This window comes from Pedobacter fastidiosus (assembly GCF_014306625.1).
In the GTDB taxonomy this organism is placed as follows: Bacteria; Bacteroidota; Bacteroidia; order Sphingobacteriales; family Sphingobacteriaceae; genus Pedobacter; species Pedobacter fastidiosus.
Genome location: NZ_JACRYL010000006.1, coordinates 137,430 through 252,772, shown reverse-complemented (window position 1 = coordinate 252,772; position 115,343 = coordinate 137,430). Strand labels below are relative to the sequence as shown.

The 115,343-nt window shown below is 34.8% G+C and carries 106 protein-coding genes and 1 tRNA gene (1 of these 107 only partly in view); 47 read left to right on the top strand and 60 right to left on the bottom strand.

The features are described 5' to 3' along the window. Positions 1-355 precede the first annotated feature (355 nt). Positions 356-2,737: a penicillin-binding protein 1C gene (gene pbpC / locus H7U22_RS08815; RefSeq protein ID WP_187070976.1), complete on the top strand. Its 2,382-nt coding sequence runs from the start codon at positions 356-358 to the stop codon at positions 2,735-2,737. A 99-nt stretch (positions 2,738-2,836) separates the two neighbouring features. Here pbpC and H7U22_RS08810 read toward each other — a convergent pair whose 3' ends face one another. Together H7U22_RS08810 and H7U22_RS08805 are read right to left on the bottom strand one after the other, a co-directional pair. Beyond that, positions 2,837-3,529: a lysoplasmalogenase gene (locus H7U22_RS08810; RefSeq protein ID WP_187070975.1), complete on the bottom strand. Its 693-nt coding sequence runs from the start codon at positions 3,527-3,529 to the stop codon at positions 2,837-2,839. Next, entirely contained in the window at positions 3,519-4,736 is a 1,218-nt protein-coding gene (locus H7U22_RS08805; RefSeq protein ID WP_187070974.1) for a sterol desaturase family protein, read from the bottom strand. Before H7U22_RS08805 ends, H7U22_RS08810 begins: the two co-directional genes overlap by 11 nt. A 229-nt stretch (positions 4,737-4,965) precedes the next feature. Here H7U22_RS08805 and H7U22_RS08800 point away from each other — a divergent pair, with 229 nt between their 5' ends. Continuing rightward, on the top strand, positions 4,966-5,316 hold the full coding sequence (locus tag H7U22_RS08800; protein WP_187070973.1) for a single stranded DNA-binding domain-containing protein: 351 nt from the start codon (positions 4,966-4,968) through the stop codon (positions 5,314-5,316). A 45-nt stretch (positions 5,317-5,361) separates the two neighbouring features. On the opposite strand, the gene H7U22_RS08795 is transcribed toward H7U22_RS08800, so the two are convergent. Continuing rightward, positions 5,362-5,868, bottom strand: coding sequence for a very short patch repair endonuclease (locus H7U22_RS08795; protein WP_187070972.1), 507 nt, complete (start codon positions 5,866-5,868; stop codon positions 5,362-5,364). Between the two features lie 373 nt (positions 5,869-6,241). Further along, positions 6,242-6,451, bottom strand: a complete 210-nt coding sequence (locus tag H7U22_RS08790) for a cold-shock protein (protein WP_187070971.1) — start codon at positions 6,449-6,451, stop codon at positions 6,242-6,244. Positions 6,452-6,678: 227 nt separating this feature from the next. Between H7U22_RS08790 and H7U22_RS08785 the strand changes: the two genes are divergently transcribed. Further along, complete coding sequence (locus H7U22_RS08785; protein ID WP_187070970.1) at positions 6,679-7,329, top strand: phosphatase PAP2 family protein; 651 nt, start codon at positions 6,679-6,681, stop codon at positions 7,327-7,329. Here H7U22_RS08785 and H7U22_RS08780 read toward each other — a convergent pair. After that, on the bottom strand, positions 7,326-7,928 hold the full coding sequence (locus tag H7U22_RS08780; RefSeq protein WP_187070969.1) for a Crp/Fnr family transcriptional regulator: 603 nt from the start codon (positions 7,926-7,928) through the stop codon (positions 7,326-7,328). The two genes, H7U22_RS08785 and H7U22_RS08780, sit on opposite strands and share 4 nt — an antisense overlap. A gap of 124 nt (positions 7,929-8,052) precedes the next feature. Between H7U22_RS08780 and H7U22_RS08775 the strand changes: the two genes are divergently transcribed. Continuing rightward, on the top strand, positions 8,053-8,718 hold the full coding sequence (locus tag H7U22_RS08775) for an HAD family hydrolase (protein ID WP_187071007.1): 666 nt from the start codon (positions 8,053-8,055) through the stop codon (positions 8,716-8,718). 77 nt (positions 8,719-8,795) lie between these two features. On the opposite strand, the gene H7U22_RS08770 is transcribed toward H7U22_RS08775, so the two are convergent. Beyond that, positions 8,796-9,968 carry an aldose epimerase family protein gene (locus H7U22_RS08770; RefSeq protein WP_187070968.1) on the bottom strand — a complete coding sequence of 391 codons (1,173 nt, stop codon included), beginning with the start codon at positions 9,966-9,968 and terminating at the stop codon, positions 8,796-8,798. A gap of 371 nt (positions 9,969-10,339) precedes the next feature. Between H7U22_RS08770 and mgrA the strand changes: the two genes are divergently transcribed. Next, positions 10,340-11,335 carry an L-glyceraldehyde 3-phosphate reductase gene (mgrA, locus tag H7U22_RS08765; protein WP_187070967.1) on the top strand — a complete coding sequence of 332 codons (996 nt, stop codon included), beginning with the start codon at positions 10,340-10,342 and terminating at the stop codon, positions 11,333-11,335. Positions 11,336-11,492: 157 nt separating this feature from the next. Beyond that, complete coding sequence (locus H7U22_RS08760) at positions 11,493-12,410, top strand: cation diffusion facilitator family transporter (RefSeq protein ID WP_187070966.1); 918 nt, start codon at positions 11,493-11,495, stop codon at positions 12,408-12,410. A 12-nt stretch (positions 12,411-12,422) separates the two neighbouring features. On the opposite strand, the gene H7U22_RS08755 is transcribed toward H7U22_RS08760, so the two are convergent. Then, positions 12,423-14,447, bottom strand: coding sequence for an ATP-binding protein (locus H7U22_RS08755; RefSeq protein WP_187070965.1), 2,025 nt, complete (start codon positions 14,445-14,447; stop codon positions 12,423-12,425). A 106-nt stretch (positions 14,448-14,553) separates the two neighbouring features. Next, positions 14,554-15,720: a DUF3095 domain-containing protein gene (locus H7U22_RS08750; protein WP_187070964.1), complete on the bottom strand. Its 1,167-nt coding sequence runs from the start codon at positions 15,718-15,720 to the stop codon at positions 14,554-14,556. Positions 15,721-15,891: 171 nt separating this feature from the next. Here H7U22_RS08750 and H7U22_RS08745 point away from each other — a divergent pair, with 171 nt between their 5' ends. Continuing rightward, positions 15,892-18,390 carry a TonB-dependent receptor gene (locus tag H7U22_RS08745; protein ID WP_187070963.1) on the top strand — a complete coding sequence of 833 codons (2,499 nt, stop codon included), beginning with the start codon at positions 15,892-15,894 and terminating at the stop codon, positions 18,388-18,390. Positions 18,391-18,460: 70 nt separating this feature from the next. Here the strand turns inward: H7U22_RS08745 and H7U22_RS08740 are convergent, their stop codons facing one another. From H7U22_RS08740 to H7U22_RS08725, 4 genes are read right to left on the bottom strand one after another with little or no spacing between them, the layout of a single operon-like run. After that, entirely contained in the window at positions 18,461-18,757 is a 297-nt protein-coding gene (locus H7U22_RS08740) for a Dabb family protein (protein ID WP_187070962.1), read from the bottom strand. A 49-nt stretch (positions 18,758-18,806) separates the two neighbouring features. Further along, complete coding sequence (gene ligD, locus H7U22_RS08735; RefSeq protein ID WP_187070961.1) at positions 18,807-21,506, bottom strand: DNA ligase D; 2,700 nt, start codon at positions 21,504-21,506, stop codon at positions 18,807-18,809. 12 nt (positions 21,507-21,518) lie between these two features. Next, entirely contained in the window at positions 21,519-21,692 is a 174-nt protein-coding gene (locus tag H7U22_RS08730; RefSeq protein ID WP_187070960.1) for a DUF3606 domain-containing protein, read from the bottom strand. 49 nt (positions 21,693-21,741) lie between these two features. After that, on the bottom strand, positions 21,742-21,996 hold the full coding sequence (locus tag H7U22_RS08725; RefSeq protein WP_187070959.1) for a hypothetical protein: 255 nt from the start codon (positions 21,994-21,996) through the stop codon (positions 21,742-21,744). A gap of 135 nt (positions 21,997-22,131) precedes the next feature. Between H7U22_RS08725 and H7U22_RS08720 the strand changes: the two genes are divergently transcribed. Both H7U22_RS08720 and H7U22_RS08715 read left to right on the top strand, forming a co-directional pair. Next, a complete protein-coding gene (locus tag H7U22_RS08720; RefSeq protein ID WP_187070958.1) occupies positions 22,132-22,341 on the top strand; it encodes a DUF3606 domain-containing protein in 210 nt (69 codons plus the stop codon). 17 nt (positions 22,342-22,358) lie between these two features. Further along, positions 22,359-22,559 carry a hypothetical protein gene (locus H7U22_RS08715; RefSeq protein ID WP_187070957.1) on the top strand — a complete coding sequence of 67 codons (201 nt, stop codon included), beginning with the start codon at positions 22,359-22,361 and terminating at the stop codon, positions 22,557-22,559. 2 nt (positions 22,560-22,561) lie between these two features. Here H7U22_RS08715 and H7U22_RS08710 read toward each other — a convergent pair whose 3' ends face one another. From H7U22_RS08710 to H7U22_RS08690, 5 genes are all read right to left on the bottom strand, one after another. Then, on the bottom strand, positions 22,562-23,710 hold the full coding sequence (locus tag H7U22_RS08710; RefSeq protein WP_248284707.1) for a serine hydrolase domain-containing protein: 1,149 nt from the start codon (positions 23,708-23,710) through the stop codon (positions 22,562-22,564). Between the two features lie 74 nt (positions 23,711-23,784). Then, positions 23,785-24,249, bottom strand: coding sequence for a VOC family protein (locus H7U22_RS08705; protein ID WP_248284706.1), 465 nt, complete (start codon positions 24,247-24,249; stop codon positions 23,785-23,787). 358 nt (positions 24,250-24,607) lie between these two features. Continuing rightward, positions 24,608-25,390: a helix-turn-helix domain-containing protein gene (locus tag H7U22_RS08700; RefSeq protein WP_187070956.1), complete on the bottom strand. Its 783-nt coding sequence runs from the start codon at positions 25,388-25,390 to the stop codon at positions 24,608-24,610. Positions 25,391-25,582: 192 nt separating this feature from the next. After that, on the bottom strand, positions 25,583-26,449 hold the full coding sequence (locus H7U22_RS08695; RefSeq protein WP_187070955.1) for an OmpA family protein: 867 nt from the start codon (positions 26,447-26,449) through the stop codon (positions 25,583-25,585). A gap of 125 nt (positions 26,450-26,574) precedes the next feature. Then, positions 26,575-28,554, bottom strand: a complete 1,980-nt coding sequence (locus H7U22_RS08690) for a sialate O-acetylesterase (RefSeq protein ID WP_187070954.1) — start codon at positions 28,552-28,554, stop codon at positions 26,575-26,577. Between the two features lie 171 nt (positions 28,555-28,725). Here H7U22_RS08690 and H7U22_RS08685 point away from each other — a divergent pair, with 171 nt between their 5' ends. After that, entirely contained in the window at positions 28,726-29,109 is a 384-nt protein-coding gene (locus H7U22_RS08685) for a transmembrane 220 family protein (RefSeq protein WP_187070953.1), read from the top strand. Here the strand turns inward: H7U22_RS08685 and H7U22_RS08680 are convergent, their stop codons facing one another. The 3 genes from H7U22_RS08680 to H7U22_RS08670 all read right to left on the bottom strand — a co-directional run bounded on the left by H7U22_RS08680 (position 29,110) and on the right by H7U22_RS08670 (position 30,540). Continuing rightward, positions 29,110-29,301, bottom strand: coding sequence for a hypothetical protein (locus tag H7U22_RS08680; RefSeq protein ID WP_187070952.1), 192 nt, complete (start codon positions 29,299-29,301; stop codon positions 29,110-29,112). A 145-nt stretch (positions 29,302-29,446) separates the two neighbouring features. Next, on the bottom strand, positions 29,447-30,163 hold the full coding sequence (locus H7U22_RS08675; protein ID WP_222621823.1) for a competence protein CoiA family protein: 717 nt from the start codon (positions 30,161-30,163) through the stop codon (positions 29,447-29,449). Between the two features lie 122 nt (positions 30,164-30,285). Further along, entirely contained in the window at positions 30,286-30,540 is a 255-nt protein-coding gene (locus H7U22_RS08670; RefSeq protein ID WP_187070951.1) for a hypothetical protein, read from the bottom strand. Positions 30,541-30,660: 120 nt separating this feature from the next. Between H7U22_RS08670 and H7U22_RS08665 the strand changes: the two genes are divergently transcribed. Continuing rightward, the gene (locus tag H7U22_RS08665) at positions 30,661-30,912 is read left to right on the top strand and encodes a hypothetical protein (protein ID WP_187070950.1); all 252 of its coding nucleotides are present in this window, start codon (positions 30,661-30,663) and stop codon (positions 30,910-30,912) included. A 13-nt stretch (positions 30,913-30,925) separates the two neighbouring features. On the opposite strand, the gene H7U22_RS08660 is transcribed toward H7U22_RS08665, so the two are convergent. Continuing rightward, complete coding sequence (locus tag H7U22_RS08660) at positions 30,926-31,804, bottom strand: polyphosphate kinase 2 family protein (RefSeq protein WP_187070949.1); 879 nt, start codon at positions 31,802-31,804, stop codon at positions 30,926-30,928. A 143-nt stretch (positions 31,805-31,947) separates the two neighbouring features. On the opposite strand from H7U22_RS08660, the gene H7U22_RS08655 reads away from it, so the two are divergent. Together H7U22_RS08655 and H7U22_RS08650 are read left to right on the top strand one after the other, a co-directional pair. After that, positions 31,948-34,392, top strand: coding sequence for a transglycosylase domain-containing protein (locus tag H7U22_RS08655; RefSeq protein WP_187070948.1), 2,445 nt, complete (start codon positions 31,948-31,950; stop codon positions 34,390-34,392). A 177-nt stretch (positions 34,393-34,569) separates the two neighbouring features. Further along, on the top strand, positions 34,570-37,722 hold the full coding sequence (locus H7U22_RS08650; protein WP_187070947.1) for a peptidase MA family metallohydrolase: 3,153 nt from the start codon (positions 34,570-34,572) through the stop codon (positions 37,720-37,722). 235 nt (positions 37,723-37,957) lie between these two features. On the opposite strand, the gene H7U22_RS08645 is transcribed toward H7U22_RS08650, so the two are convergent. Then, complete coding sequence (locus H7U22_RS08645; RefSeq protein WP_187070946.1) at positions 37,958-38,308, bottom strand: GIY-YIG nuclease family protein; 351 nt, start codon at positions 38,306-38,308, stop codon at positions 37,958-37,960. Positions 38,309-38,440: 132 nt separating this feature from the next. Between H7U22_RS08645 and H7U22_RS08640 the strand changes: the two genes are divergently transcribed. From H7U22_RS08640 to bioD, 4 genes are all read left to right on the top strand, one after another. Then, entirely contained in the window at positions 38,441-39,217 is a 777-nt protein-coding gene (locus tag H7U22_RS08640) for an XRE family transcriptional regulator (protein ID WP_187070945.1), read from the top strand. A 79-nt stretch (positions 39,218-39,296) separates the two neighbouring features. After that, positions 39,297-39,746: a hypothetical protein gene (locus tag H7U22_RS08635; RefSeq protein ID WP_187070944.1), complete on the top strand. Its 450-nt coding sequence runs from the start codon at positions 39,297-39,299 to the stop codon at positions 39,744-39,746. Positions 39,747-39,834: 88 nt separating this feature from the next. Next, positions 39,835-40,965, top strand: coding sequence for an aminotransferase class I/II-fold pyridoxal phosphate-dependent enzyme (locus tag H7U22_RS08630; protein WP_187070943.1), 1,131 nt, complete (start codon positions 39,835-39,837; stop codon positions 40,963-40,965). After that, a complete protein-coding gene (gene bioD / locus H7U22_RS08625; RefSeq protein WP_187070942.1) occupies positions 40,958-41,569 on the top strand; it encodes a dethiobiotin synthase in 612 nt (203 codons plus the stop codon). The genes H7U22_RS08630 and bioD overlap by 8 nt, the downstream gene beginning before the upstream one ends. Positions 41,570-41,614: 45 nt before the next feature. Here the strand turns inward: bioD and H7U22_RS08620 are convergent, their stop codons facing one another. From H7U22_RS08620 to H7U22_RS08595, 6 genes are all read right to left on the bottom strand, one after another. Next, the gene (locus tag H7U22_RS08620; RefSeq protein WP_187070941.1) at positions 41,615-42,514 is read right to left on the bottom strand and encodes a glycerophosphodiester phosphodiesterase family protein; all 900 of its coding nucleotides are present in this window, start codon (positions 42,512-42,514) and stop codon (positions 41,615-41,617) included. 35 nt (positions 42,515-42,549) lie between these two features. Next, entirely contained in the window at positions 42,550-43,962 is a 1,413-nt protein-coding gene (locus H7U22_RS08615; protein ID WP_187070940.1) for a calcineurin-like phosphoesterase C-terminal domain-containing protein, read from the bottom strand. A gap of 83 nt (positions 43,963-44,045) precedes the next feature. Beyond that, entirely contained in the window at positions 44,046-45,617 is a 1,572-nt protein-coding gene (locus tag H7U22_RS08610) for a DUF5689 domain-containing protein (RefSeq protein WP_187070939.1), read from the bottom strand. Between the two features lie 20 nt (positions 45,618-45,637). After that, positions 45,638-47,209, bottom strand: a complete 1,572-nt coding sequence (locus H7U22_RS08605; protein WP_187070938.1) for a SusD/RagB family nutrient-binding outer membrane lipoprotein — start codon at positions 47,207-47,209, stop codon at positions 45,638-45,640. An 11-nt stretch (positions 47,210-47,220) separates the two neighbouring features. Next, entirely contained in the window at positions 47,221-50,547 is a 3,327-nt protein-coding gene (locus tag H7U22_RS08600; RefSeq protein ID WP_248284705.1) for a SusC/RagA family TonB-linked outer membrane protein, read from the bottom strand. Positions 50,548-50,983: 436 nt separating this feature from the next. After that, positions 50,984-52,207: a sterol desaturase family protein gene (locus H7U22_RS08595; RefSeq protein WP_187070937.1), complete on the bottom strand. Its 1,224-nt coding sequence runs from the start codon at positions 52,205-52,207 to the stop codon at positions 50,984-50,986. A gap of 161 nt (positions 52,208-52,368) precedes the next feature. Between H7U22_RS08595 and H7U22_RS08590 the strand changes: the two genes are divergently transcribed. The 5 genes from H7U22_RS08590 to H7U22_RS08570 all read left to right on the top strand — a co-directional run bounded on the left by H7U22_RS08590 (position 52,369) and on the right by H7U22_RS08570 (position 57,401). After that, on the top strand, positions 52,369-53,127 hold the full coding sequence (locus tag H7U22_RS08590; protein ID WP_187070936.1) for an ROK family protein: 759 nt from the start codon (positions 52,369-52,371) through the stop codon (positions 53,125-53,127). Positions 53,128-53,215: 88 nt separating this feature from the next. Continuing rightward, positions 53,216-54,631 carry an NADP-dependent phosphogluconate dehydrogenase gene (gene gndA / locus H7U22_RS08585; RefSeq protein ID WP_187070935.1) on the top strand — a complete coding sequence of 472 codons (1,416 nt, stop codon included), beginning with the start codon at positions 53,216-53,218 and terminating at the stop codon, positions 54,629-54,631. 28 nt (positions 54,632-54,659) lie between these two features. Then, complete coding sequence (zwf, locus tag H7U22_RS08580; RefSeq protein ID WP_187070934.1) at positions 54,660-56,174, top strand: glucose-6-phosphate dehydrogenase; 1,515 nt, start codon at positions 54,660-54,662, stop codon at positions 56,172-56,174. A gap of 102 nt (positions 56,175-56,276) precedes the next feature. Beyond that, entirely contained in the window at positions 56,277-57,002 is a 726-nt protein-coding gene (gene pgl / locus H7U22_RS08575) for a 6-phosphogluconolactonase (RefSeq protein WP_187070933.1), read from the top strand. A gap of 30 nt (positions 57,003-57,032) precedes the next feature. Continuing rightward, positions 57,033-57,401 (top strand): DUF5655 domain-containing protein, encoded by a 369-nt coding sequence (locus H7U22_RS08570; protein ID WP_248284704.1) that lies wholly within the window; start codon positions 57,033-57,035, stop codon positions 57,399-57,401. Positions 57,402-57,613: 212 nt separating this feature from the next. Here the strand turns inward: H7U22_RS08570 and H7U22_RS08565 are convergent, their stop codons facing one another. From H7U22_RS08565 to H7U22_RS08555, 3 genes are all read right to left on the bottom strand, one after another. After that, a complete protein-coding gene (locus tag H7U22_RS08565; RefSeq protein ID WP_187070932.1) occupies positions 57,614-58,495 on the bottom strand; it encodes a Ppx/GppA phosphatase family protein in 882 nt (293 codons plus the stop codon). Between the two features lies 1 nt (position 58,496). Then, entirely contained in the window at positions 58,497-60,554 is a 2,058-nt protein-coding gene (gene ppk1, locus H7U22_RS08560) for a polyphosphate kinase 1 (protein WP_187070931.1), read from the bottom strand. A gap of 100 nt (positions 60,555-60,654) precedes the next feature. Beyond that, positions 60,655-61,290, bottom strand: coding sequence for a hypothetical protein (locus H7U22_RS08555; RefSeq protein WP_187070930.1), 636 nt, complete (start codon positions 61,288-61,290; stop codon positions 60,655-60,657). Between the two features lie 76 nt (positions 61,291-61,366). On the opposite strand from H7U22_RS08555, the gene H7U22_RS08550 reads away from it, so the two are divergent. The 4 genes from H7U22_RS08550 (at position 61,367) to H7U22_RS08535 (ending at position 64,826) form a co-directional block, all read left to right on the top strand. Then, positions 61,367-61,858: a YajQ family cyclic di-GMP-binding protein gene (locus H7U22_RS08550; RefSeq protein ID WP_187070929.1), complete on the top strand. Its 492-nt coding sequence runs from the start codon at positions 61,367-61,369 to the stop codon at positions 61,856-61,858. 86 nt (positions 61,859-61,944) lie between these two features. Further along, the gene (locus H7U22_RS08545) at positions 61,945-62,391 is read left to right on the top strand and encodes a GNAT family N-acetyltransferase (protein ID WP_187070928.1); all 447 of its coding nucleotides are present in this window, start codon (positions 61,945-61,947) and stop codon (positions 62,389-62,391) included. A 72-nt stretch (positions 62,392-62,463) separates the two neighbouring features. Continuing rightward, the gene (locus H7U22_RS08540; protein WP_187070927.1) at positions 62,464-63,060 is read left to right on the top strand and encodes a DUF4142 domain-containing protein; all 597 of its coding nucleotides are present in this window, start codon (positions 62,464-62,466) and stop codon (positions 63,058-63,060) included. Between the two features lie 167 nt (positions 63,061-63,227). Beyond that, complete coding sequence (locus H7U22_RS08535; RefSeq protein ID WP_187070926.1) at positions 63,228-64,826, top strand: S8 family peptidase; 1,599 nt, start codon at positions 63,228-63,230, stop codon at positions 64,824-64,826. A 67-nt stretch (positions 64,827-64,893) separates the two neighbouring features. On the opposite strand, the gene H7U22_RS08530 is transcribed toward H7U22_RS08535, so the two are convergent. The 3 genes from H7U22_RS08530 to H7U22_RS08520 are packed head-to-tail and all read right to left on the bottom strand — an operon-like array spanning position 64,894 to position 68,623. Continuing rightward, the gene (locus H7U22_RS08530; RefSeq protein WP_187070925.1) at positions 64,894-67,017 is read right to left on the bottom strand and encodes a xanthine dehydrogenase family protein molybdopterin-binding subunit; all 2,124 of its coding nucleotides are present in this window, start codon (positions 67,015-67,017) and stop codon (positions 64,894-64,896) included. A 2-nt stretch (positions 67,018-67,019) separates the two neighbouring features. Then, on the bottom strand, positions 67,020-68,003 hold the full coding sequence (locus H7U22_RS08525; protein ID WP_187070924.1) for an FAD binding domain-containing protein: 984 nt from the start codon (positions 68,001-68,003) through the stop codon (positions 67,020-67,022). Then, positions 68,000-68,623 carry a (2Fe-2S)-binding protein gene (locus tag H7U22_RS08520; RefSeq protein WP_187070923.1) on the bottom strand — a complete coding sequence of 208 codons (624 nt, stop codon included), beginning with the start codon at positions 68,621-68,623 and terminating at the stop codon, positions 68,000-68,002. The genes H7U22_RS08525 and H7U22_RS08520 overlap by 4 nt, the downstream gene beginning before the upstream one ends. A 175-nt stretch (positions 68,624-68,798) precedes the next feature. Between H7U22_RS08520 and H7U22_RS08515 the strand changes: the two genes are divergently transcribed. Continuing rightward, entirely contained in the window at positions 68,799-69,449 is a 651-nt protein-coding gene (locus H7U22_RS08515) for a YceH family protein (RefSeq protein WP_187070922.1), read from the top strand. Between the two features lies 1 nt (position 69,450). Here the strand turns inward: H7U22_RS08515 and fabF are convergent, their stop codons facing one another. Genes fabF through H7U22_RS08495 form a run of 4 tightly spaced genes read right to left on the bottom strand, consistent with a single transcriptional unit; the run spans position 69,451 to position 72,350 of the window. Then, on the bottom strand, positions 69,451-70,701 hold the full coding sequence (gene fabF / locus H7U22_RS08510; RefSeq protein WP_187070921.1) for a beta-ketoacyl-ACP synthase II: 1,251 nt from the start codon (positions 70,699-70,701) through the stop codon (positions 69,451-69,453). Then, positions 70,698-70,931 carry a DUF2798 domain-containing protein gene (locus tag H7U22_RS08505; RefSeq protein WP_187070920.1) on the bottom strand — a complete coding sequence of 78 codons (234 nt, stop codon included), beginning with the start codon at positions 70,929-70,931 and terminating at the stop codon, positions 70,698-70,700. The genes fabF and H7U22_RS08505 overlap by 4 nt, the downstream gene beginning before the upstream one ends. Before the next feature lie 13 nt (positions 70,932-70,944). Next, positions 70,945-71,712 carry an SDR family oxidoreductase gene (locus H7U22_RS08500; protein WP_187070919.1) on the bottom strand — a complete coding sequence of 256 codons (768 nt, stop codon included), beginning with the start codon at positions 71,710-71,712 and terminating at the stop codon, positions 70,945-70,947. Between the two features lie 50 nt (positions 71,713-71,762). Then, a complete protein-coding gene (locus tag H7U22_RS08495; protein WP_187070918.1) occupies positions 71,763-72,350 on the bottom strand; it encodes a TetR/AcrR family transcriptional regulator in 588 nt (195 codons plus the stop codon). A gap of 256 nt (positions 72,351-72,606) precedes the next feature. Between H7U22_RS08495 and H7U22_RS08490 the strand changes: the two genes are divergently transcribed. Together H7U22_RS08490 and H7U22_RS08485 are read left to right on the top strand one after the other, a co-directional pair. Continuing rightward, on the top strand, positions 72,607-73,518 hold the full coding sequence (locus tag H7U22_RS08490) for a helix-turn-helix domain-containing protein (RefSeq protein ID WP_187070917.1): 912 nt from the start codon (positions 72,607-72,609) through the stop codon (positions 73,516-73,518). An 82-nt stretch (positions 73,519-73,600) separates the two neighbouring features. Continuing rightward, positions 73,601-74,434 (top strand): SDR family NAD(P)-dependent oxidoreductase, encoded by an 834-nt coding sequence (locus H7U22_RS08485; RefSeq protein ID WP_187070916.1) that lies wholly within the window; start codon positions 73,601-73,603, stop codon positions 74,432-74,434. Positions 74,435-74,574: 140 nt separating this feature from the next. Here the strand turns inward: H7U22_RS08485 and H7U22_RS08480 are convergent, their stop codons facing one another. The 3 genes from H7U22_RS08480 to mutS all read right to left on the bottom strand — a co-directional run bounded on the left by H7U22_RS08480 (position 74,575) and on the right by mutS (position 78,353). After that, on the bottom strand, positions 74,575-75,042 hold the full coding sequence (locus H7U22_RS08480; protein ID WP_187070915.1) for a TlpA disulfide reductase family protein: 468 nt from the start codon (positions 75,040-75,042) through the stop codon (positions 74,575-74,577). Positions 75,043-75,176: 134 nt separating this feature from the next. Further along, on the bottom strand, positions 75,177-75,674 hold the full coding sequence (locus H7U22_RS08475; RefSeq protein WP_187070914.1) for a C40 family peptidase: 498 nt from the start codon (positions 75,672-75,674) through the stop codon (positions 75,177-75,179). A 99-nt stretch (positions 75,675-75,773) separates the two neighbouring features. Further along, on the bottom strand, positions 75,774-78,353 hold the full coding sequence (gene mutS, locus H7U22_RS08470) for a DNA mismatch repair protein MutS (RefSeq protein WP_187070913.1): 2,580 nt from the start codon (positions 78,351-78,353) through the stop codon (positions 75,774-75,776). Between the two features lie 205 nt (positions 78,354-78,558). Here mutS and H7U22_RS08465 point away from each other — a divergent pair, with 205 nt between their 5' ends. Together H7U22_RS08465 and H7U22_RS08460 are read left to right on the top strand one after the other, a co-directional pair. After that, the gene (locus tag H7U22_RS08465) at positions 78,559-79,770 is read left to right on the top strand and encodes a TCR/Tet family MFS transporter (protein ID WP_187070912.1); all 1,212 of its coding nucleotides are present in this window, start codon (positions 78,559-78,561) and stop codon (positions 79,768-79,770) included. Between the two features lie 96 nt (positions 79,771-79,866). Continuing rightward, on the top strand, positions 79,867-82,173 hold the full coding sequence (locus H7U22_RS08460; RefSeq protein WP_187070911.1) for a M60 family metallopeptidase: 2,307 nt from the start codon (positions 79,867-79,869) through the stop codon (positions 82,171-82,173). Between the two features lie 261 nt (positions 82,174-82,434). Here H7U22_RS08460 and H7U22_RS08455 read toward each other — a convergent pair whose 3' ends face one another. The 3 genes from H7U22_RS08455 to H7U22_RS08445 form a co-directional block, all read right to left on the bottom strand. After that, positions 82,435-83,787, bottom strand: a complete 1,353-nt coding sequence (locus H7U22_RS08455; protein ID WP_187070910.1) for a PhoH family protein — start codon at positions 83,785-83,787, stop codon at positions 82,435-82,437. Positions 83,788-83,852: 65 nt separating this feature from the next. Then, on the bottom strand, positions 83,853-84,134 hold the full coding sequence (locus H7U22_RS08450; RefSeq protein WP_187070909.1) for a type II toxin-antitoxin system YafQ family toxin: 282 nt from the start codon (positions 84,132-84,134) through the stop codon (positions 83,853-83,855). After that, positions 84,134-84,355 carry a hypothetical protein gene (locus H7U22_RS08445; protein ID WP_187070908.1) on the bottom strand — a complete coding sequence of 74 codons (222 nt, stop codon included), beginning with the start codon at positions 84,353-84,355 and terminating at the stop codon, positions 84,134-84,136. The genes H7U22_RS08450 and H7U22_RS08445 overlap by 1 nt, the downstream gene beginning before the upstream one ends. A 747-nt stretch (positions 84,356-85,102) precedes the next feature. Here H7U22_RS08445 and H7U22_RS08440 point away from each other — a divergent pair. Next, on the top strand, positions 85,103-87,262 hold the full coding sequence (locus H7U22_RS08440; RefSeq protein ID WP_187070907.1) for an FUSC family protein: 2,160 nt from the start codon (positions 85,103-85,105) through the stop codon (positions 87,260-87,262). Here H7U22_RS08440 and H7U22_RS08435 read toward each other — a convergent pair. From H7U22_RS08435 to H7U22_RS08425, 3 genes are read right to left on the bottom strand one after another with little or no spacing between them, the layout of a single operon-like run. Next, the gene (locus H7U22_RS08435) at positions 87,259-87,699 is read right to left on the bottom strand and encodes a hypothetical protein (RefSeq protein WP_187070906.1); all 441 of its coding nucleotides are present in this window, start codon (positions 87,697-87,699) and stop codon (positions 87,259-87,261) included. The genes H7U22_RS08440 and H7U22_RS08435 overlap by 4 nt on opposite strands. Before the next feature lie 4 nt (positions 87,700-87,703). Continuing rightward, the gene (locus tag H7U22_RS08430; protein ID WP_187070905.1) at positions 87,704-88,699 is read right to left on the bottom strand and encodes a PorP/SprF family type IX secretion system membrane protein; all 996 of its coding nucleotides are present in this window, start codon (positions 88,697-88,699) and stop codon (positions 87,704-87,706) included. After that, a complete protein-coding gene (locus tag H7U22_RS08425; protein WP_222621821.1) occupies positions 88,699-91,092 on the bottom strand; it encodes a gliding motility-associated C-terminal domain-containing protein in 2,394 nt (797 codons plus the stop codon). Before H7U22_RS08425 ends, H7U22_RS08430 begins: the two co-directional genes overlap by 1 nt. Before the next feature lie 363 nt (positions 91,093-91,455). Here H7U22_RS08425 and H7U22_RS08420 point away from each other — a divergent pair, with 363 nt between their 5' ends. After that, positions 91,456-91,866 (top strand): organic hydroperoxide resistance protein, encoded by a 411-nt coding sequence (locus H7U22_RS08420; protein WP_187070903.1) that lies wholly within the window; start codon positions 91,456-91,458, stop codon positions 91,864-91,866. A 64-nt stretch (positions 91,867-91,930) separates the two neighbouring features. On the opposite strand, the gene bioB is transcribed toward H7U22_RS08420, so the two are convergent. The 4 genes from bioB to H7U22_RS08400 form a co-directional block, all read right to left on the bottom strand. Beyond that, complete coding sequence (gene bioB / locus H7U22_RS08415; protein WP_187070902.1) at positions 91,931-92,932, bottom strand: biotin synthase BioB; 1,002 nt, start codon at positions 92,930-92,932, stop codon at positions 91,931-91,933. 42 nt (positions 92,933-92,974) lie between these two features. After that, on the bottom strand, positions 92,975-94,324 hold the full coding sequence (gene mgtE, locus H7U22_RS08410; protein ID WP_187070901.1) for a magnesium transporter: 1,350 nt from the start codon (positions 94,322-94,324) through the stop codon (positions 92,975-92,977). Positions 94,325-94,399: 75 nt separating this feature from the next. Then, on the bottom strand, positions 94,400-95,521 hold the full coding sequence (corA, locus tag H7U22_RS08405) for a magnesium/cobalt transporter CorA (protein WP_187070900.1): 1,122 nt from the start codon (positions 95,519-95,521) through the stop codon (positions 94,400-94,402). 3 nt (positions 95,522-95,524) lie between these two features. After that, positions 95,525-96,136 carry a WbqC family protein gene (locus H7U22_RS08400; RefSeq protein WP_187070899.1) on the bottom strand — a complete coding sequence of 204 codons (612 nt, stop codon included), beginning with the start codon at positions 96,134-96,136 and terminating at the stop codon, positions 95,525-95,527. Positions 96,137-96,175: 39 nt separating this feature from the next. On the opposite strand from H7U22_RS08400, the gene H7U22_RS08395 reads away from it, so the two are divergent. Together H7U22_RS08395 and H7U22_RS08390 are read left to right on the top strand one after the other, a co-directional pair. Continuing rightward, positions 96,176-97,048, top strand: coding sequence for a lysophospholipid acyltransferase family protein (locus tag H7U22_RS08395; RefSeq protein ID WP_187070898.1), 873 nt, complete (start codon positions 96,176-96,178; stop codon positions 97,046-97,048). Positions 97,049-97,053: 5 nt separating this feature from the next. Continuing rightward, positions 97,054-98,067: a glycosyltransferase family 2 protein gene (locus H7U22_RS08390; RefSeq protein ID WP_187070897.1), complete on the top strand. Its 1,014-nt coding sequence runs from the start codon at positions 97,054-97,056 to the stop codon at positions 98,065-98,067. On the opposite strand, the gene H7U22_RS08385 is transcribed toward H7U22_RS08390, so the two are convergent. Together H7U22_RS08385 and aroQ are read right to left on the bottom strand one after the other, a co-directional pair. Beyond that, on the bottom strand, positions 98,060-98,782 hold the full coding sequence (locus H7U22_RS08385) for a peroxiredoxin family protein (RefSeq protein WP_187070896.1): 723 nt from the start codon (positions 98,780-98,782) through the stop codon (positions 98,060-98,062). The genes H7U22_RS08390 and H7U22_RS08385 overlap by 8 nt on opposite strands. Positions 98,783-98,789: 7 nt before the next feature. Next, positions 98,790-99,212, bottom strand: coding sequence for a type II 3-dehydroquinate dehydratase (gene aroQ / locus H7U22_RS08380; RefSeq protein WP_187070895.1), 423 nt, complete (start codon positions 99,210-99,212; stop codon positions 98,790-98,792). A gap of 60 nt (positions 99,213-99,272) precedes the next feature. Between aroQ and xerD the strand changes: the two genes are divergently transcribed. Then, positions 99,273-100,172, top strand: a complete 900-nt coding sequence (gene xerD / locus H7U22_RS08375) for a site-specific tyrosine recombinase XerD (protein ID WP_187070894.1) — start codon at positions 99,273-99,275, stop codon at positions 100,170-100,172. A 6-nt stretch (positions 100,173-100,178) separates the two neighbouring features. Here the strand turns inward: xerD and prmC are convergent, their stop codons facing one another. Continuing rightward, the gene (gene prmC, locus H7U22_RS08370) at positions 100,179-101,084 is read right to left on the bottom strand and encodes a peptide chain release factor N(5)-glutamine methyltransferase (RefSeq protein ID WP_248284703.1); all 906 of its coding nucleotides are present in this window, start codon (positions 101,082-101,084) and stop codon (positions 100,179-100,181) included. A 21-nt stretch (positions 101,085-101,105) separates the two neighbouring features. Here prmC and ribD point away from each other — a divergent pair, with 21 nt between their 5' ends. The 4 genes from ribD to H7U22_RS08350 are packed head-to-tail and all read left to right on the top strand — an operon-like array spanning position 101,106 to position 104,537. Beyond that, positions 101,106-102,158 (top strand): bifunctional diaminohydroxyphosphoribosylaminopyrimidine deaminase/5-amino-6-(5-phosphoribosylamino)uracil reductase RibD, encoded by a 1,053-nt coding sequence (ribD, locus tag H7U22_RS08365; protein ID WP_187070893.1) that lies wholly within the window; start codon positions 101,106-101,108, stop codon positions 102,156-102,158. After that, positions 102,158-103,027: a DMT family transporter gene (locus tag H7U22_RS08360; protein WP_187070892.1), complete on the top strand. Its 870-nt coding sequence runs from the start codon at positions 102,158-102,160 to the stop codon at positions 103,025-103,027. The genes ribD and H7U22_RS08360 overlap by 1 nt, the downstream gene beginning before the upstream one ends. Beyond that, positions 103,014-103,628: an IMPACT family protein gene (locus H7U22_RS08355; protein WP_187070891.1), complete on the top strand. Its 615-nt coding sequence runs from the start codon at positions 103,014-103,016 to the stop codon at positions 103,626-103,628. The genes H7U22_RS08360 and H7U22_RS08355 overlap by 14 nt, the downstream gene beginning before the upstream one ends. A 48-nt stretch (positions 103,629-103,676) precedes the next feature. Continuing rightward, entirely contained in the window at positions 103,677-104,537 is an 861-nt protein-coding gene (locus H7U22_RS08350; protein WP_187070890.1) for a nucleoside phosphorylase, read from the top strand. 166 nt (positions 104,538-104,703) lie between these two features. Here H7U22_RS08350 and H7U22_RS08345 read toward each other — a convergent pair whose 3' ends face one another. Together H7U22_RS08345 and H7U22_RS08340 are read right to left on the bottom strand one after the other, a co-directional pair. Continuing rightward, positions 104,704-105,099 carry a DUF1398 domain-containing protein gene (locus tag H7U22_RS08345; RefSeq protein ID WP_187070889.1) on the bottom strand — a complete coding sequence of 132 codons (396 nt, stop codon included), beginning with the start codon at positions 105,097-105,099 and terminating at the stop codon, positions 104,704-104,706. A gap of 2 nt (positions 105,100-105,101) precedes the next feature. Beyond that, positions 105,102-106,148 (bottom strand): aldose epimerase family protein, encoded by a 1,047-nt coding sequence (locus H7U22_RS08340; RefSeq protein WP_187070888.1) that lies wholly within the window; start codon positions 106,146-106,148, stop codon positions 105,102-105,104. A gap of 178 nt (positions 106,149-106,326) precedes the next feature. On the opposite strand from H7U22_RS08340, the gene H7U22_RS08335 reads away from it, so the two are divergent. From H7U22_RS08335 to H7U22_RS08325, 3 genes are all read left to right on the top strand, one after another. Continuing rightward, positions 106,327-106,857, top strand: a complete 531-nt coding sequence (locus H7U22_RS08335) for an RNA methyltransferase (protein WP_187070887.1) — start codon at positions 106,327-106,329, stop codon at positions 106,855-106,857. 15 nt (positions 106,858-106,872) lie between these two features. Continuing rightward, positions 106,873-107,535 carry a YdeI/OmpD-associated family protein gene (locus H7U22_RS08330; protein ID WP_187070886.1) on the top strand — a complete coding sequence of 221 codons (663 nt, stop codon included), beginning with the start codon at positions 106,873-106,875 and terminating at the stop codon, positions 107,533-107,535. Positions 107,536-107,770: 235 nt separating this feature from the next. After that, positions 107,771-109,060: an OmpA family protein gene (locus H7U22_RS08325; RefSeq protein WP_187070885.1), complete on the top strand. Its 1,290-nt coding sequence runs from the start codon at positions 107,771-107,773 to the stop codon at positions 109,058-109,060. A gap of 80 nt (positions 109,061-109,140) precedes the next feature. Here H7U22_RS08325 and H7U22_RS08320 read toward each other — a convergent pair whose 3' ends face one another. Beyond that, complete coding sequence (locus H7U22_RS08320) at positions 109,141-110,439, bottom strand: DEAD/DEAH box helicase (RefSeq protein WP_187070884.1); 1,299 nt, start codon at positions 110,437-110,439, stop codon at positions 109,141-109,143. Between the two features lie 351 nt (positions 110,440-110,790). On the opposite strand from H7U22_RS08320, the gene H7U22_RS08315 reads away from it, so the two are divergent. The 3 genes from H7U22_RS08315 (at position 110,791) to H7U22_RS08305 (ending at position 112,423) form a co-directional block, all read left to right on the top strand. Continuing rightward, the gene (locus H7U22_RS08315; protein WP_187070883.1) at positions 110,791-110,952 is read left to right on the top strand and encodes a hypothetical protein; all 162 of its coding nucleotides are present in this window, start codon (positions 110,791-110,793) and stop codon (positions 110,950-110,952) included. A gap of 6 nt (positions 110,953-110,958) precedes the next feature. Next, a tRNA-Met gene (locus tag H7U22_RS08310) sits at positions 110,959-111,030 on the top strand. Between the two features lie 367 nt (positions 111,031-111,397). After that, the gene (locus tag H7U22_RS08305) at positions 111,398-112,423 is read left to right on the top strand and encodes a S66 peptidase family protein (RefSeq protein ID WP_187070882.1); all 1,026 of its coding nucleotides are present in this window, start codon (positions 111,398-111,400) and stop codon (positions 112,421-112,423) included. A 195-nt stretch (positions 112,424-112,618) separates the two neighbouring features. On the opposite strand, the gene H7U22_RS08300 is transcribed toward H7U22_RS08305, so the two are convergent. Together H7U22_RS08300 and H7U22_RS08295 are read right to left on the bottom strand one after the other, a co-directional pair. Next, positions 112,619-113,932, bottom strand: coding sequence for a nicotinamide mononucleotide adenylyltransferase (locus H7U22_RS08300; protein WP_187070881.1), 1,314 nt, complete (start codon positions 113,930-113,932; stop codon positions 112,619-112,621). Between the two features lie 188 nt (positions 113,933-114,120). Next, positions 114,121-114,549 (bottom strand): Hsp20/alpha crystallin family protein, encoded by a 429-nt coding sequence (locus tag H7U22_RS08295; RefSeq protein ID WP_187070880.1) that lies wholly within the window; start codon positions 114,547-114,549, stop codon positions 114,121-114,123. A gap of 75 nt (positions 114,550-114,624) precedes the next feature. Here H7U22_RS08295 and H7U22_RS08290 point away from each other — a divergent pair, with 75 nt between their 5' ends. Beyond that, positions 114,625-115,122 (top strand): acyl-CoA thioesterase, encoded by a 498-nt coding sequence (locus tag H7U22_RS08290; RefSeq protein ID WP_187070879.1) that lies wholly within the window; start codon positions 114,625-114,627, stop codon positions 115,120-115,122. 130 nt (positions 115,123-115,252) lie between these two features. Here the strand turns inward: H7U22_RS08290 and H7U22_RS08285 are convergent, their stop codons facing one another. Further along, positions 115,253-115,343 carry the 3' portion of an FAD-binding oxidoreductase gene (locus H7U22_RS08285; protein WP_187070878.1) on the bottom strand. Its footprint extends 1,319 nt past the window's final position, so the window shows 91 of its 1,410 coding nt (coding positions 1,320-1,410); its start codon lies off the right edge, out of view — the gene reads right to left on this strand; the stop codon is at positions 115,253-115,255.

Sequence of the window (115,343 nt, the reverse complement as noted above, 5' to 3'; positions counted from 1 at the left end):
AATTAGCTTGCGAAGTTTTGGAGGTCAAAAGATGGGACAATACTTCGCAAGTTTACAACCATAACATTTTTTCGAGTAAGATTGCTTCGTGCCTCGCAATGACGTGTAGGGCGGTCGTCATTGCGAGGCACGAAGCAATCCAACGAACGGTCAGTGCTTGTATGCTCAATTGCCTCGGTTCGTGTCTCCACGAACCGAAATACAACAACACTATCACAACCTTGGCCATACATTAATGATTAAAAAACGAATAAAACCAAAAGACAATTTTAAAAAAGCAGTAAATTTTTCCATAATAGATACATTTAATAGATATCAATTCGAAGTGAAAAATGTTACCCGTTAAAAAGAATAAATGATAAAAAAACTTCGAATATTTCTTGTTACAGATTTAATTTTTATCGTTTTGCTTTTGGCTTTTCTTTTTTCATTGCCTTCAAAACTTTTTAAGTCGCCTACCTCCTTTGTTATAGAAGCAAGCAACGGAAATTTACTCAGTGCATCAATTGCTAGCGATGGCCAATGGCGATTTCCTGTGGCAGATAGTGTTCCAATAAAATTTAAAGACTGCATTATCGCATTTGAGGATAAGCGTTTCTACAATCACTTCGGAATGGATTTTTTAGCCATGAGCCGAGCCATGAAACAAAACCTTAAGGCTAAAAGTGTGGTGAGCGGTGGAAGTACGTTAACCATGCAAGTAATTCGTTTATCGCGAAAAAAAGACAGAACCATTTGGCAAAAACTGTACGAAATTGTGCTAGCCTTTAGATTAGAATTAAAATTTTCAAAAGAAGAAATCATCAATCTATATGCCTCCAACGCACCATTTGGAAGTAATGTAGTTGGTTTAGAAGCTGCAAGTTGGAGATATTATGGAAGAGATGCCAAAACCCTTTCTTGGGGAGAAATGGCTACTTTAGCGGTACTCCCTAACAGTCCATCTTTAGTCCATCCCGGAAAAAACGCTGATCGTTTAATTAGAAAACGCAACGATTTATTAGATAAATTAGTTAAATTAAAATACATCGATCAAACTACGGCTAACTTATCCAAGCTCGAACCTGTTCCGGGTAAACCATTACCCCTACCTCAAAATGCACCACATTTGCTAAATAGGTTTAAGGCTGAACGAGCTGATTTAGAAATAAAAACGACACGAATTATATCCACATTAAATGAAAATCTTCAACTTAAGGTTAATGCCATTTTAAAAAGATATAATAATCGCTACCGAGCTAACGACATTAACAACATCTCTGCTTTAGTGCTTGATGCAAAAACGGGAACCGTTGTAAGCTACGTTGGAAATATCTACCAGCCAGATCAAGCATTTTTGGAAAGTCATGTCGATATGATCAGAGCACCTAGAAGCCCTGGAAGCACATTAAAACCTTTATTATATGCAAGTATGATGAATGATGGCTTTATTTTACCCCATACTTTAATTCCAGATATTCCGACACAAATTGCGGGTTACTCACCCCAAAATTATGATCTTGGATATGATGGCGCAATTGCAGCTGATAAGGCACTTAGTAGATCACTTAATATTCCAGCGGTTAAAATGTTGCAACAATATAAATATGAACGCTTTTACGATAAACTTAAAAAACTTGGAATTGGAACCTTAAATCAACCTGCAGATCATTATGGACTATCTTTAATTTTAGGTGGAAGTGAAGTGACCATGTGGGATTTGGCTAATACTTACATGGGAATGGTGAGGACATTAAATCATTTTAACACCTATAAAGGATTATATAATCCTGATGATTACAAACCTGCAAGCTATTTTAAAACTGAAACTAAAGAGAACAAAGATTATCAAAGAAATTCTTTTCTTGATCATGGTGCTATTTGGTCAACTTTCAATGCCATGGAAGAAGTAATGCGCCCAGGCGACGAAGGTTTATGGGAACAATTCTCTTCTTCACAACGTGTAGCATGGAAAACAGGCACAAGTTTTGGCTTTCGCGATGCTTGGGCAGTTGGATTAACGCCAAATTATGTAGTTTGTGTTTGGGTGGGCAATGCAGATGGCGAAGGTAGGCCGGGTTTGGTTGGGATTGAAGCGGCCGCTCCCGTTCTATTCGATATTTTTAAACAATTGCCAAACGGAAAATGGTTTGAAACTCCTACTACAAAACTTAAGAAAATTAAGATTTGCAAACAGAGTGGTTATAAAGCTGGAGAAAATTGTGCGGACATTACTGAAGAGCTGGTTCCAGTTGCAGGCGAAAAAACTATGATTTGTCCATATCATAAATTAATTCACTTAGATAGAACTGAGCGTTTTAGAGTTACCGATCAATGCGAAAGTGTAACCAACATGCAACATAAAAGCTGGTTTATTTTGCCTCCAGCAATGGAATATTACTACAAAATTAAAAATAGCGATTATAAAATCTTACCTCCATTTATGGCCGGCTGTGATAATTCTGGAGGTAACAATGTAATGGAATTAATTTATCCAAAAAATGGCGCTACGGTTTATATTCCTTTAGAACTAGACGGATCAAGAGGTAAAATTGTCCTCAATGCAGCACATAGAAATTCATCATCCAAAATTTACTGGCATATTGATAATGAATTTGTAGCCACCACGACCAATTACCATCAATTGGCTATTAGTCCGCCACCGGGCAAACATACCCTTACGCTTGTTGATGAAAATGGGGAACGATTGGTACAAGTTTTCACTGTTTTGGACAAGGATAAAAAGCAGAAAAACTAAACCAATAATAAATTAACCACAGATGGGTACAGATAAACACGGATTTAGATTCTCATTTTTACCCAAGAATATAACGTTAAATAACAGATTAGAACACAATTAAATCTCCGTTTTCGTAACTACCAACTTTCTTTCTATCGTTCCATAAACTATTAAATATTGAGCTATCATATAAGTTGCCATAATTAATGCGCCACTTTGTGGAATTGGATCCGCAAATTTATTTACAGCCAAAGCACTATCAGAGAGCAAGAAAAATAAAGCACCATATAAAATCATTTTAAAGCTTAAAATATTAACCTTGCCGTAACGATTCACAGCCATTACGGCCATAATCGTGATGATGATTGCATACATTAAAACTGGAAATTGCATTCCTCCAAGTCGAGGTTGGAGGTAAAAAAACAAACCTGCACAAAAAACCCCAAAAGCACCAACTGCCCATAAAAAGTATGGATTTTTTTTATTTGGATTTGATTTATGATCCAAGGTAAATGCTCGAATGTAAAAAATATGGCAAAGTAAAAAAGCAATTAAACCATAAATGAAAAAGCTGGTTCGGCCGGTTTGGAAAAGCAATAATACATCTCCAGCTAAACCAAAAATTAAGCCTGTAAAAATTCTTTTATGAAATCGACCTTTCAAATTTGTGCTTACAAAGAGCCATACTAATAGTGTGATTACTATTAAGGGTTTTGAAAAAGTTCGTAAATTATTATTGTCTGAATATTCTGCGTATAGCTGAATGAAAAATACAGTTAAAAAAAGAAATGAAAATATCTTAGTTTTCATCAGGATTGAGATTTACTTTTTGAAGATTAAAGAACCAAATTACGGATATTAGCTGAATGCAAGTAAAAATAACTTGATATCCAATAGGAAATTTAAGGAGAATTATTAAAGTAACGCCTAGCAATAATCTAAAATATTCGAACTTTATTTGCCATTTTTTCTGCTCCAACAATGCTCCACAGGTTATTAGAGTTAATAAAGTAAAGAGGGTTCCCGCAACCAGCGGTGTAGATTGCATTTTGGAGTAAGAAAATAAAATAGCTGAACCTGCACTTAAAGCCACAATAAATTGCACCAATACATAACCAGTTAATTTAGATTGATAAATAGGATCATATTTTTTATAAGTAATGGAATTTATTTCTGGCGCATTTTGGAAACCTCCTAAATGAGCTGGAAACCAACCTGGCGGTTTCAAAAAGACTTTAATTTTGTCTATTATTTTTGGCGATTGCTTGGCTGTATTAATCAAATCATCCCAATAATGAAGATTTGCCCATATTGGATTCCAACTGGCCAAAGGTTTGGTTATTCCGTAGTAAACTTCTTCTTCTTCTTTTTGGAAAGTGCCGAATAATCGATCCCATATAATTAATGTGCCCGCATGGTTTTTATCAATATATTTCGGATTGGAACCATGATGCACTCGATGATGTGATGGCGTATTTAAAATATATTCTAACGGTCCCATGGTTTTTATCGCTCGCGTATGAATCCAAAATTGATAAAGTGTATTAAAAGAGCTCAACGTTAAAAACATAATGGGGTCGAAACCTGCAAATGCCAAGGGCAGATAAAAAACCCAACTAAACCAACCTTGAAACCAACTTTGCCTTAAAGCAACGGTTAAATTATATTCTTCGGATTGATGGTGAACAATGTGCGCCGCCCAAAGTGCATTTACTTGATGGCTCATTCGATGAAACCAATAATAAAAAAAATCTACCCCAATAAATAGTAAAATCCAAACCCAAATGGTTTTGGGCATTTCGAAAAAACGCCAATGCTCATAAATATATTTATAGCCAAAGAACAAGGCCGTTTTCATAAAAATACCGGTAAGCTGTTGCCCTATTCCCTGACTTAAGTTAGCTATACTATCATTTAAACGATAATAATTTAGCTTTTTATAAAAATTGTAGGCAAGTTCAATTCCAATCAGAATAAAAAAAACAGGAACAGATAAAGCGATGTAATCTACTTTCATATTAGGATAATAAGGCTATACTTGGTTAGATCAGTTTTCTGTTTTGTGCTGTCAGAAATATTGAACTTTACAATTTAAGCAATATTCATGTTAAGATAAAATCTCCTTCAAGTAATATTTGTGTTCATTTCTATTCAGAATTGCTTTTCAAAAAAATCGTCTTTACATTTGTTTATAAGCTAATTCGATTTTTAACGTTTTGACTTTGCCAACCATTCATCCCATCGCTATGAAAAAGTTATCTCTTGTATTCCTTATTCTTTTTGCAAGTTATTTTGTTAAAGCTCAAACCTTAATATTGGCAAAAGATGCTAAAGATTATATCGGTAAAACGGTAACCATTTGCGATTCTGTTTACAGTGCGAAAGCGTTAGATAAAGTAACTCTAATAAATCTTGGAGGCGCTTTTCCGAAAGAATTAATAACAGTTGTGGTGAATAAGGAAGATCTTACTAAATTCTCTTCAGCGCCAGCAAGTATGTATTTAGGTAATAATATTTGCGTTACTGGTATAATTACTGAGTTTAAGGGAAAAACTCAAATTGTAGTTACCGAACCGAAGCAGATTGTGGTTAAATAGCATAAGGATTGAAATCTGATTGCAAATTTCTGAAACATTTAAGTTTTACAAGCTAGACATTGGCACCTTCCCCATTTTCGCAGCCTCTACATAAAGCAATACCTGATTTACACAGGCACCAATATTTTGTTTAACTTCATGCTCCCAAAAACGCATTACCGTATAGCCCATCAAACTTAATCGCTCGTTAACGTATTTATCTCTCTGAATATTTCGTTCGATTTTAGGAATCCAAAAGCTTGTATTCTTTTTTAAATTTTGACGGCGTTGTGCCCAGTTATATCCATGCCAAAAATCGCCATCAACAAAAATAGCAAGTTTATATTTATTAATTACAAGATCTGGTTTCCCAGGAACTGTTTTGGGGTGTAAACGGAACCTAATGTGTTGAGCCCAAAGTGCTCTTCTCAGTTTTAGCTCTGGAACACTATTTTTAGAACGAATTTTAGACATGTTTCTACTTCGCTGTTCTGTAGTGTAGAAACCTGCACTTTCTTCGAAGCGCGGTACTTGTATAACATCGTTCTCTTTAGGATATGGTTTTGGTTCCATATACTTATAACTCGAAGTTAAAAGATTTGTTTTTGGCTAGAAAAAAGAGACTTAATAAAGAGATCAACCTATCTGCACCTCTTTATTAAAAGAGGGCAGTTTTGGTTGGAGCGTTAACATTAAGGGTATGTTCTCTTTAATATCTTATCCATGTTTATGTTTTCCGAGCGATTGTGCTTTTTTGGTCGGCAGAAAACTAATTCTACCGACCTCCCAAGCATAGATATCCTTATTATCTATTTCGAAGATTGGAAAAGGTTTTTAAATCTCATAACGACTTATACAGATGGCATTAAATCCGTTATAGAAATACGTTTTGCCGTGATAAAATCAAAACTTCTATTTTGGATATTCATCACAAAACCTCAACTCATCAAGTTCTATCCAACATTCTAATCTGAAATGCCTGTTTACTTTTGTTACCGATTAAAATTTGATAATCTACCATTACCCCTTCTTTAAGTTCTTTAGGTTCACCAATAACTTTTTCGCAATCTGCAAAAACTGCTTCTGTTCCATCTTCTGGAACAATAAATCCAAAACCTCTGTTTGGATTATACCATTTAATAATTCCTTTAGGCATATTTTTTAATTAATAGGTCTATTAATTTAAATGAATGCTTTGAGGATAAAAAATATTATGACATACAATGAAATAACCTTGATTAATAACGTTTTATCCGTGACTAAAATATTTCGTCAATAAGTATATCCGTTGTCGCGAGGCCAACCTATTTTTAAGACTTAATTGTGTAAATGTAAAAAATCAATAGATTTGGAATTTCAATACTGAATTACCACCTGTTGCCTATGTTTTTAAAACCAAAAACACTTCTCTTTTTACTCATTTTGTTAATTGCGAGTTTCGTCTCACTCAGCGTATTTATAAATTTTAACCCACTATTTGCTTTTGATATTAGCACATCAGTTTTTATGCAACAATACCATTCTAATTTTTTAGATAAAGTTATGTTGGCCATTAGTTTTTTTGGAGAGTTGCCCTATTCGCTATTGTCGGTGGTAATTGTAGCACTGATATTTTATTATTACAAATATAAACGAGAAGCTTATTTTATATCGGCAACCTTAATTTCTGGATTAATTATTCTGGGGATAAAAAACATAATCAACAGACCAAGGCCGACTTCATTTTATGTTAGATTAGTTGAAGTAAATAGATTTCAAAGCTACCCTAGTGGGCATGTGCTCTCCTATATCTTGTTTTTTGGTTTTCTGATTATCTTGATGAATACGCTAAAAACCATTCCTAAAACAACCAGGATAATTGTAACATATTTCTCTGCCTTTTTAATGATTACAATATCTTTCTCCAGAATATATCTTGGAGCACATTGGTTTACAGATACTTTGGGTGGTTTTTTATTAGGATTAATTTGTTTATACCCTTTAACTTATTATTATTTTAAGTATAAAAAGGAAACACCTCAAGAAAAAAATTAAGAGTTCAGTTTTGCTCTTCTTCTAATCCTACTTAAAGTTTCTATCCTCATGCCTAAATAACTCGCTAAATATTTAAGTGGGATTCTAAACTTTATTGTTGGATGATTATCTTTAAATTGTTTGTATCGAGCCTCTGCAGAAGGAATTCGAGATAATATGGATCGTTCTTGAGACATATGATAGTGAATGGCCAACAATTTACGCCCAAGTATATTCGATTCTGGAAATTGAACATAAAGCTTATCGATAAAGCTATAAGGCAATACAAGCAAATTAGAATCTTCTATTGCTTGGAGATGTTCAAAATAAGTTGGAGCAGTATTGCCCGGGTTTCTGATGGTTCCAATTAGTCCATTTTCTTGAGTTAACCAAGTCGTAATATCCTTACCCTCGTCTAAAATGAAACCCCGAACCAGCCCTTTGATAATAAAGAATACACACTCTTTGCTATTTTCCTGAACGGAATCAATTAAAGAATTTTTCTTTACTGTAATCCTAAATGTTTCTTTTAAGGCAAAGTCTATTATTGCTGGACTTAACGGTTGCAATTTATTCAAAAATCTAACCAGTGGTTCATTATCAATACTAACTTCGCTCATATACTATTAGGGTGATACGCCAATGATGCAATGTATTACTTGATTAGCACAATTGCAAATCGTAGGTTTTTAAAATAATTTGAATTTAACAGATTCATCAGAAATTTCTGATAATTTTGCGCTCATGATAGAAGCACAACCCAAAGCCTTTCTTTTTGATTTAAATGGAACCATGGTAAATGATATGGTTTTCCATAACCATGCATGGCATTTAATTCTAACCAAAGATTTAGGTGCAAACATAAGTTTCGAAGCCGTGAAGAAACAAATGTATGGTAAAAATCAGGATTTATTAGAACGTGTTTTTGGTGTTGGCCATTTCTCTCAAGAACAAATCGATCAAATTTCAATAGAGAAAGAACACCGTTACCAAGCGGCTTATAAAAAGCATTTAGCGCTGATTTCTGGTTTGGGAGATTTTTTAGAGAAAGCGAAACAATCTGGAATTTCAATGGCAATTGGCTCTGCAGCTATTCCTTTCAACATCAACTTTGTGCTTGATAATTTAAACATTAGGCATTACTTTAAAGCAATTGTTAGTGCCGAAGATGTTGCCAACAGCAAGCCAGATCCAGAGACTTTTACTAAAGGAGCTGATATTTTAGGCGTTCCATACAACCAAAGTATTGTTTTTGAAGATGCGCCGAAAGGCGTAGAAGCGGCTAAAAATGCAGGGATGAAGTGTGTTGTTTTAACCACTATGCATACTGCTGAGGAATTTAGTGCCTATGATAATATTATTGCCTTTATAGAAGATTATACTGACCCCATTTTAAACAATTTGTTTTAAACAAAAAATACGGCTTGCAACAGCATGCAAACCGTATTTTATAATTTCAATTTTAGCCCAATAACACAATCGTTTTGTTAATTGCTAAACTTATAAATTGAACTTGTTTTATAAACTTGTCCAGGTTTTAAAATTGTGCTTGGAAAACTAGGCTGATTTGGAGAATCTGGGAAATGCTGAGTCTCCATTGCAAAAGCTGTTCTAAAATCATCCTTCGCACCAGATTTAAACGTGTTTTTGCTTTGCATAAAGTTTCCACTATAAAACTGCAAGCCAGGCTCCTGCGTATAAATATCCATTACAATACCAGATTTATCCCCTTTTACCGTTGCAGCGTGGAACATATTCATGGCTTTTGTTTTATTTAGAACATAGTTATGATCATAGCCTTTACCAAATGTTAACTGCTCATTTTTATCGTTAACACGTGCACCAATAGTTGTTGACTTTGTAAAATCAAAAGGCGTTCCTGCAACTTTTTCAATTTTACCTGATGGAATTAAAGTAGAATCTACAGGTGTGTATTCATCAGCAAAAATTTGTACTTCATGATTTAGAATTTCTCCGCTTCCATCACCATTTAAATTAAAGAAAGCATGGTTGGTTAAGTTTACTGGAGTAGCTTTATCTGTTTTAGCTTCATAATCCATTTTCAATTCATTATCATCTGTTAAGGTATAGGTTACCTTAACATCTAAATTACCTGGGAAATTCTCATCGCCATCTTTTGATAAATAATGAAGTTCTAATGTATGATCATTTACTTGTTTAGCATCCCAAACCACATATTGGTAGCCTTTTTTACCACCATGTAAAGTATTTTGACCGTTATTTGTAAACAGCGAATAGGTTTTGCCTTCCAATGTAAATTTTCCTTTTGCAATGCGATTTCCGTATCTACCAATGGTTGCACCAAAATAAGGTTCAGTAGATTTTTCATAATCGTTTACACTTTTAAAGCCCACAACTACATCAACAAGTTTACCCGCTTTGTTTGGAATAAGTAAGCTTACCAAACGACCACCGTAATTTGTAAAAATGGCTTCAGCGTTGTTTTTATTTTTTAAGGTATAAAGCGCTGTTTGCTTACCATCTATTTCCTTTTTAAAAGAATCTGCAACTAATTTTACTACTGCAACAGAATCTTTTGTAAGGCTATCTCCTGAGGATGCTTTTTTTGTTTCAGATTGGCAAGAAGCAAATCCAATTGCAGCGATAGCTGCTACGCTCGTTAATGATTTCAAATTCATGGAACTGATATTTGGGTTAGATTATTAAATTAAGTTTTTAAATATAATTATAAAGATTAACAAAGCAAATAAATCGATTTAGGATATCATTAGAGGAATAATATTTTAACTTATCATCAAGAAAAATGCGTCTTAAAAATTCTCTTTCATCAAAGTCAATCATTTAAATATTTCACATAACATCAAGAAACTGTTTAAATTTAGAAAGTTTAAGTTGTATAGTTGGAGGAGATACGAACTAAGGCATTAGTTTTTTGCGTGGAAAAAAGAACTAAGCCTCCAAGTTGTTTGTATTCTTTTACAACATGGTATTTAATGCTGAAAAATCAGCCAATTCTAATTAATATTGTACCGATCATATCTTAAAAAAAATGAATAGAGAAATTTCAGATACCCGTTATGAAAACATACCTTATCGCCGTTGCGGAAATAGTGGATTAAAACTTCCAGCAATCTCACTAGGTTTATGGCACAACTTCGGGCACGTTAATGTATTCGAAAATAGTAAAGATTTAATTTATACTGCTTTTAATAATGGAATTACCCATTTCGATTTAGCCAACAATTATGGACCGCCTCCAGGCTCTGCCGAAGAAGTTTTTGGAAAGATATTGAAAGATGATTTTAGAAACTATCGTGATGAAATGATTATTTCGAGCAAAGCGGGTTATACCATGTGGGATGGCCCTTATGGAGATTGGGGCTCTAAAAAATATTTGGTTTCGAGCTTAGATCAAAGTTTAAAAAGAATGAAACTGGATTATGTAGATATTTTCTATCATCATCGCCCTGACCCTGAAACGCCTTTAGAAGAAACCATGAATGCGTTAAGCTTAATTGTACAACAGGGCAAAGCTTTATATGTTGGCATCTCTAATTATCAGGCGCCAGAAGCTGAAAAAGCAATTAAAATTTTAAAAGATAATGGTACTCCTTGCCTAATTCATCAACCAAAATACTCCATGTTCGAACGTTGGGTAGAAAATGGTTTAATGGATCTTTTAGGGAATAATGGTGTAGGCTGTATTCCTTTTTCGCCATTGGCGCAAGGTTTATTAACTGATAAATATTTGCACGGAATTCCTACGGATTCTAGAGTGGCCACAAGTGGGGTCTTTTTAAATGAAAGTAGTCTAACACCAGAAAAATTAGCTGTTATTTCGAAATTAAATGACATCGCAAAATCTCGCGGACAAAAACTGGCGCACATGGCGTTATCTTGGATTTTGAAAGATGATCGTGTAACTTCTGTATTGATTGGTGCAAGTAAACCCGAACAAATAACAGATTCTATTAAAGCACTCGATAACATTATATTCAGCGAAAGTGAAATTAAGCAGATTGATGAAATACTGCAATCGGCCTAATTTCAATTATTATAATTATACGTAGAGTAATCACATAAAAATTTGATTACTCTACGCATTGTTTATTTTCTAAGGTGTGATAAATATCCTCCAGAGCCAAACTAAAAGCCATTTTAATCGTTTAAGTTTTAAATCAGTTTAAAATTCCAAAACAACTATGGCAAGAGCCAATAAATCTATTTACAGCGCTCTGGCGGCCAATCTTCTTATTGCAGTAACCAAATTTATAGCAGGTGCTTTTACCAATAGTTCTTCAATGATTGCTGAAGGAATTCACTCTACGGTAGACACAAGTAACCAGTTATTATTATTATACGGCTTAAAAAGAAGTGTAAAACCTCCAGATCAACACCGTCCTTTCGGTTATGGTAAGGAGCTTTATTTTTGGTCGTTTATAGTTTCCATTATGATTTTTGGTCTTGGAGGTGTCCTTTCCATCTCACAAGGAATTGAGCACATTCGGCACCCAGAAATTTTAAAAAACCCAGGTTGGAATTATCTAGTATTGGGGCTTTCATTTATTTTTGAAGGAGCATCGTTAATTATCGCCATTAAGGAATTTGATAAAACTCGAAAAGGAATTTCATGGTGGAAAGCCATTATAAAAAGTAAAGATCCGTCAGGATTTTTAGTGCTTTTTGAGGATGGAGCGGCTGTTTTAGGCTTGTTGATTGTTTTTGTTTTAATGGTTTGCAGTCACAGTTTTAGTATGCCATTTTTAGATGGGCTGGCATCTGTTCTGGTTGGTACACTATTAATATTCGTTTCCTTTATTTTAGCGAGAGAAAGTAGAAGTTTGCTGATGGGAGAAGGTTTAACACCAGAAACTCAGCAGAAAATAAAAGTAATTGTAGAAAATGATGAAGATGTAATCGAACTTAAAAACATTTTGTCCATGTATCAATCTCCGCGTGAAGTGCTGTTAATCCTTGTATTAACGTTTAAACCCGAATTGGATACTGAAGATTTGACCACCGCTATTGATCGATTAAGAGAAAAAGTAAAGCGAGAATACGATGTAATCAAATTTGTAATTATTCAGCCTCAATCCATCAAAGGAATTGTAAATAAGTAGCGCTATTTTTTTTTAAGCTAAAGGAATTGTAAAATGAAATTTAGAGCCTTCACCAAAGGAGCTTTCAGCCCAAATTTTACCATTATGGCGCTTAACAATTTCGGCACTTAAATATAAGCCAATGCCAAAGCCAGATATGGTTTTAGTTTGCTGATTGTTAACTCTGTAGTAACGATCAAAAAGTTTATCGAGATGTTGTTCTTTTATCCCAATTCCTTCATCTTCAATACTCACATGCGCTAATCCATCAATAATTTCAGAATGTACGTTGATTGTTTTCCCTTTTTCAGAGTATTTTATTGCATTGCTCATTAAGTTCGAAATCACCGCTCCAATTTTATCTCGATCTGCATGAATAATTTTTGCTTCGCAGCACTCGAAGTTAATTTTATATACAGAATCTGTCAGTTTGCACTCATCAACAACTTCACTGAGCAATTCTTCCAAATCAAAATCAGTTTTTATAAGATGAATTTTACCCGATTCGAGACGAGAAACATTTAAGAAACTACTGATCATTGTACTCATTTTGCGAATCTGCTTTTGTACTTTGTCAAGTGTAGCAGATGCAAAATCATCACTATTATTTTTACTTTTTGCTTGGAGCAATTGTACATAAGCACTAATAGATGTAATTGGAGTTTTCAATTCATGACTGACCATGCTAATAAAATCATTTTTCCGTTGCTCATCTTGTTTCTGTTCAGTAATATCCATTACAACTCCAGAAAGCGCATTTATTACACCATCTTCATCCTTAACCATTTTACCGAAAGATCTAACCCAAACCACCTGTTCATCACTTGGTCTTTTTAGGGTGTATGATATGTCACAATTACCAAGACTTTCTATTGCATTTTTAATGTCTACAGAAACTTTTTCTCTACAATCTTCCGTAATTAAATCTAGAATTTTTTCAAAATTGAAATCCTCAACTAAATCAATCCCATAAATTTGTTTTAAAATGGGTGAAGATTTTAATTCATTTGTAAGGGTGTTAATTCTCCAAGTTCCAATATTTCCAGCCTCTAGTGCAAACTGTAACATTTCTTCTGCTCGTTCTACTTTTTTCCTTGCCTTTACCTGCTCTGTAATTACATTGGCAGATAACATTATGCTATTAATTTTTCTTTCTCTATCTTTTAAGGGTTGATAGATAAAATTAGAGTAAACTTCCTCAATTTTTCCGTTTTTCTCTATAAGCTCTTTAATCTCGTTTCCAAAATAAGGCTCGCCAGATGAATAAACTTGGCTCAAAATATTATTAAAATCTTGATCAACAAGTTCTGGAACGGCCTCTAGAAGTGTTTTACCAATAATATTATCCGTTTTTCCCCAAGCTTCTAAAATTTTCTTGTTTGCAGATTCAATTCTTAACTCTCTACCAGAGAAAACTGCAATAGCTACAGGAGCATCGGCGAGCATATTACGAATCCTCGCTTCGCTATTTACAAGTTCAAGTGTACGGCGAGCCACCCGAGATTCGAGCTCTATATTGAGTTGACTTAGATTTTCTTTTGATAAGTGCAAGATTTTATTCAGATTTTCAAGCTCAGAATTTGCTTCTTGAAGTTCTTCGTTTAAACTTTGTTCTCTCTCCAAGGCTTCTTTTTGAAGCAGTGCAAACTCAATCGCTTTTTGACCCAAAACCTTCTCAGTTACATCAGAAGCAGTGTGTAAAATACAATATGGTTTACCAAAATCATCTTTAATTGCTCTATATTCATAACTATAATAGGAAGTTCGAAGGTTCCCATTAATCATGGTTTCAGCAGGAATCGCTTCACCAGAATCCGTTATCCCAGTTAACAACACATTTCTCAACATTTTAACAAAAGGTTGCCCTTTAAACTCTGGAACAGCATCTTCTAAAGTTTTTCCAATTATACTCCTATCCTTTCCCCAAAAATTAATCATAGCATCATTAGCCATTTCGATAACTATGTTTTCCGAAGTGTAAATCGCAGTAGCATCTTTTGAAAGTGTAAGAACTTGCAAAAGTTGATCATTGTTTAATCTTCGATTATTGTTATCCATGTAGGGTTGAGTAAATGTTGCTCTTATCTTAAAAAAAGCTTATACAATAAACTACAGCCGAACCTAAAAAATGTTTTGAATTGTTAAGGAGAAAATTAAGACGGAATTAAATTGAGGATATTTTTTTAAGTTTTTGTTTCAAAATGCCTGCTGCTTTAGTGTAACCACCTTCAGAGCCATCAACAAAATGGATGTGATCATCTACCAAATCCCTAACATAACAAGACATTACGGATTCGCCACTTACAAACAAGCCGTATAATATATCTTGTTCATTTTCCATATCATTTAGGGCATGTTGTAAAATCAATCTTTGCTTTTCAGTTCCAGTTATTACTGTGTTTATTCGCCCATCAATGACCAATGTATCAGACATTTCTACCAATTTTTTAAGATAGTTCTTACCGCTGTCCGTTCGGAAATAAATATATCCGTAAAGGTTAACAAACCAGGTTTTAACGAGTTCTAAAACATTAATTTTGCCAATCCTACTTCTCATCTCTTTGCCTAAATTATTAAAGCTGGTTCTAAAAATAAGTTTGGGTATAGAAATTGGCTGTCTCTTTTCTGGCAATCCATAAATGCGATCGATATGTTTTATAACCTTGCTAAAAACCTTTGCCTGTTTTTTAAAATCTTGGGCAAGTACAATTAAGGTAACAACCTCTTCGCTATGCTCTGGCGGTTCTATTTTATCCCACCTGCACTGCATTCCACTTAAATCCAATTCTTGATTTTCAGTATCCTGATCTGCAGTTAAATAATCATCGCCCTTAATAATTTTTTCTGCATAATTTAATCCATTGCCCAAAACAATCGGAATAGAGAAGTTTTCGGTACTATTAAATTTGCAAATTTTTAACTCATGGCCATGTTCATAAATTTCTTTTACAGAGATAATTCCTGTTCGCAACTCCAAATTAAAATTAGCCAAAGTATTGGCCTTGTAAAGCGCTAATGCTTTCATGGAATCATTTACAATTGATGGCGGAATTATGAAAGTAGCACCATCTCCCCCAAAGAAAAAGGGAACAGAGATACTGGCTTTGAAGGAGATATTTAATACGGTAACAATGCTACCAGTGGCAATTAAATTCACATTTTCATGTAAACCTTCCAAAACAGCATTAGTAGAACTTTTTATATCTGTAATAATTACAAACCAATCGTTAGGTACGTTATGGAACAATTTATTCTTCAACAAAAGTTCGCTAAGCGAGATCTTATTTTTTGGAAGGTTAGAGTAAAAGTTTGCGATGTTATTAGATGGCATTTGTAAGTCCTATTTCTATATCTAATATACATAAACAAGGAGAAACAATATTTGTGAGATTTTATCTTTTTAAAATAAATCACAATTTCTATTTAGAATAATTAAAAATAATTTGTTTTAGTTGAACAAAAGCAGTTTCTTTGCGCCTAATAAGAATTAATCTAAATAAAAATGTATAAAAAATTTACTCTTTTCGTTAATTTATTGGCGTTTGTTCTGTTCCTTGCAGGGAATGTTCAGGGTCAGACTAAAAACGGCTCAATTTCGGGTCTGATAAAAACGAGCGATGGTAATCCAGCTTCGTATGTTAGCGTTGGATTGAAAAACACAAATAAAACGACTCAAACCGATGGCAAGGGAAATTTCTCCATAAAAAATATTGCACCAGGAAATTACACCATCAAGGTTTCTGCTATTGGCGTATCTGCTCAAGAAAAATCCATCACCGTTTTAGCCGATCAAAATATCAATACAGATTTCTCCATTGCAGAGTCTTCGTCTCAGTTGGATGAGGTTGCTATAAATGGCTATAAAACACCGAATAAAAAACCTGTTAATTTGGGTAAAATTGCAATTGCGCCGATGGATCTTCCACAATCAGTTCAAATTATTGGCAATCAAGTAATTACTGATCAGCAAGCTAACCGTTTAAGTGATGTGCTTAAAAACGTTAATGGAGTTGCTTATGGTGAGAATCGTGGCTCAGTAAGTGGCGAAACTTTCTTTGCTCGTGGTTATAGCTTGGGTGCAAACAACGTTTTCAAAAACGGATCACGTGCTACAAGTGGCGGCATGCCCGAAACCAGTACTTTAGAATCTGTTGAGGTTTTGAAAGGAAGTGCCGCATTACTTTATGGCGGTGTAACTGGTGGAGCTGTAGTAAACTTAGTTACTAAAAAACCTAAATTCGAATACGGTGGTGAAGTTTCTATGCGTGGTGGTAGTTACGATATGTACAAACCTACTGGCGATATTTACGGCCCGATTACAAAAAACCTTGCATTCCGCTTAATTGGCACCTATGAAGACGCTGCAAGTTTTAGAAACAGCGTTAATTCGAATCGAGTGTATGTAAATCCATCATTGTTATATAAAATTGATGAGAAAACTGACATCCTACTTCAAGGCGATTATTTAAAAAGTAATATGACACCAGATTTTGGTATTGGTACTGTCGATAATAAAATAATGGATATTGGTCGTGGTGCTTTTGTTAATGCGCCTTGGGCTTACAATCAAACCAATACAGTTACTTCGCAATTAAATATTAACCACAAGTTTAACGACAATTGGAAATTGAATATTTTAGGTAATCTTCAATCTTATAACCGTAATTATTTTAGTGCTGAACGTCCTTTTGCCGATACGCAGGCAGCAAACCCGCTTCCTTACGGTATTGCAGCACGTAATGTTACGCGTTCTAAAACGAGAGAATTTACCTACAACGAGCAAATTAATTTAAATGGTGCTTTTAAAACAGGAAGCTTAGCTCATACTTTATTGGTTGGTGCAGATGCAGATCAATCTAGAACTACCAGCGGAGGATTTACTTTTAACAATAACTTAACCACATTTAACTATGGCAATGTAAACCTGTTAGACCCTACAACTTATTTCGGAACCGGTACTGAACCGGGAGTCAACGTCGTATCAGAAACATTTGCTCCATTATACCGTATGGGTGCGTTTGTTCAGGATTTAGTATCAATTACCGAACAATTTAAAGTACTTGCTGGCGTACGTTATACATTCCAAAAAACGCCTAGAACTGTTACAACAAACTTGGCAACAGGCGTACAGACATTAAGTGTAAACAGTTTAGATAAATCGAAAACAGAAAGTGCTTTTACTCCGAAATTCGGATTGATTTATCAGCCTTTAAAAACTACATCTATTTACGCTAGTTATGCAAGTAACTTTATTCAAAACACTGGTACTGATATTAATTTAGCTCCTCTTGATCCATCCACAGTTGATCAGTATGAAGCTGGGGTTAAAAACGATTTGTTTAATGGCAGATTATCGGTAAATTTAACGTACTACAGAATTGCGAATGATAAATTTGCACAACAAGCCTTACTAAATGCTCAAGGTGCCCCAAATGGCGATGCCAATATTAAAGAGCTTAACGGAAAAACATTGAGTGATGGCCTTGAACTTGATATTACTGGAACGATTGTTAAAGGTTTAAACTTTATTGCAGGTTACAGCTATAACTTTATTCGTTATACCGAAACTCGTGATAAAACAGTTTATACTGTTCCAGCTCCAACAACAGCTAATCCAGCCGCTACAAGAACCATAACCTTAGGTGGAGTTATTGAAGGACAACGTTTGGTTGGCTCGACCAAAAACACAGCCAATGGAACATTATTTTACACTTTTCAAGATGGGAGTGTAAAAGGCCTAAAACTTGGTGCATCAGCATATTACACTGGCGCTCGTAATGGCGGTTACAATGACAGTAAGATTCAAACTTACAGTCGTTTAATTCCATTAACCAGTTTTACAACATTCGATTTTTCTGCAGGCTATAATTGGAAGAAAATATCTTTATTGGCTAAAGTTGCAAACATTACAAACGAATTAAATTATTTTGTACATGAAAACTATAGCGTTAACCCAATTCCTCCACGCCAGTTTATGACAACTCTATCTTATAAATTCTAAAGATTAGATTTCAAATAAACCAAAAAACCGAATCAATTATGATTCGGTTTTTTTGGTTTTAGCTCTTTATTTAATTGGCATCATAAATAATAACCTTTTCAAAAAACACTTTAAACTCATCTAAAAAAGCTTTGTGTAATGTGTGCACCTGATAAACATCATGAGCCGCCAAATCCTCAAAAAATAAAATTAAGCTAAATGTATAAGTTGTATCAACAACTGCACGTTCAATTGGCGCAGGCGTTCCAATGTGGAAGTTTTTCACAACTTCAATGTTTTCAAGGGTTTCTAAACTCTTACGAAAAGCAACTTTCTGATCTTCAGTGGTATCGGCTTTAAGCCAAAATAAAACGTGGTGGGCTATCATTTCTAATTTTTTTCCAAATATAATGATTGATCACAACTTGTGAACTTTCTTATCCGAAAACGCTTTTTGCTTTGCTAATTGCCTTTTTCAAATCAATTCCTTTTCCTAAAACGCCTTTAAATAAATCGCCTTCAACTTTCAAACGATCTATTGCATTAAAAATATTGAAATCTTTCATTTGCAAACCCGGTTTTACTTCATCCCAATGCAATGGCATAGAAACGGTAGCACCAATTTTTGGTCTTAAAGAATAAGGGCCTGCTATTGTTGCTCCTGGTCTATTTTGCAAGAAATCTAAATACATTTTTCCTTTTCTTGCAGAGATCATTCTTTCCAATGAAGTATATTCCGGAATTTGATCATGAACCAGATTTACAATAATCTTCGCAAACATCTGACTTTGATCATAAGTATATTTTGCATTTAGTGGAATATAAATATGCATTCCTGTAGAACCTGAAGTTTTGCAGAAACACGGCACATCAATCGCATCTAAAACCTTTTTAACCTCAAGCGCTGCTTCCACAACTTGATCAAAAGTATTTTTATCTGGGTCCAAATCAATTACACAATAATCCGGATTGTCGGGATTTTGAATTCGACTAAACCATGGATTCATTTCAATACAACCCAAACTTGCCATCCACATTAATGTAGCCTCATCCGTACCGACCAAATATTGCTTTTTTTCGCCTTCACTGGTTTCATAAGGAAAAGTTTTCACCCAATCAGGCGCTTTTCCTTTTACATCCTTTTGATAGAAGCTTGGTCCGTGGATGCCGTTTGGAAAACGGTTTAAAGATTGCGGGCGATCTTTCAAATAGGGCAAAATATATTCGGCAACTTGATAATAATAATTAAACATATCCCGCTTCGTTACTTTATCCTCAGGCCAGTAAATTTTGCTCAAGTGGGTAAATTTCAGATCATGACCTTTGATTTTCCGAACCTGCGTTTCATCTTTCGGATTTAATAACGTTTTCGTTGCTTCACTTTTTGGAGGTTTAATCGCACCATTATGTTTATCATCTTTAATTTCGGCAGTTTCCATGATTTCATCTGTTGATTGTTCTTCTTCTCTAACAACATCTTTAGCTTTTTTATCCACTCTCATTCCCTGAAATGAAGGGTGACGAAAAACGCCATCATCCGTAACTTCGGTAAACGCAACTTCACAAACTAGTTCTGGCTTTAGCCATGTAGCTTTTGCCTTTGGCGGATTCGGACGGAAGCGGGAGGGTTTATTTACATCAGGAATTTCATCAAATGGGCTTTTATCTACAATTAAAGGTGTAAACTGCTTCAACATTTCTTTTTGAAGTTTATCCGAAAAACCTGTTCCAACCTTACCAACATATTGGAGTTTGTCTTTTTCATAAACGCCAAGTAACAATGAACTAAATGATTTTGAAGTATCTTCATTTTTGGTAAAACCAGCAATTACTACTTCCTGCCTTTTATGTACTTTTATTTTTAGCCATTCCTTTGATCTACGATCAGGACTATACGTGCTATCCGATTTTTTAGCGATAATACCTTCCAACCCCATTTTTTCTGCCGCCGCGAAAAAGTCAATTCCACTGGCTTTAAATACTTTCCCTAGCCGTATTCTGTCATCATTAGTTGGGAGAATATCGTTCAAAATTGCTTGCCGTTCTGATAATGGCATTTCCATTAAGCTTTTGCCTTCGTACCAGAGTAAATCAAAAACATAAAAAACCAGTTCTCCATCTGCCTCGCTTCTCCAATTTTGCAATGCACCGAAATTAGAAACCCCTTTTTTATTGAGCACTAAAATTTCGCCATCCAAAACAGCGTTTAATTTCCATTTTTGAAGGAGATCATAAATTGGATAAAATTTTTCGTTGAAAGATTTATTATTTCTGGAGAATAAATTAACTTTTCCTTTTTTTATAAATGCTAAAGCTCTATATCCATCCCATTTAACTTCATATTGCCAATTAGAATCATCAAAAGGTTCGTTAACCAAAGTAGCCAGCATAGGTTTTATTCCATTAGGCATTGCAGATTTTGGTGCATTTTTTAAAAGTAGTTTTGGATCAGACTCGGCATCTTCTCCAACAGCTTTAGCTACATTTTTAACTTTTTCTACAGGCTTTTTTTTTTCGGGCTTTAACTTTTCTTCATGTCCTTCTTTCCAAACCTTTTCTGATGTTTTTTCCATTTTCTCTATGCTATTTCCGGATAGTACTGATTTATCTTCTTTGGTAATGTCTTTCGTAGAAGCGAAATCATCTTTATGTTTAATAAGCAACCAGCCATTTTCGCCCATACCATGCGTTTTAACCAAAGCAAACTCGCCATGTAATTTTTCGCCATGCAGTTTTATTTTTAACGAGCCTTCTTTAAGTTGATGAATGAGGTGTTTTTCTTGAGCCTTTTTCCCTTTAATTTCTGCAATTGGCTCGTAAGTACCCTCATCCCAAACAATTACAGTTCCGCCACCATATTCTCCTTTAGGAATAATGCCTTCAAAATTTTTGTAATCATAAGGATGATCTTCAACCATCATTGCTAAACGCTTATTTTTTGGATCTAGTGATGGGCCTTTCGGAACGGCCCAGCTTTTTAAAACGCCACGCATTTCGAGTCTGAAATCATAGTGTAAACGAGATGCATCATGTTTTTGAATCACAAACATTAATTTTTCATCATCCTTACTCTTTCCCGCTTTGGGTTCAGCAGTTTTAGAAAAGTCTCTTTTAGACACATATTTTTCCAGACTCATAACCTATAAGATTTACTTTTTTAGATACTGTTCAACTTCATCAGCATTTGATCCAATGATTTGGACTGTTGCCTTTAGCTTATCTTTGCTAATACCAAATTTAGTGGCCCAATAGTCTACCTCATAACTTTCGTTGATGTTGATTCTGGTTCGATCGGCACCAGCTTTTTTTGTTTTATCATCCATAACATATTGATTAGATGTGAATAAAACACTTTCCAAACAAAAAATGTTTTTAAATATCGTTCGCTGAAACATCGTTTTCAAGAGCAGGATCACCGGTGCTCTCGTGTGTATCAAAATCTTGACCTTCTAATTTTCCACCTTCTTTTGAATAATCACCACCTTCCAGCGTATCCTTTAAACTTTTATCATCTTCAGATTGATCTTCATTTTGTGATCCGCCGAAATTTGTTCCGTCCACATTACCTTCATAAGCATTTTGCAAACTTTCTTGATTTTCTTTTTCACTTGGATTTATATTTTCCATAAGGATCTAATAAGCGCAAAACATTTTGCTATTTATAGAAGCATTAAATCGAGATAAAAGTTTACACTATTTTGGTTTTTCTCACCAAACCAAGCGCTAACTATTGTGTTATTCTTATAACCAATATATAAACCGATGGAAAATCAAGATGTTTCAATGATTGATAAACGTGAACTTATCGACATTGCAGACGAACAGGACCGTAATTACTGGGCTGCCAGACTTGGAGTAAGCTCCGAAACACTAAAATCTGCTATTAGAGCAATTAGAAATTTAGAACTTATTAAGATTAAGGAATATTTAAACATGACGAAAACTAATCAAACCGCCAGTCAACAGATTTAAAACCTTAAATTTTTAAGATGAATACTAAAGTTCAAGAAAAAAAAGCCGAGATTAAAGTTTATCCAAACGCAATTTCAGATTGTAGCCACTTAATAGATTTACCTGCTACAAATCATCAATTTTTTATTAATAAAAGTGAAGGGAACACCTCAATAAAACCAGAGATTAGGGTATTGAGTATTTTTCATCCAAAAAATGGACTCTCTAAACTACTATAAATTTATTTTATAAAGTTTGTATATAAACTATTAATAGAAGCTTGGATTAAATCGCAATATCCTTTAGTGTAAACTGGGTTGCATCCATTTGTTATAACCACAATTCCATATTTTTCTTTGGGGTTAAAAAACATTGCACTGTAAAGGCCATATGCAGATCCGGTATGTCCTTTTAAAGTTAATCCCGGAATTAAATCATCTACACTTCTCATGGCCATTGCGTATCCTTCTTCTTCTGAAATTTTGGTTTGCATAAGCTTTGAATGTTTTTTAGACATGATTTTTACCCCATTGTACGTTCCATAATTCATGTGCATCGTCATGTATTTTGCTAAATCTGGAGCCGAAATCTTCATTCCGCCAGTTGGAGAAAATATTGGTGTGGAATAACCCATAACGTAATTTTTAATTTCCTCTCTTCTAGGTGCATAAGCAGTTGGTGCTGGCGTGAAGGTTTTTGTATCGTTATTGTACTCATAAAGCGTTACAAACTTTGCCGAATCCAAAGAATCAACGCAGTAACCAGCATACAATCCCAGTGGTTTTAAGAGATGATTCTTAACATAATTATCAAACCGTTCGCCTGATATTTTTTCGATTACGGTACCAATTAAATTAAAATTTAAATTGCAGTATTCATAGCCCTTTCCAGGCTCATAGCTATTATAACATTTTGCCCAATCCGGATTTTTATCTGGGTTGATTACATCCAATTTTAAATAACCTTGACTATCATTTAAGCTTGAACGATGAGAAAGCATCATTTTTAATGTAATTATCGTTTCTGGAAATTTAGGATTTCTAACCTTGAAACCCACCAAATTACTAAAGTCATCATCAAGCGCTATTTTACCTGCCTCAACCAATTGCATAATCGATGTTGCGGAGAAAGATTTAGAAATAGAGGCAATTCTAAATAGATCCTGATCGGTTAATGGAACATTATTTTCTACATTTTTTAAACCGAAAGAATGGGTATAGATAATTTTATTTTGCTTTACAACCGCAACAGAGACACCAACAGCACTATATTTAGCCATAATATCCTGTATCTCAGCTTCTGCCTTTTCTACTTGGGCATAACTAGATATTGAATAGGTTATTAAAGCAGTTACGGTAATAATAAACTTAGAAAATGTAAATCGCATCATATATTTAGGGATAAAGCTTAAATATATGGATAGAAAATAAATTTTAAAGTTTCGCCTTAACGTTGTTACAAAGATTATTTAGCATCATTAACTTCTAACCAATGTCCATCGGGATCTTTGAAATAAATCTGTTTTACACCATCCGCCCTCAAAGTTATCCCACCAACATTACCAGCCCAATTTTCGAAGCTTATATTTTTTGATTTTAATGCTTTTACAAAAACATTAACAGAGCCTACGCTAAAACATAAATGTTCATTTTTATCGAAAATACATTGCCCGTTTGCTCCTTGAATAATGTGTAATTGACCAGCAGAACCTAAACTGAACCAAGTATGTTTTCCATCGTGAAAGGGTTCAGGAATTTTTTCTAATTCAAAAACCTCCTCATAAAAAGTTGTGGCTTTATTTAAATCTACCACATAAAGAGCAATATGGTTTAGAATAGCTTTGGGTTTAGGCATTTTTTCTTGAGCTAAAGTTTTTTCAACAGGAATAAAGAATTTAACAACTAGAATTAACAAGGCGATGTATCTCATATTTTAACTTTTAGGCTTTATAAAATGTTTTTCTATGCAATTAAGTTCTTAAGGTTAATTTAATAAACAAAATTTATTACTTATCCACATTAAATATACTCAAAAACATCCCTAATAGGCATTAACTAATTAAATTACAGAAATGTTTACAACATGAAAGAATAGATGTTTTTAATTTCGAATTAGAAGTATTAATTTAGTGCCTGTAAAATTGATGCGACTGAATTTAAGAGAGACAGTAAGCAAATCCTCATGTGATTGAAGCATTAGCAACAATTGCGTTGGGCCTGGAATACCTGCTAATAAAGAAGTGATTTATCGAAAGGATACAACATTTTTTATATAGTCGCATCAATTTTCAATTTTTTGCCCCCTGCAAAAATTCGGCAACAGAAATTCCTTTATATTTTTTATAAGTTGCATTAAAGGCAGAAACTCTTCCACATCCTAATGATTCGGAAATTTCGGCAATAGAATAATCACTATTAATTAGCAATTCTTCTGCTTCTCTAACTAATCTTTCTTTAATTATGGTGAGTAAATTTTTGCCAAGAATGCTTTCTAAGAAGTTGTTTAGTTTCTTTGTAGACATGCCCATGCCTTCTGTATAAAAGCCTGTTGTTCTTTCTGATCTAAAATATTGCTCCAAAATTGCTCTAAAACGAAGCAATTGTTGCATTTCATCTGGAGTAAGCACTTTAAGCATCACATCTAATCCGGAAGCATAGCCTAAAAAAAGATAGATGTATTGAGAGAGCAGACTGATATCTTTTTTTAATTTGATGTCTTTATTAAGCTGTTCAATCAAGTTAACCATTTTAATCAGCTTGTTTTGATCAAGATCTTTGTAGGAAAGGGTTAAAAAAAGATTTTTTGCTTGAGGATCTGGGTGTTGCTGTAAAAATTCTATGAAAAGGTAGCTGGTAAAACTAAGCCAATAAGCAGATTGTATATTTGCTTCCAGCCTAATTACACCTTCTTCTGGTATAAAAAATACCCTGCCCGGTCGTAACTCATATTCGCCAGAATTCATACACAAAAAACCGCTCGCCTCTTTAATAATCAGCACACGCATAGGAAAGTAGGCATCAACCCCCCGCTCCCGTTTGTACAGCCCATTGATATTCTCAAGCTGTATCATAATTAAATTTGTTTACCCATTACGCTTTGAAAATAGTAAATTGATTTCAAATTAGACGATAAAGCACCAAAATGGTTACAATTTATTTAAATTGGTAACTATTATTCATTAAATATATTAAAAATATATTTACAATTAAACCAAAAAAAGGCAAAATCGTTCAGATTTTGCCTTTTTAAACTTACAAAAATCTTATTGTTTTGGAGCTTGCTCGGGTGCTTTACCGATTAATTCCATAAACTGATCTAATTTTGGTGTAATTATAATTTGAGTACGTCTGTTTTTTGCCTTGCCTGCAGGAGTGCTATTATCCGCAATCGGATTAAATTCTCCCCTACCACCTGCAGTTAAGCGTTTAGGATCTACAGCGTATTTGGTTTGAAGCGTTTGAACAACAGACGATGCTCTCAATGCACTTAAATCCCAATTGTTTCTTATATTGGTTTGAGCAATTGGAAGGTTATCTGTATTACCTTCAATCAACACATCGTAACCATCGTAATCTTTAATAATTTTAGCAATCTTACTTAAAGTTTCATTGGCGTTATCAGAGATTTCGTAACTACCAGATTTATAAAGCATATTATCTGATAGAGAAATATAAACTACACCCTTAAGCACTTGAACATCCACATCTCCCAATTCTTCCTTACTTAATGATCGTGTTAAGTTATTCGTTAACACCATATTAAGCGAATCACTTTTGCTTTTAGCGTTAATTAATTGTTTAATGTATTTGTTTGATGAATTAATCTCATCAACCAATTTAGAGATGTTTACATTTCCTTGATTACTAGAGCTTAAGCATTTATTAAGTGCATCTTGTAAAGCAACAACATTTGCTTTTTCGGATGTAATCTGTTCTTCCAAACTTTTAACTCGGCTGTTAGCTCCTGTTAATTCTCTTTGGCTATCTTGATATTTATTGCTTAATTCTTGATTTCTTTCACGAAGTTTCGAATAAGTTGTTTGCAATTCAGCATACTTTTTGTTGCTTACACAACCGGCTATCAGGATGATAGAAAAGAGCACTATTGGGATTGATTTGTACAATTTCATAATCTTATTTTGTTTAAAGACTATAGCGTAACAAAATTGATGCCTTTAAGTTTTATTTCTTACAACTATTAGGCATAAAAAAAGTCTTGATTAAACAATCAAGACTTTTTAAAACTATTTTAAAACTATTTTTTATTGAAAGTAACCCCTTCCCAAACATCTGTTCTAAACGGAGAAGCTGGTAAGTTGGATGCATTGGTTAAATTAGCTTCTGGATTATTTTCCCAGGCATATCTAACAGAAACCGGATTAGTAACCTGATCGCTGCTAACCAAAATTTGATTGCCTTTAACAGTTGCTTTTGCCCAATAAAACTTTTTATCTGCTCCAGCTATTGCGAAACCTTTTAGTTCATTTCCATCAACAGATTTTAGTCCATCAGCATATTCAAAACTCAATTTAATTTGATTCCCTTCTACTTTTTGGGCTTTATATAATGGCCCGGAAAAGATAACTTTTTGTCCATAAACATTTGCATCGGCAATTAAACCTAATCTTCTGCCAACTTCTTGTTTGTTTTTAGGATGAATATCTTTGGCATCACCAATATCAATTATTGTAGCCATGCCTGTATTGGGTAAAGAAATCGTTTGCAACTGAGCCTCTCTCAATTCTGCCCAAGCAGATTCAACTGGCTGGTCTTCCTTTTTCATAAAATTAGCAAGCTGAACAAAATAAAATGGAAAATTGCCTTGGCCAAATTTCTGACGCCAATCTTTAATCATGGTTGGAAAAAGTTCACGATATTGATAAGCCCGATCTGCATTACTTTCTCCCTGATACCAAATTGCACCTTTAATAGAGAATTGCAAAAATGGATGAATCATTGCATTGTACAAAACAGTTGGACGATTTGGATTATTATCAGACGCTGGAGCAGGTTCTACATCTTTAAAATTTAAGCCAACCTTGTATTTCCAATCACCTGCTAATGAGATACTTTCATTTGATGAACTTACTAAATTCATATCCTTTGCATCGCCATATAAGCCACCACCACCTGCATTATCAAATACCTTAACAGTAATTGTATTTTCGCCTGCTTTAAGTAAATTATTTGGAATTGAATATTTACGTGCTTGGTTATAGCCCTGAGTTTCTCCTACTTTCGTTCCATTTAAATAAGTAATATCATTATCATCAATTAAGCCTAAATTAAGTTTAACATCTTTTCCCACCCAGCTTTCAGGTAGGCTTACTTTTTTGGTAAACCAAACAATACCATCAAAATCTTTCAATCCAGCATCTTCCCAAAGCGTTGGTACTTTCATTGTTTGCCACTCTGAAGCATCAGTTAATACCCAACTTTTTCCACTTTGAGCACCCAGATCTTTATCTGCCACCATCTTCATCCAATTTTGAAGTTTTTGTTCGTAAGGAACTCCAGAAGTTGTTTTGGTAGATGCTCCTATTTTCTCTACAGCAGGAGCAAAATCAGGCATTTTTTTAAGCGATTCGCCACTCGTCCAAGCTTCGGCAATTGTACCTCCCCAAGAAGTATGAATTAAGCCAATCGGAATTTTTGTTTTGTTATAAACTTCTCTTGCAAAGAAATATGCAGTTGATGAAAACTCAGCAATATACTGAGGGCTACAAGCTTGCCATCCACCGTTTTGTACTTTTGCATTATCTAATGGCGTATTACTTGTAATGTGATCTGCCTGTAATAAGCGAATGTTCGGATAATTTGCATCAGCAATTTCCTTTTCATAATTCTGAATTCTTCCCCATCCTGCTAATGGCATTTCCATGTTCGATTGGCCAGAGCAAATCCAAACATCGCCAATTAAAACGTTGTTAAGCTTTAATTCTTCACCATCAGAAATGGATAGAGAATAAGGTCCGCCAAATACTGGTGTTGCAACCTTAATTTTCCAGTTTCCTTTTTCATCTGCTGTGGTAGAATATTGTTTGGAATTCCAAGAAGTTGTAATGTTAATTTTTTTGCCTGCATCTGCCCAGCCCCAAATTGCCGCATTGGTTTTTTGCTGCAGAACCATATTATCGCTAAATACTGATGGCAGAATAACTTTCGCCTGCACCAACTGGAGGCTTGAAATAAAGATTATAACGCAGATTAGTAAACGAAACTTAAAATTGCTCATATGTGTATTTAATAGTGATTAGAAATGCTAATTTACATTTTCTAATTAAATTTTTAGTATGCGTAACATAAAAGCAACACAATCATTTTAAGGATTTTAAAATTACGGTGAGTTTAGAAATTGTTTCAGACTTATGGAAAAAATTATTTCCTTTACGCTTCTCAAAAACCTATGAAAGTTTTCAATATTATCTTCTGCGTTTTATTTATTGTGAGTGCAGGTTTGCAGTACAATGATCCCGATCCATATATATGGGCTCCTATTTACCTTTATGGTGCATGGCTCTGTTTTAGGGCATTTCAAAATAAATTTTATCCGAAGGCGTATCTCTTGGGTGTTGCAGTTTATACTTTATATGCACTGTATCTGTTATTCGATAAAACAGGTGTCTTAAATTGGTACGAAAACCATAATGCAGAAAATATTGTGCAAAGCATGAAGGCTACTAAACCGTGGATTGAAGAAACTAGAGAATTTGGAGGATTGTTAATTCTTATTGTTGTACTGTTGATCAATTATTTTTATAGCAAGTGGCATCAAAATAAAGCTAGATAATTACTTTTTTATTAATGCAACTTGAGCTTGCATTTCTAAAATAAATGGATTTTTGGTTTTGATAAAACTCACCAAAAAAGCGAATACAACAAACACAAATATGGCAATTAAAAAAGTTGCCATCATTTTATTATTTGAGTCAATTTGAGCCTTAGACCTTCCCTGTTCCATTTCGTTTTTCTTATTAAGCAAATTCGGAACACCAAAAATTGGTATTTGTTTGCGTTTAAGAGCCTTTTTTAAAGGAAAATCGATGAACGCTGTTGAATTGTAGATGTACCTAAACAAATAGTAGGATTTTGTCGAACTCCATAATTAACTTCAATTTAAAGGAACATCATTGCTCCCCAGTACTCCAATATTGATCGATAAATGATTTTCTAGTCATCATTTTCAGATAAGCATAATCGCCAGATATTTGATCTCTTTTTTGGAGCTGATACAAAAAATGACCACCAAGATCGACTATGATTGGACACTTGGCAGAAAACCAGACACTGTGAGGCTGTTTCCAACAAAAAGAATAATAGTGAGAAGTTAGCGGGATGCCCTTTATTTCTGGGTGATAGAAATTAAGAATTTTGGGCTTGATAAGTCCTAATGAAACCTCTGATTTTCTGACCATTGATAAATGATCGGAATGGCAAAATTCGTAATCAGTTAATCGAGGATGATCAACATCTGGTAGGTTTTTAAGGATTCTGAAACCTTTAAATTTTTTACCATTCAAGATCCAAACCAAATTTGGATAAAAGGCTTCCCTACTTTCTAACTCGATTAAAGATATAGGCGAATTTTGAAACTCTAAGGTTGTACCGCACGGCGTATGCACATCTGCTCGGTGCATTTCCCCACATTTCTCATCGTAAAAGCAAACTTCACGATAGTTTTGAGGAAAGGCCTTTTTCCAGTTTTTATGCCATGGCGTTTCCCCTGGATAGATTCTTGGAGTTTTTTGAAGTATGGAAGAATTGGTTCCAGCAGTTTGAAGATCAATAATGGCGGAAACATTATTGTTTTCAGTTTCTTTATCTTGCTGAAAGTGGAATTCCATTTTTACTGTAATTAGGGAAGGCAAATTTATACCAAAAATTTTAGCAAAGCAAGTTAAGCACAGCAAAACTAAGATAGAGTTAGAAGAAAATAATTATTAGTTACTAGAGTGCCTACAAAAATTTATAAATTTATAGTAGGCTGTTCTTTAAGCATCTCTGCTTTAACTTCATCGTGCGTATGCTGCAACAGCTTCTTAAATTCTGCTATGTTTCTTTCAAAAGTTTCTATGGCTTTTTTGCCATCAAACTCTACTTCAGCTTTTAAATCGTTTTTTGCAAAGCGAATAAAACTTCGTAATGAAAACATCAGGGTTTCATTGCGCTCGTAGAGTCTTTTTCTAGTTTCTTGTTCTATTGCTTGTGCAAGGTGCTCCATAATTATATCCGGTTTGTTAATATAACACTAAAGTAACCTCCAAAGTTTTTAGATGAAAAGGGATACCAAAAAAGCAAAACTTTATTTATGCTATAATGTCTTAGCAATAAACATGTTGTTATGAAAGTTAAAGAAACCATGATCTTCACATTAAAAAATGGCGAAAAAGCACTAATATTATTGGCCGAAAATGAAGAAGAACAAGAAAAATTATATCATCACCTTACTGTGGATGCTTATAAATTTAAAAATGAAATTGCCGAAACTGAACCCAGAATCGATTACATTTCATCAGGTTACAGAAATGAAAAAGATGAAGTTACTTGGAACAATGATTATATCCCTGTACCCAAATGGTTTGAAAAAAACTAGTTGGGAGAAAATTCTATTCTCCCAACAGCGCTATTTTAGTTTCGCTCAACTTACCCTGTTCCTCTTCATCTAAAACAGGAAATTTGAGATTTAAACTTTTCATTTTATCCTCAATAATCTCACTGATGGCTAAGCGGGCAAACCATTTTTTATCAGCAGGAATAATATGCCAAGGTATATTTTCGGTACTCGTTTCATTTATTGCATCTTCGTAAGCTTTCATATAATCATCCCACAAATCACGTTCTTTTATATCTCCAGAAGAGAATTTCCAGTTTTTGGTTGGGTCATCTATTCTCTCCAGAAAACGTTCCTTTTGTTCGGCCCTGCTCACATTTAAAAAGAATTTTATGATCACTGTTCCGTTGGCTGTTAAATGTTCTTCAAAGTTGCGAATGCTTTGATAACGTTGCTTCCAAAAATCCTTATTTATTTTTTTCACATCAGCATAGCCGGGAATATTTTCGCTTAAAATATATTCTGGATGAACTTTGCAGACTAAAACATTCTCATAATGCGAACGGTTATGAATGCCAATTCTACCTCTTTCTGGTAAAGCCTTATAATGCCTCCAAAGAAAATCATGCTCATACTCTTCGGAGGTTGGAACCTTAAAACTAAAAACCTGACAACCCTGAGGATTTAAACCACTCATAACGTGCTCTATAGCACTATCTTTACCTGCAGCATCCATTGCTTGGAAAAGAATTAGAACAGAATGTGTGCCCGAGGCATATAACTTTTCCTGAAGATGATCTATCTCAATTTTTGAGTTGATTAGCGCATCTTTTGCTTTCTCTTTTGTATATCCTCCTGTATAATCGGTTTTAACGTTTTTTAAAGAAAATTTTTTATCTCCTTGTACAATTAAGCTTTTAAATTCGTTTTTCATACTTATGTGTTAATTTAGATAAGTCAATCCATCAATTATTTAAATATAGAACTAAAAAATAAGTAAATTAAATACATTAATTTGCATTTGGAGTTTTTTATATTTAGCGCCAAAGCATTTACCAATACAACATCTTGACCAATATGTTTAAAGAGATAAAGAACAAGTACTTACGTTATTCGGCAATCGGTATTTTTTTTATAATAATTTTCTTCTCCGCACTTCAACTTAATTTTTTATGGCTCTTTGGATACTCTCCAAGCTATCGCGACATTAAAGCGCCAACATTAAGAGTGGGCTCAGAACTCTACACTTCAGATGGAAAACTGATTGGAAGATATTTCAAAGAGAATAGAACACCTGTTAATTTTAACGAAATTTCGCCAAGTGTAATCAATGCTTTAGTGGCTACCGAGGACGTTCGCTTTTACAAACATTGGGGAATAGATGCCCAAGCCGTAGTTCGTGCGGTGGTAGGAATGGGAAAAGACGGTGGCGCCAGTACCATTACACAACAATTAGCGAAAAACTTATACAGAACACGCTATAATAAATCGTCTGGATTTTTATCCAAGCTACCTCTACTCAGAACAATTATTCCTAAGTTAAAGGAATGGATGACAGCCGTTAAACTTGAATCTAACTATTCAAAAAACGATATCATCACCATGTACTTAAATACAGTTTCCTTTGGAAATAATACTTATGGTATAAAAACCGCAAGTCGTATTTATTTTGATAAGGAAGCCAAAGAACTTGCACCAACTGATGCGGCATTGCTTGTTGGAATGCTCAAAGGAACATCATTATACAACCCAAGAAAAAACCCCATTAAAGCTTTAGAACGCAGAAATGTTGTTTTAGGCCAAATGAATAAGTACAAGTTTTTAAGTAAAGATAGTTTGACGCTACTAAGTCAACAACCTATTAAACTTAAGGAAGGAAAAATGGAAGATGGCAGTGACGGCGATTCTTATTTGAGAGCAGCGGTTGCAAAATACCTAGAAAAATGGTGCACTGATAACGGTTACGACTTATATGAAGATGGATTAAAAATATATACCACAATTGATTCTAAGCTTCAAAAATACGCAGAAGAAGCAGTTGCCGAGCAAATGAAAACGTTGCAGCGCAGATTTTATAATGTTTGGGGCAATGAAGATCCTTGGTATGATTCTGAAAAACAGAAAGTGGATTATCCAGATAGAGCGATGAAGAACTTGCCGATTTACAGTCTGTTGCAAAAGAAATTTCCTAACAATCCAGATTCTGTTTTGGCTTATTTTAATAAAAAGAAACGGATGCAGATTTTCACTTACAAAGGAGATCGCGACACATCATTCTCCACATTGGATTCTATCCGTTATTATGGCAAAATCCTGAATACAGGAATGATGACCATGGAACCATCCAGCGGAAAAATTAAAGTTTGGGTTGGTGGCATTGATCATAAATTCTTTAAATATGATCACGTTAATCAATCAAAACGCCAAGCAGGCTCTACTTTTAAACCTTTTGCTTACCTAACTGCCTTAGAACAAGGCATGAGTCCTTGCGATAAATTTACCGATAAACCTGTAAAAATTGCCTATCAAGACAAAGGTGAAACGAAATACTGGGAGCCTAAAAATGCCGATTACAGCGTTTCTTACCGCGAGATGAGTTTACGTTGGGCAATGGCCAAATCCGTTAATACCATCACTGCACAGGTTACCGAAAAAGTAGGCTGGGATAATGTTGTTAAATATGCACACGAATGTGGAATCGATAGTCACTTGGAATCTGTTCCTTCTGTTAGCTTAGGTTCTAACGATGTTAATGTTTATGAAATGGTTAAGGCCTACAGTACATTCATGAATAAGGGCATAAAAACTGATCCTATCTTAGTTGAAAAAATTACCGATCAAGATGATAACACAATCGATGAATTTAAGCCCAAAACAAAAAGAGTTTTAACAGAGGAAATTGCTTGGTTAATGACCTATATGTTCCGTGGTGGAATGGAAGAACCCGGAGGAACATCTCAGGCACTGTGGGAATGGCCAAATTTATTCAAAAAGAACAATCAAATTGGCGGTAAAACCGGAACATCATCAGATTATGTTGATGCTTGGTATATGGGTTTAACCAAAGATTTGGTAACCGGTGTTTGGGTTGGTTGTGATGAAAGAACAGCTCACTTTAAAAATGGTGAACAAGGTGAAGGTTCAAGAACTGCCTTGCCTATTTTTGCTAAATTTATGGAGAAGGTTTACCTAGATCCAACTTCTGGCTACACTTACGGCCCTTTTCCTAAATCTACTGTTCCAATTACCAGAACAATTAACTGCCCTAGTCCGCAATTTGTTGCGGATACCACTTCTACAGATAGTGTTTTGGTCGATTCAACTGAATTTACGGTACCAGAAGATCCGGCAAATCCTACTACTCCTGCAACCGTTCAGCCAGAGGTTAAAAAGGAAGAAACCAAAACGGATCCGGTTCAAAATCAGCCTGCTACCACAGCTCCATTAACCAAAAAGGAAGAGCGTGAATTGAAAAGGAAACAGCGACAAGAAGAAAGAGATAAGAAAAAGATTGACAACTAGTCTTTAACAAATATTATTTCCTTGGAATTAAGTGTTAACTACTACTTTTTCTAAGGAAATTTTCCTTAAAAGTGTTAAATTTTAAATAGTGATTTAAACAATTGCTATTTTTAATTTTCAAATCCTATACAATTACATTTTCGTACATGATTATAACATTTTACTAAAACTAAACATATGAAAATAGGCTTTACTTTAATGAGGCGATACATCCCGATTTTGCTCCTGCTTATTCTTTCTTTTTCAGTTAAAGCGCAGTATTTCGGACAAAACAAGGTGAGGTATAAAAAGCTTGATTTCAAGGTTTTACAAACTCCACACTTCGAAATTTACTATTACATTAAAAATGATAAGCTGTTAAAAAGGTTTTCTCAAGATGCAGAAACCTGGTATAAAATGCACCAGGAAGTTTTTAGAGATACTTTTTTAAAAAAGAATCCAATCATTTTATATAACAATCATCCAGATTTTCAACAAACTACTGCTCTCCAAGGCGAAATTGGGATTGGTACGGGCGGTGTAACAGAGGCTTTAAAAAACAGGGTTATTATGCCTGTTATGGAATTGAATAGTCAAACTCGACACGTTCTAGGCCATGAGCTTGTTCACGCATTTCAATACCATCTTTTGCTTGAAAAAGATTCTATTAGTTTAGAAAATGTTGGCAATACCCCACTGTGGATGGTAGAAGGAATGGCAGAATATTTATCAATCGGTAAAAAGGATGCCTTTACCTCGATGTGGATGCGAGATGCGATGCTGAATCGCGATATCCCCTCTTTAAAAGATTTAACCAACTCGAATAAATATTTCCCTTACCGTTACGGGCAAGCATTTTGGACTTATATAGGTTCTCAATATGGTGATACAACGATAGTTCCCCTGTTCAAAAATACGGCGAAATATGGCTATGAAAACGCCATAAGGTATACTTTCGGTTACGATGATAAAACATTATCTGGTTTATGGAAAAATGCGATTGATGAACATTATAAGCCCATGCTTAAAGCCGATAGTTCTCAAATTAAAATTACCGGAACAAAAATTATCGATAATAAGAATGCAGGTAATATGAACGTTGCTCCTGCCCTTAGTCCTGATGGTAAATATCTTGCTTTTATGTCGGAGAAGGATTTGTTTGGGATTGATTTATTCTTAGCAGATGCCAAAACGGGTACTATAATTAGAAAGCTGAGTAGTCAGATTTCCAATGGACATATTGATGATTTCAATTTTATAGAATCTGCCGGTGCTTGGTCGCCAGATAGCAAACAATTTGCCTTTAGTATTTTTAGTCACGGTAAAAACCAAATGATGATTATCAACGTGGCAAATGGAACTACCGTTTCTCAAACAGCTATGGAGCAAGTGCAACAATTTGGAAATTTAACTTGGTCGCCTAATGGAAAAGATGTCGCTTTCTCTGGAATGGTAGAAGGTCAGAGCGATATATTTTCATACAATTTAGATACAAAGACAATCAGTCAGATTACAAATGATGAGTATTCTGATTATGCACCAAATTATTCTCCAGATGGAAAAAAATTGGTTTTCTCTTCGGATAGAGCGGCGATTCAGGCTAAAAATGTGAGTGCAGTTAATCCAATTAACTTAACAATTTATGATATTGCAACAAAATCTGTTAGTAATTTAGATGTGTTTCCCGGTGCGAACAATCTAAACGCACAGTTCTCTTCAAACAGTCAGAACATTTATTTCCTGTCAAATAGAGATGGATTTAGAAATTTATACAAATACAATTTTGCAGATAATACTGTAGATCAATTAACAGATTACTTTACAGGGATTAGCGGAATTACAGAATTTTCTCCTGCTATTTCAGTATCTACAACTGATGATATTGTTTACAGTTATTATCGTTACCAACGCTATACTTTGTACAATGCAAAATTGAGCAGTTTCAAAGCTAAGCGTGTAGGTAATAAAGAAGAGAATTTCGATGCGGCTATTCTTCCGCCCATGGAAAATGTTGGTGTAAACATTATCAATTCTAACTTAAACAATTACGATCGTTTTGAAAAAGTTGTAGCCGATTCTTTAAAAACCATTCCTTATACCCCAAAATTCAGATTAGATTATTTGGCAAATAGTGGTGTCGGGGTTTCTAGCAGTCGCTTTGGAACTGGTGTTTCTGGTGGTATTGTTGGAATGTTTAGCGATATTTTAGGAACCAATCAGATTATCGCCAATCTATCTGTTAATGGAGAAATTTATGATTTTGGTGGGTTAGTTGGTTACATCAATCAAAAAAGCAGAATAAATTGGGGAGCTGCAGTTTCTCATATTCCTTATGTTTCGGGTTTTAGCTCTTACGGCTTCGAGCAATTGCCAACTGCGAATAACCAAACAACGGATGCCATAAATTATAGAACAGATATTATTAGAACCTTTGAGGATCAAATTCAAGTTTTTGGCGCTTATCCATTTAGCAAAATACACAGGTTTGAATTGGGTGGTGCATTTTCGCATTATAGCTATAGAATAGATCGTTATAGCAATTATTATAGTCCTGACGGTTATTTTTTGGGTTCTGATAGAAGTAAAATCTCAAACGACCAAGCATCATTAGATTATGGCGTTCCTTTTAACTCCTTTACACTTTATCAATTAAATGCTGGCTTTGTGGGCGATAATTCAATCTTTGGATTAACTGGCCCATTAGACGGCTTTAGGTACCGTGTGAGTGCTGAAAAGTATTTTGGAACCTACAATTTTGCTGGCGTTACTGCCGATTTAAGAAAATATTGGAGATTAAAACCAATAACCATCGCAGCAAGATCTTACAATACGCTAAGAATTGGTAAAGATGCAGATCGCCTTTATCCAATGTACGTAGGCTATCCATATTTAATTAGAGGATACGAATCCAATTCCATCTATAAAACAACATCGCAAAGATCAGATCAATCCTTTGATATAAACCAGTTAAGCGGAAGTAAAATTGCTGTATTTAATTTCGAACTTCGTTTACCATTTACTGGGCCAAAGAAATTAGCTGCAATTCCATCGAAATTCTTATTTACAGATTTAAACCTATTTTTTGATGCTGGTTTGGCTTGGACAAATGATACAAAGGTTGCCTTCAAAAGCGAACCAACTTATACAGATGTGCCCGTAAAAGATGAAAACGGAGTGGTAATTGGCTCCTATCAAACCACCACAGAACGTGTACCTGCAATGAGTGTTGGAATTTCGCTAAGGGTAAATGTATTTGGCTATTTTGTATTAGAGCCATACTATGCAATTCCTTTCCAGCGTAAAGATGTTAAAGCTGGGGTTTTCGGTTTAACATTTGCACCGGGTTGGTAATCATTAAGGATTTAATGCTTGAGTTTTAAATAATAGAATAAATACTAAGCGCATTTAGAATATAACACGAATAACAGCAAAAAGAGGCTATATCATAAATCAATTTTTTATTAGTATCACATTGAGCTTGTCGAAATGCTATAAAATTGCATCTTATTAGTCTTTCGACAAGCTCAGGATGACATTTATTTTTATGATATGGGCTCTTTTTCTGAGATTCAAACATTTTTATTACTTAAGATAGGCTTGTAAACGCCATCTTAACTTGATTGGTCATATTTCTATGCAAAAGGATATTTTCAAAATCCAAGCCAATAGTTAAATCGATCCAATCTGGATTACATGATCTAACCAAACGCTCTTTCTGCATACGTGTAAAACGACTAATTAATTTAAATCGGCCTAAAGCCTGTGCTTCAGTTTTAAATTCTTCAAAATAAACCAAGCGGGTTAATTGCTTTCCGTTATCGAAAAATAAGTTTGGCATCTGCTTGTAGAAATCCAGTGTCTTAATCAAATCAGAGCTCATACCTACGTGCATAGTTGTGCGGTTTCTGTCGGTAACGATGTAAACAAACTTTTTCATAATAACGTGTTTAAAATTAAAACTAAACTATTTAGCATACTCTCTTGCAAATCAAAATAATATTACTAACTTTATGAGCATAAAATTACTAACTATTTTAGTAATTCCAAATTTATTTTAAAATTTATTTTTATGTCAAATATTTCAAATAATTTAAAGTACCTCAGGAAGAAAAAAGGCCATACACAGCAGAATTTCGCTGATATTATGGAAATCAAGAGATCGCTAATTGGCGCTTACGAAGAAGATCGTGCTGAACCGAAATATGATTTGCTAAAAAGAATAGCTGAATATTTCGACTTAACCATCGATGAATTCATCAATGAGAAGATTTCTGACAGCTGGAAACCCAAGCCAAAAAGTACAGGTTCTAACTTAAGGGTATTAAGTATTTCTGTTGATCAAAACGACAGAGAGAATATAGAACTCGTTCCGGTGAAGGCGAGTGCTGGTTATCTAAATGGTTTTTCTGATCCACAATATATAAGTGATTTACCAAAATTTCAGTTGCCGTTAGCTGCGCTTCGTCAAGGAACTTTTCGAGCGTTTGAGATCATGGGCGATAGTATGTTGCCTGTTCAACCTGGTAGTGTAATTATTGGCGAGTATTTGGATAACTGGAATGAAGTAAAAACTGGAGAAACTTACATTGTTATTAGTAAAAATGAAGGCGTTGTTTATAAAAGAGCAGGCAATCGTTTTAGAGAAAATAAGGATTTGAAATTAGTTTCTGATAATAAAGTTTATGATGCTTATACCATTGCAGCCGATGATATTTTAGAAATCTGGAGAGCTAAAGCCTATATATCTACTTCATTACCAGAACCTGCACCAGACCCAACTATGGAAACTTTAACCCAAATGATGGCGCAAATGCAGAAATCGATTTCTCAACTTAACAAGAATTAACATTTTTTAACAGCTGCTGATTAAACCGTTTGCTCTTTTTTATATCTATCTATTAACAAACACATAAAAAAACATAAACATGAAAAGAGCAATTTTAACAATAGCAATTGCAGTGATGGGTTTCACCGCTGCATTTGCTCAAGACACGACCAGAAAGGCAAGAAGAGAAATGCCAAAAATGACAGCAGAACAAAGAGCCGAAAAAGCTACTGCAGGCATGGAAAAGAGATTAGGTTTATCTGCTGATCAAAAAACTAAAGTTTACCAAGTTGAACTGGATAGAGCAAAAAAAATGGATGCCATGAGAACTGGAAATCCAGCTGATATGAAAGGCAAAAGAGGTGAAATGAAAGCTTCTATGGATAAATCTAAAGCTGATTTAGATAATATTTTAACTTCAGAGCAAAAAACTAAAATGGAGGCATTAAGAGCTGAACAAAAAGGCAAAATGAAAGATAGAAAACCAGGTATGGGAAGAGGAAAAAAAGATAAAGCACCTGTAGTATCTAATCCACCGACACAAGGATAATTTTGATATTAGCTTAAATAAATTTTAAAATAGTACATTTTTTTAGAAAGCGTTCCGATTAACGGAACGCTTTCTTTATTTTTGGCCAATGAGCAAAATCAAAAAATTTCTTAATTTAAAATTGAAGGAAAGAGAAGAAAATCTTTCATTAAGAAATTTATCTACGAACTTCCCTCCTATAGATTTCTGCTCAAACGATTACTTAGGTTTTGCAAAATCTGATGAATTAACCAATCTCATTTCGACGAATATTTCAAATCTTACCAACTATAAAAATGGTTCTGGCGGTTCCAGATTATTAAGTGGTAACTCAACTTACATAGAAGAAACCGAACAGTTTATAGCAAACTTTCATGAGGCTGAATGTGGTTTAATTTTTAATTCTGGTTATGATGCCAATATTGGTTTACTCTCTAGCATCCCACAGCGTGGAGATACGATAATCACAGACGAATTTATTCATGCAAGTATAATTGATGGATGTAGATTAAGCCACGCCACTCGATATAAATTTGCACACAACAATACAAATGAGCTTGAAGAAAAACTAAAAAATGCCAAAGGAAATGTATTTGTGGTGGTAGAAAGTGTATATTCTATGGATGGCGACCTTGCTCCGCTTATAGAAATTTCAGCACTTTGCGAAAATTATAAAGCCAATTTAATTGTTGATGAAGCACACGCTACTGGAATTTTTGGAGATTTTGGAAAAGGCTTGGTAAATAAACATGATCTCCAAACCAAAGTTTTCGCCAGAATTATAACTTTCGGTAAAGCAATGGGAATTCATGGCGCAATAGTTTTGGGAAGCGAAAATTTACGTCACTATCTAATTAATTTTGCTAGATCTTTTATTTACACCACCGCCGCTCCCATTCATAATATTGTGGCGATTAAGTCTGCTTATGAAATCCTTCAAAATTTAGACTTTCAGAAAATTCACAAAAAAATTGAAATTTTCAGAAAGTTGATCAAAGAAAATAACATTCAATCTTTAAATAGCTTGAGTACCATTCAAGGAATTGTTTTTTCAAATAATGAGGCTACAAAAAATGCTTCAAAATATTTACAGGAAAAAGGCTTTGATGTTCGTGCAATATTAAGTCCGACGGTGCCTGCTGGCAAAGAACGACTTAGAATTTGTTTACACACCTTTAATACTGATGAAGAAATAATTTCATTAGTAAAACATTTAAAAGAGATCCAGCTAAATGGTTAAATATTTTATTACCGGAATTGGAACAGGGATTGGCAAGACTTTGATCAGCACCATCTTAACAGAAAAACTTAAAGCAGACTATTGGAAACCCATTCAATCGGGCGATTTGGAAACAAGCGATAGCAAAACAATTGCAAGTTTAATTAGCAATAATTTAACTGTTATCCATCCAGAAAGTTATAGGTTAACGCAACCTTTATCTCCACATTTATCTGCCAAATTGGATGGAATACATATCAATCTCGATCAAATTGTTATCCCAGAAACCACAAATAATCTGATAATAGAAGGTGCTGGTGGTTTGATGGTTCCTTTAAATGAAAACGAACTGATTGTAGATTTAATCAAAAAATTAGATGTCGAAGTAATTTTGATTTCTCAGAACTATCTTGGAAGTATTAACCATACATTACTATCAATCAACCTTTTAAATCAATATAACATTAAGATTAAGGGGATAATTTTTAATGGTGAAGAGAACTTAGAAACTGAAAGATTTATTCTGCAATATTCTAAAACAAAAAAGCTAGGGTCTGTGCCTAGCTTAAAAAAAATCGACAAGTTAAATGTTATTTCTTCAGGAAATCTAATCTCGCTTGATTAGGTTGCTAGCTTCAAAGCAACAGAAAACCTTTATAAAACTGAGATTCTATTTCGTTTGAACCAGCACATCTGGATAATCAGAAATAATTCCATCCACATTTAAATCTTTAAGTTTTTTAATGTCCTCAGGAGTATTTGCCGTCCACGGAATAATTTTAATGCCCTCTGCATGTGCCTTATTTACCATTTCAGCAGTAACCATTTGCCAAACAGGACTCAAAATAAATGGCTTAAAGCCTAAATCAGTGATATTTTCTTCGTAAGTTTTTTTGTTGGCAACCAAGAATGAAGTTCTTACTTTCGGATATTTCTTGTTGATAATTTGAATAGTTCTTTTATCAAAAGATTGAATGACAACGTAATCCAAAATCTTTTTCTTTTTCAAAACGCCCATTAATAAATTAACAAATGTTTCAGGATCTGGATTGGTAACGCCGTCACCTTTTACATCGCACTTCGTTTCAATGTTATAAAAGAACTGCTTTCTATTATTACTTGTGATATCCTTTTGCACTGCATCAATCAAATCTTCCAACAATGGAATTTGAGTTTTAATTTTCTGCTGTTTTGGAAAACCAACCAAAGTTTTTGAACCTAAATCGAATTGCTTTAAATCGGCATAATTCATTCCAAAAATTGGATATTTCTTCGCATCGGTATCTGGAATATCCTGCCCATCTGGCGTGCGCATAAAACCAGGACTTAAATAATCATCGTGTGTAACAACAACTTTTCCATCTTTTGTAATGTGAGTATCCATTTCTAATGTTGTAATACCATCGATTTTCATAGCATTTAACATCGCCAGAATGGTGTTTTCTGGCATCAAACCTCTTCCACCACGATGAGCTTCAGCACTAAATGCAGGGAATTGAGCTTGACTAAAGGATTTAACAGAACACAGACTTGTAGCGATTAATAAAAAAAGGGATGCTCTTAATTTCATGATTTTTGTATTTGATTAATGAGTTATGTTTTAAACTAGCCGTTAAATTCTGCTTCAAAAATTTCACCAAAACGATCAGTAGCCACAACTTTTACTTTTTTTATTGATGGCTCAAAATGGGCTACAAATAAATGTTCGGTAGAGTGCGGTTCAGGAAAAGTTCTTCCGGCAGGCAAAGTATCACCTTTGTAAAGCTTTACTGTTTCCGGATCGTAACCCTTCTGATTTTCCATTGTACCTATTGCTTTTCCATCTAAAAAGTATTCAACTTTCCATTGCGGATCCCAATTCCAAACATTTGCAATAAGTCTTTTTTGATTGGTTAATTCATCCACGTAAATATGAATTTGTTCCTTCCTACTTAATCCAGTTGGTTGATAATACCACTTTAGTTCTGTTCCGTTAACTTCGTAAACGCCATAACCTCTTGGTGTTCCATCTTCACAAACTGGGCCTGTCCACCATGCGCCACAAACTGCACCATGATTATGCTCGAAAATACCGTTGGTAATCACATTTCGATTGTAATGCGTATGGCCAGACATGATATGAACATTGGTAAAACCGCTTAAAACAGCATATAAATCGCTATTATTTTTCACCGAATTATGAACAGGAATATGGAGGTTGATAATAAGAAGGGCATCTTTTGCTACAAATTTTAAATCTTTAGCCAACCAATCTAACTGTGCCTGAGTAATAAAGCCATCGTAAGTTCTTTCTATGCCTAAGTAACGAACATCGTCCATCACCACATAATGTGCCCTACCTCGATTAAAAGAGTAATAGGTTGGGCCATAATGTTCTTGAAAAGTTTTGTCAGAAGTTTCATCGCCACCCAACCTGTAATCCATATCATGATTACCCAAACATTGAAAGAATGGAATACCCATTTCTACTACTGCTTTATTATAATCTTCAAAAAGATCATGATTATCCCAAACGATATCCCCCACAGTAATGCCGTGAACAGGAATTTTACCCATTCCGCTGATAACCTTTTTAGTATCGGGAACCGAAGTAGTCATCATTTTCTCAACATCTTTTTTGTTCTTAACCTGCGGATCTGCCCAAATGATAAAATTGTGTCTATTATCATTCACCTTCATGGCTTTCAACTCAAAATTCAAGATTGTTTTACTGGCGAGTTGCTCGTAATGTTTCGCTAAAAAACTATCTGTAGTAAACTCATAACCTGATGGCGTACTGATCCAAATAAATTTAGCTAATGGGTTAACTTCAATTGTGTAATTACCTTTTTTATCGGTTTGAACTACATTAAAACCATCAGAAACCACAACGTTGGCGATTCCTTTACCTTTGCTCATTACCTGACCATTGATTTTGTTATCGCTATCGAGCAAAGAAAATGCAGAAAAAGATTTTAAGCTAACAAATAAAGTTGTTGTTAGTAAGCCGGTTTTTTGAATGAAGGATCTTCTATTCATTTTAAAGAAAAAATTTTTAGGGCGATTTTATTTAAAAACTCAAGGAAGCTTAAACGGCTTCCCTGAGTAAATTTATGTTTAATTTATTTTAAAATTGTAGATGGAACTCCATCTGGAATTTCCGTTGTTGGTGCTGGAAAAACTCCTTCAATCTCATTTAACTGTGATGTTTTTGTTAATAGGAAATTGGTTGATGTTCTAGCTTTTACCCACTTACCTAAAGTTACATTGTAAATCCCTCCTAGTTTGTAATAATAACCTTGATCAGAAACAGCATTTGGATGATAAGCAAAGAATAAGGTATTTGTTCCTTGCCTATAAAAAGGTTGATTTGCTAAAGTAATTGGATCAATAACATCATATAAATCGGTATTACCTATTCTAAAACCAACAGCTGGTGGACCTGCTGAGAATAAGCTTCCTCCGCTTGAAACAAATACCACATCAATTGGTCTTGTAGAAGCATCAACAGTAATGCCTGCAAAAGCGGCTATCCCATAAGCGTTTCCGCTATTTGCGAGTAGATTGGTTGTTTTAGTTCCAAAACCATCACCATTTGTGGTAGAATAGTTAAATGATCTAATCCATTTTGATGAAGCAATACTCGTTGAATTAGTACTGTTAATTAACTTATTTGCACCGCCAACATAAAAGAATTGGCCTTTCGCCACTGTTCCAGTTGTAAGGTTAAACTTGTATGTTCTAATGTCTCCAGTTGCCCATCCGTTAATAGGATTTCCTACAGGTGTAGAGGCGCCAGCGTTATTAGTAGTTACTACAGAAAATGGGGTTACTGCGAAGTTGATATCCTTTGTTGCTAGAAACTGAATGTATTCATTGTTTGCATCAGTTCCCATTGGATCGGCAATGAAGCCAGAGATTACAAAAGCGGGTATTTCTACTACCGAACTTAAAGTAACAATATCAGATCCAGTACGCAATCTATGTTGAGGAACAACTTTACCATCCGTTCCAACTTTATTTACAATAATACCAAGATAGTTTCCAGAAACTGGTGGAATTGTATTGGCAAAAGTTGCTGTAGCTTCTGTGTGCAAAGTCAAATCATCAAATCCATCGTTTAAAGTCTTATCACCAGATAACACCTCATTTGGTGCCAATTGTGGATTATAAGTACCTTTTACTATTGATAAAAGCGTACTCTCGTACTTGTCTGGATTGGCTAAAATTGCAGAGCTCGGCACGCGATTAGGAATAATTTTCACATTTGAAGCTACTTTCTTAATTGCACTTGCAGAAACGTTAGTGATTTGAAGATTTCCATTAACTCTTTTTAAAACCGCCCCTTCAACATTAACCATAATAGAATCGCCAGTTGTAAAATTAGAAGCTTCAGTTCCCAACGGAATCTGAATTCCACGTAATTCATTTAATCTTCTCCTATCTTGAACGAACAAAATACCTGAAGGCAAATTTTTCCCAGAGTGATCAGAAATTACAACAGCACTAATGCTTGTTGATCCAAACATATTTTCAGTACTTAAGGTTACATCAGATCCTTTGTAAAGATTCCTCAAATCGAATAAACCAATGTTCGGACTCACAACACCACCAGGATAATTTGATTTTTCGCACCCTAACCATAATATTGGTACTGAAAATAACAGAATGCTATATAATATTATCTTTTTCATTTTAATAAGTTTAATAGTGATTAAGGTTTTTGCCACCAAACATTAGTCGATATAACATCTGGCCCTTGAGCAGAAACCGCTTTTTGATAATTGGTTGGATTTGCAGATTGCACATACACTGGGTAAGCCATTCTTGCTGGCATAACACCACCATTTCTTAATCCTGCTCCCTTTGGTAAAATAGGGTGACCTGTGCGACGGTATTCGAACCATTGTTCCATATCGACCAAGAATAATGCATAGTATTTTTGCAGATGGATTTGCTCCATTTTTCCATCAAGAGACAAGGTGTTATCCCAATCAATATCTGCATTGGTGATGTAATCTTTAACTACTTGGGATGAAATAGAAGTTGGAAAAGTTGGAACCCAATAATTAATAGAGGCTGCTATACCTGTGTTATAATAGTTTTCAGCTGATCCGCTAATCCACCCTTTTGCTGCTGCTTCTGAAAGTACGAACTGAAGTTCAGCATAATTCATTAAAATTCCCGTTAATGGAGATTGTTGAAGTGAGCGCACTCCAAGCGTACCTGTACTTGTTTGATCGTAAGAATAAAAATATGCTTCTTTTACTATTCCTGTTCCAATGGCGTAACCACTAGGTACTCCCTTAAAACCACCGGTTGCACCTTGTGAAATCCCTAAACGGTTAACGCCAGAAACCGCATAACCGTTAGCTACAGATATATCAATCCTGGGGTCGCCCCAATTGCTTAAATGTTCAATAAAGAAACTTCCAATAGCTGGTGATCTAAAATCTTGTGCTCTTACTCCATTTACATAGGGCGATACATAAGCATCTGTTCCAATTGTACCGCTCCATTTCAATGTTGCGCAATCGGCATTGCTCGTCATGATTGGATATGTGGTACTTTTTGTATCTACAATCTCTTTAATTTTAGCGATAACCTGAGCGGAAACATCAGATTTCCCTGAAACCCTCAACAACAATCTTAAATATAACGAGTTACAGAATTTGCGCCATTTAGTTATATCTCCATTAAAAACAGGATCGCTCGATGGAACAATAGTTGTTCCTGCACTTAGCAAAGTATTTGCCTCTTCTAGTTTATTAAATAGATCAAGATAAATATCCTTTTGTTTATCAAAGGCAGGTTCTAAAACACCGTCATTTCCTAAATTGGATTTTGAATATGGGACATCGCCGTAAGTATCAGTAAGCATTGCATAAACCCACGATTGGCAAACTAAAGAGATGCCTTGATATGATTTATTAATCATTCCGGGTTCGCCAGCCAACTTATAAATATCTTTAAAATTGGTTAACTGAACATACCATGCATTCCATAAATAATCAGAAAATGTACTTCTATATTCATACCTAAAAACTGCACCATCGCCATCACTTATGGCAACGGTAACTTGCATTAATTCGTTGTTAAAGTTTCTATTTCGCATCATTGCTGGCGAAAGTGTATTCACTAAAGCGGGTGCCAGTAACTTTTCTGGCTTCGTAGAGATAATGTTAATTGGGTCGACATTAATGTCTTGAAACCCTTTATCGCATGAGGATAATGTCGTTATTGACACTAGAACTACACCGATAATTTTATATAAATTCTTTTTCATTGTTTAAAAGATTATATGCCAATTGATAAATTGAAACCATAGGTTCTGGTTGATGGAAACTGTCCAACTTCAAAGCCTGTAACGATATCCGAACCAGCGAGTGTTCCAAATTCTGGATCGAACATTGGCCATGGCGACCAGATGAAAAGGTTACGACCATAAACTCCGAAAGATGCTGTAGATAAACCCAATTTTTTAAGGAATTTTGGATTGAATCTATAGTTGAAAGAGGCTTCTCTAAATTTTATAAAATCAGTTCTGAAAGTACTTCCTTCGGCATTATCAGCACCCATTTGCGAGCGATAATATTCATCTATATCGTAAGCAACCGTTGTATTTGGAACATAAGTACCATCAGCCTTTTGCACCACACCATTCCCAATAATACCATTGTAACGGCCAGGAAGCGTTACTGCTAATTTTCCCTGCTCTACCAGTTTGTAATTTAATAAGGAGTGCGCTACACCACCAAGCTGAGCATCAAAAAGAACATTTAAACTAAAGTTTCGGTAACTGAAATTACTCCCGATGCTTCCTTTATATTTCGGCATTGTATTACCTAAGTAAACCACATCTGTTGTAATTTTGGCAAAACCGGTTGTGGCATCATAAACAACATTGCCATCAGGATCTCGAACATAACCTCTACCGTACAAATCACCCATGCTCCCACCAACTTTGGCCACAATCTGTCCACCGGCCACTGGCCCTGTTCTCAAAATAATCGAACTATCAGTTAAGGATTTAATTTTATTTTGATTGGATGCAAAAGTCAGGTTTAAAGTCCATTTAAAACCATTTTTACTGGTTATTGGTGTTCCGTTTACGGCAACTTCTACCCCCATATTATTTACCTGTCCAGCATTAATCAATGCCTGGTTATAACCTGAAGAACGATCTACAATTCGAGTTAAAATTTGGTTTTTAGTATTGCCAGCATAAACAGCAACATCAAATCCCAATCTATTATTTAGCAATCTAACTTCTGTACCAACTTCGTATGTGGTTGTTTTTAAAGGTTTAAGATTTTCATTTGGTAAAATGGTTGGATTCTGTAAGGCACTATCTGGATAAATTCCGTTTGATGCCAGCGAATAAGTATATGCAGTTCGGTAAGGCGTTGTACCGCCACTTCCTACTTGAGATACTGATGCCCTAATCTTTGCAAAGGTGATTGCCTTTGGTAATTTCCAGAATTCGGATAAGACAAAACTTCCACTAACGGATGGATAGAAAAAGCCAACATTATCTGTTCTGGTTACGGTTGCCAAAACACTGCTCCAATCTTTACGAGCCGTTACATCTACATATAAATAATTTTTGTAGCTGGTAGAAAGGATTCCATAAAAACTGTTAATTCTATATCTACTTGTATCAGGAATCGAAACCAACGGATATAAATTATTCGTCAATTCATAAATGTTCGGAATTTTTAATCCATCTGCACGCAAATCAGATTTGTTGTACTTATTTCTTAATTGGCTTCCACCTGCGGATAAGTTGAAGTTTAAATCTTTACCAACTTTTTTGTCGTAACGAATTAGAAAATCGGTATTGGTTTCTTGCGAATAGATATTCTGTTTACGAACAGAACCTTGAATTAACTTACTTCCAGAGTCGTAAGGACGTTCCTGAGCTCGTTTCTCCTCGGCCATATCAATACTTGAGCGTACTTGAACACTTAAGTTTTTGGTAATTTGATAACTAACCTGAGCATTTGCAGTAACGTTATTACGACCTGTTTTATTAATAAACTCATTTACAACTGCATAAGGGTTTTCTGGAAACGAACTAAATGGATATTTAATCTGTCTATTCTCTTGTCCATTTGCCCAGTAATTTTTAATCCAATCTAAACTTGCATTGGGTTGCCAGAAAATATACCAATACATTAAAGATTGATTACCATAGCCTGCACCTGGCAGGTTATCGCTAAATCTATTTCCATAATTTATTTTGGTAGAAAACTTTAGTTTACTGGTAATATCGGTATTGGTTGATAAGGAAACCGTTGTACGTTCGATCCCAGTTTTGGGAACAATCCAAGTATTATTTTGATTGGTAATGGATACACGAGCAGTTGTTGTTCTTATTTTTCCATCGATACTTAACGAGTTTGTTAAATTCTCACCAGTACTAAAAAAATCTCTAATTTGATTGGTGTACGGAACCCAAGGCGTTCTAGTTTTCCCTGTAGTTTGCGTTATGGGATCATATTGAAAGAACATTTGCCCATCAAATTTTGGTCCATAAGCAGAACTTGTTCCACTGGTACTCGCACCATCAGCAGTTGTGCCATACGAATAATAAGCAGCACCATCTAAACCTTGTCCGTATTCATACTGCAAATCCGGCCAACGGTTAACCTCTTCAAAAGATCCATTAGAAGTAAACTTGATTCCGACTTTCTTCCGCTTAGAATTACCAGATTTTGTAGTAATTAAAATTGCGCCATTGGCACCTCTTTGTCCATATAAGGCAGCCGCTCCCGGACCTTTCAAAACGGTTACACTTTCAATATCCTCTGGATTAATATCATTTGTTGTACTCCCATAATCAGCAGGCATGTTATCACTTCCGGTACCGTAAACAGCATCAGATCCGTTTGCAGTACGTCTACCACCACTATTGTTAATTACTACTCCATCAACAACAATTAGGGCTTCATTATCTCCAGTTAGGTTATTTTCTCCACGTAAAATAATCTTAATTGAACCCGCTGGGCCACTATTCGATCTAACCAGATTTAAGCCAGCAACTTTGCCAGAAAGTGCATCTGTCCAGTTGGTAGAAACTGCATCTGTTAGTTGTGTACTGTCTATCTTTGTAACTGCATAACCCAGTGCTTTCTCTTCTCTTTTGATCCCTAAAGCGGTAACAACCACTTCATTTAATTGGCTGTTGGAAGATTTTAACCTAATGGTTACCCCGTTTTGATTGGCTGAAAATGCTCTGCTTATTGGGGTATAACCCACCATATTAAAGGATATTGAACTACCTTTTAAAATGGAAACTGAAAATTCGCCATTTTCGTTTGTAACCCCTACAACACGTTTCGCATTATCGCTAATCGTAGTTCCAATAAGTAGCAAACCGTCTTCATCATCTAATATTTTACCTTTTATAATTACGTTCTGGGTAGGTTGCTGAGCATAAACATCAGTAATTAGATTAGATTGAAGAAAAATACTTAATAATAAAATTTTGAAACAAAATGAAAAAGGATATCTCGTAAAAATCGATCTCTTTTCATCTTCTGTGGGATGTTTTGAAATTACATACCCATTTTTAGTCCTATGCCAAAGCATTAGAACTGTTTGAGTAAAAAGTTTGTTCATATTGGAATTTAAATAATTAGGATGTTCTTTTCGTTTTCGGATTAACGGCAAAGTAATAGCCCTAAGATTAAATTTGTATTAAGACAAGGTTAAAAAAACCAATAACAGACTTTAATAGTTTCGATTTATTATCTAACACATTTCGATATGTTACTTATTTAGATAAAAAGAAACGAAATGAGTTTTTTAAAATTTAATGATAGTTTATAATTTGATATTATAAACCTAAAAAGAGACAATAGAGATATACAAAAAAAACACTAATACAGCTCTAATGTATTAATTTAGAATATTTAGATGATGATAAAATTGAAATCATGTAATTATATACTCCCTTTTATTTTTAAAGAGACACTAATTTTAATTTATTTGTTATATGATAAATGTTACTGTAACATTTCTATTCAACTGAAAACCGAAATAGAATGAAATACAATTATTTGGCTTTTGAATAGTAAAGCACGTACTTGGTGTAAATTTTACTTAAAGAAATTGTACGTTCTAGAATAACTAATGCTATAATTGGAAATACAGCAAATTCGAAATGATTAAAGTTGTAGAATGTGTAAGTAAATATCAGAATCAACCTAAAACATTCAAGATAATAAATCCACTTTCTTTGCTCTAACAAAGCACCAATATTTATAAGTGTTAATAACACCAATATCAGGATGAAAGCGCTATCTATAAACTGTAAATAACTGTAGAATAAAGTTGTGATTGTGAGTATAACCACAACTAAACCAAGTTGTATATTGGCATAGGTTTTAAATTTAAATTTAGAAGATTTTCTTTTGGAATTTTGAAAATATTTCTCTTCCAAAATGGGACGGATATTTTGATCCATTAATGCTGGGCTTCCAAATAATGCATTACACTTAGCTTTAAACCCATTCGCTCTCTTGTAAGCTTCGCCTATTTCTAAATAGTAATGAAAATGTTGCCACAAGAAACTATAGCTTTTAATTGGATGTGTTAAACCATATTTCGGTGCCTCCTCTTCCGTTTGAAAAGTACCAAAAATCTTATCCCAAAAAACAAAAACATCACCATAGTTTTTATCTAAATATTTTTCATCGGAAGCATGATGAACGCCATGGAGCGAAGGTGTGATCAAAATATTTTCCAGCCACCCAATTTTACCAATGAGCTGGGTATGGGTAAAAAATGAATAGGCACCATGAGCCAAAAGAATCGTTATAATCATATTTGGATGAAAACCAACCAAAGGAAGTATGCACCAAAAAACGTTTCTAAAAATGGCTTGAATAGTTGTAATTCTGGCCGCTGCCGATAGATTGAACTCTTCACTTTGATGGTGAACAATATGTGCTGCCCAAAGAAAATTAATTTCGTGCCCCAACCTGTGGTACCAATACCAAACTAAATCTGTAGCCCACAGCAATAAAACCCACACATACCACCTATTTGGAATTTCAAATATCGAATAGTTGGTGTAAACCCAATTGTAAACTTGATAAAAACTTGCCGCCATAAATAGGTTTAATAACCGTTCTGCAATACCCACACTAAAATTAGCAACCGTACTCTCGTATTTAAAAACAGAAGATTCCTTTTTGTACTGCGCAATTTTAAGCTCTATATAAACAAAAAGGAAGAACGCTGGAATGGCAAAAGCAAGGTAGTTTACGCTAAACATAACTGATGACTTGGTGATTTTATAAGTCACAAACTTAACAATAAACTACTAAATACATAGAATTAGTAGTTTATTATTTTAAATTAGTTCACATTCTATTCGTTTAATCTTTTTTGTTTTGATTAATTTGTAAAACTCAGTTTTATAAAACAACAAAAATAATGGTTACAAAAAAGAAAGCTGCAAATCCCAACATTTTATCGATTGATATAGGCGGTACAAGCATAAAAACTGTCCTTCTGGATGAAAACGGAAATATGCTGACTGAATATTTAAAAAGCAAAACACCTGCAGAAGCGACTCCAAAAGATATAGTAACAGGAATAATTGATCTGATTAAGCCTTTTCCCATTACTTATGATCGGGTATCAATTGGCTTTCCTGGATATGTTAAAAATGGAATTGTTAAAACTGCACCAAATTTAGCGAAGAATAAATGGGAAGATATTGATCTGGCTCAATGTGTTGCCGATGCTTTAAACAAATCGGTACGATTGGTTAATGATGCCGATCAGCAAGGATTAGGTGTTGTTGAAGGTAAAGGTTTCGAAATCGTTTTTACAGTTGGTACTGGTTTCGGTACGGCTTTACTTTTTGATGGCGAACTCCTGCCCCACTTAGAGTTAGCGCATTTTCCAATTAGCAAAGAAGAAGATTATGATGATTATATCGGAAATAAGGCCTTCGAAAAAATTGGTACAGAAAGATGGAATAAACGCTTGAAAAAAGTTATTGAAATTTATAAAACAGTTTTCAATTATGACACCTTATATATAGGTGGTGGAAATTCTAAACAAATCGATTTTAAATTGGAAGACAATATTAAACTTGTAACCAATAGAGATGGAATTAAGGGCGGCGCAAAACTTTGGAAGCTTGCTGATAAGTACAATATTTTCACGGTAGAACCGAAATCATAAAACTGTATTTTATTACAATCTAATAACATCATAATCTGCAATATTAATTTGTAAACCCTAATTTTGGGTGCATAATAAAAAACAAAAAATGGCAACTAGCGATTCAAAACAATATAAATTAGGAATGATTGGTTTAGGTACAATGGGCCGAAACCTCTTACTAAATATGGCTGATAAGGGTTTTTCTGTAACGGGTTACGATAAAGACCATAAAATGATTGCCAAGCTTGAAGAAGAAGGTAAAACACATAATCTTAAGGGCTTCGATAATATTGAAAATTTCATAAGCAGTTTGCAAACGCCAAGAACATTAATTTTATTGGTTCCGGCAGGACCAATTGTAGATAGCGTAATTGCAGAATTAAAACCGCTGTTAAGTAAGGGTGATATTATTATTGATAGTGGAAATTCACATTTTACCGATACCAATCGTCGTGTTGATGAATTGGAAAAAGATGGTCTTCATTTTTTCGGAATGGGAATTTCTGGGGGAGAAGAAGGAGCACGTTTTGGCCCTAGTATGATGCCTGGTGGAGATAAAGAGGCTTACAATGTTGTTAAGGATGTTTTTGAAGCAGTTTCGGCAAAAGTTGGTTCCGATCCCTGTGTAACTTACATCGGCCCAGGTGCCTCCGGTCACTTTGTTAAAATGGTTCATAATGGTATTGAATATGCAATTATGGAGCTTATTGCTGAAGTTTACGGCATCCTTAAAAATGGACTTGGTTACAGTAACGAAGAAATATATAAAGTTTTTAAGAAATGGAATGAAGGCAGACTTCAGTCTTTCCTTTTAGAAATTACTGCAGAAATCTTCCTATTTAAAGATACGGAAACTCAAAATGATCTTCTGGATCAAATTAAAGACGAAGCCCGTTCTAAGGGAACTGGAAAATGGACATCAGAAGTTTCAATGGAACTTCAGTTACCAATTCCAACTATTAATGAAGCTGTATCAAACAGAGATCTCTCTAAATTTAAAGCCTTAAGAGTTTCTTTAGAAGATGCTTTCGGTAAAAAAGATAATAAAATTGATGTTACTGTTGATGAGTTAGAAAACGCATTTTACTTCTCCATGATTAGTGCTTATGCGCAAGGCATGCATTTATTGGTTCAAGCATCTAAAGAATATGAATATAATTTGCAGTTGCAAGAAATTGCCAAAATATGGAGAGGTGGCTGTATTATTAGAGCCAAATTCTTAGAAGATATTTATCAGGCTTACGAAAAAAACAATGCTTTAGAGCACTTATTTGGCGATGCCGGAATTCAGGAAATTATCAAAGGTACATTATCAGGAACACGTAAAACCGTTTCTGCATGCGTAAACGCAGGCGTGGGTATCCCAGCTTTTGCTTCTACCCTAACCTATTTCGATACCATTACAACAGCTAGAATGCCTTCGAATTTAATTCAGGCGCAAAGAGATTTCTTCGGCGCTCATACTTTCGAACGCATTGATAAAGACGGTGTTTTCCATGCAGATTGGAACAAACTTTCTTAATAATTTAGACACACGAATCCACAATAAAATGAAAACCAAAACCGCGTTAAACCCCACAATATTTGTAATATTTGGTGGTACAGGTGATTTAAACAAAAGAAAATTAGCTCCTGCTTTATACAATCTTTTTATAGAAGGTTATATGCCAGATAATTTTGCAATTATTGGTACAGGTAGAACTGAATTTACAGATGATAGTTATAATAAAGCTTTAGAAGATGCAGTTAACGAGTTTTCGCGGACTGGAAAAGTAAAAAAAGACAAATGGGAAACTTTTGGCAGTACCATTAGCTATTGCCCAACCGATTTTGCTCAACCAAAAACTTTCGAAAACTTAAAGGCAAGTGTAGAGAAATATCAAAAAGAATATGGCCCTGAAACTCAAGTTATTTTTTACTTGGCAGTGGCGCCTAATTTCTTCCCAATTATTGCAGAATGTTTGCAGAAATATAAGCTAACTCAAGATGAAGATAATAGCAGAATTGTAATCGAAAAACCATTTGGTCATGATTTAGATTCCGCTAGAGAGTTGAATAAATTATTGAGTAACATCTTTACTGAAAAGCAAATTTACCGGATCGACCATTATTTGGGTAAAGAAACGGTTCAGAATATGATGGCTTTCCGCTTTGCAAACGCACTTTTCGAACCATTATGGAACAGATCCTACATCGATCACGTTCAGATTTCGGTAACCGAGCAATTAGGCGTTGCAGATCGTGGTGGCTATTATGAAGGTGCAGGTGCATTGAGAGACATGATTCAAAATCACCTCTTACAGTTGCTTTGTTTAATTGGAATGGAAGCACCAATTAATTTTGATGCTGATGAAATTAGAAATCGTAAAGTGGAAGTTTTAAAGGCAATGCGTCCGTTTTCTGCTGAAGATATTCGTTTCCACACCGTTCGTGGTCAGTATAGCAAAGGCTGGGTAGAAGGAAAAGAAGTTCCGGGTTACCGTCAAGAAAAAGGCGTAGATCCTCATTCAAATACCGAAACATTTGCTGCAGTTAAGTTTCATATTGATAACTGGAGATGGCAAGGAATTCCATTCTATTTAAGAACGGGAAAACGTCTAAATCAAACTTCATCTTTAATTACCATTCAATTTAGGGATGTTCCGCACCAAATTTTCTCTTCTGATGTTACCGAAAACTGGCAACAGAATAGATTGGTAATCAGCATTCAACCAGAAATGAGTATCCGCATGCAGGTACAGGCAAAGAGACCAGGTTTGGATATGGTTTTAAATCCAGTTGATATGGTTTTTGATTATAAAGGAACATACGATAGCGATACCCCCGAGGCTTATGAAACTTTATTGCTTGATGCCATGATGGGCGATCAAACTTTATTTATGCGTGGCGATCAGGTTGAGGCTGCATGGGAATTGGTGATGCCAATTTTAAATACTTGGGAGAGTAAAAAATCAATTAATTTCCCTAATTATCCTGCAGATAGTTGGGGACCAGAAGAAGCTGAAGCATTAATTGCAAGAGACGGTTTCCATTGGTTTAATTTGCCTCTGAAAAATAAAGAATAATACTTAATTCGTTATTTGCGAGGCACGAAGCAATCTTATTGCCTTATAAAAGCGATTGTTTTAAGATTGCTTCGTGCTTGTCAATGACGTTACCTATAAAAAATGAATCTACTCATATACAAAACACCAGAAGAATTAAATCAAGATTTAGCAGATTATATCATAAAAATCGCTGAAGTTTCGATAGAAGAAAATGATCGATTTAATTTTGTTTTAACCGGTGGTGGTTCTCCAAAAGGACTTTACAAAATACTTTCTACTGAATGTAAGGACAGAATTGATTGGGAAAAAGTTTATTTCTTTTTTGGTGATGAGCGCAATGTTCCTGCTGATGATGAAAATTACAACGGCCTAATGGCCAAGAAAAGTCTTTTCGAAGGACTTGGAACTGCTCCTGATCATATCTTTTATATTGATACCACTTTAGCACCAGAAAAGGCTGCTATCGAGTATAAAAAAACAATAGATAAGCATTTTAATGGAAGCGATATTGTCTTCGATTTTATACTTTTGGGCATGGGTGATGATGGGCACACGGCTTCAATTTTTCCTCATACAACTTTAGTTAAAGACGAAGAAGCTACAGTTTCATCAGTATTTGTAGAAAAGCTAAATACTTACAGAATTAGTTTAACGGCGCCTTTAATTAACAAAGCAGAAAATGTTGCTTTCTTGGTTTTTGGAGATAATAAAGCAGATGCGATAAAACACGTTATTGGCGATGAAGTGAAAGATTTTGAGACCTACCCTTCGCAATTAATCGATCCAATTGATGGTAAATTAACTTGGTTTGTTGATGAAGCAGCTACTAAGTTATTGGAAGGCTAGGTTATAATAACCAATCAAAGTGATGGGTTTATGATGATGAATGATAAAAAATTAACAGATTTTTTAGATGGAAAAACGGAATATACCTTAGGGTTATTCCGTTTTTTTATTTCCGAGTTGGAGCAGTTTGGCTCTATAAATATTGTGTCCCTAAAATCGATGATTGCTCTAGAAGGAAAACATAAATTTGCTTATATCACACAGTTAGGCAAAAATTTTATCCATGTGGTTATTCCTTTTTCAAAGCCCTTTAACGATAATTTTTGTTTTAGTAAAATCGCTCAAGTTCCCGGAACTTCTCAATATAACCATCACTTAAGGATTTATCTAGAAGACGATTTTAACGAAGAAGCAAGGCAGTTTTTAAGAATGGCATATGATGGAGAGGATGTTTTGTGATAGTTTAGTTTAAAAAAGAACATCCCGGTCTGCGACCACCCCTCTAAAAGAGGAGAATTGCAAATTGCCTAAAACTTTGAAGGGAAAATTCCCCTCTCCCAGAGGGGTGCCTGCAAGGTGGGGTGTTATTCGAATAAATATTAATTAATTAAAAAGTCTTTATTCACACAAAAACCTAACGCCATGGTACGTGTCTCCACGTACCATCAAATTTAATCCAACTTCTCTTCAATTAACAGCTTAATTATACCATCAGCCATTCCGACCTTAGGTACAAAAATCTGTTTAATTCCTGTCCACTTCATTAAGGTTAAGTAGATTTCGCAAGCCGGAATAATTACATCCGCACGATCTGGATTTAAACCCAAACTATGAATTCTTTCCTTTAAAGAATAACTCGTTAACTTATTATACATCGAATTTAGCTTCTGTAAGGACAACGGAGCATTATCTTTCTCATCAGACATTCGGAAAAGTTTATTGATATTTCCTCCAGTGCCAATTCCAGCCAAATTTTTGTAATTTTTGGTATTCTCCTTTACCCAAGTTTTCATTTCTTCCCAAGTTTCTTCTTTATCTTGATTATCAAGCATGCGAATAGTACCGATATTAAACGACCGAGAAGCTTCTGGAACACCTTTTACAAAAACAGAAAGCTCCGTACTACCCCCACCAACATCAATATAGAGATAGGTTTTATTTTCATCTAACTCGGCTTCAATGTGGTTGGCATAAATAATATTCGCCTCACGCTGGCCTTCAATAATTTCAAGATCCAAATCCGTTTCAGCCTTAATTAGTTTTACAATTTCAGCACCATTTTGAGCTTCACGCATGGCAGATGTAGCGCAGGCCAAATATTCGGTTACATGATAAACGTCCATTAAATCTTTAAAGGCCATCATTGTTTTAACCAAATCTCCGGATTTTTTAGCAGAAATATGCTGATCTAAAAAAGCATCATCGCCCAAACGAAGTGGAACACGAATGAGTGTGTTTTTCTTGTATTTGTATTTCCCGTCTTGCTTACTAATATCTGCAATAAGTAGTCTAACCGCGTTTGATCCGATATCTATAGCTGCGTATCTTAACATTCTATTGGTGCTTGGTTTTTAAATAGTTATAAATATCAATCTGCGCTCTTATCTTTTTACTCAATCTGTTTTTATGGTACTTATTATTGTTGAGGGCATTTATCTGTCTGGATTTGGTATTATCTTGTAATTGAAGATCAATGATATCCTGAATTTCCTGTTTAACATCTGGATCTAAAACCGGAAAACCAACTTCTACCCTATGCTCAAAATTTCTGCTCATCAAATCTGCAGAGGAAAGGTACATATCGTTTTTTCCATTATTACTGAAGATGTAAACACGGGCATGTTCCAAAAATTTATCTATAATACTTATTGCCGTAATATTCTCACTGAAACCCTTAACACCAGGAACTAAACAACAAATCCCTCTTATAATCAATTGAATTTTAACGCCCGCATTACTTGCTTCATAAAGTTTGGCAATAATACCTTCATCAGCCAAACTATTTACTTTTAGTAAAATGTAGGCCAGTTTTCCCTGCTTTGCATTTCTAATTTCGCGGTTAATAAAATTGGTTAATTTCGATCTGCTTTCTAAGGGCGAAACAATTAAATGTTTAAAACCTTTGGTTACAGTTCTTTTGCTTAAGGCATCAAATAGCTTGACTAAATCATTGGTGATTTCCTTTTTAGCAGTAAAAATACTGTGATCGCAATATAGGCCAGCAGTTTTTTCGTTAAAGTTTCCCGTAGCTAAATTGGCATAGTATACTGGTTTCTCTTTTTCTATCCGCTTAACCAAACATATTTTTGAGTGCACTTTATAGTCTGTTAAACCATAATTTACCTTAACACCTTCTTCCATTAAACGGGAAGTCCAAAATATGTTTGCCTGCTCATCAAATCGAGCTTTTAGCTCTAATACTACAGAAACATTTTTGCCATTTTTGGCCGCGTTAATCAAGGCATTAATTACTTTAGAATTCTCTGCAAGGCGATAAAGTGTGATTTGAATCTCTGTAACTTTTGGATCTATTGCAGCCTCACGAAGAAATAAAATAATATAATCGTAAGATTGATAAGGCAAGTTAATTAGATAATCTCGTTGTGCAACCTTTGCAAATACACTTTCAGTTCTGTGTAAACCATGAACCTTCAAAGGCACATTTGGTGTATATTCAAGTTCTTTTTTACCTACATTTGGGAATGCGATGAAATCTCCGAACTTATGATAACGATTACCTGGAATTAGACTTTCGGCTTCAAGTTTTAATTTATTGACCAAAACCGTAAGCATGTTCAAAGGCATGGCAGAATCATAAAGCAAACGCATTGGCTTACCCTTTTTACGTTTCTCTAAACTGCTTTTTAAATCTTCAATAAATTTATCGTTGATATTTTTATCAATATCAAGCTCGGCATCTCTAGTTAACTGAATGGAGTACGCTTCTAAATTATCATAAGTAAAAACGTAAAATATATCATCGAGGCAATATCGAATAATATCTTCTGCCAGAATTATAAATTTTAAATCGTTTGTTTCGGGAAGAACCAAAAATCTAGGCAGGCTTGGAGGCATTTCAATCAATGCATATTTCTCTTTTACTTTCGTATCGGTACGAGATAATTTTACGAAGAAATAGAGAAATCTATCTTTAAGTTCAGGAAAAGGCTTATCCATATCCAACATAATCGGAACTAAGTTGGAGAGAATTTTATCACGAAAATGATTTTTAACAAACTCACCTCTACTTACGTTAAGCTGGGTATCGTTTAAAATGAAGATTCTGTTTTGGGCAAGTTCATTGATTAACGTTGCCTGAAAAAGCTGATCGAATTTCCGCTCTTGCTTTACAACGATATTTTTAATTTCATTAAGAATTTTTTTAGGATTGAATCCTAATAATGCTTTGGCCTTTTCGTTTAGATTGGTTAGCCTAGTCATGGTGGCTACTCGAACACGATAAAACTCTTCTAAGTTGGATGAAAATATAGATAGGAACTTGATACGCTCAATAAGTGGTACGGTTTCATCGGCTGCTTCTTGCAACACACGTTCATTAAAATACAACCAACTTATCTCGCGATTAAAAAATGGTAACTTATTCTTGCTCATCTAAAAAAATAAAAATCCCTGCCTAAACAGGGATGTCTCAAAACTGCACATTAATTTGTTAACTCGATGTTAATTCATTTGCGTATTAACGTTAACAAATTTATTTTTTTACCGCTGGCTTAACAATCTTTTTAGCAACTGTTGTTGCTTTTGCTACTGCCTTAGGTGCAACTTGTTTTGCAGTTGAGGCTGCTTTAACTGGTGCCTTTTTAACTGTAGCAACTTTTGTTTTCGCAGCACCAACTGCTTTCTTAACCACTGTTTTGGATTCTGCAACTGGCGTAGCAACGGCTTTTTTAACTGCTGTTGTTGCTTTAGCAACAGGTTTAGCTATTGCTTTTTCGGCCTTTTCGGCGGTTGCAATGGCACCTACTTTTACACTTTGCACAACAGGCTTAGATTTTGCTACTGCCTTCTTTACAACCTTTTGTGCAGATTTTTCTGCTTTATTAACAACTTTAACTACAGGCTTTTTAATTTCTTTTTTGACTGATTTAGAGGATTTAACCAATTCATCAATTTTCTGACCAACATCGGCTTTGATTACCGTAAATTTTTTGGTTAACTTTTTAGCCACACGTTTACTCGCTTTGCCCACCTCACTGCTAATATCAGATACATCATGACCTAAGCTTTTAATAACATCCAAAAACTTATCGGTGATAGATTGTTCTAACTGTTTCTTAACTTCTTTCTTGGCAACCTTTTTTAGAGACTTGGATTTAGTGGTTTTCATATTATTTTTCGTTTTTTTGTGGAGTCGATTTAATTTATCTTAAATCTACTTATTTTTTTACTTTAAAGCTAAAAACATGCCTTCTTTTGATATTGTAAGTAAAGTTGATGCGCAAACACTTGATAATGCCATTAATAATGCCAAAAAGGAAATTTTAAACCGTTTCGATTTTAACGGCTCGAAAAGTACTGTAGATTTGGATAAAAAAACAAATGTTGTAACCATCGTTACTGAAGATGATATGCGTTTAAAGGCGATTACAGATTCTATAATCACACGCATGATGAAACAAAATTTAGACCCAAAAAGTTTGGATTTTGGAAAAGAAACCATTGCCTCAGGAAACATGCTCCGCAAGGAAATAACCATTAAGGAAGGTTTGGATAAAGAAGCAGCCAAAAAAGTTGTTGCCAAAATTAAAGCAAGCGGATTAAAAGTTCAACCCGCAATTATGGATGATCAAGTACGTGTTACTGCCAAAAAAATTGATGATCTGCAAGCCGTAATGAATGTTTGTAGAGCTGAAGATTTTGGTCAGCCACTTCAGTTTATTAATATGCGCAATTAAAATAAAAGATATTTTGTGATCGATTAATGGGCACAAAAATTAACCGATTAAACAGTTAAACACTTCGATAATTAATTAAACTTCAAGTGGAAATTACAGAAAACGGATTTGTTTTTTCAGATAAAAAAGAACTGCTTCAAATAGATTCTATTCACCATTATTTGAGCAAAGAATCTTATTGGGCAAAAAATATCCCATTAGAAACCGTTAAGCGTTCTATAGATAATTCTTTATGTTTCGGCATTTACAAAGGCACTAAACAGGTTGGCTTTGCTCGTTGGATTACCGATAAGGCAACCTTTGCATGGCTTTGCGATGTTTATGTTGAACAGGAATTTAGAGGCTTGGGGTTATCAAAAAAACTAATGGCTTTTATGATTTTTCATCCAGATCTTCAAGGGCTCCGCCGTTACCAATTGGCAACTCTTGATGCACATGGCTTATATGAGCAGTTTGGTTTCTCTGCCCTAGAAAATCCAGAAAGGCAAATGGGCATAACAGTTTCAAATGTATATGATATCGATCCATCCTAAACTCTATAATTTTCTTTGAAAAAACCTTTTGCATGCAACCTTGTTTTGTAAATACATCAAAACTAAAAAAGCATGAAAAGGATATTTTATATCGGATTTGCACTAAGCTGTGCGCTAACGTTTCAAGCGTGCCAAAGCGCAGATAAAAAATCATCAACAACGAAAGATAGTGTTCAAGGCGATACCAATATGGTTAACGGAAACCACGTTGTAGGATCTGAAAGTACTCAAAGCGGATTAGATGAAGAAGGATCTACCTTTTTAAAGAAAGCTGCCGTTGGCGGAATTATGGAAGTGGAGGCTGCGAAAATTGCGCTTAAAAATGCAAAAAGTGCCGAAGTTAAAAGTTTTGCAAGCCAAATGCTTACGGATCATACTCAAGCAAATAGCGAATTAAAAGCCATTGCTGTTGATAAAAAAGTGATTACTCCAGATGGATTGCCTGCAGAAGAACAGATGCATCTAGATGAAATGAAAAAAATGACAGGATCGGATTTTGATAAGCACTATATCGATATGATGGTTACTGATCATGAAAAAACAGTTGAGCTCCTTAAACAAGGAACTTCAAATAGAGACCAAGCGATTAAAAGCTGGGCAACAAATACCTTAAAAGTGATTGAAGGACATACGGAGAAAGCTAAGAAACTAGCTTTAGACTTAAAATAGATTTCAAATAAACTAATTCATCCCGAGTGCAAAACACTCGGGATTTTTTTTGCTCTTCTATAATCTTAATCCAACAATTAAATGCGCTTTTGCATTGATTTTTAACAGAATTTATTTATTTCAAAAATTAAAATTATCTTTCGACGTTAAATACAAAAAATACACAAATGAATAAGAGTAGAATTTTTAAAACCCTGTTGAATATTACAGTGGTTAGTGCTTTACCTTTTATGGCTTCTGCACAAAAGGTCAACTGGCAAAATCTTGATCTTAAAACAGATACAACTTTTGGTATCAGTACAGAAAAAGCATATAAAGAACTTTTGAAAGGCAAAAAATCAACTAAAGTTATTGTTGCCGTTAATGATGGAGGCGTAGATGCTCAACACGAAGATTTAAAGCGTGTTATGTGGGTAAATGCGAAAGAAGTTGCAGGTAACGGTAAAGATGATGATAAAAATGGTTACATCGACGATATCCATGGGTGGAACTTTTTAGGTGGTGCTAAAGAATCTATCAACTACGAAACATTAGAATTAACCCGTTTGGTTCGCCGTGATCAGGTTAGGTTTGCCAGCACAACGGATGCAAATGTTGCAGAAAAAGACAAAAAAGATTTCGAAGCATTTAAAAAAGAAAGAGCAGATTTAGAACAACAACTTGGAGAAGCTAAAGCAAATTTATCTGGCATAACAGGTTTTAAAAATGCTCTGGATGCAGTAGTTAAAAAAATCGGAAAAGAGGTTCCAACTGCTGATGATTTCGCCAAATTTAAACCAGAAACTCCGGTTGAAGGCAGAATTCAGAATGCTGTAGCCGGTGCTCTAAAAGACATGACTTTTACTGAGTTTTATAACGATCAGATTCTTGAAGGTTTAAAATATTATACTCAACAGGCAAATTATAATTTAAACGTAGACTACGATCCTCGCGGAATTGTTGGAGATGACCCTAACAATAGCAAAGAAAAGTTCTATGGGAATAATGATGTTGCTGGTCCAGATGCATTACACGGATCTCATGTTTCGGGAATTATCGGAGCCGATAGAACCAACAAATTGGGTATTATGGGCGTTGCAGATAATGTTGCAATTATGGGTGTTCGTTGTACTCCAAATGGAGATGAACGAGATAAGGATGTTGCGAATGCCATTCGTTACGCTGTTGATAATGGTGCAAAAGTAATCAACATGAGCTTTGGTAAATCGTACAGCTGGGATAAAGCAACTGTAGATGAAGCTGTAAAATATGCAGTTTCTAAAGATGTACTTTTAGTGCATGCAGCTGGTAATGATAATAAAGATTTAGAAGTTGAAAACAATTTTCCAAATAGTAAGTATTTGGATGGAACAGTTGCAAGCTCATGGATTACCGTTGGCGCTTCTGGCTGGAAAGATGATGAGACTTTGAAAGCAAGTTTTTCTAATTTCGGTAAAACTCAAGTTGATGTTTTTGCTCCTGGAGTAAATATAAACTCAACTGTTCCAGGCTCAAAATACAAAGAAGAAAATGGAACAAGTATGGCATCTCCTGTGGTTGCTGGCTTAGCCGCTTTAATTCGTTCTTACTATCCGAAATTAACTGCTGTTGAAGTTAAAGACATCATCATGAAATCAGTTGTTAAAATAAATCACAATGTTTCATACAAAAAAGGTGAAGGCCCAGATGCTCAAAGTGTTTCAGTTCCTTTCTCTGATTTATGTGTGAGTGGTGGAATTGTTAATGCTTACAACGCATTAAAATTAGCAGCAACTTACAAGAAATAAGAAGTTTTAAGCTCATAAAAAAAGCGAACCAAAAGGTTCGCTTTTTTTATATCTACTCAATATTTTTTTACGCTAAAATTTTATCTGGAGTAATTGGCAAATTACGAATTCTTTTGCCTGTTGCATTGAAAACCGCATTTGCAACGGCTGCTGAAAATCCAATCAGCGCAATTTCTCCCATCCCTTTAGCACCCATTGGGTTAACTAAAAAATCTGGCTTATCAATAAAAATTACATCAATTTCTGGAACATCTGCATTAACTGGTACATGATAATCGGCAAAGTTGTTATTAATGTACCTTCCATATCGATGATCTACGATGGCTTCTTCTGTTAGTGCCATTCCAATTCCGCCAACAGCGCCACCAACCATCTGGCTCCTAGCTGTTTTTGAACTTACAATTTTACCAGAATCTCCTACAGATACAATTTTACTTACTTTAACAACTCCTGTTAAACTATGAACTTTTACTTGCACAAAGTGAATTGAAAAAGAGTACATAGAATAATTATCGCGTTCCTTACCGCTCTGGCTTTCTTTGGTTATTTCAACAGAGGGGAGTTTATTTTTCTTAAGCACATCAACAAAGTTCGAAGTTGCATCCATATTCGAGTTTGCCGCAAGTTCTGCAATGGTTGATTTTAACGCAACACAAACATCATTTACAGCAGAGCCAATAGTAGATAATGTTGCCGAACCGCCCTGACTTGGTGCAGGTGGAAGAGACGAATCTCCAAGTTCGAATGTTATTTTGCTTGTCGGGATGTTTAGGAGTTTGCTTGCGATTAACCCCATTCCGGTTCCAGTTCCAGGACCGATATCGCTTGTTGCACTTTGAAGGAGCAAAGTTCCATCTGCTCTTAAGATTCCTTTTACGCTGGCTTTGCCTCTATTGGCATTAAATACACCAACGCTTACACCATAACCAGTTTGCCAAGATCCTTCAATTAAGCTTCCAGGCTTATTTTTTCTTTTGCCCCAGCCTATCTTTTCAGCACCAAGTTTATAAGCTTCCTTAATATTTTTGCTGGAGAAAGGTTTATTTTTTTGCTGATCCATTTCGGGATCATTCTTAATTCTAAAATCCAAAGGATCCATATCCAATTCGTGCGCCAATTCATCTATAGCGCTCTCCAATGCAAAGGCTCCAGTTGCTTCACCAGGGCCACGCATCCAAATAGGTACACCCAAATCTACCGGAACAATTGTGTATGAAGTATTTACGTTATCACATTGGTACATAAACTTTGCCATGTTTACAACACCCTCTGTAAAGTTTTCATACGAGGCAGTTTCTCCAAAGGCAGTATGTGTAATGCCAGTTAACTTGCCATCTTTTGTAGCGCCCAAACCTACTTTCTGGATTGCTGTAGGACGATTACCAACCATTGTAAACATTTGCATTCTGGTGATTACGAGTTTTACAGGTTTACCAATATGCTTAGAAGCCATTACCGTAGCAATTTCCAAAGGCCAAGTTCTTAAGCCCATTCCAAAACCTCCGCCAACAAACTCAGAGTTTACCTGAATGTTCTCTATTGGGATTTTAAAAACATTTGCAATTGTGCCCTGTGTAGCCTTAACACCTTGTGTTTTTGCGTAAACAGTTACTTTATTTGCTGGTCTCCAGTCGGCAATAATCCCGTGCAATTCCATAGGGTTATGCGTTTCGATTGGTAGAATATACTGTTGTTCAATTTTAATTTCAGCAGTTTTATAGGCATTTTCTATTCCACGCTTATAATCTGGCTGACCTTGAAGTTTCTTTGCTTTTGAATTCTTTAGTGCTTTATCTAAATTGGTATTGAACTCTTCTTTTGCATACGTCGCCTTTACTAAAGAAGCGGCATAAGTTGCTCTTTCAAAAGTATTTGCAACAACAATAGCAATCGGCTGACCATTATAAAAAATTTTATCCGTGTAAAAGATTTTCATTTGTGAGCCGCCCTCCTGCTCGTATGCAGGTGCAGATGGTTTATTTAAATGAGAAAGTACAGCGATAACTCCAGGCGCCTTTTCAGCAGCCTTTGTATCTAGCGCAGTAATTTTCCCTTTTGTAATGGTGCTTGTAACCAATACTCCATAAGTTAAACCGGGCAATTCATATTCTGCAAAATACTTCGCACCGCCTGTAACTTTCAAAAACCCGTCTACGCGATCGTTTTCATCCTTTAAAATTCGATTTTCCATAACTACGCTTTTGATTTTGCAAGATTCAAGGCCTCAATAATTGTATTTGGAGCAAGTTTTAATTTGAAGTTATTTTCTCCAAATCCCTTTGCATCTGTCATAGATAACTTCGCTGCCTGCTCAAAGTTTTCCGTTGTCGCATCTTTCCCTTTTAAAAATTCTTCTGCAGTTGTTAATCGCCAAGGTTTATGTGCCACGCCACCCATTGCCAAACGCACGTTAACTATTTTATTATTCAAAAGTTCTAATCCTGCTGCAACTGAAACGAGTGCAAAAGCATAAGAAGCTCGATCTCTAACTTTTAAATAATAAGAGTTTTTAGCCAGATTATTTAATGGAATCTCTACCCGAACAATCATCTCATCGGGCCTTAAGTTATTGTCTAATTGAGGTGTATCACCAGCCAAGCGATGAAAATCCTTAAATAAGATTTTTCTTTCTCCCTTTGAATTTAAGAGCACAACTTCAGCATCTAAGGCAACTAGGGCGATACACATATCGCTTGGGTGCACTGCAATACATTTTTCAGAAGTTCCGAAAATGGCATGCATTCTATTAAAACCATCAATTGCACCACAACCAGAGCCCGCCTCACGTTTATTGCATGGCATTTCGGTATCGTAGAAATAGCCACAACGTGTTCTTTGCATCATGTTTCCACCAACTGTTGCCACGTTTCTAAGCTGCGCAGAAGCTCCTGCCTGCAATGCCCAAGAAAGTAATGGGAGTTTTTCTTTAATCAATGCATGATCAGCAACAGCAGAATTTGTTGCCATTGCTCCAATATGAATTTTTGTTCCAATTAACTCAATTTGTTTTAATGGAACATGATTGATATCTATTAATCTTTCAGGAGCGGTTACGCCTCTTTTCATTAAATCGATTAGATTTGTACCGCCAGCAAGAAATTTAGAATTTTTACCTTTTTGCAATAAGACTAGGGCAGATTTAGCTGATGTAGTTCTTAAATATTGAAAATTGATCATACTTTCATCCCTCCTTCCTTTACTTCAACTATTGCATCAACTATATTGGGATAAGCACCACATCTACAAATATTCCCACTCATATACTCACTAATTTCAGCACGGCTATTGGTATGCCCCTCTCTTACGCAAGCTACAGCCGACATAATTTGTCCAGATGTACAGTATCCACATTGAAAACCATCATGCTTGATAAAAGCTTGTTGCATTGGGTGCAACTCTTCTCCATTTGCAAGTCCTTCTATAGTGGTAATTTTTTTTCCTTCATTCATCACAGCTAAACTCAAACAGGAGTTTATTCTTTCACCATCTACATGAACAGTACAAGCCCCGCACTGACCATGATCGCAACCCTTTTTTGTACCTGTTAAATGAAGTTCTTCCCGCAGATAATCTAATAGTGTAACTCTAGGCTCTATAAATGCTTTGTAAGCTTTATTATTGACCGTTACATTAAGCGGAATTTTTTCAAAAAGCTCTGCAAAGCGCTCATCTGCTTGGCTTTCTGCTGCTTTCATAGCAACCGACGGCGTTAATGCAATGGCAGTTATTAACGAACTTTTTTTAAGGAAATCACGCCTGCTATCGCCTGAATTCTTTTTATTATCGGAAGATTGCATAAAAAATATTTTAGAGATGGTTATACTTTTCTAAGTTCGTAAACTTAATATTGAAAATAGAGTAATTAAGAAATTTAGAATAATTCTATTCTGTAATATTTTTGCTTAAAGCACTCAAAACAAATCAATAACAAAATAATTTTCAAAATGTTGTGTCAATTTCTATTTTTATCGAATGGAAGATATTAAACCACTACTTGATTTATCAGCAGAAGAACAACGTATTTTGGGTTCGTTAATTGAAAAAAGCAGAACCACACCTGATTATTATCCAATGACTTTAAACAGTTTAACAGCTGCTTGCAATCAAAAAAGCTCTAGAAATCCTGTGGTAAATTACGATGAAGAAACGGTAATTTTAACGCTGAATTCTTTAAAAATTAAAGGTTTAATTTCCACTGCAACAGGCGGTTCTAGCAGAGTAATTAAATACAAACATAATCTTGGTATTGTTTATCCTTTAGTACCATCAGAACTTTCCATCCTCTGCCTTTTACTTTTGCGTGGGCCTTTAACTCCTGGCGAAATTAATAGCAATTCTGGAAGACTTTACGAATTTGAAAGTATAGAAGAAGTATTGGAACAGCTTCAAAAACTATCAGATGAGGAATCTCCTTTTGTTAAACAATTGGCCAAAAGAGCTGGACAGAAAGAAGCTCGCTTTGTTCATTTGCTGGGCGAACAAACCGATGTGATAGAAACAGAACAGCAATTAGCACAAACAACAATTTCCCAACCCAATAATGAGCTGGAAAATCGTATTGCGAAACTAGAGCAAGAACTTGAAGAATTAAAAGAGATTGTAAATCTCTTAATGGATAAATAAGTTAACCTTCGTATTTCTTAAAAATTGTGCTTGCTACGTGGCCACCAAAACCAAAGGTGTTATTCAAAACATAGTCGATTTCTTTTTTAATTGCCTTTCCTAAAATAATATTTAATCCAGCGGGGATATTTGGATCTAGATTTAAAGTATTAATTGTTGGTGGAATAATTCCATTTTTAATTGCAAGAATGCTGATTAAACTTTCTACCGCACCAGCAGCGCCCAATAAGTGTCCTGTCATAGATTTTGTTGCTCCAATAACAACGGGCAAGCCATTAAAAACAGTTTTAATTGCGTTCAGTTCGCTCAAATCGCCTAAACCCGTAGAAGTTGCATGGGCATTTATGTAATCGATTTTATCGGCAGTTATGCCAGCATCTTTTAAAGCTTTGGTCATTCCTAAAGCTGCACCAATTCCATCTGGAGGTGTTCCTGTCAAATGATAAGCATCTGCAGCCATTCCTCCGCCAATAATTTCGGCATAAATATGTGCACCACGATTTAAAGCATGATCCAAATCTTCCAGAATTAAAGCGCCTGCCCCTTCTCCCATTACAAAACCATCTCGATCTGCATCGAAAGGTCTGGAAGCGGTTTGTGAATCATCATTTCTTTTTGATAAAGCTTGAGCTGCGTTAAAACCACCAACTGATGATTTGGTAATTGCTGCTTCCGATCCTCCGGCAATCATCACGTTTGCCTTTCCCAAACGAATGGTATCAAAAGCATTTATAATTGCTGTGTTTGAAGATGCACAAGCAGAAACGGTACAATAATTTGGCCCACGCAATTTGTGGCGAATTGAAATTGCACCTGCAGCAATATCAACTATCATTTTGGGGATAAAAAATGGACTAAATCTCGGTGTTCCATCTCCAGCATGAAATTCTTCTAACTGAGATTCGAAAGTGGTTATACCACCGTTTCCAGTTGCCCAGATTACACCAACTTCTGCCAACTGATCATCATCCATTGAGGTAAAATCAAGTCCAGAATCTTTGATTGCTTGGTCGCTTGATGCAATAGCATATTGTGTAAAAAGGTCAAATTTTCTGGCTTCTTTTTTCTCCAGAAACGCTTCAGGATTAAAATCTTTTACTTCAGCAGCAAAATGAGTTTTAAACTTGTTACTGTCGAACTTGGTAATTGGACCAACTCCATTTTTACCCTCAATAATATTCGACCAAAAACTCTCTACTGTGTTACCTAAGGGTGTTATTGCACCCAAACCGGTTATAACTACTCGTTTCATTTTATATTTTTTTTGTCGCTCTCTGCAAAAAGATAATCGACGAATGATTGAACTTTTGGGGCAATAAACAATATAGCAGGAATGGCTACAACGTAGGAAATTCCCCAAGATTTTAACCAGATGCTCATAAAGTTTGCTGTAAAACCTAAATTCACACTTATTGCAGCAAAGGTTACGATTCCAGTTGTAAAAACGGCCATAATAAATGCAAATGTTATTTTCTTTTTCATTCCTGCTCTTTGATTAGTTTACCGATTCTACCCAAGCTTTTCTATTCGCATTCATCGCATTTAGGGCATCTATTGGGGATTGGCGAAACAATTCGTAAATTTTAGCGGTATCTCCAACCCTAATTTCAAATTCATCTTTGCCTAAAGCCACTATAAATTCATCTGCAACAACAGCGGGTTTTATTCCATTATGGCCACCAATTTCTTTTGAAAATTCGGTATCAACCAATGGAGGCATTAACTCGAATACTTTAACGTTAGTTTCTTCTAAGCTTAATCTAAGTGAGGTTGTGTAAGAATGTAAAGCTGCTTTACTAGCTGCATAACCAGGCAACGTTATTCCAGGAACATAAGCCACAACCGAAGAAACATTTACTATTGCTGATTCATCTTGCTGTTTTAGAATTGGCAAGAGTTTTTGATTCAATCGAATGATAGACAGATAATTGGTTAGCATTTCATCTTCAGCATTGGCAAAAGCATCCTGATTTTCATCGGCTAAATTGTAAAGCAATGCTCTGCCAGCATTATTTATAACCATATTTAATTGTGGAAATTCTGCCTTTATTACAGCAACCAATTGCTCTACATCTTCTGCTTTGCTTACATCAGAAAGAATTGTAGTTACGTTTTGAAGCGATGCATTTACTGCATCTAAGCGTTCTTTATTTCTGCCGGTTATAATAACATGATTGTTTAAAGCAGTTAATTGTTTTGCAATTTCTAAACCTATTCCAGCGGTTCCGCCGATAAGTAAAACGGTATTTTGTGAAGTTTTCATATTTATAATTATTATTTTATACCAATCGGTATATTTAAGCGTAAAATTTTTTATCCGAGGTTAGTGATGTATTTTTTTAAGGAGTCCATAATTAGGTTCCAGTGCTCTATTTTTTTTGTTAAACGAGAAATCATAATTCCGCCTTCAATCATGGCAATAACCGTTAAAGCAATTTGTTCTGAATTATTATCTGGATGAATTTCTTTATTGGCAACTCCTTCTTCCACTAGTTTTATTATTGTTTTTTTCCATGACAATACAGCTTTTAATACTTTTTCTCTCAATGCTGGATGCGTATCATCCGCATCGGTTGCAGTGTTCAAAACTGGACAACCGCCTTGAGAAATTGAACCAATGAAGAAATTTTGATAGATTTTTGCATACGCTAAGAGTTTTCCTTTGGTTGTGGTTTGCTTACTTATCTCCGCTTCTATTTTCGAAACGTTATTTGCAAAATTATAATCGAATGCGGCCAATGCTACCTCATCTTTATTTGCGAAGTTGCCATAAATACTACCTTTTGTTAAGCCAGTGGCTGTAGTAATATCATTTAAAGAAGTACCTGCGTAACCTTTCATGTTAAAAATCGGAGCCGTTTTCTCTACAATGAAATTTCTTGTTTTTTCTGCCTTAGTCATGGTATGTTAATTTGACAGCACAAATATATACCAATCGGTATATTAATTCAAAATTTATTTATCATGGTAATCTCCTTTTAACTAGATTGGGTTAAATGTAAAAACTTAATTTTTGTTACTGAAATAACAAATCCTGATGCCTGCGTTAACGATAGCAGCGGCATCCCCCGATTTTTCATCGGGGATACAGCGGATAGCGTGTTAAAACGCCCTCATTATTATTTTATTAAACGTTTGAATTTTGTAACTTTGATTTATGAGCAAATCGGAATCCATCGAAGAATTTTATCAAAAGAAATTTGATTTTCTACCAGACAACTTACAGAATAGCATGGGACATTTCAATGTTTTCAAATTGGAAGATTGCATTGGTGAGAACAAGGCTCCTATGACTTACAACAGAAGAGATTTCTACAAGGTAACGCTAAATCGTGGTCATAACATTTATCACTACGCAGATAAAAGTGTTGAAATAAATGGAACCGCATTAATGTTTTTTAATCCTCTGGTGCCTTACACATGGGAATTGGCAAGCGGAAAAATGAGTGATGTAACTGGTTATTTCTGCATTTTTACAGAAGCATTTTTTACTGAAAAAATTAGGGGTAATATTGGCGATTTACCCATGTTTGCTGTAGGTGGCAAACCTGCCTATATTTTAAATGAAGAACAGGATGCGCATGTATCTTCCATTTTTTTAAAAATGCTTGATGAGATTAATAGCGATTATATTTACAAATACGATTTGCTTAGAAATTACACAACTGAGATTACGCATTTCGCTCTTAAAACCAATCCTTCTGAAGTATTGTACAAACATCCGGATGCGAATAGTAGAATTACATCCGTATTTACAGAACTTTTAGAACGACAATTCCCAATTGAAAACCCTTCTCAAAGATTTACGCTACGCTCTGCCAAAGACTTTGCTACCCATCTCTCCGTTCATGTAAACCACTTGAATAGAGCCATTAAAGTAACTACAGGAAAAACAACTACAGATTATATAACCGAGAGATTAATCGCTGAGGCTAAGGCATTACTTAAACATACGGATTGGAATATATCTGAAATTGGTTACTGTTTAGGCTTTGAGGAACCTACTCACTTTAATAATTTTTTCAAAAAATTAACCAACCATACCCCAACTTCTTACAGAATTGTTTGATTTTCGTAACTATCAGTTTGATTGGCGTAATATTAAATTTTAAATTCCGATGTAATTTTGTCTTAATAAAAAGGATAAAATTATGGGAATTAAAAAAATTTGGTTTGTTACAGGTGCATCAAAGGGATTAGGTTTAAGTTTAGTTAATCAACTGTTAAAAGCTGGCCAATCTGTAGCGGCAACTTCTAGAAACATCAACGAATTAACAAAAGCTGTAAATTCAAATTCAGAAAAATTTCTTCCATTGGCCGTAAATCTTAGCGATGAGAATAGTGTAGAACATGCGATTAATGCCACAATTGCTCAATTCGGAAAAATAGATGTCGTTATTAACAACGCCGGCTATGGCATTGGTGGAAGTATTGAAGAACTAACCGATGGAGAAACAAGACAAAGTTTTGATGTCAATGTTTTCGGAACGTTAAACGTAATTAGAAAGGCAAGTCCGCATTTACGAGCACAAGGCTCTGGCCACATCATAAATATCGCTTCCATTGCGGGCATTGTAGGCGCAACGGGCTGGGCAGTTTATTCGGCTACAAAAGCAGCGGTAATTGCACTCTCAGAAGTTTTGGCAGAAGACGTTAAAGCTTTCGGAATAAAAGTAACTGTTGTTGCTCCAGGGGCTTTTAGAACTAGCTTTTTGACTCCAGAATCGTTGGTTTTAGCCAAAAATCCAATCGAAGCTTATGAAGATGTTCGTGCGGTACATGCTAAATATTTAAAGATGGACGGTGCACAAGCAGGCGATCCTGAAAAGGCAGCTGCAGCAATGATTTCCTTAGCCAGTATGCCGAATCCCCCAATTCATTTATTATTGGGAAAAGATGCTTTGCAAAGAGCAACTACAAAAACAGATGCGCTGACAAAAGAATATCAGGATTGGAAAGCAATTACAATTTCGACAGATTACTAAAGATTCGCCATTACGAGGAATGAAGCAATCCCTTTTGGACAATCTTAATGCGATAGTTGTAGGATTGTTTCGTACCTCGCAATGACGAGTGTAAAAAGGGATAAGTGATTATCCCTTTTTTATTTAAATATCCAGAGGCGCTATTTTAAGCTTAAAAACGTTCCTTTTAATTCAGCTTCGGTAAATTCCTTCTCATAAAATCTCCGCACCTTTTTATTCACAAACAGTGTTGCAGGTATTGCACCTGACCATTTTTTATCAATCCTTTCTAAGTATTGCTGTTGATCTGGCTCGTTCAAAAGAAAAACTTCGGCATTAATTTTATTCTTTTGAACAAATGGAATAACCGCTTTTTCTAGTTTTGATTTAAAATCTAAACTGACAAGCAAAACCTTAACGGGCTTGTGTAAATTTGCTAAACGCAGTTTTTCAAAATTTGGCAACTCAGCCACACAGGGTGAACACCATGTAGCCCAAAAATTAATTACATAAGTAGTGTCTTTTCCGTTTGCGATGCGCTTATCCAAATCATCAAGTGTAAGCAATTTTACCTGTGCATTAACTGAATAAGTAATTATGGATAAGCAGATTACAAGAAATAGACGCATAGTTTTATAAAGAAGAATAAGGAAATTTGGTTTGAGTATTATTTATGACAGTAAGCTAAAGCAGACTGCTATGAAATGGATATAGAATAAAACGTTACAATTGTTCATTGCCGTTGGTTTCAACCAACGGATAATTAATTTACAGATCCTGATTTCACCAAAACTCGTTGATAAGCTGGCAAACTCAAATCATCTACAATTACACCTCTTGTTGTACTTGCGTGAACAAAAAAACCATTATTTAGGTAAACCCCAACATGATCTACATCACTGCCTCCAAAAGAGAAAAACACCAAATCACCTTCATGAAGATTATCAATATTTTTTCGCTTTACAAAGTTTGCTTGATCGCGAGAGATTCTAGGAAGCGTAACGCCATATATTTCTTTTTCTAATAAAAACGCAAAGCCAGAACAATCGACACCATTTTTATCCAAACCCCCAAAACGGTATTTTACACCTGTCCAATCGGTAATGAAGCGATAAAGTTGTTTGCTTTTTAAATTTGCCATCGCATCAGCAGCTTTCGATGCCTTGGAATAACTTTTAACCGTATATTTTCTTGAACCGCAAGCGGTTAAAATTAGCGAGAGAATTAAAATTAGCCAAAAGGAATATTTTGTTTTTATCATATCTCTATTTTATTGCCACGGAAACACTGAATACACAGAACTGATTCCGTGTTAATCCGTGTTTCCGTGGCAAATTTAATCTGCGAATCTGTGGCTAACCTAGTTTTTTATCAATCTTTGGATTTCGTCCAGCTTCAGCAAAGCTTCTACAGGAGTTAACGCATTTACATCTAAATTATTTAGGTTATCGCGAATTTTAACCAATACCGGATCATCAATGGCAAACATTTGCAACTGATAAGCTTGATTTTGAACTTTTTTAATACTGTCTTTTATGCTTTGTCCTTCAGTCCGATCTATTTCCAGCTTCTTTAAAATTTCGTTCGCTCTACTGATTAACTTTGGTGGCATACCAGCCATTTTTGCTACATGAATCCCGAAACTATGCTCGCTTCCACCGGGAACCAGCTTCCTTAAAAAGATAACTTTATTGGTCATTTCTTTAACCGAAACATTAAAATTCTTGATCCGTGGCATTGTATTTGCCAATTCGTTTAACTCATGATAATGCGTTGCAAACAAAGTTTTTGGTCGCGAAGTCGGGTGCTGGTGTAAAAATTCTGCAATAGCCCAAGCAATAGAAATCCCATCATAAGTACTTGTTCCTCTTCCAATTTCATCTAAGAGGATCAAACTATCATCAGAAATATTATTCAAAATACTGGCCGTTTCATTCATTTCCACCATGAATGTACTTTCTCCAGAAGAGATATTATCAGAGGCACCAACGCGTGTAAAAATCTTATCTACTAAACCAATATCGGCAGCCTTTGCTGGCACAAAACAGCCCATTTGCGCCATTAAAACAATAAGCGCAGTTTGCCTTAAAATTGCCGACTTACCCGCCATATTGGGGCCAGTAATCATTATAATCTGCTGACTATCCGTATCTAAATAAACATCGTTAGTGATGTATTCTTGTCCAACGGGTAATTGTTTTTCAATCACCGGATGGCGCCCACCTTTAATATCGAGAACTTTATCTTTATTTACAGTTGGTTTAACATAATGATTTTTTTCAGCCAGTTGAGCAAAACACAACAAGCAATCCAATTGGGCAATCAAAAATGAATCTAACTGAATCGGCTTAATGTAACTTGCCGTTTCGTACATCAATTCATTGTACAAACGAATTTCGATGGCTTGAATTTTTTCCTCTGCACCTAAAATTTGTTCTTCGTATTCCTTTAGTTCTGGAGTGATGTATCGCTCTGCGTTAACCAAAGTTTGCTTGCGAATCCAGCCTTCGGGCACTTTATCTTTATGCGTATGGGTAACCTCCAAATAATAACCAAAAACATTATTGAAAGATATTTTTAACGATGGAATTCCAGTTGCTTCGGCTTCACGTTTCTGTATTTGAACCAAATAATCTTTACCGCCGAAAGCAATTTTACGCAAACGATCCAAATCTTCGTCAATCCCATCATTAATTACATTTCCTTTAATTAATAATGCCGGTGGTTCTGGTTGAAGTTCCTTTTCAATTCTTTCGCGAATAGCCAAACAAGGGTTTAGCTGGTCGGCAATTTTAATTAGAAATGGATTTTTAGAGTTCGCAGCTAAGTTTTTTACGGCTTCAATATGAGTTAAGGCTCTCTTTAAAGCCACTAATTCTCTTGGCCCAACACGTTGTAAACCTACCTTAGAGATCAATCTTTCTAAATCACCAATCTGTTTAATATGAGTTAAAAATTCTTGCTGAAGTTCATCGTGTTTTACAAAAAAATCAACCATTCCCAAACGCTCCTCAATGGGCTTAAGCTCTTTCAATGGCATAATAATCCACTTTTGGAGCAAGCGAGCACCCATTGGAGTACAGGTATGATCTAGAATATCGAATAGCGTAACGGCATTATCATTAGCCGAACTCACCAACTCGAGATTCCGAATGGTAAAACGATCTAACCACATATAGCGGTCTTCCTCAATCCTGCTTATAGAGGTAATATGCTGTAAATTCCGATGTTCTGTTTCGCCTAAGTAATGCAAAATAACGCCGGCAGCAATAATTCCACTTTGCAAACGCTCAATTCCAAAACCTTTTAACGAGGTCACATCAAAATGCTTGGTTAAGGTTTCTTCTGCATAATCAGAAGTGTATGGCCATTCATCCAATCCAAAGGTGTAAAACCGATCGCCAAACTGTTCTATAAAATTTTGACGTTTAGATTTTTGAAATATTACTTCTGTAGGTTTAAATCCTTGCAAAAGTTTATCAATGTAATCGCTATTTCCTTGGGCAATCATAAATTCGCCAGTCGAAATATCTAAAAACGAAACGCCTAACTGGGTTTTATCAAAAAATACTGAAGCTAAATAATTGTTAGATTTTTGATTTAAAATATTATCGCCATAAGCAACTCCAGGGGTTACCAGCTCAGTTACGCCACGTTTAACAATATTTTTGGTTAACTTTGGATCTTCAAGCTGATCGCAGATGGCCACACGTTGCCCTGCCCTAACCAATTTCGACAAGTAATTATCTAAGGAATGATGCGGAAAACCAGCCAACTCTAAAGCACCTCCATTTGGTCCAGTGCCTCTTCTGGTTAATACTATTCCTAAAATCTGAGAAGTTTTTATGGCATCTTCACCAAATGTTTCGTAAAAATCTCCAACCCTAAAAAGTAAAAGTGCACCAGGATACTTCGCCTTTATAGCGTTATATTGTTGCATTAACGGGGTTTCTTTATTTGTGTCTTTAGCCAAAACTGAAATTAATTTGCAAAAGCTATAAAGATAGCACGATTACCCATTCTATGGCTGTTTTGTTGAAAAGTTGAAAGATTGTTAGTTTGTTTGCATAGGTCGTAATTATCATTTAATCTTGATTAAACTAATTTGCCAATAAATTCTATTTTTGTGCCTAACCCGATATAAAATGGCAAAAGAGAAAAAATCAGCAATGGTATTTATCATGGTAACGCTATTGATAGATTTTACTGGCTTTGGAATTATTATTCCTGTTTTACCTAAACTGATTCAAGAATTTACCGGTGGAAGCTTAAGCATAGCGGCAGATTATGGTGGTTATTTAATGGTTGCCTTTGCGTTAGCTCAATTTATTTTTTCGCCAATAATGGGTGGTTTAAGTGATCAGTATGGTCGCAGGCCGATTTTACTTTTCTCTTTATTTGGATTAGGAGTGGATTATATTTTCCTATCCTTTGCGCCAACTATTTTATGGCTTTTTGTTGGAAGAATAATTGCTGGCATCACCGGTGCAAGCTTTACAACGGCAATGGCCTATATTGCAGATATTTCTGAACCAGAAAAGAAGGCACAAAACTTTGGATTGGTTGGCGCAGCCTTTGGCGTTGGCTTTATTTTAGGTCCTGTTATTGGTGGTTTGTTTAGCACTTTCGGACTCCGAGTACCCTTTATGATTTCTGCAGGATTAGCACTCGTAAACTGGCTTTATGGTTACTTTATTTTACCAGAATCCCTAACTAAAGAAAACAGACGGAACTTTTCGTGGAAAAGAGCAAACCCAATTGGATCGTTTTTTAATGCATCTAAATACCCTGCAATATTGGGTTTATTGGCTACACTTTTATTATTATATATCGCTAGCCATTCTGTACAATCAAATTGGTCTTATTACGTAATCGAAAAATTCAAATGGGACTCTACCATGATTGGTTATTCTTTAGGGGTTGTCGGTTTAATGGTGGCAATTGTTCAGGGTGGATTAATTAGGATAATTATTCCGAAAATCGGCAACAGAAGGGCAATATATTTCGGATTAATTTTATATGTTATTGGATTTATGTGCTTTGCCTTTGCCTCAAACGGTGTTATGATGATGGTATTTATTATTCCTTATTGTTTGGCAGGAATCGGTGGACCAGCCATGCAAAGTATAATTTCGAATCAGGTTCCAGAAAATGCACAAGGCGAAATTCAAGGGATTACAACCAGCTTGCAAAGTTTAGCCGCAATCATTGGCCCATGGGTTGCATCGCACATATTTGTATATTTTATCCAAAGCGGAACACCATTATATTTTCCTGGAGCACCATTTATTTTTAGTGCATTTTTAACCCTAATCGGATTATTTATAGCAATTAGAGCGTTGAAGAAATATCATTAGCAGAATTTAAAACGCTATGTTAAAAACTGTTAATTATCATTTAAAGCTCAACTAAACCGTTTTATTAATCTTACTTTAGTTAAAAATAGCGCTCCTATGAAAAACTTAAGCAAGCTTATAATATCCCTTTTTGCAGTTCTGATTTTAAACCATTTACCTGCTCAAGCTCAAATACAGGAAACACTCAAAGCTAAAATTCTTAAGAATGTAAAATCACTTCCACTCCCGGATACAACAAGATATACCTCATTATTTTTTACCACCAACGAGCGACCAGAAATAATTGCAACAGCGGAGCTTGAAGGTTTTGATTTGAGAGGCAACGCTATAATGGCATCGCGGTATGGAAAAGGAATTGTGGTTGCAGTAGGCGCTCCATCCAGTTTTGAAAACCCAATGCTCAAAGACCCAAATGTGAGCAAGTTTGTTTTAAATGTGTTTCGGTTAAACCCTAAGGGAAGTGTTGGAATTTACCATCCCGAGAATGGAGATTTAGAAGCTTTTTTAAAGCTTAATAAAATTGCCAGTAGAAAATTAGAAACACTAAAAACCGATTCAAAAATAACGACTATTTACATTCAAGACGATGTAAAAGATTCCGTTCAATTGGGTTATTTAGATAAGTTTATCCAAAATGGAGGAACGTTGGTTTTTGGTTCTGCTTACGAAAGAAGCCACAATAATTTGAAAATTCAAGATTTACATTCCTTTCTCAAAATAAATAATTTATTGGCCAAAGCAGGTATCGTTAACTCTTACTTTTTATTAAAATCGAGTCCGAAAAACCAAATTCTTCACACAGATTCTATTCCTGTTTATTTACACATTAATACCATATTGCCGTACATGAGTTCGGTGTTAAATACCCAGACACTTCCCAGCACCAATGTTTTAGAATGGTTTATTAACCCCACAATTTCATTATCTATAGAGTTTAATACTTATAACTCAATGATAATGAAAGAAATGAGGAGATCTTATGAAATTCCAGATTCTCTATTTAGGCCTTCCCTCGCACAGCCTTTAAATATTTCTACCAAAAAGCAAAAGGCAGCTTATAGACTTGCAGGAGAAATGCAAGAAAAACTTTTTAAAGAAAACCCACAACTTAAAGGTAAAGCATTCGGAATTGAGGGGTTTCCTGGAATAGTTACAGATTCTGCAAAAAGGGTTGATAAAAACATTTCTATTAAAGTACAAGTTGGCAAGCAAGGATTGTTTGATATTCACGACGGATATTTTAGACCTCACAGCACTGGATTGTATGTTCCTGCCGGAGAAAAAATCAAAGTTATTTTGGAGAAAAAATATTTTATTCAAAAGCTAAAAGTACAAATTGGGTTACATGACGACGACCTTATTAATGTTGCTGATCAAATTAATAGAATTGGCTTTAACCTTGTTAGAACTTTCGAACTGGATAAAGATACCACAGAAATCCAGTCGCCTTATGGTGGTCTTTTGGAATTAAATATTACCGACACAACCACTTTAAAAAGTATCAATTTACGAGTATTGGGCGCAGTAAATGCACCTTATTTTAAATTGGGCGAAACAAACGACTCCACTTGGAATAGCACCATTAAGAATTACGGAGCACCTTGGGCAGAACTTGCTACTGATAAAATAGTATTTACCGTTCCATCTTACAGAATTAGAAACTTAAAAAACCCAACCGAGTTATTGCAATTTTATGATAAGGTAATGGATGCAGACGCTGATCTGAGAACCATTAATCATGAAAGAGCACATAATGAACGGATAATTGTAGATCAGCAAGTGGCTTATGGTTCTTTATTTACCATGCAATATAAAATTGTTGCACCAGATGAAGATGAGAGTACCAAAATAATGTTGGATAAAGATTTAATTGAAAAACTTGGATCTTGGGGTTTATTCCATGAATTAGGCCACCGCCATCAGTTTTGGGAATTGGATTTTCAGGGTTTAGGAGAAGTTACCGTTAACCTTTATAGCATGTACGTATATGATAAAGTGCTTAATCTAGGCAAATATCATAATCATGATAATATTCCAAGTAAAGAAGGCGTAATTGAAAAGATAAAAACTTACATGAGGAATAATCCGAGCTATGAAAAATTTCAGCAAGATCCGTGGATTGCTTTAAGTATGTACATTGAATTAATTGAGCAATTTGGGTGGGATGCTATTAAAACGGCAAATAAAACTTACGCTGATCTGCCAAGAAATCTATATCCGAAAAACAATGAAGAGAAAATTGATTTATGGTTTAAAACCATAAGCAGTGCCACAAAATCAGACTTAACAGATTTTTTCGATATCTGGAGAATTCCTGTATCTAAAGCGGCTAAATTGGAGGTCAGGAAATATTCTTATCCTATTTGGTTGCCCTCGGAGCTTAAGGAGTTTAATACGAAATAGAAAGTTACTTAAATACTATTTCCCGCAGATTTAAGGGGATAAGAACCGCAGATCAACGCAGATCAGTAATTACAATGATGGGATGCAGATTTTGCACTTAAATTTTAGGATCTTATCTGCGCTATCTGCGGGGAAAACTCAACAAAAATCTTTAAAGCAACTAATTACCCTCAAAGCATCTAGTAAATTTTAAACACCCAAATTCCCTTAAATCTGCGTAAATTATCTGTGTTATCTGCGGGGAAAACTCAACAACAACCTTTAAAGCAACTCATTAGCTAAATTTGCCAATTCACTTCTTTCCCCCTTATGCAAAGTAATGTGTGCGTACAGCGGATGATTTTTTGCGTTCTCTATTAAGTAAGACAAACCATTACTTTCCGAATCTAAATATGGTGTATCAATTTGATAAATATCACCAGTAAAAACAACCTTGGTGTGCTCTCCTGCTCTTGAAATGATTGTTTTAACTTCATGTGGCGTTAAATTCTGTGCTTCATCTATAATAAAGAAAATTTTGGTTAAAGTTCTTCCTCTAATAAATGCTAATGGAGCAATGGCAATTTTTTCTGTTGAAATCAGTTCATCAATCTTTGCCGACATTTTATCATCACCAATGAATTGTTCTTTTATAAAACGGAGATTATCCCAAATTGGTGCCATAAAAGGATCTGTTTTTGATTTAGCATCTCCAGGCAAAAAACCGATATCCTTATTGCTCAATGAAACAATTGGCCGAGTAACATAAATTTGGCGGAAGTTTTTACGCTGTTCTAGAGCGCTTGCCAAGGCCAGCAATGTTTTTCCCGTTCCCGCATTTCCCTGAATGCTTACTAGCTTTATTTCAGGATCTAAAAGTGCATGGATTGCAAAGGCTTGCTCTATATTTTTTGGTTTTATTTTAAAAATTGGATCAGTAGAAACGGAGGAAATTGTTTTCTGACTGTGGTTATAAAATACGTTAACAGTTTTTCGTTTATTTTTAAGGATGTAAAAATGATTCCCCGTTTTAGCAGGAAGATCCAAATCTAAAGCGCTGATATGCTGGTTTTTTTTAATGTAGTCTATAACAGATTCTGAGAAATTATTGATTTCTGTTTTGCCAGCATAAAGTTCGTCAACATTTTTGATTTTACCGGTTTCGTAGTCTTCCGCATTTAAATCTAATGCTTTAGCTTTTAGCCTTAAACATATATCTTTAGAAACTAGAACAACTTTTTTATCAGGATTTTCTTCTTTTAAACTTAGTGCGGCATTTAAAATTTTATGGTCGGTTTTACCTTTTCCGTAAACTTCCTCGGCATCAATCTTTAAAGGTTTTTCATTTAAAACAACCTTAAATTTACCACCATTTGGAGCTTTTAGTGCAATCCAATCGCTGATTAATTTTTGCTTTGATGTTTCATCTATTAAACGGATAAAGCTTCTGGCTTCAAAATTTCGAGTATCATTGCCACTTTTAAAGTTATCCAACTCTTCTAATACCTGAATTGGAATGGCAACATCGTGTTCATGGAAATTATTTATAGCATCGTGATCGTATAAAATAACTGAGGTATCTAAAACGAATATTTTCTTTGAAGGAGTGGTGATTGATTTACCTTTTTTGGCCATAAGGTAAATTTAAGGTTTTAGAGATAATTAGCCGAAGATTTTAAAATTCTTTTTAACTTAAGATGCTAAAATAAATCAGAGTGCGTTCCTGTACGAATTAATTCAATCAGTTGAATCGCATCATTTTCATCCCAAATTAAAAGTAAATCTGGCTTAACATGGCATTCCCAAAAACCATCAAAATTTCCTGACAATTTGTGAGGATAATGCTTTTTACTTAAACCTGAATGACCTTTTTCAGTTAAAATCTCAACTACAGTTTGCAACAATTCAAAATCTTTGAGTGATCTTTTTTTAAGTAGTTTTAAATCTTTAAGAAATTTGTTCGATGCAACGATTTGATACATTACTTTATACTGCCGAATAAATCTTTAGCATTAATAAACCTAATTCCTTTACCAGCTTTAACTTCTTTAATTGCCTTTAAAGTTTGTTTATTTGGAATATGATTCTCATTACAATGCTGTGAATCTGAACCTATAGCACTGATTTCAACACCGAGTTCTTTTAAGAGCTCTTTAACTAAGTTGGCTTTTTTATCAGGTATATTTATTACATAGCTTTCCATAACCAGTTCATTTATGTATGCAAATATACATTTTTAATGTTTTGAAAATATTTTAACGAATTTTTAGACATAAAAAAACGGGGTTCTTCTTCTTGCGATTCAGTTCCCCGTCTTCACCTTAAAAACAACCGTAGTTGCATTTTAAAGCATCTAATCTCTGTAACTTCGATTTTTCCGTAATCGTTAGGTTTTGCAACTTTTGCGATTCGTGAAAATTTATTTCCAACTGCGTCCTTCCGTAAAATTCTTCAGCTTTCAATAATTTCTGTTAGGTCTTGCGATTTTCTTATTTTCAATCTTGCGATCTCTAATGTATATCCTTACTCGGTTTAACCCTTTCTGAAATTAATCGTTTTCCTTGTTAAGTATATCCGAAATATTTCATCTTTCGATTCTTTATCTCTTTTGGATTGTCTTATCAGAATTCAAAGTACTTCGTATTTGATATAATCTAATATAGTACTAAAAGGCTTATTTGCCAAGAGAAAAGTAATTGTTTTTATAAACATTGTTATCCACCTTAAAATCAGGGTTGTTAACATTTTTAAACTTAATAAATTACCATCAATCGCAAATAATGTCACTTTTTGAAAGTTTATTAACAATATACCATAAGTACCTTATTAACAAGTAGATTGCTTTGTACATTACCAATCTTATCCATTTTCTGCCCAAAAAGATAAAACTATGGAAAAAGTTAATTTAAAATGTCAACAAAAAGCATAGCTAATATGTTATTTTTGTACCATGCAGATTAGGCAACCCATTAGAAACATACAAGATTTTTTATTGAGTACGTATTTTGCCGATGGCTTGCGCATAACAATTGGCGTGCTCCTTCCCTCTCTTATTTTAGCGCAGTTCGGAATGTTAAAATATGGGATGACACTTTCTCTAGGGGCCTTATGCGTAAGCGTTGTAGATAGTCCTGGGCCAATGGTGCATAGGCGTAATGCCATGTTAATTACAACCGTTCTAATATTTGTTTTCTCCATCCTTACCGGCTTAACAAACAAAAACCATTATTTTATTGGCTTTCTACTCGCCGTTTCAAGTTTCGTTTTCTCCATGTTATATATTTACGGAATTAGAGCAGCCGCCATTGGAACAGCAGTTTTACTCATAATTGTTTTAAGTATTGATGACATTCGCCCTTGGCAGGAAGTTCTAATTCATGGTGTAATGGTTTTGGCCGGAAGTTTATGGTACACCGGATTAAGTTATTTTGTTTACAGACTTCGGCCTTTTAGGTTGGTACAGCAATCGCTCAGTGATTCTATTTTAGAAGTTGCGGAGTTTTTAAGGGAGAAGGCTAAATTTTATCATCAAAATAATAATTACGATAAAACCTATGCCGATTTGCTTCAGCTACAGGTTTCTGTTCACGAAAAGCAAGATGCCGTAAGGGAACTGCTATTTAGAACCCGTGAAATTGTAAGAGACTCCACTCCTGAAGGAAGATTTTTATTGCTTGTATTTGTAGATATGGTCGATTTGTTCGAACAAGTAATGTCTACCTATTACAACTATCAGCAACTGCATGCTCAGTTTGATAAATCGGGAATACTTCCAGATTACGAAATGGCAATCAAAAGAATCTCGTATGCGCTTGATGATATTGCATTTGCCTTAAAAAGTGGTGGAAAACCTGTTATTTCTAAAAGGCTATTGATTGAGATTGAGAGATTGAAAGTTAAAATTAACGACCTAGAGCGAAATAATACAACTCAAGAATACAATACAATTGGAATTATTGCACTGAAAAATATTGAGGTTAACATCGAGAATATTTTGGCTCGAGTTAAAACCATTTACAGTTATTTTAAAATGAGGAATAGTAAAGATATTCGTCAGGCTGAAGTAGATACAGAAAAATTTATTACCAGACAAAAATTCGATTTTAGTTTATTTACTGAAAATTTAACCTACAGCTCATCAACCTTCAGACACTCTTTAAGGGTAACTGTTGTGATGCTTTTGGGTTTTGTGGTTTCTCAATTGTTAAATTTTTCTCATAGCTATTGGATTTTATTAACAATTCTGGTCATCTCCAAACCCGGTTTTAGTTTAACCAAAGAGAGAAACTACCAACGGTTAATCGGCACAACTGTTGGCGCTTTTATAGGTATGGCGGTTATTACTTATATCCACGATAAGAATTCTCTATTTGTTATTTTATTGGTTTGTATGATCGGTTGCTACAGTTTCCAAAGAAAAAACTATGTAGTAAGCGTATTGTTTATGACACCCTATATATTAATTCTTTTCAGTTTTCTGGGGATGGGATCAATAGCACTGGCTAGAGAGCGAATTTACGATACTTTTATCGGTTCTGGAATTGCTCTTTTAGCAAGTTATTCGCTTTTTCCAACATGGGAACATGAAAAGGTTAAAGAAGCAATGCTGAGTATATTAAGAGCAAATAAGGCTTATTATGAACAGGTTGTGAGGATGTATTTCGATAAAAATTACAATAGAACAGAATATAAATTGGCTCGAAAAGAGGTTTATGTAAGTACCGCCAACTTAGCATCACTATTTCAGCGAATGTTTTCCGAGCCAAAAAGCAAGCAGTTATTTATTAAAGAAATCCATCAGTTTACAGCATTGAGCCATCTTTTATCTTCATATATAGCAACTTTATCGCTTTATAATAAGGAGCATGAATTTACTTTCGAAAGTTTCAATGCACTAAAACCGATGTCAAACAATACAAACTACCTTTTGGATGTATCAATAGAAAACTTACTTCAGGGCAAAAATACAATAGAAAATGTTCCGCTAATCAGACTGAATGAAACTGGAATAACCATTTTGAAAGGCGAAGATTTAGTTCCAGAGCAGTTCGATTTAATCCAGAAAGTAGCTTACGACATTTATAAGCTATCTGTAAAAATTAAGCTCTAATTCTTAGCCATTAATTCTTTTAGGTTGCAAGTATTAAATGGTAGTGCATATTGAATTCCACCTTCCATTTTAAAAATTATGGTTGCTTCACATTGGATTTTTTTATCTACCAACTCTTTTTTATTAAAGCTAATTGGATAAAATTTCTGTTCTGGATTATCCGAATGGATGGTTTCTTCTCTAACTTTAAATTTTAATCTTAGCTCAACATCTCCTGATTTAATGTAGATTTTATCGATTTTATTATGGTGAGCATTCGAGGTAAAGTTTAGTAGCAATTGATTATCCTCCGTATTTTTAACCTCCTTAAATAATTCAAAAGCGTAATAACTTTTATCATCCCGATAATATTGGTAATCAATGCTTTGCTTTAATTGCTGGCAATAGGATACTTTTCCTAAAGCGATGAAAATAAATGCAAATAAGAATATTTTCATATCGTTAAAATTTAGGGCAAGGCACTTTGAAACCTTTGAAATTATTGTGTCGATAAATTAGGGAAAGCTCATATGTTCGTGGCGTAGCGCTCAGCAATTTATTACCATAAACGGTATAATTCATCCCAGCCGTTACATTGCCTAAGCTTAAGCCCAAGTAAGGATAATAGGAAGATTCGTTAAACTTATACCAAAGACCGAAATTTAGTTTTATTCGAGTTTCATCATTTGGCTTTAAGCCAACAACAGTTCCTAGAAGGGTATCGTGATTATTTTTTTGTTTGTTGTAAACTCCTGTAAAATTTAAATCTACGTAATCGTTAAGTAGATATAGCATTCCAAAATTTACTGTTTTTCTAAAAGGAACAACCTCATTGCTATTGTTCAGTAAGCTTTCTGACGGTCGCGTTAAGTGATATTGTGCAAAGCCTAACGCAAGACTAAAACAATCAAAAGAGGCGGAGAAATTGGCGCCCAAATTCAAATCGAAATAAGAGGTTTTGTCATTTCTTAAATCTAGAAAATTTGGCATTGAGGTATCAAATCCACTCCCATTGTATTGTGAAGCAAAAGTGAGTTTATTGTAATCCAAAAATTTTGAAACGTAGGAAATTTGAGGAGCCAATCCGAATTTAAATTTATGCTCCACATCCAAATATTGATAATAGGAAAAGCTTGCGCTGATGTACTGAGATTTTAATGCTTTGTTGAACGATTCATCGAACAATCCGCTTAGGCCAATACTAAAAATGCTATTGCTAAAGTTTTCATCTGCGATTAGTTTTAAATCTCCAGAAACGCTGTATGTATTATAAGGATCGCCCAGGTTTCCCCATTGCTGTCTGGTATTTACCGCTAAGCGATAATCGCCATCAAAAAAGCCCGTATAAGCCGGATTTAAAGATAAAGGAGATGCAAAGTATTGCGAAAACTTTGGATCTTGCGCCTTGCTATGAAGCGTAACTAGGCACAATAAAAAACTAAGGAGCGTTTTATACATTACAATATTAATATAGTTTTACCCTTCGATTGATATTTTCCACCCAACAGATCAATTCCGTCTGCAAACCACGAAAAAGTTTCTAATGGTTGCAATTTGGTTTTGAATTGGCCATCCCAGCCTCCAGTTCCCATGTCATCTGTTTGATAAACCAAAATTCCCCACTTGTTATAAATTTTAAAACTTAACAGTTTTTGAATGCTCACAAAAAATGGATATAATTTATTATTTGTCGATTTTTGAGGTGTAAATGCGGTTGGAACCACAATTTTTGGTGAGGGCAGAATGTTTAATTCAATAGCACCCGCAATTGAACAGCCCTTATCGTTCTCTAAAACGATATAATAAACACCGGCTATGTTCACTTTGGTAGGGTCAGCAATAGGTTTCTTTAATAACGCATCTTCAAAATAACTTGCCTTTACGTAACCTTTACTCCCCTTAACAATGTCTGCAGAAGTTAAATCAATGAAGTCGTAATCGAATATCGTTCTCGGTTTATTTAGTACGATAACTGGAAGGGGATTTACAATTACAATAATTTGGCCGGATACAAAACAACCACTTGGATTAGTGATTTTAACAAAGTATTTTCCGGTTTCGGAGATTTGTTTTGGGTTAGCAATTTTATTAGTTAACGTTTGATCGTAGAAATATGAGTAGCTAACCCCCGCAGTTGTTCCATTATAAAGTTGAGCATTGGTTAGATCTACTTTTTCAGGAAAGCAAACTGGAGCAGGATCAATTGTTACCAAAACTGGTAGCTCATTAATAACGGCCTCGATTTTATCAGATACAATACAACCTTTACTGTTAGTTGCCTTAACGTAATAAGTACCCGATTGATCAATTTTTTTCGAATCGATAACTGCTTGGGTTAGGTTAATATCAGTATAAAAACTTAAAGTAAGATCCTGATCACTTCCTGCAAAATTATTTACATTACTTAAATCAACTTTGTTTGGAAAACAGACTGCAGTAGGATTTGTAATTTTCAGTAAGGGTTTCGGGTTGATGATTACATCAATCGGAAGAATTTTCGAACATCCAAATGTATTAACGAATTTTACATAATATTTTCCACTATTGCTTATTCTAGAGGGATTTATTAGCGTTTTAGTAGCATTTGCGTCTGTGTAATAACTTCTGGAAATATCAGTTAAATTACCTTCATAAATTTCATCTTTTGTAATATCTACGGTTTCCGTATAGCAAACAGGCTCAGGATTTTTAGCAGTAATATTAGCAACATCAAAAATAGAAACATCAATAGAAGCCACACTTTCACAGCCTTTGTAATTTGTAGCCAAAACGTAGAATATGGTATTTTGTAGAATCTTAGTTGATCCGGTGATTAATTGCGTCAAATCCTTATCTGCATAAACGAGATAGGTAAAATCTAATGATTTATTCAATACATAATCAGTAGAAGTTAAATCGATCTCCGAATTTTGGCAGACAGTGCTTTTCGATAAAAGCTGAAGCTCATAATCTACACTACTTACTATCGCACTAACGGTACTCGGACAACCATAACCTTCGTATGGAATCAAATCCAAAAATATTTTAGAACCCTCTGGCGGAGTTGGCTTAATGGTTAATGCCTGGCCAGAACCATATTGAAAACTTCGATCCTCATTAAACCAATTATAACTTTTAAAGCCACTTGGCCCCGAAATATTTAATTGTTCGGAGCTTTTACAATAAGTATTTCCAACAATCAAATCGCCACAAAGATTATTTACATCCACATAAGCATAACCAAAATGTCCGCCCAAAGTACAGTCTGCACTTATAAATTCAATTAGCAATTTCTTGCCTTGATAACCGGATAAATTAATCGTTACAGGACTCCAATCCTTATAGATAACGGAACTGCTCACCGAAGATTTTTTAAATCCTGGAAGTGTAGAGGTTGCAATATATTCAAAAGATGCACACGTGATGTATTGATTGCTTGCAACATCCTTAACCCTAGCAATAAATCTAGGCTGTTCTGCAGGTTGATGATTTGGATCTTCTAAAACGATTGCATATTGGTAAGTAAGTGTAAATTCTGGTCGATTAGTTGGAACAGTTATTAAATAAGAAATTCCCTCAGCCTGATTTCCTGTCCCATTATTACCAAGTTTAACAGAATAATTCCCACCATTTTTAGGGACAACTGGAAAGCCCCCATAAGGATCGACTAATGTTTTATTATTTAAAATAGTGTGCCTCCCAACTGATGCTACAGATACTTCGGATAATGAAACTTGATTTTTACTACTCAAAATAGATGTTGTACCAGTAAACATTTTCCAGTTTTGAAAATTTCCATTCTCAAAACCAATATTTTCTGGGCAAGCTTGGGCGTACAACTTCGATGCGACGACTGTGGAAATCATCAACATCAACAACAAAAATCTATATATCAACTTGGGAGCGATTAAGTATTATTGTAAAAATATCGATTTAGTATCTCCATAACTAGTTTTCAAGCGTGAGAGAGCCATTTTTTACACGAAACCCAATTTCCATTTTATCAATTTCTAGATAGCCCATTTCTACACGTATTATTAGGAATACAGAATTAGTATTTTGCGTTTAACTATGAAGTTAAAAATCTACAATTATGCCCTTCAGCCTTAATTAAGAGATTTATTTTAGAAAAATTTAGTTATTTACACCAAATAAGCTTAAAGTTTAATTTATAGATTGATTAAAAACAAACCCCAATGCAAATTTGTTATTCCTCATTAAATAAGAAATACATTATGGAAAAGCTATATACTGCTGAAGTAACAGCAAAAGGTGGAAGAGACGGTCATGTAAAATCCAGTGATGGAATTATTGACTTTGAATTGAGAAAACCGAAAGAACTTGGCGGACAAGGTGGGGCAACAAATCCAGAACAGTTATTCGCTTCGGCTTGGGGCGCTTGCTATTTGGGTGCTTTAGGTTCTGTAGCCGAGCGTGAAGGGGTTGATGTTAGTGAAGCTTCAGTAAATGTTTTGGTATCTTTTAATAAAGACGGAAATTCTTTTGTTTTGTCGGCAGATTTGGATGTTCACATTCCCGGCATTCCGCATGATGAGGCCCAAACTATTTCAGAAAAAGCACACAGAGCTTGTCCTTATTCTAAAGCCACTAAAGGAAATATAGAAGTAAGAATTACTGCCGTGTAATTACGGAAGTTTCTAAACAAAAAAAGCGATCCTTAGATCGCTTTTTTTTTGAACTCTAATTCTATTAAGCCATTTCCTCGGCTATTTGAGTATTTGCCGGGCGACCATTTTTAAATGCATCACGAGTTTTTAAACCCAACAATTCAAACATGGCCATATCATCAACAAATGCAGGGTTTGGAGTAGTCAATAATTTATCTCCTGCAAAAATAGAGCTTGCTCCTGCCATAAAACAAAATGCTTGTTCTAATGTGCTCATTTCATTTCTTCCGGCAGATAAACGTACAACTGAATTTGGCATAACAATTCGAGCTGTTGCAATCATCCTTACCATATCCCAAATTGGAACGCGTGGTTGATTCTCTAACGGTGTTCCCTTTACAGGAACCAATGCATTTACAGGAACCGATTCTGGATGTTTTTCCATATTAGATAAAGTTTGCAACATAGAAACACGATCTTCTACTGTTTCACCCAAACCAATAATCCCTCCGCTACAAACGGTAAGTTTTGCCTTGCGAACGTTTTTAATTGTATTTAAACGATCATCAAAAGTTCTGGTAGAAATGATCCGTTTATAATCATCTTCTGAGGTATCGATATTGTGATTGTAAGCATATAAACCAGCATCAGCTAAACGTTGTGCCTGGTTTTCAGTAAGCATGCCTAAAGTACAGCACACTTCCATATCCATCTCATTTACCGCTTTCACCATTTCTATAACCCGATCAAAATCTCGGTTATCTCTAACTTCTCTCCAGGCAGCGCCCATACACAAACGCGATGCACCACCTTCTTTAGCCTTAACTGCTGCGCTAACAACTTGGCTAACTTGCATTAATGGCTGAACTTCTAACTCTGTATGGTAACGTGCCGCTTGTGGGCAATAAGAACAATCTTCTGCACAGCCTCCAGTTTTAATTGAGATTAGTGAACTTACCTGAACTTCATTATAATCTTTATTTTCTCTATGGATGGATGCGGCTTCGTAAACCAAATCTAAAAATGGTCTATTGTAAATTTCTGATATTTCTTCTTTGGTCCAGTCGTGTCTTGTAGCTTGCATATTGGATCAGTATTTTTTGTAATTGGAATATATGATCAAAGTTTATAGTAATAGTTTACTGGCTAAACCTAAAATTAAAAGGAAGCCGAAAACGTCGGTAAAAGTAGTAATAATAATAGATGATGCAATGGCTGGATCGATGCCAACGCGTTTTAGAATAAGTGGAATTCCTGCTCCTGTTATGCCCGCAATTACCAAATTACCCGTCATTGCCAGGAAGATAACCAATCCCAACATCGGATTTCCATCAAAAAAGTAAGCAAAAACAAATACAATTATTCCATTGGAGGCACCATTAATTAATCCAACCGTAAATTCTTTTAATACCGTTCTATAGGCTTGGTTATCCGTTAAATCGTAAAGTGAAATCCTTCTTACTGTTACCGCCAATGCCTGTGTTGCAGCATTTCCGCCCATGCCAGCTATAATCGTCATGTAGGCGGCCAATGATGGTATAAGTTTAATTGTAGGATCAAAATAGCGCACAACTGATGAAGCCAAAAAAGCGGTTCCCAAATTAATAATTAACCAAGGCAACCGAGATTTAACCGCCTCAACCCAGTTCCCGCTTAATTCCTCATCTTCAGATACACCGGATATTTTCAAAATATCTTCTGTACTTTCCGCTTCCATTACATCAATAACGTCATCAAAAGTTACCCGACCTAGTAATTTATGTTGCTCATCAACTACAGGAATACTGGTTAAATTATATTGCGAAATAAGATTTGCTACCTCTTCCTGATCTGTTCCTGGACGAACATAAACGGCGTCTATTTTTACCAGTTCGGTTATTTGCGCATTATGCTTAGCCTTAATAATATCCTTAAGTGATACTATGCCTTGAAAAACATCTTCATCATCTACCACATAAATGGTGTAGAATTCTTCCATTTCTTCGCTTTGGCGGATGATTTCATCTATTGCATCTTTTTTAGTTAAGTTGATGTTTACACAGATTAAATCTGTATTCATTAAACCACCGGCCGTTTTTTCGTCGTAGGTTAATAAATTACGAATGTTTGATGCATCTTCTTCGTTAAGATCTTCTAGAATTTCTTTCTGCTCATGATCTTCAAGCTGAGAAATAATGTCTGTTGCATCATCATAATCCAGTTCTTCAACAATTTCTGTACGCTTATCGGGATGGAGTTTGAAAAGTAAATCTTCGGGATGGGATTCTTCATCCATCTCAGAAATAATTTCTGAGGCAATTTCTGCAGGAAGAATGTTAATAATGTGTTGTTGCTCGGATTTATCTAAGCGTTCGAAAAGAATGGCAATTTCTGAAGCATGATAATCTGCCAGAACTTCTTTTAGAATTTCATCACCGGCTAAAATTGCATTTTTAACCTTTAGTACGTCGCTTTTATCTATTTCGAATGACTGCATTTTTAACCTAACCAAAAAACTTTTTAAAGCTACTAATAATTGAATATAATTTTAAGCCATTGAGGGTGTTTTAAATTATTTAAACCAGCCTCTTCGCCAAAAATAAATTACTTGAAGCACTGCAATAACAGCCATCACAATCCATGTCCACATATAGCCATGTGGGCTGTAAAGTTCGGGCATATTATCTGGTAAAACTTTGCCTGTAACTGGGTCTTCACGACTAAAATTCATTCCGTAGATACCTGCAATAAAGGTTAGCGGTATAAATATCGAAGAAATAATGGTGAGCACTTTCATAATCTCATTCATCCGATTGGAGATTATAGATAGGTTCATATCAATGTTTGCAGATGCAATTTCTTTTAAAGATTCTATAAAATCGATAATCTGAATACAATGATCATAAGCATCTTTAATGTAGGTTTTGGTTAAATCGGAAATTAAATCACTATCACTCCTTAAAATATCATTCAGCTTATCTCTTTCAGGCCAAGCTACTTTACGAATCATAATTAACGAACGCTTAATCCCTTGAGTATCATACATAATCCGTTTATCGGGGTTATCAAATAAACGATCTTCAATGGCATCTAATTCTTCGCCCCAATAGTTTAATAAGGTGAAATAATTATCTACAATTACATCCATAATGGCGTACATCAAATAACTGCTTCCGCCGATGCGGATATTCCCCTTACCTATTTCAAGCCTTTTTCTTACGGGATTAAAGCAATCTTCGTAATTCTCTTGAAAGGTTATTAGGCATTTTGAAGTGAGTATAAACGAAATTTGTTCATTACATAAATCATTTTCGCCGTTTAAAAATAAGTGCCTGCTTACGGCAAAAACATATTTATCGTTATCATATTCATCTAGCTTTGGCCTTTGGTAAGAACTTGTAATGTCTTCCAAAACCAATCTACTGATATTCAATTTAGAATAAAGCGTTTCGAATATATTCGGATCGGCTAAACCCTTGATATCAAACCAATAATAAAAATCTTTATTTTCGGTAAGTCTATCAATGTTGTTAATGTTTTTAATCTCCTCTTTCTTGTAAATTTTATCGTTATAAGTGTGGAGTGTAATAATTGGTTTTAAGGCATTATCATCAATGGCATACATACCCGGACTTGTTCCCGGTTCAGGTACATTATAATGCTTGTGCCGACTGCGAGGCTTATTTTTAGCCATAACTTATAAATATAATTTGGCCTGTGGACCTTGATTAAACAATAGATCAACTATGCTGAGGTTGGGCAAAAATTGATGTCTATCTTCAAAAACCTGAAAGTATTGCTTATTGTTTACAATATCTTCCATTTTCTTTGGATTCATAATTCCACGGTAATCTAAATCGCTATTAACATCATCAAAATATTCTGGCGTTGGATTTACACTGATTGTTAATTTTAATTTTTTAATTATCCATTCTAGCAATTGTGAATTATAATCGAACAAAAATTCGAATTTTTGATTGTAAAACGGAGCAAGTTCATCTTCGTAAAACTCAAAGTAAGCGGAACTTCTGTAGCAACTTTCTAAACTTAACCAATGCAGGCGTTGCCAATTAAAATCATAGCTAATCCGAATGTCCTTCATCATTGTATGTGTTTTAGCCCCTTTTACCAATGGAACAGTAATGTCTAATTTTCCGTTTGGAGAATAGATACTAGCCCTATTTCGATAGGTTTGCTTTACTAAATGCTCATGTTTTTCGATTAAGAAATCGGGATTTACCTTTTGCAATAGACTAAAATATCCAACTGGAGGAAGATAAAATAAAGGAAGTATAGCTGTATTTTGCATTTGAAAATTTATGTTTGTAACTCAAACGTTTTAAAAATAATGATTAAAAGAGGGATTGCGCAAGTTGGTGTATTTTTTTTGTACCTGTTATCGTTGCTTCCTCTGTCTATTCTATTTTTTTTTGCAAGATTACTATATTATCTGCTTTATTACATAATTCGTTATCGAAAAAAAGTTGTTCGCCAGAATTTGGTTAACTCATTTCCTGAAAAATCATCAACTGAAATTATTGATATCGAGAAAAAATATTTCAAGTATTTAGCAGAGCTGATTTTCGAAATCATCAAGCTTACCACAATATCAGAAAAGGAAACTTTAGAAAGCGTAAAATTTAAAGGTTTAGATCAACTGGAAACCCATTTTAAGCAAGGAGAAAGTGTTTTAGCTTGTACCGGGCATTATTGCAATTGGGAATTGGGAACGCTAGCTTTAGGTTTAAGCATTTCTGCCAAAACGATGGTAATTTTTAAGCCCATTAAAAATAAAATATTCGAAGCCTGGTTTGATGGCTTGAGGACGAAATATGGCAATGTTTTTATTGCGATGAGGCAAACTTTAAGAGGCATGGCCACTTACAAAAACGAGCCAACGCTTTTGTGCTTTGCAAGCGATCAATCTCCAACGAGAGAGGAAACCAAATATTTTGTAGACTTTTTACACCAACCAACTCCTGCCCTGCTTGGCGTAGAAAAAATAGCAAAATCTACAAACAGGCCCATTTATTATTTTAAAGTGAGCCGTCCAAAACAGGGTCGTTACGAAGTCGAAGTTTTGCCAATGTGCCTTGATCCTTCAAAAACTGTTGATTTTGAAATTACCAATTTACACTTCAAATTTTTAGAAGAAATTATAAACGAACAGCCCCAATACTGGCTTTGGAGCCATAAACGCTGGAAATTTAAACCCGAATAAGATCCATGAATCCATCAGTAGCCGTAGTCATTTTAAACTGGAATGGTAAAGCATTTTTACAACAATTTTTGCCGGGGATTTTACTTTCCGAATATAATAACTTACAGATAATTGTTGGTGACAACGCATCAACTGATGATTCTGTTGCTTTTCTAGAGGCGCAATTTCCATCAGTTAAAATTATTCAGAATACGTTAAATTATGGCTTTGCTGGAGGTTACAATAAGGTTTTAGAACAAGTTGACGCGGATTATTTCATTTTATTAAACTCTGATGTTGAAGTAACGCCCAATTGGATTAAGCCAGTGATTGATTTGATGGAAAGTGACCCAGAAATTGCTGCGGCGCAACCAAAAATTAAATGGCAACTTAATAAGAATCAGTTTGAATATGCTGGCGCAGCCGGAGGCTATCTAGATATTTATGGTTATCCTTTTTGTAGAGGAAGACTTTTTAACGTTTACGAGTTTGATAACGGACAATACAATGAAACCAAAGAAGTTTTTTGGGCAAGTGGTGCTGCTTTCTTTATCAAAAGCAAATGTTGGAAAGAAGTTGGCGGATTGGATGCAGATTTATTTGCACACATGGAAGAAATCGACTTATGCTGGCGCCTAAAAAACCTAAACTATAAAATTCTGTATTGCCCAGATGCTGAGGTTTATCATGTTGGAGGTGGAACTTTGCAAACTGAAAATCCCTTTAAAACCTATCTAAATTTTAGAAACAACTTAATTATAATGCAGAAGAATTTACCAGCTGGAGATGCTGTTATTCGCATAACTTTAAGAATGTGGATAGATTTTATTGCATGGTGGCATTTTTTACTAACAGGAAAGCCAAAATTCACTCTAGCCGTAAGCAAAGCACATTTTCATTTTGTTAAGTCTATTTTTAAGACAGCAAAAAAAAGGAAGGAATTCCAAAAGCCATACGCTAAACATATAGGTGTTTACAATAAGAGTATTGTTTGGGCTTTCTTTATCAAGAAAATTAAATATTTTTCTAAGCTTACTTAAGCGCTAAAGACTCATTAATAGTTTTTTTAATCCAATATCCTGCACTTGGAGCAGATCCGACAGTACTAAATTTCACTTGATTATTTTGATCAATAACCACCGTGGTTGGATAGAGCTTTACGCTATACCGCTTCGATATTTCACGTCCACTATCAACGATGTTAAAATCAAAAGGATTTAGGTTTAAAAAGGCTTTGATTTCAGATTTATCATTATTGCAGATGGCTAATAAAATAACATCTTTATTATCCTTATATTCTTTCGCCAGTTCATTTAACTGCGGAACTAGAGTGTTATTCATCTTTTCTCCTAGAAACCAAAAATAAAGAACAAGAACTTTGCCTTTCAGATTTCTTAAATCATATTTTACACCATTGATATCTGTAATTTTTGTGCCCTCGAAAGTCTGATCCACTACAAAAACATCACTCGATCGTGGTTTCGCCCCACTTTCGAAATAACTAACTTTTTGCTTTTCACTGAGTTCGTAAATCAAGTACTCTGGTTTTCCACTATCTGTGGTTGTTTGCCTATTTTTAAGTCCATATTTACCAGACGCCATTAACTTCTTCCAGGCGTTATAAGGATAAACCATCCCATCCTCGCCTCTAACAACAGATTGATCATTTAGGATTTGTCTTTTTGGAGAATTTTCCTGACCATGAACATAAAATGAAATGACCAATAAGGCCAGTGAGAGCATTTTTTTGAGCATAACGATTTTAAGGATTAATTAATAAACTTTCTACAGCCAAACGATATCCCTTCATACCAAAGCCTGTTAAAACGCCCTTGCAGTTTTTACCAGTTAAAGATACATGACGATATTCTTCACGAGCATAAATATTTGAAATGTGGACTTCAACCACTGGCGTTTTTATAGCGGCAATGGCATCGGCAATGGCGACAGAAGTGTGGGTATAACCGCCAGCATTTAGTACAATTCCATCGAAAGAAAACCCTACTTCATGAAGTTTGTTAATAATCTCTCCTTCAACATTACTTTGGTAATAATCTATCTCTATGATTGAATAAATACTTTTGAGCTCTTTAATATAATCTTCTATGCTTGTATTGCCATAAATAGATGGCTCTCTAACGCCTAAAAGGTTTAAATTTGGGCCATTAATAATTTGTATTTTCATAAATGCGGTAACGTTAAATGTTGTAACGTTGCAATGTTATAAAAAATCTCAAATAAAAACATGCTTTGGCCATCATATATTAAAGGATTCAAGTCTTATTTGAAATTAGAGCGCTCGTTATCTGGCAACTCTGTAGATGCTTATTTAAGTGATGTCGACAAGCTTGGTCAATACTTTCAATCTTTAAATCGAGAACCAAAAATTACAGAAATCAATGTTGTTGATTTAAAATCTTTTATTTCTTGGCTTAACGATTTAGGCATGTTGGCCAGTACGCAAGCAAGAGTAATTTCGGGATTGAAAGCATTCTTTGGCTACTTAATGCTCGAAGATCTTATTCAAAACAATCCTTCTGCATTAATTGAAGCTCCCAAACTGACCAGAAAACTCCCAGATAAATTAAATATTCATGAAATAAATGGTTTAATTGATGCTATCGATGCCTCTAAACCAGAAGGTATGCGCAACAAAGCCATTATTGAGGTTTTGTATGGTTGTGGCTTGAGGGTGACAGAGTTAACAGAACTAAAAATTTCGAATCTTTATCCACAGATTGAGTTTATAAAAGTGATTGGAAAGGGAAATAAAGAAAGACTAGTTCCTATTGGTGGCGTGGCGCTGAAGTTTATCGACATATATTTGAGAGAAATTCGTGTTCACATGAACATAAAAAAAGGAAATGAAGATTTTATTTTCCTCAACCGCTTTGGTGCAAAACTCTCCCGTATTTCAATTTTTAATTTGATTAAAAGTTTAGCTGTAAAAACAGGATTAAAAAAAACGATTAGTCCGCATACTTTGCGTCATTCTTTCGCTACCCATTTAATAGAAGGTGGTGCTGATCTTCGTGCAGTACAAGAAATGTTAGGTCATTCGAGCATTACCACAACCGAAATTTACACCCATATTGATCGAGATTATTTGAGAGATGTAATCACTCAGTTTCATCCAAGATCTTAATTTATTTTAAACTAAGCTTGCTTTTACCATTCTATCTTTACCCTGCATATCCTTTCTTAACTCAATATTGTTAAAGCCTTTATCCTTTAACATATCAAGTGTTTCAACACCTAAATATTCGTTAATCTCAAAATACAAAAATCCATCTTCCGTTAGGTTAGAAATTGCAAAATCGGCTATCTTACTATAAAAAATTAAGGGTTCTTCATCACTCACAAATAAAGCAATATGTGGTTCGAAAGATAATACATTTTTGTGCATGGCTTCCTTTTCCAAAGCCCTGATGTAAGGCGGATTGCTTACAATAACATCATATTTCAACTCTGATTTATAAGTTAGAATATCTGCTTCGATAAATTTTACTTCGGTGCCAATGTTAACGGCATTTTCTTTAGCAGTAACTATTGCTCGGTTCGAAATGTCTATCGTGGAAACTTCAGTTAAGGGTAAGTATTTTTTAATAGTGATGGGAATACATCCAGAGCCCGTTCCTATATCCAAAAGATGTATGTTTCTTTTACTTTCTAAATCATGAATAATCCAATCGACTAATTCTTCCGTTTCTGGTCTGGGAATTAATACGTGTTCATTTACTTTAAATATGGAGCCATAAAAGTGCGCCTCGCCCAAAATATGCTGAATAGGATTTCCAATTTTCAAATCATTTAAGATACTGAGGAGCTTTTGAAAATCGATAAATGTTAAAGATGTTTCTCTAACCATTCGTAATTTACTTGGAGATAATTTTAAAACATGCTCCGCTGCCAGACTAAATAATGCCTTAGCTTCATCGCCATCATAAATCTCATCAAGCTCCAATTGGAAATGTTCTTCTAATTCTCCGATTCTCATTGATGTAAAATTACTGATTTGTGCTGAGATCAATTCTATTTTACCCAATCCATCATCCATTTTTTACTACTTTTGCTTCCAATGAGCCACGAATTTTATATTAAACGCTGTTTAGAGCTTGCCTTATTAGGAATTGGAAATGTAAATCCGAATCCAATGGTTGGCTGTGTTATAGTTTTAAATGATAAAATTATTGGCGAGGGCTATCATCAAAAATATGGCGAAGCGCATGCAGAGCCAAATGCTGTTAAAAATGTATTTGATCTTTTTGGCAATGATGCAGGAAACCTTTTAAAATCGGCAACTGCGTATGTTAATTTAGAACCCTGTGCGCATTTCGGAAAAACACCTCCATGTGCCGATTTATTTGTTAAGCATCGATTAAAAAAGGTCGTGATCGGTAATAGAGATCCTTTTTCTAGCGTTGATGGTAAGGGAATCGAAAAGTTAAAAAATGCAGGAATAGAGGTTGAAAGTGGAATCTTGGATGAAGAATGCAAATATTTTAATCGGAGGTTTTTTACCAGAATCCAAAAACAAAGACCATTTATAATTTTAAAATGGGCAGAAACTGCAAATGGTTATTTTGCGACAACAGATGGCCATCAAAAATGGATTAGTGGTGCCTTGGCAAAACGTTTGGCTCATCAATGGCGTACCGAAGAAGATGCAATTCTGATTGGAAAACAAACGGCTGTAATGGATAATCCACAGCTAACAAGCAGAGAATGGCCAGGCAAAAATCCGGTTCGGTTGGTGATAGATAAGAATTTACAAGTTCCAAATGATAACCATATTTTTAATACTGAAGCAAAAACCATAATTTTCAACGAAGTTAAAACTGATGTAATCGGCAATATTCATTATATTCAAATGGAGGATATGCATTTCTATTTGGCGCAAAAAATTGCTTTTCAACTTTATTTGATGGATGTTCAATCTGTAATTATTGAAGGTGGTGCAAATATTTTAAACCAGTTTTTAGAAGCTAACCTTTGGGATGAAGCTCGAATTTTTACCGCTCCAAACAGTTGGGAAAGTGGTCTGCGTTCGCCAATTATTAAAGCCCAATTGCAAGAACAAATTCAAATCGGACCAGATAAGCTGTCTATTTATATAAACCATACAAATTAATGATTTACATTATATTAAGTGTTTTTTGCAGCGTAACAGTTGCTGTTTTATTAAAGCTTGCAAAGCGATACGAAATCAGCATCATTCAAGCAGTAACTGTAAATTATTTCACTGCGCTTTGTTTATGTTTTGTTTTTTTTAAACCAAATATTAGCGCTGTTAATTCTTCAGCCCCATGGCCAATTTATATTGGTTTAGCCATTTTACTTCCTTCTATATTTTTGGTCTTAGCGGCATCAGTTAAAAAGCTGGGGATTGTTAAAACAGATATTGCACAGCGCTTATCTCTTTTTATTCCAGTTGTTGCTGCTTATTTTATATTTAGAGAAGATTTTAATTCTTACAAACTTATTGGTTTAGCCATCGGGTTTTTAGCTATATTTTTTACGTTTTTTCGTAAAAGTGAAGAAACTGCAAATTCAAACAATTGGTTATATCCGATATTGGTTTTTGTTGGTTTTGGAGTAATTGATGTACTTTTCAAACAAATTGCACTTTTTAAAACATTACCTTATACTACATCTTTGTTTACCGTTTTCTGCCTTGCTTTCTTGGTTTCACTTGTTATCGTAATCATTATGATTGTGACCAAGAAAACAAAATTGCAACTGGTTAATTTGGCTTGTGGATTAATTTTAGGCCTGTTTAATTTTGGAAACATCCTATTTTATTTAAAAGCACATCAAGCTTTGGCTCAAAACCCAACAACTGTATTTGCCGCCATGAATTTGGGTGTAATTGTAGTTGGAAGTTTAATTGGAATAATCATTTTTAAAGAAAAATTAACTAGGCTAAATTACGCTGGAATTATTTTCGCCTTAGTTGCTATCGTATTTATTACTATATCTCAATTACATGCTGTTCGATGATTCTTACAAAACAATTAACGATCGTGCTGAAGGGATTTTTAGAGATAAAGGCAGCAAATTTTTAGCGTACACCTATCCAATTCGTTCAGAAGAAGAGGTGAAACCAATAATTGCCACTTTGCGTTCAGAACATTCTAAAGCACGGCATTTTTGTTATGCTTATAGATTGACGCCAGACCGCTCTATTTTTAGAATTAATGATGATGGAGAACCATCAGGAACTGCAGGCAGACCAATTTTAAATTCCCTATTATCAGCTGATATTACCAATATATTAATTGTTGTAGTTCGATATTTTGGCGGGACTTTACTCGGTGTTCCGGGTTTAATTAACGCATATAAAACAGCTAGTATTGAAGCAATTAAGAATTCTAATATCATTTCAAAAACTGTAAATGATGTTTACGAAATTCATTTTGAATACCTGCAAATGAATGATGTAATGAAATTAGTTAAAGATGAAAGTTTGGATGTTTTAACTCAGAACTTCGATACAAACTGCATCCTTAAATTCGAAGTCAGAAAATCTCAATTGAACCAAGTTTTAAGTAAGTTTGATAAAATTGAAGGCGTTAAGCTCAAATACTTAAATACCAATTAAATTCGTTACTGAAACAGTTTCAGTTTTAAATAATCAAATATATAACCTATGAAAATAGCCGAAAGCGATTTAATCATCAATCCCGATGGAAGCATTTATCATTTAAATCTTTTACCTGGCGATGTTGCCGACACTGTAATTACCGTAGGTGATCCCGATCGCGTAGGTGAAGTGAGCAAGTATTTTGATCGTATAGAATTTAAAAAAGGCAAACGCGAGTTTATAACGCATACAGGTTTTGTTGGTGATAAAAGAGTTACTGTACTTTCTACAGGAATAGGAACCGATAATATCGATATTGTTTTTAATGAGCTTGATGCTCTAGTTAACATAGATTTTGAAACTCGCGAAGTTAAAAAGGACCTCACCTCTTTAAATATTATCCGCGTTGGAACATCTGGAGCCGTTCAGCCTGATGTGCCAATGGGTACAATTCTGGCTTCTTCTTTTGGCTTGGGAATGGATGCGCTGATGAACTATTACATTCATGAATTATCTGGTGATGAACGAAGTTTATTAGATGACATTAAAATACACTTTGCCCATTTAAAAAACATTAATCCTTACCTAACCTCTGCTAATGATGTTTTGTTAAACACAATTGGTAAAGATATGGAGAAAGGAATTACAGTTACTGCACCGGGTTTTTATGCTCCTCAAGGCCGACAAGTTAGAGCAAAAAATGCAGTGCCAGATTTTATTGGGTCGATAAATAGCTTTAAAAGTAATCAGAATAGAATAACAAATTTAGAAATGGAGACTGCCGGGATTTATGCACTAGCTAAAGTATTAGGCCATAAAGCTTTATCTGTAAATGCGATACTTGCAAGTCGCGTTAAATTAGAGTTTAGTAAAGAACCCAATAAAATTGTTGAAAAAGCCATTAAAATGGTATTGGAAAGGATTTAAAAATTGAAGTCAAATAATTTATCCTTTTACTACATTTTTTTAAAACTTATTGTCATTATGAGTTACGAAGCATCTGTTTCATTGGTAGCAGATGCTTCATAATTTAGCATTATAGCACATTTATGATTCTGCCTAAAGCAGAATTTCGAATCATAATCTTCTAAACTTACACTCCAGGAATCTGTTCCTTTACCAACTCATTGCCTTCCGCATCTAAATAAGTACAAGTCATTTCCTCCAAATCGATAACCCATTTCTCTACACCTGCATCAGCAGCTTGCTTACAAAAAGTGATATAATCAGTTTCCCCTTTCTGATGAACGCTTAAAGCATGCTTCAGTTTTTCTGAAGACGATTCTTCATTAATCACTAAATTAGGATATTCATCTGGACTAACCTGTTGCGACTGATCTTCGCCATCAAAATAAACCGATAAGCCATTAGAAACGTAAACATCATTTCGCTTAACACCCATAGCCTTAATTTCCTGAATAAACTGTGGGAAATCTGCTCCTGTTTTAATTTTCGATTCTGCTGTTTTTATTTCTTCTATGCTGAACATAATTATTTGTTTAGTGATACTTTGTAAATAGTAGTCTGCGTATATAAATCTTCGGGACGTAAAATTGTTGTCGGAAACTCCGGAATATTAATCCCATTTGGGTGATGCTGAGTTTCTACACAAAATGCATCAAAGCCGTTGTAATCTTGACCACCTTTTCCATTTTTAACATTTAAATATTTAGCCGTATATAAATGCGCAACTGGCTCAGTTGTGTAAATACTTAGAGTTAAACCGCTTTCTGCATCATTTGTTTTGCTCGCTAAAGATAAGTCTCCATAGATCTTATCTAAAACAAAAGTTTGATCATAGCCAAAGTCGGGATTCCAATCTCTATCAATTTCCTTTGGTTCAATAAAATTAAGCGGAGTATCTTTTACAGGAACTAGTTTGCCTGTAACGCAATAGTTTTCATCTTGTTCTAAATAATTAGAGGCAAAAATCTGTTGTTTGTGTTTCCCTATAAATCCACCGTTCGGAGCTAAGTTAAAATAACCGTGGTGCGTTAAATTTATAGCAGTCGCTTGATCTGTTTCTCCTTCATAACTTAATATTAACTCGTCATTTTCGGTTAGCTCAAAAGTTAAATCAATAATTAAATTACCTGGAAAGTTTTCCTCACCATCAACGCTTTCATATTGTAAAGTAACTAAAGATTGTTCTTCATCTACATCCACTATATCCCAAACTTTTTTATCGAAACCAACCAAGCCTCCGTGTAAGCAATCTGTGCCCGTATTTTTAACAAGTTGATAAGTCTCTCCATCAATATTGAATTTCCCATCTTTAATTCTATTGGCATATCGACCAACCACAGCGCCCAAGTAGGCTCCATTTTTAAGATATTCTTCATCAAGATATTGCTCAAAAGTATCAAAACCCAACACAATATCCTGCATTTCTCCATTCGCATTTTTAACTGTAAACTTGTTAATTATGGCACCATAATTAAATAATTTAACATAAGTACCTTTGCTATTGGTTAATTCTATTGCGAATACTTCTTCGCCATTGATAAATTTTCCTGTGGTTGTTTGCTGAACGCTCATAAATTGTAACTTAGGGCTTTGTTTCCTAAACAAACATACTATTATTGTTCGCTTTAATAAATATTTTTAATCATTCAGATTGAATTTTAGAAATTAAAGCTTTAAAATACGGCCATTTAAAACGTGATGATTTGAATAATTTCAGCTCCTTTTCATGGATTTGGCAATTAAATTATAAATGAGAAAATTAAAGTTAGACGAGCTAAACCGTCCAGATATAGAGGAGTTTAAGGCACAGGAGAAATTACCTGTTGTTGCCGTTTTGGATAATGTTCGAAGTATGCACAATATTGGTTCGATTTTCCGCACCGCCGATGGTTTTGCTTTGGAAAAAGTAATTCTATGTGGCATAACAGCTCAACCTCCACATAGAGAGATCGAAAAAACTGCGTTGGGTGCAACCCAATCGGTTGATTGGATTCATTACACCAATACCGTTGATGCTGTAGATGCACTTCGTGCATTAGGATATGAAATTGTGGCGATAGAACAAGCTCAAAATAGCACCATGCTAAATACCTTTAGTCCAGACTCATCTAAAAAATATGCCCTAATTTTTGGTAATGAAGTAGATGGCGTGAGTGATGAAGTTATGGCGAAAATTGATGAATGTATAGAAATTCCTCAGTTTGGAACCAAGCATTCTTTTAATATTGTAATTTCTGCAGGTATCGTTTTTTGGGATTTCTTTGCTAAATTAAAGTTGTAAAATTTACCAAATCCAATGGAAAACCTATTTTTAAAAAAGCTTCAAATCAAATCTAACTTTATTGTGAAAGTAGAAGATGCTCCAGAAAATGCTTCAGCAATATTTGGAGAAATCCCGACTGATGTTTCCATTAGATATAACAACCCTGATAATTTTAATGCACTTATTACATTTTCTACCAGCAAAAAACAACTCGATTTGCAAATAGAAAGTAATATAAAACAGATTAATGCTAAATCTGTCTTTTGGGTATTTACTCCAAAAAAAAGCTCGAAAATTAAATCTGATTTAGATTTGATGAAGACTTGGAAAGAGCTGGAAATTTTCGGTTTAGCTCCATGTGCATCTGCTTCAGTTAACGAAACTTGGAAAGCTTTGAGGTTGAAATTGATTTCTGAAGTTAAACCTTCGGGGATGAGAAATGACCACATAAAAACCAATGATTACGGAGATTATATAGATCCTGAAAATAAAATAGTAAAACTTCCTGCAGATTTAGTAGAAGCCTTAACTCCTTTTCCTAAGGCTCTAAGTTATTTCAATCAATTGGCCTACACTCATAAAAAAGAATATGTGCTATGGATTTTATCCGCAAAACAAGAAAAAACCCGACAAGCGAGGGTTGAAAAAGCGTTGGATATGCTCCTAAACGATAAGAAAAACCCATCAGTAAAGTAAGATTGAAACCAATAAATCGTATAATAAAATCTTATTTTGTACAGTAAACTATACAAAATAGGTACATTTCATCTCCACTAGGTAACATTCTTGTTATTTATTTTTCACACCTAATCTTCTGATAATATGATAATTGAGACAAAAAACATCATATTGGCAAGATTTTTTCATGTGCGGTTCAAAACAGTATCGATTAAAAGATGTTGTAAGACTATTATTTACAAAAAATAAAATCATGAATTCAAAAATTACAAAATCAACAATGTTGGTTGCTTTATTAAGCTTATCATCACAATTGTTTGCACAAGAAACACCAACAACGCCAACTACATCTGGCAGATTTGGCAAACAGCCATTAAGAACATGGAGTGTAGGGGCACAAGGTGGTATTTTTAGTCAAAATACTTTTCTAGGCGGTGGTAGTGTTACTGCTAGAGAATTTAAAAGTATTGGTTACGGTGCATTTGTTAAAAAACAAATTTTACCAGCTTTAGGTTTACAAGCAGATTTTTTACGTGGCGAAATGAAAACAATTGTTGCGCCTAACGTGGAACAAAAAAACAGTATTAATTGGGCTGGATCATTAACAGCAGTATTAAACATTGCAAACTTCAGCTTAAATACTGAAAACGCAGTTTTAATTCCTTACGTTAAAGCGGGTGCTGGTTATATGGCGTCTGATTCACAAGTTGGAAGTACGCAAGTTTTTCAAGACAGAGAAGGTTGGTATATCCCAACTGGAGTAGGATTTAAAATTGGTGTATCAAAAGGAATTAACATCGATTTAGGTTACGATATTAACTTTATTAAATCTTCGCCAACGGTTAAAAGTGCTTACTTAGAAAACAGATATTCTTACTCTCACGTAGGCCTTGAGTTTGCATTAGGTAATAAAGAAAACTCACAATTACAAAATTACAGTGCTGTTGCCGATCTTCGTAAACAAAGTGCTGAAGAAAGTGCAGAGTTAAGAAGAGCATTATCTACTGCTGAGCAAAATGCACAAAGAGACAGAGATCAATATGCTAAAGATTTAGCTGATGATGATAACGATGGTGTAGCTAATAAGTTTGATAAATGCCCTGGAACACCTTCAGGAACTGTTGTAGATGGTTCTGGTTGTCCTTTAGCAGCACCAACAACTAAAGTTATCAAAGAAACAACTGTAATAACTGAAGCAGATCGTAAAGTTGTTAGAGATGCAATTTCGAACTTGGAATTTGATTTAGGTAAATCAACAATCCGTGCAAAATCAAATGCTACATTAAACAGAGTTGCCAACTTATTAGTTGAGAAAAACTTTAGCTTAAAATTAGCTGGTCACACAGATAACACTGGTGGTAGAGAATTAAACCTACGTTTATCTAAAGATAGAGCAGAATCAGTAAAAGCTTATTTAGTTGCTCAAGGTGCAAATGCATCAAGAATCGAAGCTACTGGTTACGGACCTGATCAACCAATTGCTACTAACAAAACTGCAGCTGGTCGTCAACAAAACCGTCGTGTAGAATTTACATTATACTAGTCGTAAATAAACACTCATAAAAAAACTCCCGATGAAAATCGGGAGTTTTTTTTGTTTAGAGATTTTTCGTTGTTTATAAATTAAGATAATCCCTTTTTATTTTTATAAGTCATTTTTGCTTTGGTACCAGCACTGTAATTGTAATTTTTTAAGTTACTTGCTTTCTTATCATGAAACGCGGCACCACGCTCAGATGATTCTTCCTCCTCTTCACCCTTTTTCTTTTTAGGTTTGGCTCCAGCATCAACAATTTTCAAATCTTCAGGCAATTCCATCAAATCCATTCTTTGCCCCACAGCCTGCTCAATCTTTTTAACTTCAATTAATTCTATATCGGTAGAAAAGGTAATGGCCACAACATCTTCATCTGTACGCTTAACAATCCGCTGAATAAGAATTTCCTTTTGCTCTGGCAGTTCCAAATGAAGAATAAATGGAATCCCATCAATATTTAAATCGCCTAAATTTTCATTAGCAACAATTAAAATCCTCGATTCAGGGTTTTCTTTAAAGTCATCAATCTCGTCATAACCAGCATCATCAAAAAACAGGGGTTTGTAAATTGTAATTTCAGTTTCGTTTACATGGTTAAAGTTCTTGTAAACCGTTTGTGCCGTTAGTCTTGTATTTACAAACACAACAACCTTATCAAAAACATCAGCATCGCTTAACAATAAAGTAAGCAGGTTTAGCTTAGTTCTAAAGTTTGGAACGTGATATAACATCTGCTGATAAACCTCTGCCTGCTGTTCGCCAATTTCATCAACTTCGATTGTTGTAGTAGAATCTTTCATAAAAGGCGCAATCATTAGATTTAATTTCTCATGCACAACCTCTGTAAAAACTACGTGCTGAGCTTTATAAGCACTATTTGCAAGTTCTACCACAGGCAACTGCAACCCTTTCTTAACAATCAGTTCGGCATTATCAACTATAAATAACTGAATTTTATTGGTATTAAGTGCCAGTTTTAAATAAAGCGCCCTTGCCCTATCGGGTACAGCAACAATAATATCAACCCCATCTGTAATCTCATTCATTTGAGTATCAACCGCACCTCTGCTATCTATCCCTAAAATTCTGAATGTATTATTTCGGTTCAATAACTTAAATTGCTCCAAAACAAGGTCTACATGCTCAGCATCAGGAACTAAAATTAAAGCCCTTGGCGCTTCCTCAAAAGCATATTTTAATTTCATCAGCGTTGCCAAAACATAAGTAGTCGTTTTTCCAGAACCTTCCGGACCAACTGCTATAACATCTTGCCCACCTAAAATGCGTGACATTGTTCTAACTTGGATTTCCTTTGGTGTTAAAAATCCTGCATCAGTCATGGCAGCAACCAATGGCTTACTGAGTTTTAATTTATCTAAAGACACAATTATTGTTTTAATGTTTGAAAATGCAAATATCCTCAAAATAATTAGCTTTAAAGAAATTGAATTGAAAGGCTTGGAAATGAATGTCGCTAATTCATCGGTTCTTCAGTCCTGCTATTCATTAATCCGATAAAAAATCGGAATCATTTCTATCAGGTTTATTTAACCCAAACCTGTTTTTCAAAACAAGATAATTAAGCGCATATAAAATTAAACAACTGTATATCAAACAAATAAAATAAATCATAAATAAATACTACTAAATCTATGGATTTTATATAATAAATTTTATATTTGCTGAACATTAATCATTCAATATGGTTTTGTGCTAAGTTATTAAGATTTAAAAATATGTCAATCTGCTTTCAATTTCCAACGATAGATTATTATCCAACTCCAATCTTTACGATGGAATTCGAAGATAAACAGAAACCTGATCTAAAGGATGAAGATATTTTAACGGTTGATCAAATTATAGAACTGAAGAATTATTTAACGTTTAAGCAATTATAAACAACAGGCCAGTTGACCGATTGGAAGGTAAAGGTTTCATAAACTTAAGCACAATGGTTCGAATCCATTACTAGGCCGCTAAGTGTATCTCATAGCACTTAAAACGCCTGATTTCTGCTCAAATCAGGCAAAATTTGGTTATCTTATATTTGTTTTGTTGTTAGCAAGGCTATCCGCGATGGATAGCCTTAACTATTATATGGTATTGTGAATGCATTGGAGAATTTACAAACTTAAAATTACAGAGACTTAAAATATTTTTTTTCAAAATAAATAAAACATTCCTTTTCGTTATTGGTTATTTAGATAATTCACATTATACTAATCTTTTACAGATTAATTTGTTTGGTTTAAAAAGGGGATTTATGGATATAAATCCCTTTTTCTATTTAAGCAAAAAGCAATAAATCCTATATTCGCTAGATCACATCTCATTTTAATATAAATGAATAGAAAATATTTCCTTTCCTCCTTTCTTATTGCAACAACTGCTACCCCTGTATTCAAAACTTTGGCAAAAGCTGTGGAGCCAGAGAATTTATCCTCTTTCAAAATCCCTCCTTACTTAAAACAAGGTGATACAATTGGCATTACAAGTCCGGCAGGATACATTACTTTAGATCAAATTCAACCATCGGTATTACAAATGCAGAATTGGGGTTTCAACATTAAAATTGGAACAACTATTGGCAAACGCGATTTTACCTATGGCGGAACTGATGAAGAAAGAAGAGTTGACTTTCAACAAATGCTTGATGATCCTAATGTTAATGCCATCATGTGCGCCCGAGGTGGTTATGGCTTTGTTAGGATAATTGATAAACTGGATTTTTCTAATTTTAAGAGAAATCCAAAATGGATTATCGGCTTTAGTGATATTACCGTTCTGCATTGCCATCTGGCGAAGAATTACAACATCGCCTCCATTCATTCTAAAATGTGTAACAGCTTTCCTGACGATTGGGCAAAAGCTGAACCCATTCAAATTGAAACTATTTTATCAATTAAAAATGCTTTAATTGGCGAGCAAATGGGTTACTCTGCTCCTATTAATATCAATAACAGATTAGGCAAAGTTGATGGAATTTTAGTTGGTGGCAATTTAAGTATCATCGAAACCTTAGCTGGAAGCGATTCTGATTTGAACACTAAAAACAAAATTCTTTTTATAGAAGACACTGGCGAATACCTTTATAGCATAGATAGAATGCTCTGGAATTTGAAACGCAGCGGAAAATTAAAAAACTTAAAAGGCTTAATTATTGGCGGATTTAAAGTAAAGCCTGATGATGCTGGTGAAGAATTTGGAAAAACTATTTACGAAATTGTTTTGGAGAAAGTTGCGGAGTATAGCTATCCTATCGCTTTCGATTTCCCTGTTGGCCATCAACGTAATAACTTTGCTTTTAAGTGTGGTGTAAATCACGTTTTAGAGGTGAGTGAAAATGGCTCTACACTTCGAAGTCTTTAATGTTTTCTCACCAACTGAGGCACCTAAGAACAACTAGGTCTGTGGTGGTTAAGTCGACTGTTTGTCATTCTTAACGCAGTGAAGAATCTCAATCGATGAAATGCGGCCTATTAAAATTATCGAAAAAGGAGTAAGAAATTCAAAGGCAGTGCTACTAGGGTAAGGATTCTTCGTTCCTCAGAATGACAAAATGTATTAAACCGTTTTCACCTCATCTTCACTATAATCCTTAATATCAGTTATATATCCATTTATCAACAGAAAATCAAATAACGGTTTTGCTTCTGGAGTTACCGGCATATTTGCAGTTGTAATAACTTTATTTGTCTTTTTATCTAAAAAAGGATAGGCAAACAAACGCACATTTTTGCTAAACATATCATTTACATAACTCAATAACTGGCCAGAGTAATTCTCACCAAAATTGGTTGAATTAAATACAAATTTTAAGTTGTTAATGTTAGTGGCTAAGCCAACGCTTTTAGGTTTACAACGATCCAAATATTTAGCTAATCGATTGTGACGTGTAAAATTGGAAACGATTACGATGTTTCCTGTATCGCACATCTCTTGAGTTCTTTTAGCAACCGCTTCTAAATCAACATCATCTGGAGTTTCCTGCGCATCGGTAAGAACATTTGTTAATAAGACTTCAATCATTACGGCTAAATTTCCATCCTCTACTTGGTTAGTGCGTTTAAATTGATCCGTAGCCTTGTTAAACAAATTAAAGTTAGGGAGTGATTTCTGACCATATTTGGTTCTCAAAATCATGATATCCTTTTTATACAACAAATCTTTGGCTTGGCGAGGATGCGCTTCCGAATCGAATATAGCAGCTGCAGAAAAATCTTTCATAATCATATATAGATTAAGCAAGATGTTGTTTGCCTCAGGAAAAGCAGGACCTTTTACAGAAATTAAATCGATTTCTACCGAATCTATGGTCAAGTTATCCGCCAAAGATTCTACCATTACTTGAGGATCTTCATGGTGATAAAAGGCAGCATATAATAGGTTTACACCAATAATCCCCAAAACACGCTGTTGCATATTTACATCGGTATCTAAAAGTCTAACGTGAAAAAATATCTCATTTGGTAAACCTCCTGGTTCACTTTGAAAACGAATCCCAACCCAACCGTGCGGTTCATTTGTACGCTTATAATTTAGAGTAGTTACAGTATCTGCAAAGGCGAAAAATGTACGACTTTCATATTTTTCTCCAGATAAACGTTCATTTAACAAACCAAATTCATGATCGAGCATTTGTAACAGCCGATTTTGGCTAACATATCGACCAGAAGCTTCGGCGCCGTAAATGGCGTCGCTAAAAGTCATATCATAAGCAGACATGGTTTTGGCTACTGTTCCAGATGCTGCACCAGCATTAAAGAAGTTTCTAGAAACTTCTTGTCCTGCCCCTATTTCTGCAAATGTGCCGTAAATACGTGGGTCAAGATTTATTTTTAATGCTTTTCGTTTAGTATCCAGAATTTCTCTTTCCATGCCGCAAAAGTACAAAAATGGTTCATTAGTTCAATCGTTAATTAGTTTCAATGTATATTTTCCATGTATCAATAAATCATGAGGTAACAAAAAAAGAGCAAAAAAATAGGGTTAATGCTATCCAGCACAAACCCTATAAAACCTAAACTTAAACTATTATGAAAAACCCTCTTGCGAGAAATTCTTTATTACGATACTACAATTTCTTTATGTTGTAATTTAGCATCGTCTTTTTTGCTGATGCTGATATTTAAAATACCATCTTTATATTCAGCAGTAATTTTATCACCATCGGCACTATCTGGTAAATTGAATGATCTAGCAAAAGAGCTGTAATCAAACTCTTTACGAGTAAAATCGGCATCTACTTCTTCTCTTTTTACCTCAGCCCAAACTGAAAGTGTATCTTTCTTTAAATTAATTTGAAAATCTTCTTTTTTCAAACCAGGAGCTGCAATATCAATAACGTAAGCACTTTCAGTTTCGCTGATGTTAACATTTGGTGATTTATCGACCATTTTATTTTTAGTTATTGCATCGCTAAACAATGAATCAAAAACATTGTTAAAGTAGGGAGCTGTGTTACGGGTTCTGTTGTTAAATTTTACAAGTGTCATATCTATAATCCTTTATTTTTTTATTTTTAAATTGATAATACACCACATTCAACTTACATACCAATCCAAAAATTTATGATTTTTAAGACATTTTGGCAAAATAAAGTCAAATCAGTAGACAAATTGACAGATATAAGAAGTTTTTCAGACAAATTCAACTATAAAACGAATATCCATTTGCGCTTTATTGATTTTGATTTAATGGGCCATGTAAATAATTCAGTTTACTTTACCTACTTAGAAATTGCCAGAACAAAGTATTGGGAAGAAATTATTAAATGGGATTGGAAGAAAACAGGAATTGTAATTGCCCATGCAGAGCTGGACTATATTTTACCTATTGTAATGAACGATAAAATTGCTGTGCATGTAAAAACATCAAGAATTGGCAATACCAGTTTTGATCTCGATTATCAAATCGTAAAAATAAAAGGAGACGAAGAAATTATTTGTAGCAAAGGAAAAACCGTTTGTATTGCGGTAGATTATACGACAAGTAAACCAACAGCCATACCCGAGGCGGAAAAGCAAAAGATGAAAAATTTTGAGGCGATAACACCCCCAACCCCCTAAAGGGGGCTTTTGCCTTTCCATCGCTATTTCAATGGGCTACTCAAAAGATATTTAATATTTTGTGTATCTATAAATCCTTTGTTACTTGAGCTTAACTTTCCACCTCACCTGTAGTTCCCCCTTTAGGGGGCTAGGGGGTGTCAGGCATTATCTTCCCCGGATTTAAAATTCCTTTAGGATCAAAAACTTGTTTAATACCTCGCATTAGGTTTAAATGAATT

What these genes read in the sequence shown, in the direction of transcription:
- pbpC (WP_187070976.1), top strand. Translation starts at nt 356, where the DNA reads ATGATAAAAAAACTTCGAATATTTCTTGTTACAGATTTAATTTTTATC.
- H7U22_RS08810 (WP_187070975.1), bottom strand. Translation starts at nt 3,529, where the DNA reads ATGAAAACTAAGATATTTTCATTTCTTTTTTTAACTGTATTTTTCATT.
- H7U22_RS08805 (WP_187070974.1), bottom strand. Translation starts at nt 4,736, where the DNA reads ATGAAAGTAGATTACATCGCTTTATCTGTTCCTGTTTTTTTTATTCTG.
- H7U22_RS08800 (WP_187070973.1), top strand. Translation starts at nt 4,966, where the DNA reads ATGAAAAAGTTATCTCTTGTATTCCTTATTCTTTTTGCAAGTTATTTT.
- H7U22_RS08795 (WP_187070972.1), bottom strand. Translation starts at nt 5,868, where the DNA reads ATGGAACCAAAACCATATCCTAAAGAGAACGATGTTATACAAGTACCG.
- H7U22_RS08790 (WP_187070971.1), bottom strand. Translation starts at nt 6,451, where the DNA reads ATGCCTAAAGGAATTATTAAATGGTATAATCCAAACAGAGGTTTTGGA.
- H7U22_RS08785 (WP_187070970.1), top strand. Translation starts at nt 6,679, where the DNA reads ATGTTTTTAAAACCAAAAACACTTCTCTTTTTACTCATTTTGTTAATT.
- H7U22_RS08780 (WP_187070969.1), bottom strand. Translation starts at nt 7,928, where the DNA reads ATGAGCGAAGTTAGTATTGATAATGAACCACTGGTTAGATTTTTGAAT.
- H7U22_RS08775 (WP_187071007.1), top strand. Translation starts at nt 8,053, where the DNA reads ATGATAGAAGCACAACCCAAAGCCTTTCTTTTTGATTTAAATGGAACC.
- H7U22_RS08770 (WP_187070968.1), bottom strand. Translation starts at nt 9,968, where the DNA reads ATGAATTTGAAATCATTAACGAGCGTAGCAGCTATCGCTGCAATTGGA.
- mgrA (WP_187070967.1), top strand. Translation starts at nt 10,340, where the DNA reads ATGAATAGAGAAATTTCAGATACCCGTTATGAAAACATACCTTATCGC.
- H7U22_RS08760 (WP_187070966.1), top strand. Translation starts at nt 11,493, where the DNA reads ATGGCAAGAGCCAATAAATCTATTTACAGCGCTCTGGCGGCCAATCTT.
- H7U22_RS08755 (WP_187070965.1), bottom strand. Translation starts at nt 14,447, where the DNA reads ATGGATAACAATAATCGAAGATTAAACAATGATCAACTTTTGCAAGTT.
- H7U22_RS08750 (WP_187070964.1), bottom strand. Translation starts at nt 15,720, where the DNA reads ATGCCATCTAATAACATCGCAAACTTTTACTCTAACCTTCCAAAAAAT.
- H7U22_RS08745 (WP_187070963.1), top strand. Translation starts at nt 15,892, where the DNA reads ATGTATAAAAAATTTACTCTTTTCGTTAATTTATTGGCGTTTGTTCTG.
- H7U22_RS08740 (WP_187070962.1), bottom strand. Translation starts at nt 18,757, where the DNA reads ATGATAGCCCACCACGTTTTATTTTGGCTTAAAGCCGATACCACTGAA.
- ligD (WP_187070961.1), bottom strand. Translation starts at nt 21,506, where the DNA reads ATGAGTCTGGAAAAATATGTGTCTAAAAGAGACTTTTCTAAAACTGCT.
- H7U22_RS08730 (WP_187070960.1), bottom strand. Translation starts at nt 21,692, where the DNA reads ATGGATGATAAAACAAAAAAAGCTGGTGCCGATCGAACCAGAATCAAC.
- H7U22_RS08725 (WP_187070959.1), bottom strand. Translation starts at nt 21,996, where the DNA reads ATGGAAAATATAAATCCAAGTGAAAAAGAAAATCAAGAAAGTTTGCAA.
- H7U22_RS08720 (WP_187070958.1), top strand. Translation starts at nt 22,132, where the DNA reads ATGGAAAATCAAGATGTTTCAATGATTGATAAACGTGAACTTATCGAC.
- H7U22_RS08715 (WP_187070957.1), top strand. Translation starts at nt 22,359, where the DNA reads ATGAATACTAAAGTTCAAGAAAAAAAAGCCGAGATTAAAGTTTATCCA.
- H7U22_RS08710 (WP_248284707.1), bottom strand. Translation starts at nt 23,710, where the DNA reads ATGATGCGATTTACATTTTCTAAGTTTATTATTACCGTAACTGCTTTA.
- H7U22_RS08705 (WP_248284706.1), bottom strand. Translation starts at nt 24,249, where the DNA reads ATGAGATACATCGCCTTGTTAATTCTAGTTGTTAAATTCTTTATTCCT.
- H7U22_RS08700 (WP_187070956.1), bottom strand. Translation starts at nt 25,390, where the DNA reads ATGATACAGCTTGAGAATATCAATGGGCTGTACAAACGGGAGCGGGGG.
- H7U22_RS08695 (WP_187070955.1), bottom strand. Translation starts at nt 26,449, where the DNA reads ATGAAATTGTACAAATCAATCCCAATAGTGCTCTTTTCTATCATCCTG.
- H7U22_RS08690 (WP_187070954.1), bottom strand. Translation starts at nt 28,554, where the DNA reads ATGAGCAATTTTAAGTTTCGTTTACTAATCTGCGTTATAATCTTTATT.
- H7U22_RS08685 (WP_187070953.1), top strand. Translation starts at nt 28,726, where the DNA reads ATGAAAGTTTTCAATATTATCTTCTGCGTTTTATTTATTGTGAGTGCA.
- H7U22_RS08675 (WP_222621823.1), bottom strand. Translation starts at nt 30,163, where the DNA reads ATGGAATTCCACTTTCAGCAAGATAAAGAAACTGAAAACAATAATGTT.
- H7U22_RS08670 (WP_187070951.1), bottom strand. Translation starts at nt 30,540, where the DNA reads ATGGAGCACCTTGCACAAGCAATAGAACAAGAAACTAGAAAAAGACTC.
- H7U22_RS08665 (WP_187070950.1), top strand. Translation starts at nt 30,661, where the DNA reads ATGAAAGTTAAAGAAACCATGATCTTCACATTAAAAAATGGCGAAAAA.
- H7U22_RS08660 (WP_187070949.1), bottom strand. Translation starts at nt 31,804, where the DNA reads ATGAAAAACGAATTTAAAAGCTTAATTGTACAAGGAGATAAAAAATTT.
- H7U22_RS08655 (WP_187070948.1), top strand. Translation starts at nt 31,948, where the DNA reads ATGTTTAAAGAGATAAAGAACAAGTACTTACGTTATTCGGCAATCGGT.
- H7U22_RS08650 (WP_187070947.1), top strand. Translation starts at nt 34,570, where the DNA reads ATGAAAATAGGCTTTACTTTAATGAGGCGATACATCCCGATTTTGCTC.
- H7U22_RS08645 (WP_187070946.1), bottom strand. Translation starts at nt 38,308, where the DNA reads ATGAAAAAGTTTGTTTACATCGTTACCGACAGAAACCGCACAACTATG.
- H7U22_RS08640 (WP_187070945.1), top strand. Translation starts at nt 38,441, where the DNA reads ATGTCAAATATTTCAAATAATTTAAAGTACCTCAGGAAGAAAAAAGGC.
- H7U22_RS08635 (WP_187070944.1), top strand. Translation starts at nt 39,297, where the DNA reads ATGAAAAGAGCAATTTTAACAATAGCAATTGCAGTGATGGGTTTCACC.
- H7U22_RS08630 (WP_187070943.1), top strand. Translation starts at nt 39,835, where the DNA reads ATGAGCAAAATCAAAAAATTTCTTAATTTAAAATTGAAGGAAAGAGAA.
- bioD (WP_187070942.1), top strand. Translation starts at nt 40,958, where the DNA reads ATGGTTAAATATTTTATTACCGGAATTGGAACAGGGATTGGCAAGACT.
- H7U22_RS08620 (WP_187070941.1), bottom strand. Translation starts at nt 42,514, where the DNA reads ATGAAATTAAGAGCATCCCTTTTTTTATTAATCGCTACAAGTCTGTGT.
- H7U22_RS08615 (WP_187070940.1), bottom strand. Translation starts at nt 43,962, where the DNA reads ATGAATAGAAGATCCTTCATTCAAAAAACCGGCTTACTAACAACAACT.
- H7U22_RS08610 (WP_187070939.1), bottom strand. Translation starts at nt 45,617, where the DNA reads ATGAAAAAGATAATATTATATAGCATTCTGTTATTTTCAGTACCAATA.
- H7U22_RS08605 (WP_187070938.1), bottom strand. Translation starts at nt 47,209, where the DNA reads ATGAAAAAGAATTTATATAAAATTATCGGTGTAGTTCTAGTGTCAATA.
- H7U22_RS08600 (WP_248284705.1), bottom strand. Translation starts at nt 50,547, where the DNA reads ATGAACAAACTTTTTACTCAAACAGTTCTAATGCTTTGGCATAGGACT.
- H7U22_RS08595 (WP_187070937.1), bottom strand. Translation starts at nt 52,207, where the DNA reads ATGTTTAGCGTAAACTACCTTGCTTTTGCCATTCCAGCGTTCTTCCTT.
- H7U22_RS08590 (WP_187070936.1), top strand. Translation starts at nt 52,369, where the DNA reads ATGGTTACAAAAAAGAAAGCTGCAAATCCCAACATTTTATCGATTGAT.
- gndA (WP_187070935.1), top strand. Translation starts at nt 53,216, where the DNA reads ATGGCAACTAGCGATTCAAAACAATATAAATTAGGAATGATTGGTTTA.
- zwf (WP_187070934.1), top strand. Translation starts at nt 54,660, where the DNA reads ATGAAAACCAAAACCGCGTTAAACCCCACAATATTTGTAATATTTGGT.
- pgl (WP_187070933.1), top strand. Translation starts at nt 56,277, where the DNA reads ATGAATCTACTCATATACAAAACACCAGAAGAATTAAATCAAGATTTA.
- H7U22_RS08570 (WP_248284704.1), top strand. Translation starts at nt 57,033, where the DNA reads ATGATGATGAATGATAAAAAATTAACAGATTTTTTAGATGGAAAAACG.
- H7U22_RS08565 (WP_187070932.1), bottom strand. Translation starts at nt 58,495, where the DNA reads ATGTTAAGATACGCAGCTATAGATATCGGATCAAACGCGGTTAGACTA.
- ppk1 (WP_187070931.1), bottom strand. Translation starts at nt 60,554, where the DNA reads ATGAGCAAGAATAAGTTACCATTTTTTAATCGCGAGATAAGTTGGTTG.
- H7U22_RS08555 (WP_187070930.1), bottom strand. Translation starts at nt 61,290, where the DNA reads ATGAAAACCACTAAATCCAAGTCTCTAAAAAAGGTTGCCAAGAAAGAA.
- H7U22_RS08550 (WP_187070929.1), top strand. Translation starts at nt 61,367, where the DNA reads ATGCCTTCTTTTGATATTGTAAGTAAAGTTGATGCGCAAACACTTGAT.
- H7U22_RS08540 (WP_187070927.1), top strand. Translation starts at nt 62,464, where the DNA reads ATGAAAAGGATATTTTATATCGGATTTGCACTAAGCTGTGCGCTAACG.
- H7U22_RS08535 (WP_187070926.1), top strand. Translation starts at nt 63,228, where the DNA reads ATGAATAAGAGTAGAATTTTTAAAACCCTGTTGAATATTACAGTGGTT.
- H7U22_RS08530 (WP_187070925.1), bottom strand. Translation starts at nt 67,017, where the DNA reads ATGGAAAATCGAATTTTAAAGGATGAAAACGATCGCGTAGACGGGTTT.
- H7U22_RS08525 (WP_187070924.1), bottom strand. Translation starts at nt 68,003, where the DNA reads ATGATCAATTTTCAATATTTAAGAACTACATCAGCTAAATCTGCCCTA.
- H7U22_RS08520 (WP_187070923.1), bottom strand. Translation starts at nt 68,623, where the DNA reads ATGCAATCTTCCGATAATAAAAAGAATTCAGGCGATAGCAGGCGTGAT.
- H7U22_RS08515 (WP_187070922.1), top strand. Translation starts at nt 68,799, where the DNA reads ATGGAAGATATTAAACCACTACTTGATTTATCAGCAGAAGAACAACGT.
- fabF (WP_187070921.1), bottom strand. Translation starts at nt 70,701, where the DNA reads ATGAAACGAGTAGTTATAACCGGTTTGGGTGCAATAACACCCTTAGGT.
- H7U22_RS08505 (WP_187070920.1), bottom strand. Translation starts at nt 70,931, where the DNA reads ATGAAAAAGAAAATAACATTTGCATTTATTATGGCCGTTTTTACAACT.
- H7U22_RS08500 (WP_187070919.1), bottom strand. Translation starts at nt 71,712, where the DNA reads ATGAAAACTTCACAAAATACCGTTTTACTTATCGGCGGAACCGCTGGA.
- H7U22_RS08495 (WP_187070918.1), bottom strand. Translation starts at nt 72,350, where the DNA reads ATGACTAAGGCAGAAAAAACAAGAAATTTCATTGTAGAGAAAACGGCT.
- H7U22_RS08490 (WP_187070917.1), top strand. Translation starts at nt 72,607, where the DNA reads ATGAGCAAATCGGAATCCATCGAAGAATTTTATCAAAAGAAATTTGAT.
- H7U22_RS08485 (WP_187070916.1), top strand. Translation starts at nt 73,601, where the DNA reads ATGGGAATTAAAAAAATTTGGTTTGTTACAGGTGCATCAAAGGGATTA.
- H7U22_RS08480 (WP_187070915.1), bottom strand. Translation starts at nt 75,042, where the DNA reads ATGCGTCTATTTCTTGTAATCTGCTTATCCATAATTACTTATTCAGTT.
- H7U22_RS08475 (WP_187070914.1), bottom strand. Translation starts at nt 75,674, where the DNA reads ATGATAAAAACAAAATATTCCTTTTGGCTAATTTTAATTCTCTCGCTA.
- mutS (WP_187070913.1), bottom strand. Translation starts at nt 78,353, where the DNA reads ATGCAACAATATAACGCTATAAAGGCGAAGTATCCTGGTGCACTTTTA.
- H7U22_RS08465 (WP_187070912.1), top strand. Translation starts at nt 78,559, where the DNA reads ATGGCAAAAGAGAAAAAATCAGCAATGGTATTTATCATGGTAACGCTA.
- H7U22_RS08460 (WP_187070911.1), top strand. Translation starts at nt 79,867, where the DNA reads ATGAAAAACTTAAGCAAGCTTATAATATCCCTTTTTGCAGTTCTGATT.
- H7U22_RS08455 (WP_187070910.1), bottom strand. Translation starts at nt 83,787, where the DNA reads ATGGCCAAAAAAGGTAAATCAATCACCACTCCTTCAAAGAAAATATTC.
- H7U22_RS08450 (WP_187070909.1), bottom strand. Translation starts at nt 84,134, where the DNA reads ATGTATCAAATCGTTGCATCGAACAAATTTCTTAAAGATTTAAAACTA.
- H7U22_RS08445 (WP_187070908.1), bottom strand. Translation starts at nt 84,355, where the DNA reads ATGGAAAGCTATGTAATAAATATACCTGATAAAAAAGCCAACTTAGTT.
- H7U22_RS08440 (WP_187070907.1), top strand. Translation starts at nt 85,103, where the DNA reads ATGCAGATTAGGCAACCCATTAGAAACATACAAGATTTTTTATTGAGT.
- H7U22_RS08435 (WP_187070906.1), bottom strand. Translation starts at nt 87,699, where the DNA reads ATGAAAATATTCTTATTTGCATTTATTTTCATCGCTTTAGGAAAAGTA.
- H7U22_RS08430 (WP_187070905.1), bottom strand. Translation starts at nt 88,699, where the DNA reads ATGTATAAAACGCTCCTTAGTTTTTTATTGTGCCTAGTTACGCTTCAT.
- H7U22_RS08425 (WP_222621821.1), bottom strand. Translation starts at nt 91,092, where the DNA reads ATGTTGATGATTTCCACAGTCGTCGCATCGAAGTTGTACGCCCAAGCT.
- H7U22_RS08420 (WP_187070903.1), top strand. Translation starts at nt 91,456, where the DNA reads ATGGAAAAGCTATATACTGCTGAAGTAACAGCAAAAGGTGGAAGAGAC.
- bioB (WP_187070902.1), bottom strand. Translation starts at nt 92,932, where the DNA reads ATGCAAGCTACAAGACACGACTGGACCAAAGAAGAAATATCAGAAATT.
- mgtE (WP_187070901.1), bottom strand. Translation starts at nt 94,324, where the DNA reads ATGCAGTCATTCGAAATAGATAAAAGCGACGTACTAAAGGTTAAAAAT.
- corA (WP_187070900.1), bottom strand. Translation starts at nt 95,521, where the DNA reads ATGGCTAAAAATAAGCCTCGCAGTCGGCACAAGCATTATAATGTACCT.
- H7U22_RS08400 (WP_187070899.1), bottom strand. Translation starts at nt 96,136, where the DNA reads ATGCAAAATACAGCTATACTTCCTTTATTTTATCTTCCTCCAGTTGGA.
- H7U22_RS08395 (WP_187070898.1), top strand. Translation starts at nt 96,176, where the DNA reads ATGATTAAAAGAGGGATTGCGCAAGTTGGTGTATTTTTTTTGTACCTG.
- H7U22_RS08390 (WP_187070897.1), top strand. Translation starts at nt 97,054, where the DNA reads ATGAATCCATCAGTAGCCGTAGTCATTTTAAACTGGAATGGTAAAGCA.
- H7U22_RS08385 (WP_187070896.1), bottom strand. Translation starts at nt 98,782, where the DNA reads ATGCTCAAAAAAATGCTCTCACTGGCCTTATTGGTCATTTCATTTTAT.
- aroQ (WP_187070895.1), bottom strand. Translation starts at nt 99,212, where the DNA reads ATGAAAATACAAATTATTAATGGCCCAAATTTAAACCTTTTAGGCGTT.
- xerD (WP_187070894.1), top strand. Translation starts at nt 99,273, where the DNA reads ATGCTTTGGCCATCATATATTAAAGGATTCAAGTCTTATTTGAAATTA.
- prmC (WP_248284703.1), bottom strand. Translation starts at nt 101,084, where the DNA reads ATGGATGATGGATTGGGTAAAATAGAATTGATCTCAGCACAAATCAGT.
- ribD (WP_187070893.1), top strand. Translation starts at nt 101,106, where the DNA reads ATGAGCCACGAATTTTATATTAAACGCTGTTTAGAGCTTGCCTTATTA.
- H7U22_RS08360 (WP_187070892.1), top strand. Translation starts at nt 102,158, where the DNA reads ATGATTTACATTATATTAAGTGTTTTTTGCAGCGTAACAGTTGCTGTT.
- H7U22_RS08355 (WP_187070891.1), top strand. Translation starts at nt 103,014, where the DNA reads ATGCTGTTCGATGATTCTTACAAAACAATTAACGATCGTGCTGAAGGG.
- H7U22_RS08350 (WP_187070890.1), top strand. Translation starts at nt 103,677, where the DNA reads ATGAAAATAGCCGAAAGCGATTTAATCATCAATCCCGATGGAAGCATT.
- H7U22_RS08345 (WP_187070889.1), bottom strand. Translation starts at nt 105,099, where the DNA reads ATGTTCAGCATAGAAGAAATAAAAACAGCAGAATCGAAAATTAAAACA.
- H7U22_RS08340 (WP_187070888.1), bottom strand. Translation starts at nt 106,148, where the DNA reads ATGAGCGTTCAGCAAACAACCACAGGAAAATTTATCAATGGCGAAGAA.
- H7U22_RS08335 (WP_187070887.1), top strand. Translation starts at nt 106,327, where the DNA reads ATGAGAAAATTAAAGTTAGACGAGCTAAACCGTCCAGATATAGAGGAG.
- H7U22_RS08330 (WP_187070886.1), top strand. Translation starts at nt 106,873, where the DNA reads ATGGAAAACCTATTTTTAAAAAAGCTTCAAATCAAATCTAACTTTATT.
- H7U22_RS08325 (WP_187070885.1), top strand. Translation starts at nt 107,771, where the DNA reads ATGAATTCAAAAATTACAAAATCAACAATGTTGGTTGCTTTATTAAGC.
- H7U22_RS08315 (WP_187070883.1), top strand. Translation starts at nt 110,791, where the DNA reads ATGTCAATCTGCTTTCAATTTCCAACGATAGATTATTATCCAACTCCA.
- H7U22_RS08305 (WP_187070882.1), top strand. Translation starts at nt 111,398, where the DNA reads ATGAATAGAAAATATTTCCTTTCCTCCTTTCTTATTGCAACAACTGCT.
- H7U22_RS08300 (WP_187070881.1), bottom strand. Translation starts at nt 113,932, where the DNA reads ATGGAAAGAGAAATTCTGGATACTAAACGAAAAGCATTAAAAATAAAT.
- H7U22_RS08295 (WP_187070880.1), bottom strand. Translation starts at nt 114,549, where the DNA reads ATGACACTTGTAAAATTTAACAACAGAACCCGTAACACAGCTCCCTAC.
- H7U22_RS08290 (WP_187070879.1), top strand. Translation starts at nt 114,625, where the DNA reads ATGATTTTTAAGACATTTTGGCAAAATAAAGTCAAATCAGTAGACAAA.